Raw genomic sequence first — 104412 nt, forward strand, 5'->3', positions numbered from 1 at the left:
TTAACACACACACACACATCGCACCTGGCGTAGACACCTTCACGGCTTTACCTTACGCGCGCGCGTAAAGCATGCGCTAAACACCAATAAACAAAGGGCTCAAGAGAGTTCCCTTTGTTCTTCTTTTTATGTCCTTTTGTCAATCCGGCAAGGGGGAAAACTTCACGAATTATTCACTCAAAACATAGCGATTATGAAACAAAATCAATTAGAGAGAATGGGCTACAGCAAGCCCGAAATCGAGACCATCCGCTTGGAGGCTCACAGTGAGTTAATGGACACTTCGTTCCCCAGCCAGCACAATCCTGGCCAACACGGCATAGGCCCGAGCAGTGCCAAGCAAGGATGGTTTGACGAGGAAGACGAGGACGAAAGCCTCGCAACCCCCGCGGGCGAGGAGAGCCTTTGGGATTAGAGAGTTATTAATTTCATAAAACAACACGAAATGAAAATTTACATGAATACAATCAAAACATGGGCGCTGCTAATAGCAGGCTTGCTGTTGACAGCCGCTTGCGCCAACGATGACGTGGCGCAGAAAGACACAGACACAGATAACGGCACTGACAAAAACCTGACCACGTTCGTAACCGGCGCAGAGCCGACTTCGCGCACCTCGATGGATTACACCAACGGCGCTTTCTATTGGGAGGCAGGCGACTATATCTATGTGCAGGACGATGACGGCACATGGCAGAAGAGCAGCAACGCTCCGAAAGCGAAAACAGCTTTCTTTCAATTTAAGGTATCAGGCAAGTTTAATAACAATGCATCGTATAAGGTTTATTATCCTGGAAAGAATGGCAACAAAGACCAGGTTAATATCCCTGCTGCCCAGACCCAGACAGCACCCAACACCACTACTCATTTTGGCGTATCGGGCGACTGTGGCACGGCTGTCGCAACAGGCCCTGTTGGTGGTAATTCATTCTCTTTTACACTTGATCACCAGGCAGCCATTCTTGTCTTCCAGCCTTACACCAGCAACACCATCTTGCAGAACTGCTACCTAACGAAAGTAGAGGTGACTTCCGACAACGATATCACCGATACTTACACCCTTACTTCATCAGGCGCGTTGACAGGCGGTAGTGGAACAGGTAAACAGATCATCCTCACCACTAAGGGCAGCGGAACTTATGCCAACGGATTCCCACTCAACACCACTTCTGCCAGCGTAGCAACGAACGGTGCTTATATGGTTATTAAGCCAGGCACGCATATTTTAAGGGTACGTTACTGGGTAAAAGACGTAGCAACCAACGTTGAAGGGACGATTACGAAGAACTTAGGTTCTTTCACTTACAATGCAAATACTTATTACGACATGACGGCCAACCTCAATATTCGTGATTATGCTGGTGATAAGTATTATATGTGGGACGCACAATACCAATATTGGGCAGGTCATGAATGGAACAAGCCCGGTTATGTAAAAGATGTAGACCAGCCTACGGTCATTGGCAACTCAGGCAGCGCCTACCCTCGGAACCCCAGCGATCCACGGTGGTATCATGAAGGAGGCGGTAGCGTAAGATTTGATGCTACCCAATCATGTGCAGGTCTTCCCAACGCCAACGAGATGTCTTGGTACGTTATGTACGGTGATCCTCGTTGGGATGGTGACGAATTATGGACACGATGGGTCACTTATATAAAGGCGGTATGTGGTTGAAGAAGAAGTACGTATTGCAGGCAAAAAATCATTACAATAGAGAGAAATCCGCAGACGGTTCAGATATGCGCACAAGCATTAAGAGATACGAAAACCGCAACAGTAGCATCAAGTCAGGACTCCCATCTGCAGCCGATGCAAGTAATTACTTCTACCTGCCCGCCTTGGGGTATTACCACTCGGGGCAGCTGTACGACGTTGGTAACGTCGGCTACTACTGGTCGTCCAGTAAGGTCCCGTTTATCAGCCAGAACGCTTACTGCCTGTTCATCGAAGATTGGAGCATCGTTGTAAACAACAACAACAACGGCGTCGGGTGCAGGGTCGGGACGTTCGAGTGAGCCTTGCGATTGGTTCATCCACCGGATCCGCCTCGGTGAAACCGGGGAAGGGGTGGAAGAAAATTTATATACGGTTTGCCGTAAATTTATATACGGTTAGAAATTTACGGGGAACCGTATATAAAAATATTTTTATCAAATAAAAATTTACGGGGAACCGTATATAAATTTCAAAAGATACGGAAGCCGCAAAATTATATCGGATATAACGATGAGGGAAACCTATTAATGTAATAATTTATTTACTTAAAATAAACTTGTAATAGTATGAGAATCAAATTAGTAGCGCGGAAGAATCCGCAAAACAAGACCGAAGTGAAACTGTATGCCAACGCTGTGAACCTGGGCAAGAAGACGCTGCACGACATTGCGCGCGACATTTCGGGGCGCTCGTCACTGACGCGGGGCGACATCGAAAACGTGTTGTCAAACTTTATTGATTGTCTGCCGCAGTATTTGCGCGACGGATTCAGTGTGCAGTTGGGCGGATTTGGTACGGTTCGCCTGACGCTGTCGAGCAAGGGCGCGGAGACGGCCAAAGCTTTTAATATCGATACCATTAAGCCGCGCGTGACGTTTACGCCGGGCGTGGAACTGAAAGCGGCGCTGCGCGATAACTCGTATGAGACGGTGAAAGACAAAGAGGAGGAAGAGAAAAAGAAGAAAAAGAAAGAACAAGAAGGAGGAAGCGGAACATAGAAAAGGATATTTAAAGGTGAAAGGGTGAAAAGATGGGTGAAGGCTGTCTTTTCACTCTTTTGCTTTGTGAGGGTAGGCAGATTCTCGGGATGAGCGTTTGCTGCTTTTTATTTTATTCAGCATGAAATGGAAAGGGAATAATAGTTTTTCTGTATATTTGCACCCGACAATGAGGACGGGAAAAGACGAAACTACACTGATCGCGGAGCTGAAACAAGATTCTCAACAGGCGTTGCGAGGGATCTATGAGCGATATGCAGGGCGGCTCTATGCTTTTGGTTTGCAATATTGCAAATCACGAGAGTGTGTGGAAGAACTTGTCGAAGACACATTTGTTTGGCTTTGGACGCATCGTCAGAGCATCCGACAAAGCAATTCCTTGCGGGCTGTGCTCTTCATTCGGATGCGTCATTTTCTCATCAATGCGTATCGCACCACGGTCAACTCCGTTGAATTCGAGGATTATCTCCATTATAAAGGCCGACTCACTGATGGTGATACGGATTGGTTGGAATATGATGATTTTGTGCGAATGGTGCACGATGCCATTGCGAGATTGCCTGAAACGCAGCGTCGTGTGGTGCAACTCTCGCGGATGGAGAGGCTCAGTAACCATGATATTGCGCGTCGATTGAATCTCAAAGAACAAACAGTCAAAAACCAACTTTCGCTGGGTTTGAAAGCGTTAAAACAAATGTTGGGTCCTGCCTACGGCCTTTATAGCCTGCTTTTTTTTGTTAATTGATCGGCTGCTATCGGTATTTTGCCCCCAGATAAGTGTCTTTATATCATAGATAGCATGCAAAAGGTAAAGAGAATGAGTGATATACAACATAAATTTTACGATAACAGCATCACCGTTGACGAGTTAGACGATTTGCGGCAAGCGGTCAACCACATGACCGATAAGGATTTAGAAGCCGACATGTATGCCCGTTGGAGCCATTCGGAAACGCCTGATGGCGAAACTCTTCAGCCGCATTTAGATCGCATTTGGGGACAGATAAGACAGCGAGTGCAGCCCCGTCGGCAACGTTCCAAGCGCTTTTGGTGGAACGCATTGAAGTTGGCCGCCGTCGTATTGCCGCCTCTGCTGCTCGCCGGTTATATGACATATCAGCATCGTCTCAACACTTCTGCTGTTCCGGAAACAGTGATCAGCACCGGAAACGACGAACGGGCAACCGTGCATTTGCCTGATGGCAGCCGGGTGATGATGAACGAGCGCTCGACCATCCGATATGATTTGGCTTCGTTTAATCAGTCGAAGAGACAGCTGAAATTTGATGGTGAGGGTTTCTTTGAGATTCATCCAGACTCTAAACATCCTTTTCTGATTCAGTCGAATAAACTCAACGTGCAGGTGTTGGGCACTCGTTTTAATTTTTATTCGCGCCGCGACGAATCGCGAGCCGAACTGGTTTTAGCTTCGGGAAAGGTGCTTCTCACAGCCATTTCATCAGGAAAGAGCGTCACGATGAAGCCTAATCAATGGGCTGTTGTGGATAAACGCACAGGCCATATATCCGTAACCACACTCGCAACTGCCGTCAACGATGCCACAGCTTGGTGTCGGCGAGAACTCACATTCCGCAATGCGCCGCTTTGGATGGTGCTTTCCACGCTCGAAAAGACATATCACGTGCGTATTCATACGGCTCCGTCGATCAACACCGAAGATCTTTTCACGGGTACGATGACGAGCAATAACATCAACGAAAACCTCGAAATCCTCGAAACTTCTTATCATTTCCACACCAGAATTAATGATAATGTCGTGGAAATCAGCCGTTGAACGGATGACGGCAAGCCGTCATCCGAATCAAGACTAATTGTCAATCGGTTTCTTTTCGCGCTTCTCAAACCGATAGAAATAGATCTGATCGTGAATCTCTGTCATCTCTTTCGGAATGTGTGTAACATATTTGAGATTCAGGATTCGGCGTTTCCGGTCGAAATATTCAGTCGTATCACGCGCTCCGATCATCAATATTCCCTCGGCAGGATCATCTAATTCGATCTGCCTGATGCGGTCGCCGGTATAAAAATCGGTGGCAAAAAAGTGGATCATCGGAGCTTTGATATAACTGTAAATGGGGTCATTGGGAAATCGTTTTTCAATCAAATCAGCCACGGGTCGATCTGATTTCGTATTCAAAATGGCGGGTTGAAGCACGCCATCGATGACAACAAACAGCGTCAAAACCATCATCGACATTTTCAACACCAAGTGTTCGTTGCGTTGCCGACCATCTTTTCTGATGAGAAAAGCGGTCGTTGCCCCTGTCACCAACAACAACACCAGCCATAACAAGCCATCCATGTCGATGAGGTCGATATGCTCCAAGGCCGAAAGCATCGCCAAATTGTCTGTCGCATGCTTGCCGTGGAAGATCGAATGAGGCACAAGTCTCATTCGAACGACCGCAAACAACGTGATCAAAACAGCACTTAAAACCACCAGAAAACCTGTGTAAAAACGCACGAAACGCACCCGTCCCGATGCGATCAGCCACACGATGTATTCTGCCATGAGATAAGCCATAAAGGGATAGCAAGGCAACAGATAAGTGCTTCGTTTGCTCGAAGGAATGCAATAGAACAAAAGAATGAGCAGAAAAGCCAACCATGAGAAAAGCTGCAACGGTTCGGCTTGCTGACACCAAGTTCTAAACGCGTTCCATTCACGACCGATCGACCACGATTTTGGCCATTTCAGCCGATGCAGATAACGCTTCCACGACAGCGAAAACAGCGAAATCAACAACAGAATTGTCCACGGAAGCCACCCCGTCAGCAATGTTCCGAAATTATAAACGAATGAATGCCGATGCGACTCATAAGTCATCCGCCCCATGAAACGCCCGAAATTCTCTTCCATCACGAGGTTTAAGAAGTTGTCGCCGCCCGCTTGATAAGCCGCCACATACCACAAAGCCGGCAACGCACAAGCCAGCACTGCAAAGCCGACGAGCCGCAACCCAATGCGGAAAGTCAGTTCGCGGCGCAACCATAAATATACGAAGATCACAAAACAAGGCAACAAGAATCCCACAGGACCTTTCGTCAAGACGGCTCCACTCATGCAAAGCACTGCACCAACGGGCAATCCCCGTTTCCCTTTTTCCCACCAACGAAAAAACAGATAGAGTGCCCCCACGATGAAAACTGTCAACAACATGTCTACACGGCACGCTGTTCCGGCTCGGTGAACTTCAAAAGCCGTGAGCGTCAACAGGGCTGTCAGCAGGGCGATCTGCTGATTTTTGCGCCGCGCAAAGAATGTGTAGCCGGCGCAAGTCAGCACGATTAGTGACAGTGCCGACGGCAATCGGGCGGTGAACTCGCTGACATAGCCGGACAGAAGCGAGCAAAGCGCAATGCACCAATGGAAAAATGGCGGTTTGTAAGGTATATCGCCGCCGTTGTTTATAGGCAAAATCCAATCTCCGTTTTTGAGCATGGAGAGTGCCACAACAGCCTCGCGAGGTTCTCCTTTGGAATGAAAATCGGTCAATCCGAGAAACGGAATCGTGACAACGACACTGAGAACAAACACCCAAAAGAGCGGTTTGGACAAATGAAATTTCATAAATCGAATGTTATTTTTTATCAATAAGAATCGTCGGTAAACAATCCGTCATCGATGGATTGCATTTCCGGAATCAATCCGGAAAACTCAATGTAAGAACGGATGGCGGCAGCTGGATATTGCATGGAGAGCAACTTTTTTCTCAACGGCCTGTTTGCCCCGTTTCAACGGACGATTGATTGCAATGCGAAAAAGCATTCATCGGCGCACGATTAACCGTTGGTTGCATTGCGATTAACGGCCTATTGAAAAACACTTCATTCCGTGTTGGTAATCGATAAGCTCAAAACTCAATAGGATCTTTACGAGTTACGAATTAAATTCTGTATTTTTGCAGTCGGAATTTTTACACAAACCAAGAATTGCCCAGGTATGAAACGATTATTAAACCGCATTTTTCCCCGCGAACAATGGGATGCCCCGACACGGCAATACGCCATCGCATTGTTCCTGAAATTCATTCTTTTTGATGTCATTTGGTGTCTCCAAACCACTTTCACATCGTTTTCGATGCCCGAACTCTATGTGAATACGGCACTTGCAACACTCATTTTGCTGCTGCCTTATATCGTGACGCGGCGCGACTGGGTGCAACTGGCTGTGCTGTTTGCCGTGGATGCGCTGCTCGTTTGCAATCTGATGTACAGCCGCACCTATAACTCGGTGATTCCATTGAGCAGTTACGGACTGGCGGGAAATCTGAGTGACTTCCTCCCCAGCGTCATTGATTCGATGCGATGGATAGATCTGCTCTTCCCTTTGTCCACAGTTGGTCTGCTCATTCATCGGTTGCGCCGACGTCACCCGATGTCGAAGCGCCGGCGCGTGATCATGCCTTATGCCGTGCTCACGCTTGTCGTGGCGGGTATTTCAGCTGTGCAGCTTGCTGTGAAAGGCGGACTCACCAAGGCTTTCGACCATCTGCAATCGGCCAATTATTACACATGTATCGTCCCGATGTACACCATTTTCGGTCATCTTTACTATGATGCGATACAAACAGACAGGCCTTTCACGCCCGAAATGAAGCGCAAAATCGAACATTGGATGGCTGAAAAACCGGCCTATCGACCGTTGTCCGACAGCATATCAAGGCGCACCAATCTGGTCGTTGTGCTCTGCGAATCATTAGAAAGTTGGGTGTTGGAACGGCAGGTAGAGGGCATCGAAATCACGCCCAACCTCAACCGCATACTGCGCGAACCGTCAACGCTCTACGCTCCGCATGTCTTGACACAGGTGAAAGGCGGTCGGTCGATCGATTGCCAACTGCTGCTCAATGCCGGCATGTTGCCTGTCAACAGCGGATGTTATGCCATGCGTTATCCTGACGACACGTTTCTGACACTGACCAAAGCCTTGCACGCACGCGAGAAATCGCACAGTTATTTGCTCACTGTCGACAAAGCAGTGACTTGGAATCAAGCTATCGTAGCACGATCATTCGGTATCGATACGCTGCTTGCTAAGCCTTGCTGGCGCTTGGATGAGAAAGTGGGTTCGAGAAAGAAGCTCGGCGACGTGTCGTTTATGAAGCAAGCCGTAGAGAAAATGCGGCAAGGCGAAATTTGGAAAAGCGGCGAACATGTTTATCTCCAATTCGTTACGTATTCCGGTCATAATCCGTTTGTCTTGCCGGATGCGCTGAAACGTATCAAGCTCCACGGCAATTATCCTGTCAAAATGCGCGATTATATCACGATGGCAAACTATACCGATCATGCACTCGGCATCTTATTGAATTATCTGAAAACACGACCCGACTATAAAAATACGATGATCGTCATCACGGGCGACCATGAAGGATTGGCTGCCGATCGCGAAGATATCCGTCGGTCGGCCATTGGTCGGAAGATGGTTTCAAGTCATCTGCACACGCCTTTTATTGTCGTCAATTCACCGGTGGGAGTCCGTTATGATGCGGTGATGGGTCAAGTGGACATGTATCCCACGATTCTCAACTTGCTTCATTTGGATGATTACGCCTGGAAAGGTATCGGACAGAGCATCCTCGATCCATCAAAAGCACCAGCTGCAGTGGGTTCCGACATGCAAGTCGAGGTCAGCGGACAAGGTGTTTCGCCGCAGGAAATCAAGCGATTGAAGCAGGCACACACGGTGTCAGACTTGATGATACGATATGATTGGCTGAAAAATAAATAAGAAAATACCATTTTTCTCCAAATCAGAACACGTTAAGAAAAATCCCGCAAACCCTTTATGAATAAGGATTACGGGATTTTTCTTAATTGCTTTTATGCTCCAATGCTCAATCGTTTACCGATTGATATTCGTTGCTTAGAGCTTGTTGATCACCTTTTGCAGTTGTTCGCCGAGACCGATGGTATAGCCTTGGGAAACGAAGACGATTCGATTGAACGTGTCGGCAATGATGAAAATGGGGAGCAAACGATCGGTTTGGAGTTTCATCTGGGCTGCAATCTGGCGCTTAATACTGCCGTCGCGGTCGATGCCGAAGATAGTATTGGTTGGCAATTCACCGAAATCCTTGGCATTGAATTTGGCTGCGTCGGCTTCATTTTCAAATAATAAAACGAGCGGACGACCCCATTTATCTAACGAAGACTTGACGTTTGCAATGTCGCGCAAGGCGTGATTGGTTGGTTCTTGACCAACACCGAGGATGCCCACAACGAAGTATCCGCGGCCAGTCTGTGAGAGAATGGATACGTCTTTGCCGTCTTTGCTGAACTTCGATTCACTATCGAAAGAGCCGATCACACTCACTTCGTCAGTACTTGTACGTACATCGAGCGGTAAAGTCGTGGTTTTACCTGGCCGAATCGTGAATATTTGCGTGTTGGCCAGTACGCTTCCGTTGGCCAATCGCGTACCCGTTGTGAGCAAGTAAGTACCGACGTCAAGACGGGCACCATCTTTAAACGTGTTCGACACTGTGTTCCGTTGCTCTCATCAGCTGTTCCATCATAGAAATTGAGTAAACTCGTCGTTCCGTTTTCTATTTTTGAAATCGTGAAATGCCTATAATATTTCGGATCATCTAAGTATTTCGTGGGTTGATAGGTCAAGACCAACGTGCCGGTGGGGGCTGCCTGTTGTTGCACGGCATCAAAGTTGACATCGATCCAGTGGCCGTTTTCGCGGTATTGGACCTTGGATGTAACGACGTCTTTACGTGCGGGAATGCCCAAACTACGCGCAACGTCAACAAAGAAGATATCTCGTGAGCGTGTGTCGGTAAGGCGCGCGCGCCACACGCCGATAGGAGTCTGAGCAATACGCAGGGCTTTCGGGTCTGGATAGAGGCGCAGATTGGCCTTTACCCATTTCACAAGCAGTGCGGGATTGGCACGGAATCGGTTGGCGGTCTGCTTGTCGAAAGCCTTTTCCAATTGCTGTTTAAACGGCGCGATAATCATTTCGTCTTCTACGCGTGGGCACACTTCATCGCTTGATGCATTGAAGTTGTCTTCGAGAATCTCTGTCGGAATGTCTCTCAAATCCTTGTCGCTGAGTGATCGAAGCAGACTGAAAGCACGTGCGGAACGGTCTTTATGACGGACAAGGAACGACAAAATGACAGCGTGATTGCCGCGTGCCTTGACGAGAAAAGCCGTTATGCTATCGGCCGGCAGACCGTTTTCGAGTGCGGCTTTGCGAGCTGTCTCTTCGTTATAGAATGTCGAAGTATAAGCTGTTCGCACCGAATCTTCGTATGCGAAACGACGGAGATTAGCCTGCCGCTTGTCTTCGGGCACATCAGGCAACATCACTTTCTCGACTGGCGGCACAATATCGAAGACCTGTGCGGGATAACATTGGCGGCGATTGTCGGTTGCGGCGCATCGATCGAGCCGTATTGTGATCTGCTTATCTTTACCGAACGACGCCTTGGAAAAGCCGTACCAACCATCTTTTGATGCCCAAACGAGCATATCTCCAAGCCCGGAAGTGAGAAAAGTGTGCCCTTTCGTGTCGGTATATTTGGTTACCACAGTAAAGAATTCAGCGTAATTGTAGATCTTAAAGTCTACGCGTGCTTGACTTATAGGCTTTCCGGCGTGGTCGACAACGGTGAAATCGATACGAGCTGTGGCTGCATAGTTGTCGATCAGGTTGATTTCCGTGAAGTTGGAAGTGCGAAGCATCACTTCTTCCGGACCATTATAGTCACCAAAAGCCCGTGTGTGCATCAGCATTGCACGTGAAGCTGGGGCATTGAACCAACCCAAATTGAGCACGGCTTCAGGTTCGCAGGCCCCTAAGAAATACCATCGTCCGTCGGCCCAAGCCTCTACCCACGCGTGATTATCATCGGTATGGGCCCATCGCGGCGTGTAAACCTGTCGGGCTGGGATACCGATTGCGCGTAGCGCAGCCACCGCAAAGGTACTCTCTTCACCGCAACGCCCGGTGGCAGTACGCATAGATGCGAGTGGCGAAGAGGTACGCGCGTCTGACGGTTGATAGGTAACGTGCTCGTGACACCAGTGATTTACCTCTAAGATGGCATCGTACATGCTCAATCCTTTTACGCGATCTTTCAGTGCTTGATAGAACTCCGAGCGCGAGTTATCCAGATTTTCGTTGTTCACCCGGATTGGAAGTACAAAGTGACGGAATAGCAATTCGGGCACTTTGTGCCCCCAAGTCATCTCTTTCTGGGTGCGAAACGAGGTGCGAATATTGTCTAAATAATAGGTCGTAGGATAATCTGTGGCGTCAGCCAACGGCATATAGGCATACAAAAATTCCAAAGCCTCGCGCTCTTTCGTTGTGATTTGCTGTCCCGAAAGATTGAAAAAGCGATCTCCCACGAGGTTGATCTTCTGCCTGAAAGCCTTTTCCACTTTGGTCCGATAAGCCGGATCGGCGATGAAATGATCGTTTGCAAAAACTGCGACGCACGCAAGCCAAATGACCAATGATAAAACAAGTCTTTTCATGAGTTATCTAATTGGCGTGCAACTAACGGTTAAATGCACTTTGGTTAACCGTTAGTTGCAACGCGATTAACAGTTAATTACTGGGGGATAGAGATTTTGTCAATACGACGTTGGTGTCGGCCACCTTCGAAATCGGTGTTGAGAAACTCGTCCATCATCATCCGAGCAGTGGCGTTGTCAATGAATCGGCCGGGCATCGCGAGCACATTCGCATCATTATGTTGCCTGCTCAGATGGGCGATTTCGGGCGTCCAACACAGCGCAGCACGGATCATCGCATGTTTGTTGAGCGTCATGCTGATGCCTTCTCCGCTTCCGCAGATGGCGATTCCGGGATAAACGTCGCCCCGCTCAATGCCTTCGGCCAGCGCGTGCGCATAATCGGGATAGTCGCACGAAGCCTCGTCATAAGTTCCGTAATCCTTATACGACAGTCCTTTTTCATCCAAATATTGTTTGACAAACTGTTTGAGCGCAAAGCCGGCGTGGTCGCTGGCTAAACCGATAGTCTTTATTTCCATGGCTATTTGGCTAAAAATGCTTTCACCTCTTTATATATATGCTCGCCCGTAAAGCCGAGCTTCTCGTCTAAAACTTTGTAAGGAGCGGAGAAACCGAAACTCGACAAGCCGAAGACACGACCTTCGGCGCCCACTAATCCTTCAAGTGTCACGGGCAGTCCGGCTGTCAATCCGAATATTTTCGAGCCGTGGGGAAGAATCTTCTCTTGGTATTCGGGCGTTTGATTACGGAATAATCCCTCAGAAGGAACGCTCACAATGCGTATGCGGATGTTGTCTTTACGGAGCAGTTCGGCCGCTGCTTCGAGTGTGGAAACTTCTGATCCGGAAGCCAAAAGAATGATATCGAAATCGTCATCGCTGCCTGCTACCACATAGGCTCCACGTCGGGCTTGGCTGTAGTCGTTGCCTGTGGGCAGCTTGGTCACATTCTGTCGAGAAAGAACCAGCGCTGTCGGCGTGTCCATATTTTCCATAGCCATCTGCCAACAAACGGTGGTTTCGTCGGCATCTGCGGGTCGGAACACGCGCACACTGTCTCTTCCGTGATGGTTTTTCAGCTTCTCCATCAAGCGGATTTGAGCTTCTTGTTCTACGGGTTCGTGTGTGGGACCATCTTCTCCGACACGGAATGCGTCGTGGCTCCAAATGAATTTGATGGGTACTTCCATCAAAGCCGCCATTCGGATGGCTGGTTTCATATAATCGGAGAATACAAAGAAGGTGCCGCAAGCAGGTAGAACGCCACCGTGCAGATACATTCCGATACACATACAAGCCATTGTTAGTTCTGATACTCCGGCTTGGAAGAATGCGCCAGAGAAGTCATCGGCCGTCATTGAATGGGTCTTTTTGAGGAAGCCATCGGTCTTATCGGAGTTCGAAAGATCAGCCGACGAACACACCATATTATGTACTTGCTCTGCCAAAACACTCAAACAAACCGAGCTTGCAGCACGAGTGGCCGATCCTTCGACCTGTGCAATGCCACTCCAATCCACTTTCGGTGCCCGTCCTGAGAACCATTCCTGCATCTCGACAGCCTTCTCCGGATGTGCTTTTGCCCACGTTTCTTCTTGTCTACGACGCGCAGCAACAATGTGTTTCAGTTCTTCCTGCCGCGCAGCGTAAAGGTTTTTCACCTCGTCAAAAACCACGAACGGATCAGCAGGATCACCCCCGAGGTTTTTCACCGTATTGCTGTAAGCCTCTCCGCCGAGCGGTGCTCCGTGTGTTTTTACGCTGTGTTCATAGCTTGTTCCATCGTCTTTCAAGGCACCTTTACCCATGACCGTCTTGCCGATAATCAGCGTGGGGCGTTTCAATTCTGCCTTAGCTTCGGTCAGTGCGCGGCGTATTTCGTCTGCATTATTACCATCGATGGTCAGCACCTTCCATCCCCACGCCGCATATTTGGCGGCAGTGTCTTCTCGCATTACAGCTTCGCATTCGGTCGAAAGTTGAATATCATTGGAGTCATAGAACATAATGAGGTTGTTCAGTCCGAGTAAACCGGCCAACCGCCCGGCACCTTGTGAAATCTCTTCCTGTATGCCTCCGTCGGAAATATATGCGTAAATGGTGTGTTGCATCACCTCTTTACCGAGACGGGCAGCCAAGAATTTCTCAGCAACGGCGGCTCCGGCGGCAAACGTATGCCCCTGACCCAACGGGCCTGAAGTGTTTTCTATGCCCCGTGCAATATCTCGTTCGGGATGTCCGGGAGTGGGAGATCCCCATTGACGAAAGGCTTTCAGTTCATCGATCGTAAACTTTCCTTGCAACGCAAGAGCCGCATAGAGCATCGGAGACATGTGTCCCGGATCGAGATAAAAGCGATCACGGCCGGTCCAAGTGTGATCTTCGGGATCGTAAACCAGGAACTCCGAGAAGAGCACATTGATGAAATCGGCACCACCCATAGCACCACCGGGATGTCCGGACTTTGCTTTTTCGACCATCGAAACAGCCAGAATACGAATGTTGTCTGCTGCACGGTTCATTAGATTCACGTCATTCATTATTTTAGTTATTATGGATTAATCTTGTGCAAATATACAATTTTATATTCAGATAGGCGATTGATTCAATCGGTATTTTACCTATTCCCGGATTTTTCCGTTGTTTTCATCAGCTCAACTCAACAGCACCCTCATCGGTATATAATATAGGGTCTCATCTCGTTAACCATTCCCGGCAATGCGAATAACGGCTTTTGGGAAGCTAAAAAAGGCTTAATGAGCTTGCAAAAAACGATTGGTTGATCAACAATGGAAGCTTTCTTGCATGACGATCAAACAGAAGCGGCATGAAAAAAGCCTGTTATCCATCGGGATACCAGGCTTTTAAATGAATCGTTAAATCGTTTACTACATCACACCGGAATATCGGTATTGACGTTCTTACTGCCGAATAGGGCATAGAACAGCATATAAGCCATAGCCAAGACGGGCACGAAATAAGAAATTAAATAAGTGGAGTTATCGGCAATGAAGTTCTGAAGCAGAGGCAACAGACCGCCGCCGACAACCATTACCATAAAAATTCCCGATGCACTTGCCGTGTATTTGCCCAATCCCTCGGTAGCAAGATTGAATGTACTTGTCCACATAATCGATGTGCAAAGGCCGCAGAGCACTAAGAACATAGCTGCAATGGGCACGTTGACCATTTGGAACGATGAACCCGTAAATACTGGCATATCTACTGTGGTGGATTTGCCGAGTGTGATGGCAGCTAAGATTAAGACGATGCCGATGATGTTAGCGGCCGTCATCATTGTACGGCTCGACACCTTGTCGGCAATAAAACCGCCGCAGAATCGGCCTACAAGCATTAAGAACCAATAGGTTCCGGCAACGAAACCACCGATTGCCGCAGCATTGCCTTGTATGCCTGCGCCGTTGGCAGAGGTGTCGGAGAGATAGAAGTTGAGGGTTCCGGGGATGCCCACTTCTACACCTACGTACACGAAAATGGCGATGGTACCGAGTACAAAGTGGCGGAATGCCATCGGGCTATGCTCGAAAACGGTATCGGCTGTGGTACGACCGAGCTCAGGATCTTGAATGGGAATGAAGCTCAATATGATGAATGCGCCTGCAAATACAGCCATCGCAATGTACATTACGAGGTTTACATCTACCATTTTAGTCTGTGCTGTAACTGTACCGATCAGTGTTCCGACAAGCATTGGAGTTAAAGTGCCCGACAGAGAGTTGAGTGTTCCGCCGACCATATTGAGTTGATTACCGCGATTTCCGCCGCCGCCGAGTAGATTTAACATCGGATTCACAACCGTATTGAGCATACAGACAGAGAATCCCGAGATAAATGCACCGGCCAGATAAGTAGCAAAACCGGGAACGCCGACTTCTACTTTGCCTGACAAGAACTGTGTGAATACGCCGATAAAACCGACTGCAATGCCAATGAGAGCTGTTTTCTTATAACCGATTTTGGTCAACATCTTACCGGCGGGAATGCCCATAAAGAAGTAGGCCAGGAAGTTCATTGCATTCCCCAGCATACCGATGGTATTGGCGTTGGAACTGTCTGCAAATACGTTTTTCCATATAACTCCAATGGGTGCAGCAAGATTCGTTACGAAAGAAATCATTGCATAGAGGAAGAACATTGTGATAATCGCAATGATACTGCCATTTTGTTTTTTCTCGTTCATTTTATTTGATGGTTTAATAATATACATAGAAATGGTCTGCAACCGCTGTTTCAGTTGCAGACCAAAGGTTTTTTGTTCTCTTTCGGATTAGCAAATCTTTCTCGAACCATCGCTGATGATTACGTCGTAGATTTTCGGTTCCTTACCGAATTTAGTCTGATACTTAGCCTTTGCATCTGTAATGAAAGTATCGTAAAGTTCGTCTTTTACGAGGTTGATGGTGCAACCGCCGAAGCCTCCGCCCATAATGCGACTGCCGGTAACGCCGTTTGCCTTGGCAATGTCGTTGAGATAGTCCAGCTCTTCACACGAAACCTCGTATTCTTTGCTAAGTCCTTCGTGGGTTTCATACATTTTTCGGCCTACGGTTTCATAGTCCCCGGCATTGAGTGCATCGCAGACTGCTAAGACGCGATCTTTCTCTCCGAGAACAAAATGAGCACGTTTGTAGTCTTCTTCGCCCACTTCTGCCTGTACTTCTTCAAGTTGTTCCCACGTACAGTCACGCAAAGTCTCGAACTTGGATTCAGGGTGTTTGGCGGCGATATGCTTCACAACGTTTTCGCAACTATTACGACGGTCGTTGTAAGGAGAGCCTGCCAGTTCGTGCTTTACGCACGAATTGAGCAGCACGAGTTTGTAACCTTTCGGATCGAAAGGGAAATATTCAAACTCGCGCGAACGACAATCAAGACGCATTAACTTGCCTTTCTGCCCGAAGATACTGGCAAACTGGTCCATAATACCGCACATCACGCCACAATAATTGTGTTCTGTGGCCTGGCCGGCTAACACCATATCCCATTTGGAAACCTTGTTATCGCCGAACAAGTCGTTAAGAGCGAAAGCGAAACAGCTCTCTAATGCAGCCGATGAAGACATTCCAGCGCCCAATGGAACATCGCCTGCGAAAGCCGTATTGAAGCCTTTTACGTCGACGCCCAACTTCCGCATCTCTTGCACAATGCCGTAGATATAACGCGCCCAACTGGCTCTCGGACCTACTGGATCGTCTACTTTGAATTCCACGCGGTCTTTTAAATCGATAGAATAGCACATTATTGTCTGCAAACCATTGGGTCTTACTTCGGCCATAATGCCTTATCGATGGCTCCGGGAAAAACGAATCCGCCATTATAATCCGTATGCTCGCCAATCAGGTTAATACGGCCGGGAGACGCATAGATATTTCCTGTCTTTCCATCAAAATGTTTGATGAAACGACTTCTTACATATTCTATATCCATATTTCGTAATATTAAATGATTCTTCAGATGTGTTCTGCTTTATTTCTCAACACCAAATCGATAGATTGTTTTCTGCTTATACTGTTCGCCCGGCTTCAAAACGACGGATGGGAAGTAGGGATGGTTCGGACTATCAGGGAAGTGTTGCGCCTCAAAACAGATGGCACTGCGGCGTGGGAAAGTCGCTCCGTGCTGCCCTTTATAGCCGTCGGCCCAGTTATCTGTATAGAGTTGTACACCCGGTTCGGTGGTATAGACCTCCATTGTACGTCCGCTGATGGGCTCTTTGATGCGAGCTGCAAAGCTAAGTTCGCTTTCTTCTTTCTTATTCAGTACGTAGCAGTGGTCGTAACCGGCACCGTTCTTTATTTGTTCGTTATCTGCATCGATGTCCTGTCCAATAGTTTTAGGTGTCCGGAAATCAAAAGGCGTACCCTTGACAAAGCGGATTTCACCTGTTGGAATAGAGGTTTCATCAATCGGCAGATAATAGTCTGCATTGATTTCACAAATAAGATTATCGATTGTTGGTGTCGGATCGGCGATTCCTGCCAATGAGAAGTATCCGTGATTAGTAAGGTTTATGATGGTCTGTTTATTCGTTGTAGCCATATAATCGATAACTAATTCGTTATCATTAGTAAACGTATAAACGACAGTTACTTTGAGTTCGCCCGAGAAACCTTCCTCACCGTAAGGGCTTACATACTTTAAAACCAATGTGTGATCATTCATTTGGAGCGCTTCCCAAACCTTGGCGTTAAAGCCTTTTTTACCTCCGTGCAGTGAATTCGGACCGTTATTGATAGGTAAACTGTATTCTTTGCCGTGTAGTTGAAATCTTCCTTTGCAGATGCGATTGCCGTAACGGCCAATCAAAGTGGACAGATACGGCTCGGGACTCTCTATTACTTCCCGAATATTATCGTGTCCTTGGATGACATTGGCACGGTTACCGTTTTTATCTGGAACCATGATTGCCACTAATGCTCCACCGTAATTGGTAATCGCTATTTCATTACCCTCACTGTTTTTAAGAATGTATAAGTCGGTATCTTTTCCGTCAATGCGTGTCTGAAAGTCCTTACGTTTCAGACCGCAAATGTTTTCTGTCTCCACCGTGTTCGTCATATCAGTAAGTTTTTAGTGATTTTACTTTGTTGCAAAGTAACTGAAAAAAACTGAGTTTAGCAAGCGAACATGGGAAAAATGCGAGCAATTTTGAGTTAAAAACAATTAATTGTAATGCACGTGTTTCATTTGGTGGAGAAACGAAAGGAAATCTGCAACGATATAACTGCTGCCTCCCACGAAGATGAAATCATCTTTATCAGCATCTTCAAGAGCTTGTTGATAGGCTTCGGCAACTGTCGGAAAAGTTTCTCCTTGTAGTTTGAAACGAAGCGAAATCTCCTTAACGTGCTGTGCAGGAATGGCCCGTTGGGTCGTAGCTCGTGTGAAATAATATTGCGCGGAAGCAGGTAGCAGACTCATAACGGTATCTATATCTTTGTCGTCTACCATTCCGAAAACGATTCGGAGTTGCCTGCATCGCAGGTCATTGAGCTGTTTACTCAGATACTCCCAGCCTCCAACGTTGTGTCCGGTATCGCAGATCACGGTAGGATTAGATTGTATTTGTTGCCAACGTCCCATCAAACCGGTGCGTTCGCAGACATGAGCTAAACCGTCTCTGACGCATTCCTCACCTTTCAGAATACCCATCTCGCGCAGTTGATCCAATGCACACAAGACGGTGTTCATATTCTTTCGCTGATAGACTCCACCTAAATCGCTCTGCAACTCACCATTATTTGGCGTGCGATAAACGATTAATTGTCCTGCAAAAGATATCGAATCGCACACCCGGAAAGCGTCTTCTGCAAACGTGATAGGTGCTCCTTGCTTATCAGCTTGATTTTGAAAGACTTGGCGAGTTTGCTCTGTTGATTCTCCAATCACCACCGGAACGCTCCTTTTAATAATCCCGGCCTTCTCTCGGGCTATCTTTTCCAGTGTGTCACCAAGGAATTGCGTATGGTCAAGACTGATATTGGTGATGATTGACAAGATAGGCGTGATGATGTTGGTGCAATCCAATCGACCACCGAGTCCAACTTCAACAACTGCAAAATCAACGTTTTGTTCGGCGAAATATTTAAAAGCCAGCGCCGTGGTCAACTCAAAAAACGAGGGATGCAACGGTTCGAAAAACGCCCGTTCCTGCTCAACGAAATCAACAACAGCCTGTTCGCTGATGCAAATACCATTGACTCGGATGCGCTCACGAAAGTCGATGAGATGCGGAGATGTATAGAGTCCCACCTTGTATCCGGCCGATTGGAGTACCGAAGCGATACTGTGCGAACAAGACCCTTTGCCGTTTGTGCCTGCGATATGAATGGATTTGAATGTCCGATGCGGATGTCCGAAATGCGCATCTAAGGCTAATGAATTGGACAAACCTTCTTTATAGGCAGAGGCTCCGACATGTTCAAAGACGGGTGTACTATTAAATAAGTATTCAACTGTTTCTCGATAGTTCATCGTATATATATAAAAAAGGTGCAGACCAAGCCTCTTTGAGCTGGTCTGCACCTGTATTTTTTAATTGAAATAGTTCTTAAATCGTTCGAAAATAGACTTCTTTGTCTCGGCGTCTCCCTTAAAGTTATCGCTTCCGCGCATCTTTTCCACCATCGCTTTTTCGTCTTTGCTCAATGTGGTTGGTACATAAACGCTGACATTTACTACTAAATCGCCCTTGCCGGTACCATAACCTTGCACGGCGGGTAATCCCTTGCCGCGCAACCGGAGCGTCTTGCCCGGTTGCGTTCCAGGCTCTATTTTAATCTTCACTTTGGTACCTTCAATGGTCGGAATCTCGACTTCGTCACCGAGTGCTGCCGTCGGAAAGTCTAAGAGAAGATTGTAAATTACATCTTGTTCATCGCGAATGAAAGTATCGTTAGGCTCTTCTTCAACCAGAACTTGGATATTTCCGTTGGTACCTTGCCGTGGACCGGCGTTGCCTTTACCTTGAACGTTGACCACCATACCCTCAGCTACACCCGCAGGAATATTGATTTCAACCACCTCTTCGCCTTTTACAACACCGCTTCCGCCACATTCGTGACACTTGTTTTTGATGACCGAGCCTTCACCATGACACGTGGGACACTCCGTTTGGGTCTGCATCATACCGAGCATTGTACGTACTGTCTTGACCACTACACCCTGACCATGACACGTCGGACACGTTTCTGTGCCGCTACCACCTTCTGCTCCGCTTCCGTGACAGTGTGAACAAGTGACGTCTTTCTTGACTTTGAATTTCTTGGTAACACCTGTTGCCACCTCTTGAAGCGACAAACGAACTTTCAAACGCAAATCAGCCCCTCGATATTGCGGTCGTTGTCTGCCACCGCTAAAACCTCCGAAACCTCCGAATCCACCGCTATGTCCTCCGAAAACATCGCCGAACATCGAGAAGATATCATCCATTGAGAAGCCTCCGGCGCCACCAAATCCACCGAAACCACCAGCTCCTGCAGGACCGTCGAAACCGAATTGGTCATACTGTTGTCGCTTCTGCGCATCGTGTAATACGTCATATGCTTCTGCAGCTTCTTTGAATTTTTCCTCAGCTTCTTTATTGCCGGGATTGCGATCGGGGTGATATTTAATAGCGATTTTCCGATACGCCACTTTAATTTCGTCGTCTGTGGCAGTCTTTTCAACGCCTAGGACCTCGTAGTAATCTCTCTTTGCCATTTGTAAAAGATGGATAAAATAAAAATGAAAGGGTCTTTGGGGCCCTTTCATTAAATGTATACTTATTGCCCGACTGCAACTTTCGCGTGACGGATAACCCTATCATTCAACATATAACCAGCCTGAACGCAGTCGATTACCTTACCTTTCTTGTCGTCGCCCATACCTGGAACCATTGCAACTGCTTCGTGATAGTCTACGTCGAAGTCTTTCCCGTCGGTGTCGATCTTCTTAACACCGAGGCTTTCGAGCGTTTTCATCAGCTTCTTGAATATCAGTTCCCAACCTTCTTCAAGTGCTTTTATGTCTTCGGCTTTGCTGCATTGTCAATAGCTCGTTCCATATCGTCTATGATGGGTAGTATAGCAGCCACCGTTTTCTCGCCTCCGTTGAGGATTAAATCAGCTACTTCCTTGCGCGTTCGCTTCTTATAGTTCTCAAATTCGGCCACAGTACGCAGATATTTATTTTTCAATTCTTCGATTTCTGCATTGGCTTCTGCCAACGAATCTTGGTTTTCTGCCTTTTCGTCAGCTGGCTCATCTGAGGCGTTCGGGTCAGTTTCGCAGGTCGTTTGATTCTCATTTTCAGAACATTGATTCGTCATCTCTTCATTGCCTGCAATGTTTCCGTCTTTTATGTCTATCTTTTGTTTTTTCTGATTCATCATTGCTCGTTTTTTGATTTTATGTCAATGGTAGCAAAAAGCTTGCCATTCTTGCTCAGAATACGCATCAACACAGGTCTCGTTTAGCACGGACCTGTGTCAGAAATGGCGTATATATGCGTGGTATCAAATGGTATACATCTTTGCTTTTTGTTCTTTAATGCCCTCGTCATAGATGTAGTCGTCATAGTCCATCAGCTTATCGATGGTGCCGTTCGGCGTCAATTCGATAATGCGGTTGGCCACAGTTTGAATGAATTCGTGGTCATGACTGGCAAAGAGAACATTGCCCTTGAATCCTGTCAGATTGTTGTTGAAGGCCTGAATACTCTCCAAATCCAAGTGGTTGGTCGGTGTATCGAGAATCAAACAGTTGGCATTTTTCAACTGCATTCGGGCTATCATACACCTCATTTTCTCTCCTCCGGAAAGCACATTGACTTTTTTCAGCACCTCTTCGCCCGAAAACAACATCCTTCCCAAATAGCTTTTCATTACGACTTCGTTACCTGGGCCGTACTGACTGAGCCAGTTTACTAAGTCGAGATCGCTGTTGAAGAAAGCTGTGTTATCAAGAGGCAGATAAGCGGTAGTGATTGTCACGCCCCACTTATATGTGCCGGCATCGGCCTCGCGATTGCCGTTGATAATCTCAAAAAGTGCTGTCATTGCCTTCGGATTATGACTAAGGAACACCACTTTTTGACCTTTCTCGATGTTGAAGTTCACGTTATCGAAGAGCACTGTACCGTCTGTGTCTATCGCTTTCAGACCATCCACTTCGAGAATTTGATTTCCCGGCTCGCGATCCATTTGAAAAATGATGCCCGGATATTTGCGACTCGACGGACGAATCTCCTCTACATTCAGTTTCTCCAGCATCTTCTTTCTACTTGTGGTCTGCTTACTCTTAGCCACATTGGCAGAGAAACGACGGATAAACTCTTCCAATTCCTTACGCTTCTCTTCGGCTTTCTGACGTTGGTTCTGTGCCTGACGCAATGCCAATTGCGAACTCTCGTACCAGAACGAATAGTTACCAGCAAAGACACTCACCTTACCAAAATCGATGTCTACGGTCTGGGTGCTCACGGCATCAAGGAAGTGACGGTCGTGACTGACCACAAGCACTGTTTGTTCTACGTTACCCAAATATTCTTCCAACCATTGCACCGTGTCGAGGTCGAGGTCATTAGTCGGCTCATCGAGCAACAGATTGTCGGGATGTCCGAACAAAGCTTTGGCCAACATCACGCGAACCTTCTCGTTATTAGATAGTTCGCTCATCTGCTTTTCGTGCAAATTCTCTTTTACACCGAGGTTGCCCAGCATCTGTGCTGCATCGCTTTCGGCCTCCCAGCCGTTCATTTCGGCAAACTTGTCTTCCAATTCGGCCGCGCGATTACCGTCTTCTTCGCTCATCTCCGGCTTCGAATAGAGAGCCTCACGCTCTTTCATATTGTCCCAAAGAGGCTTATGTCCCATCAAAACTGTATCGAGAACACGATACTGATCATACTTGAAATGGTCCTGATCCAATACCGAGAGCCGTTCGCCCGGTCCCAATTCGATGGTTCCTTTATTCGGTTCCAATTCGCCGCTGATGGCTTTGAGCAGCGTCGATTTACCTGCACCGTTGGCTCCGATTACGCCATAGATGTTGCCGTTAGTAAATTTGATGTTGACGTCTTTGTAAAGAACTCTCTTTCCGAATTGAATTGCAAGATTCGTAACTGTTATCATTCCTTATATATATTATTGTTGATAAGTTAACAGTTGACAAGTCAATGAGGATTTTTTAACCTATCGTTTACTACCAAACACTCATTTACTGCATTTACCTGTTCACTTGTTAACCGTGTGCAAAGTTACGAAGAATATCCCGATAAACCAAATATCGCGTTGCGTTTAGCCGTTAAACAGCATGGAGAAAAAGGCTGATGCGTGCACACTCTGTGATAAAAATATCGTAACTTTGCGGCCGAATGAGAACAAATACATCACAAAATGGAGACGGATACGACATCTATACCGTTGATCATAATGCCGAATTGCTGCCATGGTTGCTTGAAACGCTGAAAAAAGAAAGCCGAAGCAAGATCAAAGCCACACTGCAAGGGCGAGGCATCAAAGTAAATGGCAAGCAGGTGACGCAATATAATTACCCGCTCAAACCGGGTATGAAAGTAGCCGTAAGCAAATCGAAGAAAAACGATACGTTCAAAAGTCGCTACCTCAAAATTGTCTATGAAGATCGCCATTTGGTCGTTGTGGAGAAGAATGTGGGCATTCTTTCAATGGCCGCAGGACATGCGTCGCTCAACGTGAAGACCGTGCTCGATGATTATTTTCGACGCACACGTCAGCGTTGTACGGCCCATGTGGTGCACCGGTTAGACCGAGACACAAGCGGACTGATGATTTATACCAAAGATATCGAAGTAGAACAATTGTTCGAACGCGATTGGCATCACATCGTTTACGACCGTCGTTATGTGGCAGTGGTATCAGGCGAAATGGAAGAAGACGGCGGAACCGTTGCCAATTGGCTCAAAGACAACAAGGCTTATGTCACTTATTCCAGTCCGGTCGACAACGGCGGCAAGTATGCCATCACGCATTTCCACACGTTGAAACGAACAGTCGAACACAGTCTTGTGGAATTTCGCTTGGAGACCGGCCGTAAAAATCAGATTCGTGTGCATTGCGCCGATATGGGGCATCCAGTTTGCGGCGACATGAAATACGGCAACGGAGACAATCCCTTGAATCGTTTGTGTCTCCATGCCTATGTGCTCTGCTTCTATCATCCCATTACGCACAGGCGAATGGAATTTGAAACGCCCATCCCCACACCATTCCTTCACCTGCTCAAATAATCTGATTTAATCTTTAATAGGTATATGAGTTCAAGTTTTTTGTATTATCTCTTCGTATTAGTAGGTATCGTTATGGCCGTGATCATCATAAAAAAGGTGACCGGCTGCTTGTTCCGATTAATTTCGATCGCCATCATCATCGCCGCACTCTTGTTCATCTATTTCACTTGTTTTCGTTGATAACACACCACCCTGTGATCAGCAATGCTGTGACGAAGCGTTTTTCAACTTCCGATTAACGCTTAATCGTCGTGCAAAAAACATCCATTCATCGTGCAAAAGACATGTTTTTGCACGAGGGGAAATCATACCTAAAAATGAGGATAACGTGAATTACCAATTTTTGAGTATTGCAGGAGAAGATTCCCCATCGTATCTTTGCAATATCAAAACAGATGGATAACATACAAATAAGTGCGGGGATGTGTGCACTCTTTCCACTCGAGAAGGTTTGGTTGAAGGCCAATTCAAGTCTTAACAGTTCCAGACCTGAAGGTTAGAACGCACTCAGGAAGCCGCACTTACTTTTAAAACCATCGATTTTAGGCATTGCTGCATTCTTCTTCTACGCTGCGGCTATACACACGCGTACGCTGCCCATGCTTCGCCGACCGCTGATTTATCATCTCTACATGCTCATCGCCTTTCTATCCATTTTGATGACCTATTTCGGCGTGAACTATGTGCTCGGCGGAATGCATGCTTATGCCTGAACGCAAACCGTTGAAGGAAACATGTGAAAAAGGCGTCTGAGACGCCTTTTTCTATGCAATGAAGAAGAAAAATAGCAATAAATGGAAGATTTTTGCTTTAAAATGTTGGAAGCAAAACAAAAAATCATTATATTTGCTCAATCAATTCGGGAATTATGCGTTGTAGAGATACAATGCGTCCGCGACAAAAGAAAATGCATTTTGTACGCCTACAATACGTCCGCGACAAAAGAAAATGCGTTTTGTACGCCTACAATGCGTCCGCGACAAAAGAAAATGCGTTTTGTATGCCTACAATGCGTCCGCGACAAAAGAAAATGCGTTTTGTATGCCTACAATGCGTTATTCCTAAAATAGAAAATATTGAGAAAACCTAAATTGATAAGTAATTTAAACATTAACCTACAAAAACAGAAAAATTATGACAGCAGAAATTAAAACAATTGCTTTAAGCAGAGTGAACAATGGTGCACATTACAATTTTATGAGTGATGTGTCGCAGAAAGCTAAAAAAAATGCGAAGGTCTATGCCAAGGTAAAAGATCTCGTTGATCAACTTGCGGCGGCTGTCTTGGATGAAAACGGTGCGCTTGTGATGAGTCAAAAAGACGAGTTGAGTGATGTAATCAGTCAATTCGATAAGCAGCGAGAGCATTACTTTCGCGGTTATCGCAATGGCGTAAAGAGCTTCAGACATTTCCCGGCCGGTGCACAGAAGCAAGCTGCGGATAAGCTTTGGCAGCATATTATTGATTACGGAATTGATCCCAAGATGCAATTAGACCGCGAGACGGGTCTCCTCACTAATTTCATCGAAGATCTCTCAACCAAATTTGCCGGATTAGTGACGTTGCTCGGACTCAAGCCGTTTCTTGATGGAATGAGAGCTGCTAATCTCAAAGTGCGTGATGCACTCTCTAATCGCAACACCGCACACTCCAAGCAGGCGATAGGCGCGATGAAGAATGCGCGAGCCAAGACAGATCAGGCTTATACGGCTCTGATCAGGCGTATCAATGCTTATGCCGAGATTGAGGCGATGCCGATTATGCCGACTTTATCGCAGAGGTTAATACGCAGATCAAACGATTTAAGAAAGAAGTCATTGTGAAGCAGACTTCCGAAGAAAAACTTTTGCTCAAATACTTGCCCGACTTCGAGAAAGAATTGAATTATGCGCCAAAAATACTCTCCTATACAGGCATCAAGAGACGGAGTCTTGAGAAACATTTTGTGTATCAACTCATGGTCAATAAAGACGCCAACAATGTGATATGGGTAAAAGTGGAGAAAGAAAAGTTAGTCAAGACGAGTACGCCTCCCGCACGTAAAAACAATAAGAAGACATCGGAAGATGGGCCAACTGTGACCGACAAAAACGGCACGCGCCCCGTGGTTCCGGATGAATAGAGGATGAAGAATAGAAGAGGAGGGATGAAGACAGATTTGCTTTGGCAAATAGATTCTCATCCCTCCTTTTTGTTTTTTTATTTTTGTGATCTTGTCGGATAGCGTTCAGCTACGGCTTACCTGTAATCCCTGCCTGCTCAAAGTCATATCCACAAAACGAGCATTGGGATACAGCGGATGGGCAGTCAAGATCTGCTTGATGCGAGCCGCGGCATCGGGGTCCTTGGCCACCATATATAGATAGCCGCCCCCGCCGGCGCCGGGAAGTTTATAACCGAGACACAAATCATCGATCAAATCTGTCAAACGATGGATCGACTCGGGATTGGTTCCGCTGTCGAGTGCCTGATTCTGCATCCATGTTTTACGTATTAAACGGCCCATTTTGGTGAAATTCTGCCGTTGGATGGCTTCATACATTTCGATCGTGTGTGCTTTCATTGCACGTAGCTGTTCTAACTCTGTGTGCTGATTGAGAAACATCCGGCGAACGATTTCCGCTAAAATATTCTTCGCCGTGCGCGTGATTCCTGTATAGAACAACAAATGACAAGCGCGATATTCGGCTTGTGTGTAAAGCTCGGAAGGCAACCAGCGCACCACAGGATGTTGCTCAAATCCTCGATCGGTCTGCAAGAGTTTGATGCCCGGCAGCAAACCGCCGAACTGGTCTTGCCAGCCGCCACCCGTGGTGAGCAATTGTTCCAAAATGAGCGTGCGCAAACCAATCTCGTTTTTGTCCCAAGCCAGTCCGCAGAAGTCGCTCAATGCACCGAGAACCGTTGACGCCAACAGGCTGCTCGTGCCCAATCCGCTACCTGCGGGAATCGCAGAGAGGAGCGTGATTTCGATGCCGCAGCCGAAAGCTCGCAATTGTTTTTTAAGCGATGAAAAGCGTTCGGCCGTATAATCGGGCAGGAAGCCCGCCAAAGCCAATGCTGCTTTGGGGATGGAGAATGGGCTTCCCACCCGATTATATACAGCAAGTTCTTGATATGTTTTAATTGTCTCAGAAGCGCCGAGATCGATGCTTCGCAACACGATATGCGGTTCTGTGCATGGACGAATATAGGTTTGCAAAGGCGGCTGTCCGTTGAGTTCGATAGCCACGTTAATGACATTTCCGCCCTCCATCAAGCAATAGGGCGGCGTGTCGGTCCATCCGCCGGCAATGTCGATGCGCACGGGGCTGCGTCCCCACACAATTTGATCGCCATAAACAGACATTCGAGGAGACTGCGACCGTCCGGACGCCATCTCGATCAGCCCCTGACGCAATAGCGCAAAGGCTTTTTGCTCATGTTCCCAACCATCCTCACCGCGCAAACGTTGCACTTCCGATCGAAACATTGCGTCGTGAATGCGCGTGAGCAACTGTTCGTCGTCGGACAACGGAGTGGGCAACGGAATATCATTGGCAGCAAATTCGTGTGCAGCATCATCCAGATCAATTTGATAAAACACGCTATGCCGATAATTCTTAGCCAAAGTTGTCCAATTGGAAATGCGGAAGTGCTGCCGCTGGTTCGTAAGACGGCGAAGATTGGCACGTGTAGCTATGTCGTCGGCACTAATTTTCGGAGCTTTCATCCATAATTCGCGACCTGCCGCCAACTTTGGTTCGCAGAGCATCCAGTGCAGTATAAGCTCGGCATCGGCTAGCCTCTCCACTACGGGGAAAATGCAGGCAGTCTGTAAGTCGGTTGCTCCTGCAATGCGATTGATATCAATTTGTCGCTCGGTAGCCCATTTGCAGAAAGGCATTCCGATGAATATCGTGTCGGGAGAATGCAGATCGCCTCGGAACAGATCCTCGTAACCGTAAGGACGAAGAGCCACACTCCCCTCCCCTATCGGAACTATGTCGATGCACTGGCCTGCTTGCAAGACGATGCTCCAATCGTTTTGCGGCACACCGGTGATGATGTGATCGTGCTGAAGATGCCAACCATGGCTCACATAGCTATTCTCTATCCACAAATTTCGATTGCTTTCGGTGATCGGGATTTGTATTTCCGCATTTTGTACGAACATGGCCGGATGCGGTTTTCGCGAATGGTGCATGATGGCGCGCTGATCATTCACCAGATTTTGGATGGCTAACGTAGACGAGATCAGCTCGTGGCTGGTTCCGAAATGATAAAATTCGCCGCCTGGCAATGGTAAGACAGCAACGCGAAGATCATTGATTTCGGCATCAAGAATCGTGGGATCGGTGCCCAAAGCACATCCGAATTCTCCGTACATGTCGTAATTGATGATGCCGCCATTGCGCTGTGATCGTTGCATCAATACTTGGATGGCCCGATCACTGAACAACCAAACACCAATATCTGTGAGATATAAATGCTCATTGAGGAGTTCGCTGAGCGTGTGAACACTTGGTTTCTGAAGCATGCACTTCAACGATGATGGCGTTTTTCGCGATGAAACAAATACGCCGTGGTCTTTGGCGATCTCCGGACCGAGCCACAAACCATAACAAATCACATCAACATCGGGGATGGGTCCGATCGATTCGGAAGAACGAATATAAACATCTCCGCTGACTATCATCGTGTGAATAGACGGCGGAGCGGCCTGCATGATTCGCTCGTAAAGCGGAATTTGCAGAGAGAGCAGATTTTGGGATAGGCGCTGACCGCGCTCCCAACGAAACACGGGAATGGGTGTCAGCACTTTGCCCGACGGCGCATAAGCCGGCAACCTTCGGCTCTGTCCGCCGGCGTGAAGCATGAGTCTCCTCTCATTTGATAGCCAATCGTTGAACGAAAGACCATTATTCGTTGCCTCAAAAGCCGCTTTCAGCAAATGCGCAGATCCTCCGCCCGAACCGAGCTTTCGATCGACGGGATCGCAACAACAGAACCATTCTTCTCGATTCAGTCCCGTTATATCGTGAAAACAATCAACAAGATTCGGGGGAAGTGATAATAATTTCTTCATCGGTTACAATTTCTGTTTCCTTTTTTTCCAATCAACGAATACGCCGACTAAGATTACAAGAATAAGTATAGCATATGAAATATAAGCTATGGTCTCTGTCTTCTTGATGGAAGCAGGGAAAAACTGCAATGTCACTTGGTGCCGTCCGGGCTGGATGTGCATGGCTCGAAGCACGTAATTGACGCGTCCTAATTCTGCGGGTTGTCCGTCGACAGTGGCTTCCCATCCTGGGTAATAAATCTCTGAAAAGACTAATATGCCTCCTTTATCTGATGTTACATCGTAAGACAGTCGATTGGGTGCATACGACTTGATCTTTACCATTGATACGTTATCTTGCTGGATGGTCTCACCTAATTGCGACTTAAATTTCACGTCGGCTACGGCTGCATGACGAAGATTGATCTTTCGTAGGGCATCAAGTTCTTCATTTGCATTATTTACATACGAAATACGATCTACAAACCATGCATTCCCATAGGTATAAGGATTCTGCAATGGTGCCGTTTGTCCTTCTTGCAGCGGCAGGATGATGTATTTCGTATTGAGCATGTTGAGTACGGGATAAATGGAATCACCGTTTACACGGGTCATGTCGCCCTGTGCCTTGACAATTGCAGGCATCATTTGTTGCATTTCAGGCATGATGTAGGCTTCGATCAACTCCTGGTAACGCCTCAATTTAGCGGCATGATAACCACCGATGCTCTTGTGATAATAAGAAGTTTCGTTTTCATTAAACGTGTTTGAAGCCAAATTTAATACTCGATAGTCAAGATTTTTGTCCTGCAAGATCTGCTTATCAGTAGCGGTCATCGGTTGTGGCATGTCACGGGCACTGCGCTCTACGAACATATCATCATTTAAGTAACGCTTGTCTACTTGCCACATATCGATCAAACAGAGCACGATCAAAGCGCTGATCAGCCATGGGGCACGAAGTCGACGGGCTTTGAATAGCAGTAGACAAAGGGTTCCGAGCGTAACAATCCAAAATGAGCGCCAACAATCGGCGGTAAAGATGGCTTCGCGCATTTGCTTAAGATTGATCAACATGGGGTTGAGATACGCTGCGGGAATGCTTTTCATCGCTTCCATTTCAGACGAAGACACATAATCTGAAAAGAATAACGATGGCGCCAAAGCAAATAACAAAGCCACGCCTCCGGTGAAAGCATAACTAATATAGATGTACTTGACTTGACAAGTAAGCACTTCGGGGTGATCGATCAACTTTTTAAGCGCCATCATAGCAAGTAGTGGGATGGTAAACTCGGCAATGACAAGAATCGAAGACACTGTCCGGAATTTAGAATACATCGGTACATAATCGATGAAAAAGTCGGTAAATGGCATCAGATTGCGCCCCCACGAAAGCAAAATCGACAATACAGTAGCAGCCAACAATGCCCACTTCATCGGTCCTTTAACAATGAATAGTCCTAAGACGAACAGCATCAATACGAATGCTCCGACATAAACGGGACCCGACGTTCCCGGCTGTTCGCCCCAGTATTGTCCCAGCTGCTGATAGATCTGCATATATTGTTGATCGGCTTGCGCCATTGCTTTTGGATTCTGAGATAATGGAACAGAAGCTCCCCCTTTGACATTCGGGACAAGCAAAGTCCAGGTTTCGCCAATGCCATAACTCCATTGCGTGATATAATCACGATCCAGTCCACTATTGGTTTGGTTAGTTGCATTTTGTTTTACCAACTCACTTTTGCCGCGCATTGATTCCTGACTATATTGCCATGTGTGATACAGATTACTGAAATTGATACATATTCCGATGGCTGCAGCTGCGATGCACACTGATGTGGCTTTAATAAAACGGGCTAATTGTTTCTCTCGCACGGCCTGCACCAAAAAAGCGATGATCATCAGCGCGATGACAAAGAGATAGTAATAAGTCATCTGTACGTGGTTGGCCTTGACTTCGAAGGCCGCAAAGATCGCCGTAACAATGAAGCCCCACAGATACTTCCCTCTATAAGTAAGCACGACACCTGCAATCATAGGTGGAAGATACGCTAATGCCATGACTTTCCACAAGTGTCCAGCAGCAATAATAATAAGGAAATAACTGGAAAAGGCCCACATGATGGCGCCTAAAACGGATAGAAGTTCACGAAAATCGAAAGCTCGAAGCAGAATATAGAAACCAAGCAAATAAGCAAATAAAAACCAAACATTATCCGGAAGCCATAAATGGTAGGCATTCATCACAGTTGTCAATGTGTCGGTGCTGCTATAAGATGGAGCAGTCTGATAGGTCGGCATGCCGCTGAATGTAGAATTACTCCATCGTGTTCGTTCACCTGTCTGCTCATAATATTCGGTTGCTTCACGCCCAGCGCCTCGTCCGGCAGAGCTATCATGCGATAGAGGATTCGCCCGTCAATGTCTGCTGGCATAAAATAGACAAAGGAGATGACCGCAAACATCACCACCGCAAGAATGTCATAAAGATGCTTTTTCACTATTTCCATAACGCAACTAACATTTAATTTTAGTGCTACAAAGATACTGTAAATCAATCGAATTCAACAATTAATCAGAATAAATATTGTAATTTTGTGCGCGGATTAAGTATAAAACAAATGAAAATCGGTATTATCGTTGCGATGGACAAAGAGTTTAAGCAACTGAAAACATTACTCAGTGCATGTCGCACGGAGCGTCTCCATCATAAGGATTTCATCTTAGGTGAAATTGGTAATCACGCCGTTGTGATGCAGCAATGTGGCATCGGGAAAGTTAATTCCGCTATCGGCGCCGTGGAAATGATCGACAACTTCCACCCCGATCTCATCATTTCAACCGGTGTTGCAGGCGGAGTTGACACGTCGCTGAATGTGACCGAAGTGGTAGTTGGTACGGAGTGTGTTTACCATGATGCCTATTGCGGTAGCGAATGTATCTACGGGCAAATTCTCGGAATGCCCGCCACGTTTCCTGCTCCCAGCCAGTTGATCGAGCAAGCATTGGCTATTAACGGACCGGATGTGCCTCGGATACATAGCGGACAGATTGTCAGCGGTGAATGGTTTGTAGATTCCCGCGAGAAGATGCAGACCATATTGGATCGTTTTCCACACGCAATGGCCGTCGATATGGAGAGTTGCTCCATCGCGCAGACTTGTTTTATATACCAGACTCCATTCATTTCGTTTCGTATCATCAGCGATGTACCGCTCAAAGATCATCAAGCTGCTCAATATTTTGACTTTTGGAATCGATTGGCCGAAGGCTCCTTCCAAGTCACGAAGAAGTTCCTTTTAAACTTATAAGCTCAAAAGCTCAGAATTTCGCAAACTAAAAAACGCTGAAATTTATAAACTCTAATAATTCATCAACTAAAAACTCATCAACTCATCAACCCAAATTATTATGCAAAAGATTCCCAGTTTCACCATTGATCATAACCGTTTGAAACGCGGCATATATGTGAGTCGTCAAGACGCAGCAGGTAATGAGACCATCACGACATTCGACATACGAATGAAGGAACCCAATCGCGAGCCGGTTTTACATCCCGGTGCTATCCACACCATTGAGCATCTCGCTGCAACTTATCTGCGCAATGATCCCGAATGGAAAGATCGCATCATCTATTGGGGTCCGATGGGATGTCTCACGGGCAATTACTTGGTGATGCGCGGCGATCTGCAATCGTCTGATATCGTCGATCTGATGCGGCGAACTTTTCGTTTCGTAGCTGAGTTTGACGGTGAAATCCCGGGTACTGCTCCCCGCGATTGCGGCAATTATCTGCTCCACGATCTCCCGATGGCGCGTTGGGAATCTCGCAAATTTCTGACAGAAGTGCTCGAACACATTGCTGAGGAGAACCTAAATTACCCGCAATAAAATCCTCATTAGCTTTCATTGGCAATGAGAGATCCACCCTAAAACTTTCGTTGCCAATGAAAGTTCTTCTATTCAATTCCTCAACAAACCGTTATTTGTGATGTAATTAACCATTAATCTCCATTTGATTAACCGTTGCTTGGCGTGCCGTTAACGGTTAATCGCAATGTGCATTGATCCGTTTGCTATTCATCAATATACAAGCCACTCCGAGATCGCCATAAAATCCAGGCTGGGAATCCTATTGTTGAAAATGTTTTCTATCTTTGCATCGACAAAACCATATCAAAGCATGAATGTAGATTTACCGATCGTATGAGAAAAATATTGTTTTTGGTTTTGGCCGTCATACTTTCGGCCGCAATCTCCACGGCTTGTCGTTTCGCTCCGAAAGAAGAAACGGGCGACACGGTGGCGGCCAGTGTGTTCGAGCCTCACGATCCGGTGCCGGTCAAGACGGTGCCGGAAACGGATTCCGCAGCGGTGAAAGACAGTGTCAAAGTCGATTCGTTAAGGTCGTGATTCTAATAAAATTTCGATGAGGCGAGGCACAGCATAACGATCGATGTCATGCTCATCAATCCAGATATAGTCCTCGGGAAGCGTTGGCTCTGCGTCGGTTTCAAGGAGATAAAAGTCGGCCAAGAGAATACGATGCGTCAAAACGTGTTTGACTTGACGGCGAAGCAAACGACAACGACTCTCAACATCCTCGAAAGGGAGAAGTTTTTCGTCGGACAGAAAATCGTTGTCGAGCATGTGTTCGATCTTTGAAGGCAGAAGCTTTGAATCCTTTTCGTCGGCAGTTTCCACATCTTCTGCGAGATAAGGCTCCCACAATCCTTGCCAAATATCCCCCGCGCCGCGTCGGTGAAAAGCCGTTTTCCCTTTGCATTTAATATACACATAAGTGAGGTGTCGGGTCTTGATTTTAGTCGTTTTCAGTTTAACGGGCAACTCATTCACCCGCCCCGTGCGAAAAGCCGTGCACGACTCGATGAGCGGACAATCCACACATGTTTTGAAAGAGAGCTGTTCTCCGCCTTTGGCCACACCCGGAGCAACCACGCATTGCAATGCTCCGAAATCCATCATAGCCTGATTGAAAGCCGACGGAGCATCTTTCGGAAGCAGCGATTGAGCCAATGCGGCAAACTCCTTTTTGCCTTCCGTGGAATTGATGGGCGTCTCGATGCCGAAGTATCTGGACAAAACGCGATAGACATTGCCGTCGACCACTGCTACGGGCAGACCGAAAGCAATCGACGCAATGGCTGCAGCCGTGTAATCGCCCACGCCTTTCAGTTGTTTGATCTCTTCAAAAGTATCGGGAAATCGACCCCAAGCGACAATCTGCTTGGCAGCCGTATGCAGGTTGCGTGCACGACTATAATAGCCCAATCCCTGCCAAAGTCGTAACACTTCATCCTCTGATGTCGCTGCCAAATCATTCACACTGGGGAACCGTTTCATAAAACGCACCCAATAATCACGACCTTGCGCGATGCGCGTTTGCTGCAAAATCACCTCGCTTAACCAAATGGCATAAGGATCGGAAGTGTCTCGCCACGGCAAATCGCGACCGTTTCGGGTAAACCAGTCGAGTAAAACGGCAGAGAAATTCATCACGGTTTACTGCTCGGGATATTGCTCGTAAATCTTCAATCCGAACAGAGCGGCCGTGACATAAACGCGTTCTATGATCGTGGCCAACTGATGTTCATAATTGATCCACTCGCGATCGCGCAGGAAAAAATAGAATTCCAAGGGCAAGCCGCACTGTGTTGCTTCCATCTCCCGCACCATGATTGTCAGTTTCTCGTTCACTTCTTTGCGTGCAGCGAGATGCTTTTCAAAATATTTCCGAAACAATCCGATGTTGGCATCTTCGCCTTCCATCTCCTCGGCCGACAGATAACCGCCTTGCAACAAACGGTTGCGCAGCTCATCATCAACCGCTTTCACACTTCGGAAATCAAAATAGACAACTCGCTTTACACGTCGACCGCCACTCTGTTGCATCCCTTTCCAGTTCTGAAACGATCCGTTCACCAACGTCATCGGTGACACCGTGACAATCGTGTTATCAAAATTGCGCACCTTGACCGTTGTCAGACTGATGTCTTCCACAACTCCGTCGGCAGTCGTCGAAGGCACAGTGATCCAATCACCTTTCTTGACCATCTCATTGCTTGTGAGTCGAATACCGGCCACCAACCCCTCGATCGTATCCTTGAACACCAACATCAGCACAGCCGAAGTGGCTCCCAAACCGGCCAAAAGAGACATCGGGTTCTTGCCAAAAACGATCCCCACGGTCACGATAACGGCAATAAAGATCACCACAATCTTCAAAACACCGCAAAATGTCTTGATATATTGCCGGACGGACGAGCTGTGCGAAGTCTCCAATTGGGTAAAAGCACTGATGAAAACCGTGATCAGTCGCACCATCATGATCGTGATATAAACAGCCGTGAGACGTTCCAATACCTCACGAACGAAATGGAACTGATAAAACACCATCGGCAAAAATTGCCATATCACGAGTGCCGGCACAATGCGACAAGCCGTGAGCAACACACGGTCATTCAGCAGAATGTCGTCCCACACTGCCGTGGTCCGCGCCGTCACCTTATGAATCATCGGCACAATAATGCGCTTACACAGCAAGCCGCTCAACCAAGCCAGCAACAACGTGACAATAACCAGCGCCACATGACGCACCACAGGCACAGCCGGCCCTGCCACTCCGCACAGCCGTATCAGCGCTTCCACATACTCTTTTATGATTTCCATTACACTATTTTGCATATAAAACGCTACAAAATTACTGTTTTTTTTCGAAATGCAAGAAGGGTGAAAAGAAGCTCTCCCCAGCTATCTTTTCACCCTTTCCCGGTTTAATTCACTTTTCTCCTTTTCACTCTTTCACTTCTTTCAGCTCGTCCTTTTCGCGCAGAACCCACAGCGTCCGTTTCGGATCAGTGCTATACGCCAACTCATAGGACTTCTTCTTGCCCGAACCTTGTGTTTTTCCGGTGAACTGTAAGACCAAGGGAGCGATGTCGTTGGCTTCTTCAAACTTGCGGATGAGGGGATCGAGTTCTTTGCGGAGCGCCTCGAGCTGTTTCTCAGCGTGTGCCTTGTTCGTAGCCGCCCGACCAGCCAACAGTGTCCGACGATTGTCCACCAGGTTGTTGTATTGCGTGATGAGTGCGGTGATTGGGGCCGACGGCTCCAATTCGTCGAGGGCGTCGATGCGGCGCAGCACGGCGTTGAGCGCTTTGTCGGTGGCGGCGCGCAGCGGTTTGATATCGAACGAGCCGGCGGGCGCGCCCGACTTCACCCGGGCGTGGAACAGCGTGTCAAATGCTTTGTTGTCGGCATCGAGCAGGTTGATATACACCTGCGCTTGAATCCGCGCCACGTGCCGCAAGAGATCGGCCGTGCGCAGGTCGGCCACGAGATTTTTGATCAGTCCCGTCTCTTTGTCGTAGTTGCTCGCGGCCACGTCGGGATAGGCCTTCATCACGCGGTCCACGGCTTCGGCGGCGGCCAACACGGCCTTGTCGGCGCTGTTGAGATGCAGCGCCACGAGCAACCGAAGCGACTGATAGGATTTGTCGCGTTTGCGGTCGGCCTCTTCCAGCGCTTTGGTATCGGCCCCGGCGCGCGGCTGGTTCAACACCCGATCTTCGTCGGCCACGGCAGCCGTGAGCGGACCCAGCACCGCCGTGAGTTTCTCCACTTTCGCCTCGTTGCAGAGCTGCAACACGCGCGACGCAAACTGATAATGCTCCATGTTTTGGAGCAACTGTTTGTGAAGTTGTTTAATTTCCATAGTTTTAAAATTGATTAGATTCTAAAATAAGCTATCCCCCCGGGGGGAAGCGTTGTTTTCGCAGATTTTTCGTTTTCCCTCCGGGGGGAAACGCAATTTTTATCGTTTTCTGATTCTCCCTCCGGGGGGAAACGTCATTTTCCCGTTAGGGGAGCTGTCGGCCGCAGCCGACGAACCGATCGCGGGATTATTGGGCTTTCAATAGCGGGAAACCGGCCGCGCGAGGATAGCTATACACGTTCACGTAGTGAGGGTTGAAATTCAGATCGAATGCGGTGTACTTACCTGTCAAGATAGGCGTACTCGTCCAATAGTAGCCGCGCACACCAATTTCGAATGGCAGCACGCCGGCGCCGTAATATCTACCAAGCGCGGGGAGATAGAAGTAATCATTTGGGTTACTGGGCTTGCCTTGGGTGACGCTGTAGTTCATATTGGAGATATTTCCAATGCGGTAATCGGTGCCGTTGTAATTGGAGGCTGTAAAGCCCGGTATATTGGCCTTTTTCTTCAACCATATGCCTCCCTTGTAGAGGTGGCCATATAAGGTCCAGAGCGTTTGATCATCCCAGTGAGGATCGCCTTGCTTGCAATACCAAACGCATTCATTGACGTTGGGACAATCCTTGGCGCTGCGGCTGGCGGGAGGACAAGGCGTAGAAGTGTCTACTCTGCACCAGCGGGGATCGGTACTCGTTTGAGGATAATTGTCCTTGTTGTCAGGTTTCCCCTCGGCATCCAGATGGCCAGCCCAATAGTGTTGGCCTATGGCGGCATCCCACATGTAATAGAGGCCTTGGAAGGGTTCCTTGATCTGTAAGTTTATTTTTACCTTTTTATTCTTGCCGGCAGCGAAGGCTGCGCTGGGGTAAGTTTTGGTAATGGTGCTGGTAACGTTACTTACTTGATCATGGAGGGTAAATTCGATGCTGACGTTATTGTAGGTGCCGGGATTCACGACCATTGTGGCGCCATTGGCGGTGTGAGAGAAGGCGCCGGGGATGGAGAAATCGGGGAGGGTGAGTTCTATGCTGTTTGACGTGCCGGCGGCATTGCTCAACGTGCCATCATCGGCGAGATCAAAGGTGCCGGCGAGCGCATCAGCAGTGTTGCCGGTGTAGACACGAATCTTCTGAATCACGGCATTGGGTCCCCATGACTGTGTCGTGTAGGGCATAAAGGTAACGTAAGCCGCTTTGTGGTCGAGGGTGAAGTGGTATTTATTGTCTGACTGCTTTTGAGCCAGGGCTACACCAAAATCGCCGTCTTCGCCAATATGGCTCGCGTCGTTGGGGATAGTTTGACTTTGTGCAGCCTTGATCTTTACCTTATTGCCATCGGCGTTGCCTTTACCGGTGTAACGAACAGGGTAACTCGAAGCAGTATAAGTTCCGGCGAAAGCAAAGCTGGCTTTGGCTGCCCGCTTAACACCGGTCGGTATAGCAGGATTAGGCACAAGTAGGTTGCTGATATTGTTCTTGCTGTCTTGTGTTAATGCGGGGGCTAAGGCGGTGCCGGTATTCACCCAAAGGTGGTCGCCCTCAGTCCAATAGAAATTTAATCCACTGCCGTCATATTCGGCGGTAGTGCGGGTCGAATTGTCTTCTTCTACGAAGCTGGTGAGGCCTTCGGTGCCCGGCTCTTGTTCATTGTTGTCCTTATTTGCTGTGTCGTCGCTGGCGCAGCCGGCAAAAGTTAATAATCCGGCGATTGCGAGCAATGATAAAATGTTTGTCTTCATCTTGTTTGTTCTTTTTTAATTTTTATACTCTCTTGTTTGTTAAATGCTCCATTGTTGTGGAGCGTCTTCTTCTTCCTCGTCAAACCAACCTTGCTTGGCGCTCAGATCGTCGCCGTCGTCGTCGGCCTTTTTGTGTCCACCGCTGTTGGGGAACGAGGTGTCCATTAATTCGCTGTGAGGCTCCAAGCGGATGGCCTCAACTGCGGGCTTGCTGTAAGCCCAACTCTCTAATTGTTTTCTGTTCATAATCGCTATGTTTTGAGTGAATAATTCGTGAAATTTTCCCCTTTGCTCGGTTGGCAAAAGGGCATAAAAAGAGAACAAAGGGAACTCCGAGAAGCCCTTTGTTTATTGGGGGTTAGTCGTCTCCCCTCGCGCGCGCGTAGGGTGAGACGTGAAAGGCGTTTATGCCAGGTAAGATGTGTGTGTGTGTGTGTGTGTTAAGACTTTTTCCGAGATATGCAAATATAAAACGTTAAAAGATGCAAGAGAATTGGAGTTCTTTTGCATCGCCGTGCTGCTGGTTATATTTGCTTGTTTAATCATACTTCTCGTTTAATCCTTTTGATCGGCCTCGCTTGTTCAGACCCCCATCCCCCTAACTTAGGGGGCGAAGGAGGCGAAAGAAATCGGGGGCAAAGGTAAGGAAAGATTCTTAAACGGGCAAAGAAAAATTAAAAAAGTTTCAGAACTGGAAGTAAATAAACGGTTGGATGCCGCTGCTTTTCACTTGAATGACGAGATAAATAACAACGATGATCACTGCGGCATCTATCAAGACATTACCGCGACGAAGCAAACCGATGAGCGACTCCTGCCAACTGTCGGGCAAATAATGACTGAGATAGCCGAAAACGATCAGTGCAAAGACGTATTTATAGCCGATAATCACTTGCGGAAGGAGTTCGGCATGAAAGTCGACAAAGATGTGATGAATCATCGCCCAAGATGCTTCGAACGTGCCATTGCGGAAGAATATCCACGTGAGGCACACGAAATTGAATGTCAGAAAGATGGCGATCCACTTGCGAAAGCCCGCACTTTGATACGTGCGATCATGATGAAAGACATTCGTGCGAAAATATTTGTGCACGGCCAAAGCCACTCCGTGCATTCCGCCCCACGCCACGAAATTGAGACTCGCGCCGTGCCACAGACCGCCCAAAAGCATCGTGAGCAAGAGATTGAGATATTGACGCACCTTGCCTTTGCGGTTTCCGCCAAGCGAAATATAAATGTAATCGCGTATCCAAGTGGATAAAGAGATGTGCCAGCGACGCCAAAAGTCGGTGATGCTCGTGCTTCGATACGGTGCATTGAAGTTGATCGGGAAATGAAATCCCAGCAACAACGCGATGCCGATAGCCATATCGCTGTAACCGCTGAAGTCGCAATAGATCTGCATGGCATAACCATAGACGCCGAGAAGATTCTCTAATCCCGAATAGAGCGATGGATTATCGAAGATTCGGTCGACAAAATTGAGACTGATATAGTCGCTGATGACGGCTTTCTTAAACAGTCCGATAGCAATGAAATAGACGCCGCGCGCAAACATGTCGCGACTGATGACAAGCGGACGACGGATCTGCGGAGCGAAGTCGCTGGCTCTCACAATGGGCCCGGCGACCAATTGCGGAAAGAAAGAAACATAGAATGCGTAATCGAGCAACGACGGGAGCGGTTTCAAATGGCCGCGATAGACATCGATGGTGTAGCTCAAACTCTGGAAAGTAAAGAAACTGATGCCCACGGGCAGGAATATATCCCAAGGCTGAAAGTTGTTGCCCACCATTTGAGCGAGCATTCCTGCAAAGAAATTGGCATATTTGAAATAGCCCAGCAGTCCTAAATCGATTAGCAGACTCAGGCCAACGAGCCGCCGTCCGAGCGTTCGATTCTCGCGGTTTGCATCGATGGTGCGGGCAATGAGATAATCGCTCACCGTGACGATAGCCAAAAGAAAGAAATAGAATCCGCTGCTTTTGTAATAGAAATAATAGGAGAATGCTGTCACAAAAAGCAATCGTGCCGTGAGTTTACGCTGCAACAACATATAAACGAACGTGAACCCGAGAAACAGCACGAGAAAAAGTCCGCTCGAAAAGATCATCGGTTCGTGCGGGTTATATGTCAGTTGAGTCAGGATTTTGTCTATCATTGTCTTTCGAGCGTTATCCGGCGTTTGTAGTTTTCGAGTCCGGCGGTGAACGAGGGGAAGACTTTCCGAGCTACATAAGCCCCGCCTCCGTAACTCAAATGGGCATAATCCTTGTTGGCCATGCGCTTATCCACCAAGCGTTTCATGCTCTCTGCGCCGCCCATTGCCTGATAGAGATTGAGGAATGAGACCTTGGTCACGGCAGCCATCTGCTGTTGGAATGCCGTGAGATGTTCCACTTCTTTCAACGTGCGGATGCCATCGGCCGACCGACCGTCGCGATCCGACACACTCATGATCAAGATGCTGGCCTGCGGAAATGCTTCGCGCAGGTGACCGATGGCTCTTCCCATATTCCTCGCATACTGTTTCATCACGCTGTTGGGATTGCCTTGCACAGCCACGTTGAGACCAAACCCCACGATGATCAGATCATAAGGCCTGAGCCGAGCAAAGTCTTTCAGCGTGTTGATGGGAATGTTTCGCAGCGTCAGCCCATTGGATCCGCGCAGGCTCAGATTGTCGAGAATCACACCACGATCCGATTCCAGAGACGCGCCAAACAAGTAAGTGCCGGCCCCGACACTGTCGAACCGGTAACGCACGCTACTGGTCGCATGGCGAAAGACCGTTTCTTGCACGCCGTTTAACGGTTGGACGCATTGCAACTGACACTTGTTTGCATCGCCGGTAACGGTTACTTGCAAGCCACTCGATGTGGAGAGATAGAGCCGGGCCACATCCCAACGCGTGGACTTCGATTTATAGCGCGTGCCCATGGCCGTCATCACGGCTCCTTTCGAGGGTACAAAATAGCGTTCGTTGATGCCCTGCCGCCCTCGATCAAACGGCTTTTTCATCACTGCATAAGTAGCAAGCCCGTTGCTCTTTTGCATCACCGTGCGACGAACCACACCCGACATCAGCGCACAATCAATCCATCCCACGCCGTTTCCGCCGAATTTCTGCTGAAACATTTCGCGCAAATCGCAGGTCAGAATATCTCCCTCGATGAACGAATCGCCGAAATAGGCGATGCGAACAGGCCTATTCAACTTGCCGACAGTGGTCAACGAACGATAGAAATGATCCATTCCGCCGGCCGATCCGCCCGAATAGTCGACGATGGGAGTCACACCTTTGGGCCAAATCTCTTGAAATGCCACGCGCTTTCCATGCACGTCGGCCGTCAAGACAGGCTTAGGCGGTGCCGGACGAGGAATGACGTCCACGTCTTTTTCATCGAGTTTGTAAGGTGAAATATCGCTGAGGAGGTTGACTTTGCGCAATTCTGTGCCGCCGATTGACAACGAGGGTAAGGCGTGCATCAGCAAAAGAACCGATACGATGAGACCTACCAATGCAAAAGTTCTGACTGACTGGTTCATTCGTTTATTTCAAAATCTCTTGTAACGGACGCATCACAAAATCGCGTTCGTGCATCAATGGGTGCGGGATATGCAAGTCGGGTTCGTCTATTTCAATATCATCATAAAGCAGAATATCAATGTCTATGATACGGTCGTGGTATTGCCGATTGGTCGATTTATGCGTCCGCCCCATCTCGTGCTCGATGTGTTGCGTGGTTTCCAATACACGACGCGGACTCAACGATGTGCTGACACGCACGGCGGCATTGATAAAATCATTGGCCGAAACGAATCCCCACGGTTTCGTTTCCAGCAGAGACGATTGTCGCTCAACCGTTCCCACTTCTTTGCCAATACGCTTCACAGCTTCGCGAATGGTCTCGCGACGATCGCCGAGATTGGTTCCCAAAGCTAAATATACAGTGTGCATCACGCCCGATCAATCGTCAAGAATCAAAAGCGCATCACCATAACAACCAAACTTATAGCCATTTTCAACAGCCAGTTCATAAGCTTTCATCACCAAGTCATATCCACCGAAAGCCGCCGTAGACATCAACAATGTCGACATAGGATGATAGAAGTTGGCTATCATGGTGTCGGCGATGTTGAAATCATACGGTGGAAAGATGAAACGATTGGTCCAACCGTCATACTCTTTCAACTGTCCGTCTGTACCGGCAGCCGTTTCCATGGCCTTAACCATACTCGTCCCAACGGCGCAAATATGGTGACCGGCGGCCTTGGTGCGATTAACAATGTCGCAGGCTTCGGCCGAAATGATCATCTGTTCGGAGTCCATCTTATGTTTAGTAAGGTCTTCCACTTCGATGCTACGAAAGTTTCCGAGTCCGCAATGCAACGTAATATAAGCGAAGTTAATGCCCCTGATCTCCATTCTTTTCAGCATTTCGCGACTGAAATGCAATCCGGAAACCGGCGCAGTGACTGCTCCCTCGTTCTTGGCGTATATGGTTTGGAAGTCTTCTAAATCTTCCTTGGTTGCAGGTCGATCTAAATTGCCGTCTGCATCTTTATGATCAATGATGTAATGAGGTAATGGAGCCGCTCCCAAAGCAAACAATTCGCGTTTGAATTCATCGTGAGGACAGTCGTAAAGAAACCTTAACGTGCGGCCGCGACTGGTGGTATTGTCGATCACTTCGGCCACCATCGTACCGCTGTCATCAAAAAACAGCTTGTTGCCAATGCGTATTTTACGGGCCGGTTCGACAAGAACGTCCCAGAGTCTCATCTCTGCATTGAGCTCGCGAAGCAGAAAAACCTCGATCTTCGAGTCTGTTTTCTCCTTCATTCCGTATAGTCGTGCGGGGAAAACTTTGGTATCATTGAACACGAAAGTATCGTTTTCGTCGAAATAATCGAGTACATTTCGGAAATCCAAAAACTCACCTTCGATGGGCTTTCCTTTCTTATCTTTCTTGTACATATCGATGGTTTGCGACTTCCGATGCAGTACCATCAAGCGGCATTCATCCCTACGCGTAACGCGAACCGACTCTTCCAAGCCGTCATCATTCGTTACTGAGTGGATGATACTATGCGGATAGAGTGCGATTTGCTCCTCGGGTAGTTTGAATTTAAATTGTGATAGCTTCATTATTTATTCTCCTTTACTGTTCAATGTTTTGTCGGTCGAGCCATTCCTGAAAATGATTGTAGTCGATACACTGCGCCAATCGTACGTCGCCTACGCGTGTACGGCACAGCGAAGTGAGGTAAGCACCACTGCCGAGAGCCCGTCCGATGTCGCGTGCCAACGCCCGAATATAAGTCCCTTTGCCGCAAACCACACGGATACTCATCTGCATCGACATCCGATCAAAGGCAGTCAGCTCGATCTCATCAATCTGCACGGTTTTCGGTTTAAGCTCAACCTCCTTGCCTTTACGCCTTAAATCATAGGCGCGATCACCATTTATCTTGCACGCACTGTACGAAGGTGGCACCTGTTCGATGATTCCAACAAACTGTTTGAGTGTTTCTTCGATTAGCTCTCGCGTAATATGATTTGTCGGGAAAACAGCATTTACAGGATGTTCCATATCATAACTCGCGGTAGTTGCGCCCAATTGAAGAGTCGCAATATATTCTTTTGTGTGTCGTTGCAGGCTTTCTATCTGCTTCGTTGCACGTCCGGTACATAAAATCAAGACACCTGTAGCCAAGGGATCGAGCGTTCCTGCATGTCCCGTTTTCACCCGTTTGACACCCAACTTCTGCGAAATCAAATAGCGAATATGGGCCAGTGCCCCAAAACTCGACAGTCGGTAAGGCTTATTAATATAGATAATTTCTCCTTCGTTGAAATTCATTTAGTCTACCATTACTAATGAGTGTCCCAATAAAAGCCATACAATGATGAATCCTCCGACAATAATCCGATAAACGCCGAACGCTTGGAAACCATACTTGGTGAGGAAAGCCACAAAACCTTTGATGGCCAGCAGTGCCACGAAAAAGGCTACAACACTGCCCAAGAGTAATGTTCCGAGATGATCGACAAATACGCCCGTGTCACCGGTTTCGTGCATTCGGAGCACCATTTTCAGCACATCGAGACACGTTGCGGCAAACATCGTGGGTACGGCAAGGAAAAACGAGAACTCAGCTGCATCTTTTCGGGTGAGCTTCTGGGCCATTCCGCCAACAATGGTAGCCATTGATCGAGATACGCCCGGTATCATTGCGATACACTGAAAGAGTCCGATGTACAGTGCTCGACGCGTTGTCAACACCGTGTTTTCACGGCCTTTGTCGAACAATCGGTCGCAAAAGAGCATAAAAACACCGCCTAATACCAGCATCACTGCAACCACCATCACCGATCCCAAGAGTCTGTCGATAACACCATTGAGCAGTCCGCCAATAACCATTGCAGGTAGAAAAGCTACGAGGAGTTTGTAATAGAAATTCCATTTGTGCAGAAATCGCTGCACATTCGATGCGCTTTCGGATGCCGGACTGTGGTCAAGTCGGAAGAAACGACGCCAATACAGCACCACAACCGACAGTATGGCACCGAACTGAATGATAACAGTGAACGCCTTGACAAACTCATCGCTGGGGATGCCCAACAAGCTTTGTGTGATTATCATATGCCCGGTCGACGACACGGGAAGAAACTCTGTCAATCCTTCTACAATTGCCAGAATAATCGTTTGCAATATAGTCATCAGTCGTTCGGTTCGTCTTTGGGTTTACGAATGATAGCATAAATCATCGAAACAAAACCGACAAGGCAAACAATCGGGGCCACTTTGATACGCCGTACACTGAAAATAGTCGGGTCGAAGTGCGTATCCGTAGAGCTGCCTCCACTCATCAAGACGAATCCGATGATAACTATCAGCATCCCGACAGCTAACAGCAGGAAGTTGATTCGATCAAAAGCAAAGTTTCTTTTATCCATAATTAATCGTTTATCTGTGCGAGAAGTTAAGATAATATACTTAATTCCCCGACTCCTTTAACTCCTTAATTCCTATATATTATATAACTCTCCGGCCTTCATTCGCAAGAACTTATTGACCGAAATATAGGCACACAATGCTGTGAGAACAATCCCGAACAGAATCACCGAGGCCCCTGTGATGGCCATTATTTCCCAAGTGACGATACCGAGAACGTCTGGTTCATAATTGAAAAGTGCACAGACGCAACCGGCTAACACGGCATCGGCCAGCAAAGCAGCTAAAATGCCCGATAGAACTGCCCTCCGAACAAATGGGCCTCGTATAAATCCCCACGACGCGCCGACCAATTTCATGGTGTGAATGGAGAATCTTCGAGCGTAGATTCCTAATCTGATGGTGTTATTGATGAGCGTAAATGAAACGAAAGTAAGCAGTATTGCCAAGACGAGCCACACAAAACCGATCTTCGTCAGATTCTGATTCACTTTCTCGATCAGATCTTTCTGATAAGTGATTTCACTCACTTTGGGATACTTTTTCAGTTCGGCAGAAACCCATCTCAATGAGTCGTTATTGGCATAATCGGATTTCAGCGTCAGTTCTATCGACGGAGGAAAAGGGTTTATGCCGTTGGTGAACTCCGAAGGATCTGTTCCCATCTCGCGAATCGCTTCTTTGAGCGACTGCTCTTTACTGATATACGTGATATTCTTGATGTAAGGGCGCGCACCGAGCGATGCCACAATCTTCTGTGCTTCGGGATGGGTCATGTCTTGGTCAAGCATCATCGTAACCACCAGATTCTCTTTCACATAAGCCGAAAGACGCTCACCCGTAAGCACGGAAAACACGACCAATCCTAATAATATCAACACCAAAGCTGTGCTGATGCATAAAGTTACGGCCTGCAAACCATGCCGGCTGCGGGCTTTATTGCGCTTCTTTCTCATTCCCCAAGCTGCTATTACACCAAATCGGTTGCAAAGTAACGAAAAAAAGTAGGATAAAACGAGAGATTAACTACTATTAACGCGAAAACAACGGTTCATAAATGCCATTGCAAACTGCATCGAATTGCACGACAACTAAGCATTAATCGGCACACAAGTAACGGTTGGTTGCGCTACGATTAACGCTTAACGGCAAAGTGGTTTCTATTGAGTTGAAAATCGATCGAGTAGAGAATTCGGCGGAAATGATTGCAAACCTTATCTTATCGGATCTTTAAACAAACAAGGAGTCTACATGATTCAACTTGGCTGCGAATCAATCTGAAATCAAAGAAGGGCAGACCTCACGGTCAGCCCTTCTACAAATAAAGCAAGATGCAGAGGTATGAGCTACATCTTACTGATTATTCCTTTCTTCGTTGCATTGATAAAGTTCACGATGTTACGTATTTCCGGACTGTCGGGAACTTGTTCGTTGATCTGTATCACGGCGTCGAACACGCTGGTTTGACCATGAAAAACCAATCTGTAAGCATTCGCAACGTGTTTCTGAATCTTATCAGAGATACCGTCTTCGGTCATCATCACGGTGTTGGGTCCGCCGTAAGCAACGGGATATCCGCCAACGATGATATAGGGCGGGACATCCTTTGAGAGAGTGGTTCCGGCCTGAATAGCCGCCCGCTGACCTACGCGTGTGCCGGCTTTTTCGACAACATTGCTGGAGAAAATGGCTCCGTCGCCGATCTCGCAATCACCGGCAATCTTGGTTCCGTAACCGAAGATGCAACCGTTTCCAACCTTCGTGTCGTGCGAAATATGCGCCCCCTCCATCAGGAAATTATCGTTTCCGATAACGGTTTGACCACCTGTGTGGGTCGCACGATTGATCACCACGTTCTCGCGGATGATATTATTGTTGCCGATAATCAGTTTGGTTTTCTCTCCCGTGAAGTCGAAATCCTGCGGAAGAGCGCCGATCACGGATCCTTGGTGCACCTTGTTGTGCGCGCCCAACCGTGAACCGTTGAGTATCGAGACAAAAGGAAAGATGACACAATTGTCTCCGATCTCCACGTCGGTCTCTATATACACAAAGGGAAATATCTTACAGTTGTCCCCGATCTTCGCTTTGGGGGAGATTTCTGCCTTTGGACTTATCTCGCTTGCCATATTTTCAGTTTTTAAGTTTATGAGTTTTGGGGTCTGTGAATTATGCAGTTGTTATGTTTGTGAGTGCATTCCAACAATCAACTCGATTACTTGGCGCCTCCTCCTAACGCTTGATAAAGATTCACCACAGCCTGCATCTTATTGAAATCATCTGTCACTTTGGCGAGTTCTGCATTGAGAAGACTCTGCTGGGCAGTGATCACTTCAAGATAGGTGCTACTCGATTGATTGAGCAATTGCTTGGTATCCTCCACGTTTTGTTTAAGAGTGGCGATGCGTTTAGCTTCCAATCGACTCTTCTCTTCGGCCGAATTGTAAACGACGAGCGCATTGCTCACCTCGCTTCCAGCACTCAGAATGGCGTATTGCCACTTGTTATAAGCCTGCTCATATTGCGCTTTGGCCACTTTAAGTCCTGCAATGATCTGTCCGTGTTGGAATATTGGCTGCACCAAACTACCCACAGCTGACAACAACCATTTACCCGGATTAACGATACCCATGCCCGAACTGTTGGTGAATATGCCCGAACCGGAGATCGTTAAGTTAGGATAGAATTTGCCGCGAGCCGTTTTTACATTATAGAAACACTGCGCCAAAGACATCTCGGCATAGTGAACGTCGGGACGATTATTGAGCATTCGGATACCAATACCCGTCGATAAATTGGTGGGCAACGACTGATCTTCGAGTTTGCCACGCATAATCGTCTGTGCAGGTTGACCTAACAACAACGAGAGAGAGTTCTCGATTTCGCGGATTTGCCGTTGGAGATCCACGCGCTGAGTCTGAACCGAATAGTAATTGGCCTCTGCACTCTGTACACCTGTGGATCGGACACGTCCCAGATCTTTCTGAATCTTCATCAGTTCCCATGTATCTTTGGTAAGATTTTCCATGTCTGTGACGATCGCTAATTGTCGGTCGAGCATCAAAAGGGTGTAATACATATTGGCAATACCGCTGATCACATTAGTTTTGACAACCAACTGATAATCTCGTGTACCCAAAAGCGCCATCTGAGAACTGCGTTTTTGCGAGAGTAGATTGCCGAAAAGATCGATTGACCAACTTGCTGCGATAGGCAACTGATAGGTTTTCGTGGCCTTGTTCCCATCCCATGAAGCGATCGTTCCTTGCGGAGAGAATGTGAACGAAGGCACAAATGCCAGTCTCGCTGCTTTGAGTTGGGCTTCTGCCATCTTCACATTGAGGACGGCATTGAGTAAATCTGTGTTGTTGGCCAATCCTCGTTCGATCAGCGTTTGCAGCTGAGGATCGGTGAAAACCGTGCGCCATGGCATATCGCCGAAGCTCGAAGTGTCGGCCACGGCTAATGTATCGGTAGCCGAAACAGCGTCGCGCACCAATCCGCGTGCATTGACATCGGGTCGCTCATACTTACCGTAGAGACTCTTACAACCAGTGAACGTCACTGCCGCAAGCCCCAGAATGATTATATTTTTAATCTTCATAACCTTATCTTATTCATCCATTTTATATTCGATCGGCTTGCGTTTGAACGGTTGTAACTCACGAGCCACCTCGGGATTCTCTTCATCTTCAAAGGTAATCGGCTTGATTCGCTCTTGCAAATGCTCGAAAATCACAAAGAGAGTAGGTACAATCATAATCTGGCAAAGCATTCCAATGAGCATTCCTCCAATAGCAGCGGCACCCAAAGTCATGTTTCCGTTGTAACCGACACCTGTCGGAATCAACATCGGTGATAGCCCAATGATCATTGCCAAAGATGTCATCAAGATCGGACGAAGTCGTGCTCCAGCTCCCAAAATGGCCGACCAAGACACTGCCATACCTGTACGCCGCCGTTCAAGAGCGAACTCTACGATCAAGATTGCATTCTTGGCAAGTAATCCGATGAGCATAATCAGCGCGATCTGCATATAAATGTCATTGTTTCTACCGAAGAGTTGCGTAAAGAGGAACGCTCCGGCGAGTCCGAACGGAATAGAAAGAATGACAGAAAGTGGCAACAAATAGCTCTCGTATTGTGCACTCAGAATGAGGTAAACGAATGTGAGACAAAGCGCAAAAATCATCATTGTCGAATTGCTCGACTCCTGTTCGGATCGCGTCAAACCTGAAAAATCATAGGTATAACCCTGCGGAAGCGTCGTCTTTGCAACCTCGGCCATTGCTTGAATGGCATCACCCGTTGAGTAACCGTCAGCTGCACTGGCATTCACATTAATGGAAGTGAAGAGGTTGAAACGATTGATGTCTTGCGGACCGAACACTTTTTTCAGCGTCACATACTCGTTAATAGGAGCCATTCCAGCATTAGTGCGCACGTAAATATTATTTAGACTCTTGATATCCGTGCGTGCGCTGGGCGCAGCTTGAATGTAAACGCGGTACAGTTTACCGTAAGCATTGAAGTTAGAAGCATAAAGTCCGCCGAAATAACCTTGCATTGTGGAGAGCACTACACTTGGAGCAATGCCGCTCTGTTTGCATTTTGCCACGTCGACATCCATCATATACTGTGGATAATTAGAGTTGTACGTGGTCATCGCATTGCTAATCTCAGGTCGTTTGTTCAACTCTGCCAGGAAGTTTTGCGTAATCTTGAAGAACTTATCCACATCACCGCCGGTGCGATCCTGCATTGAAAAGGTCAAACCATTGGTCAAAGAGTAACCCATTACCATAGGAGGCTGGAAGGCTAAAACCTGTGCTCCCTTGATAGCTGCGGTCTGTTTATAGATCATTCCGAGTACCATCATCGAGCCCTCGTTATGCACGCCGATATACTTCAACGGTCCTTCATCTTTGTTTCGTTCCTCAAACGGTTTGAGTTTCAGAACAAATGTACCTTGATTGGAGCCTTGTCCGGCAATGAAGTTATAACCGGTGATTCGCGTACGACCGTCGATGGCCGGGTTGGTAGCTAACATCGCGTCTACCTGATCCATTACCTGACTCGTCTTTTCGAGACTGGTCCCCGGCGGAGTAGATACCGTTACGAAGAGCGTTCCGGTGTCTTCGTCGGGCACAAGACCCGTTTTCGTGTTCATTGCAGTGATTCCCAGCACAGCAATACCTATCAACACAGCCACGCCTGCAATAATCGGACGCTCTACAATACGCCGAACACCCACCTTATATTTATTCAACACCTTATCATATGTGGCGTTGAAGCTCGCGTGAAAACGGTCGATCATCGACATTTTACGCTCGCTTCCGTCTTCGTTTTTCGGTTTCAGCAAGATGGCACACAATGCCGGAGAAAGCGTTAAAGCGTTAACAGCCGAGATCACAATGGCTATAGCATCGTGATACCAAATTCTTTGTAGAACGTTCCGGATGTTCCGCCAAGGAAAGAGACAGGAATGAACACCGCAGACATCACCAATGTAATGGAGATAATGGCTCCGGAGATCTCACTCATTGCATCAATGGATGCCGTTTTGGCCGACTTATAGCCAAGATCCAACTTCGCGTGAACAGCCTCGACGACCACAATCGCATCGTCGACAACGATGGCTATGGCCAGCACTAACGCCGCAAGAGTCAGCAAATTGAGTGAGAACCCGAATACATAGAGGAAAAAGAATGTACCGACAAGCGACACAGGCACCGCGATTAATGGTATCAACGTCGACCGGAAATCCTGCAAGAAGATGTAAACGACGATAAACACGAGGATGAAAGCCTCGACCAGCGTCTTTACAAGGTCATTGATTGAGGCATAAAGGAACTCCGTTACGTCTTGCATGGCCTTGAATTCCAAGCCTGGTGGCAGTGACTTCTCCTGTTCAGCCAATACTTTCTTGATGTCATTGACAATTTGTGTGGCATTAGAACCAGCCGTTTGAGTGACCATCATCATCACAGACGGCTTGCCATTAAGACTCTGTCGCACTGCATAATACAATGCGCCCATCTCCACTCGGGCCACATCTTTCACTCGAATGGTCTGACCATTATCGTCGGTAGATATGATCATATTGCCGAACTCTTCCGGAGTTTGAAGCCTTCCTCTATATTTGATGGCATATTCGTATTGATTCTGGCTTTGCTCTCCAAACTTTCCTGGAGCAGCTTCGATGTTTTGCTGTGCGAGAACACCTGCAATATCCGACGGAACCAAGTTGTGTTGCTTCATCTTGATGGGGTCAAGCCACAAGCGCATCGTGTATGTCTTGGCTCCCATTGCTTCACAATCACCCACGCCGTTGACGCGTTTGATAGCCGGAATCACATTAATTGTTGCATAGTTGGAGAGGAATTGCTCATCATAACGCGTACTATCGCCGATCAAAGCAAATAAAAGCACGGTGGAAGTCTGGCGTTTTTGCACGCTCACACCACCCTGCGTAACCTCTGCCGGAAGCAGAGAACTGGCTTGGGTCACACGGTTTTGCACATTGACTTGCGCCATATCGGCGTTCATTCCTTGTTTGAAATAAATCGTTATGCTGCCTGAGCCATCATTAGTAGCCGAAGATGTCATATAAGTCATACCTTCCACACCATTGATTTGCTCTTCAAGCGGCGTCACAACGGAGTTTAACACTGTTTGAGCACTGGCTCCTGGATAGTAGGCACGCACCATAACAGTAGGTGGGGCGATGTTAGGATACTGCTCAATGGGCAGCGACACCAACCCGATAAGCCCCAAGATGACGATCAATATCGATATGACCGTCGACAACACGGGGCGATTGATGAAATTATCAAGTTTCATTTGCGTTTATTTTAGATATAATCAGCTTACGCACACAGCATCAGTCGCTGTTGCGCCAAGCCTTTCCGACTTATTTCCCGAAATCTTTTTTCAGTTTATTCAAGTCTCCTTGGTCTGCTCCCATTTGTGCCGTTTTTTTTAATTTCTCGGCATATTGCGCTTCGGTGAGTGGTTTAATCGCCATTCCATCGGTCAGAGACGACGTGCCCTTAACCACAAAACGGTCACCCACTTTCAGCCCGGCAGTAATCACATAGTTCACTCCGTCATCATTAGGATCCACTTTCACCTCCGTATATTTCACCTTTCCATCAGGACCAACGACATAAACGAAATAACGATCCTGCACTTGTGTCACAGCTTCCTGCGGCACAACGATCGCAGCATTATTGGTATGCGGCACAATGATTGCGCCCGACGAACCGCTCTTCAACAGATGCTTAGGGTTATCGAAACGTGCAATCATCGAGGTGGAACCGGTCGACGGATCGATCACGCCGCTCATTTTGGTCACTCGTCCGGGGTGATCATAGATCGTTCCATCGGCCAATTGCAGTTTCACAACAGGCATCCGCGCGATCGCCGCACTTACACTACCATCGGCTTTGGTCATATCCAAGACATCCTTTTCAGTCATAGAGAAATACACTTCCACCGCACTCGCATTCGAAACGGTGGTCAGTGCGTCGGGACTTGATGCACTGACAAGGGCGCCCACTTTGTAAGGCAGACTCCCGATTACGCCACTCGTGGGACTCTTGATATAACAGAAGCCCAGCGTTTCCTTAGCCGAAGCCAACGATGCCTGTGCTTGTGCCAATGCCGCCCGTGCACTCTCATAGGTGTTTTGAGCCGATTGCAGTTCGTATTGACCAATCACTTTGTTTTTGAATAATTGCTGGCTGTTGTCATAAGTCAACTTCGCTGTGCCGAGTTGAGCTCGTGCCGTGTTCACCGCAGCAGATGCTTGACGCACCGCAGCTTGGTAAGTGGCATTATCAATGACAAACAACAATTGCCCGGCATTGACACGCTGACCTTCGCGGACACATATCTTCGTGATAAATCCGGATATTTTCGGCCGAATCTCTACGTCCTGCACACCTTTGATTGTAGCCGGATACGTGGTTTGCGAAGCGGCATCCTGCGCTTCGACTGTGCGCACCGGATACTCGTTATCGCTCAAATTCATACCGCCTCTATTGCCGCACGAAATCATCAAAGCAGCCAAGGCGCCGATCAAAAACGACTTGTTTAGTTCCATACCTTATTATATTATATATTCAAATTTTCCGTCTCACTTGCAGTGTTACCTGAATACACCTTTCAGAAAACCAAAAACAATTATCAAGTTTCCGTTCGCAAAGATACGAATAATCACCACACGCTGTTACACCTCATTTTTTCTTTTAACAATAATTATTGAGGATGGGAAACGAAATTACGAAAAAGCGGAATACAACTGAGCTTCTCGCTACAAGCGACTCTTTCTGAACTGAATATAAGCTGCATACAAACGCCTTTGCAACTAACGGTCAATTGCGCTGCAACTAACGGTTTTTCGTACGCCAACGAAGCCTTTTTCGCAACGCGAAAAGAGCTATTTTGCATGGCGCGGAGAATTAAAAAGAATGGCGCGGAGAAATAAAAAGATTTGCGCAGAGAAATAAAAAGATTTGCGCAGAGAAATAAAAAGAATGGTGATCAGTTACCACCAACGAGTCCCATTTGCTTCGCTTTTTTCATCAAAAGTTCCATCAGCGGGGCGCGTTCATTGGCCACCCGATTGTCAAGAACGGCATCTTTGAGCGTCTGTTTCAATGTTCCCACTTCGCGACAAGGGGGTAAATGAAACATCTCCATGATCTCGTTGCCATCGATGCAGGGCTGAAGCAAACGCTTGTAATCGCGCTCTTTGAGATCAGACAACTTGCTGCGGACAATACGGAAATTATCGAGAAAACGCTGCTTCCGCACCTGACTCTTGCTCGTTATATCGGCCTCGCAAAGCGTCATCAGGTCGTCAATGTCATCGCCGGCATCGTTCATCAACCTGCGCACGGCACTGTCGGTCACCACATCATCGGCAATCACAATGGGACGCATGTGCAAATCCACCAGCTTTTGCACGTATTTCATCTTCGAATCCATCGGAAACTTCAATCGTCTGAATATCTCCGGCACCATCTTCGCGCCCAAATAATTGTGGTTATGAAATGTCCAACCCGCCGCATTGTCCCACCGTTTGCTCTTCGGTTTGCCTATATCGTGAAACATGGCAGCCCAACGCAACCAGAGATTATCCGTCTTCCGACTGATGTTATCCACCACTTCGAGCGTGTGATAAAAGTTATTCTTATGCGATTTCCCATTTCGTGTCTCCACGATATCGAGCTTCACAAGTTCCGGAAGAATCAGATTGAGCAGCCCGCAACGATACAATTCGTAGAAACCGCGGCTGGGTTGATCGGTCATCATAATCTTATTGAGTTCGTCGGCAACGCGTTCGCCGCTGACGATCCGAATGCGATCAGCATTGCGTTCGAGTGATTCGAAAGTCTCTTCGTGGATGAAAAAGCGCAACTGAGCAGCAAAACGCACACAGCGAAGCATGCGCAGTGGGTCGTCGCTAAAAGTGATGTCGGGATCGAGCGGTGTGCGAATCAGTCCGTCTTCCATATCGGCCAACCCGTCAAAAGGATCGACCAACTCTCCGAATCGGTCTTTATTTAAACATACAGCCAATGCATTGATGGTGAAATCTCGGCGATTTTGATCGTCCTCCAACGTTCCGTCTTCCACGATCGGTTTGCGGGAATCATGACTGTAACTCTCTTTTCGTGCACCGACAAACTCCACTTCAATATCCTTGTATTTCACTTGCGCCGTACCAAAATTGCGAAACACGGAGATATGTGCCCGCTTCCCGAGTCGCTGTTTCAGCACATCGGCCACCTGAATACCACTTCCCACCACCACCACATCAATGTCATTGGAAGCGCGTTCGAGAAAAAGGTCGCGCACATAACCGCCAACGACATAACAATCCAGCCCTAACGAATCGGCTGCTTCGGATATTTGGTGGAAGATTTCTTGATCAAGCAACTTGGCCAAATCGGCATCTGTGAGATTTCTCATCATCGTTTAATTTGGCTGCAAAATTACGACAAATCAATTGAAAAGCAAAACCCACCTTGCAGATTACCCCCCCCATTATTTCGACAAATGGGTTCCGGGAAATATCCCATTCTACTTTCTTTCTAATTCTTTCCAATTCTTCAAACATTGGAAAGAATTGGAAAGAAATGATGTCATATCTCAGCCATTGAGTCCTGACATAAGAATTGGTAAGTAATGAGAGAAAAGAAAAGAACAAAAGAATGGCGAGTTACAGACAACCCGCCATTTTAAATCATCATTGCGCACAAAGTCACCTTGTTAACTCGTCCCCTCGTCTACTTTGCTGTGCCCAACTTTCGTTATGGCTGGCTTTAAATTCGGCAGTGATTTTGTTCATGCCGTCCACGAGTGTGGCGATCATTTGCTTGTCGTCGTCGGCTGTGGCGAACAGATATGCGGCTTGGATATATTGGCATACCACTTCGAATGCTTCGTCTGTCTGCGGGCGAACCACTCGCGACGGCGGCAACTGGTTCGCCACGGCATCGGCCCGGCGCTGCCCGCGCAACTGTTCGTAAGCGTCGTTCACCGTGCGAAGTTCGTTAATCACCATCGTCAGGCCCAGCGCCGCAACCTCTGCGCCATGTTTGCCCAAATCCATCAGCAAACCAGCCACATGTGCGCTTTCCACTTCGAACGCCTCGCCCTGGATTCCGGTGTACGGGTGCATGGCGACATCGAGCACCTCGGCTGCTTCGCGAAGCACTTTTACGGGCGACTTCTTCTGCGCTTTCACGATGCCGAACAAGTTCGACAGCAGTCCGTCCCGCTCTTTGTCTTTGTCGATCAATCGCTGGCTGAGCACCGATGCAGCAGCCTCTTTATTGATCTCCACTTCGAGCAAAATTTTGCTGTACCACTCGTTCATCACCTCGGCCGGCATGTGCAGCTTCGCTTGATCGGCTGCGTGCACCAACTCATGCTGTTTGCGATGAAACTGCGCGTGTCGTGCGTTGTTGAACTGAGAAACGTAGCTCACATTGATCTTCATAATTGTTTTCATCGTCGTAATAATTTATTTTACATGGAAAAATATTCTTTTGATGCCGTCATCATTTATTTGGGGTTCTCGGGCGTGTTTTTGGCCTTACAATAAATTATTTCGGGGCCAAAGGAATTGCTTTAGCCCCGAAATAATTTATTTTTCCGCCCAACGAGCGTTTGTGGTGCTGTCATAATTTATTCTCACGCCAAAAATGCTTTTTAGCCCTCGCAATAATTTATTCCGCTCCATCGTCAATTAATATCGTTAATATTTCACGAACGGGCGAATGGGGTAGTGGTGGTACTTTCGACCGCTGTATAAGGCGAAGTATGATTGTTCCAAAGTCGCTGTTCCGACACCACTATAATCGCCGGGGATACCTTCCTCCGTACTTGACCAATAACTCCTGTTTGTTATCTTAACTCCGCCCACCTGTGTAAATGCCTCATTGACTAAGTTACCATACCAGTAATGGTTATCATACCCTCCCGGAGTATCGCCGAAGCCTAAGGGATAGATCCATTTCCAATCGCTGAACGACGGTAAATACCATTGCAAGGGAGTAAGGCCGGTATAAGCCGTGCCCGGATTATAGTTGGCAGCACCATTGAATGGAGGGAAATCAGGATTCAAGGCCTTTACCTTATTGCCGGTTACATTGCTATGTGTATAAGCTGGATTCCATGTCTCTTCTATGCCACTCGTAGCCTGACTGGTTAATGCATCTGTTAGGTTCGCTACACTATGCGTGTTGGTTTGTAACCAATGATAGGACGAGGTGGACCATGATGGTGTATATACAGTATTGTTCAGAGCTATGGCCATGTGTGTTCCTCTGTTTAGTACTACGGCGATGGGGGTCTTGCTGCCACCGCCAAAGGTCGTTTCCCTGAAAGTTCCGATATCGCCGTTACTCATCAGATAAGTGAACTGCGGTTTCATCTTGATATTGATTGTATAGGAGCCGTTGGCAATCAATGGCTTGCTGGTGGTGCTTAGGCCGGAGATTGAAAAGTTTAGAGGATTCCAGAAGATCGTGCCGCCGGTGAAATTGAGTTGCAAGTTCTTGGCGTCGGTCGTCGGCAGCACGTAATGATAATCGGGACAAATTGAGCTGTAGTTATAGGCTTCGCCGTAAACAGATGAACTGTAGATCGTCTCAGTACTGGCCGGCGAATTATTGGCTGTGGTGGGAATGGTTGTTGTTGCCGTGGGAGTATAAGTGTCGGTAGCGGGATTGTAAGAAACGGTTTGCGGAACGGTGGCGCCGCGAGAAGCGAACGTAGCCGTCGTGGCGGGTAAGTGCTTTTTGCAACGTATCATTGTCTGTATTCGGCAGCCGACGTGCTTCGACGAGAGATTGATGGTTTGGTCGACTGTTGTAAGCGCGATTTGCTGGTGCCCAATACGGGCGTCTTTGGCGTTGGCCAGCGTTACGTCGAGATTGTTGCCGTTGGGCGTTACTTTGTCGTTGAAGCAGACGAAATCGTAGGTATGGTTTCTCCCTAACAGCATGTATGCGTTATAGCCGGCGTCGGGGGTGAAACCGGTCGGCGTGAACGTTCCCTTCATTTCGCCTCGTAAAGCTCCGTTATGGTAGGCGCGAATGGTGTAATGCACGGGCGTGGTTACGCCGCGGGTTGCGACGAGTTTCTCAGCGGGCGCACGCTCGATGGATATTTCAGCCTCGCAGTCGCCGGCCTCGATAATCTGCGGCTGGGCCGATGGTGTGGCACGCGTCAGTTCGGTGTCAGCTCCGAATCCTTCTTCAGTAATGGTGAAGCGCACGCCTTGCGTTTCTTCTTTCTGATCTTTGGTATTGTCGTCATTACTGCACGACGACAGGGCGATTGCACCGAGCGCAATGCCGAATAATAATGCTCTTGTTTTCATTGTTGTCATCCTTTTCTTTTTACTCTGTTTCAAACTCTCCTGCGTCGATGTCGCCTTTGTCCTCCCAGTCGTCCTCCTGAAAAGAGGTTCCGCCGGGCGTGACTTTCGGGCTGCCGCAGATAAAACACTCTGTCTCCAACTCTATGATGGAGCATTCGGGCTTCTCGTAGCCCACTAAACTCTCTTTTTTCTTCATTGTTTCTCTATGTTTTGATGAATAAATTCGATCTTATTTTGCTTTTTGCTCGGTTGGCAAAAGGGTATAAAAAGGGGAACAAAGGGAACTCCGGTGAGCCCTTTGTTTATAGGAGTTTAGCCGTCTTCCCTCGCGCGCGCGTAGGCTGAGACGTGAAAGGCGTCTATGCCAGGTAAGATGTGTGTGTGTGTGTGTGTTAAGACTTTTTCCGAGATATGCAAATATAAAGCGTTAAAAGATGCAAGAGAATCGAAGTTCTTTTGCATCGCGCTACGGCTGTTTATATTTGCTTGTTTAATCATATTCTCGTTTGATCCTTTTGATCGGTCTCTCGCTTGTTCAGACCCCCATCCCCCTAACTTAGGGGGCGAAGGGGGCGAAGCCGGGGGCAAAGGTAAGTAAAGTTTCTTAAATGAGCAAATAATTAATCAATAAATTGAGTGTGGGCAAAGAGTGAATCAATCGTTTTGCATGTGGCACTCCTTATCTGATGAGCGACCTATGCCTCGCCTCACAGCAGTAGCCCGACCGCAACAAGGAGTCCATAAAGGAATATGTTGCGGGCTGTGTCGCCGAGTACACGATTCAGGGCGCGACCTTGATTGATCTGCACCAGCTTTCGATAAGTTCCGACATGCAACCATAGATAGACCATGGGGAGCAAGGAGGCCCAAAGGCTGCCGCTGCTGATGAAAACCAGTCCCAGCAGACATGCTGTGATCCCCAACCCAAGATACAGAAGTCGTGTCTGCGCAGGACCCAGCACGACGGCCAATGTGCGTTTTCCGACCCGCCGATCATTCTCCAAATCACGATAATTATTGACTACCAAAAGCGCATCCACAACCGTTCCGCAAGCTATCGAGGCAACAAACACCTCGCAAGTGACATGCTGTTCTCCCGCAGGCATTTCAAGATAATAAGTCAACACGACCGGTAGGATGCCGAAAAACAATAGCACCAGGACATCGCCCATCGCCATACGCGATAGATGTGTTGTGTAAAGGAAACAAAAAACGACACACAACGCCCCGCAGATGATCATTTCCAGGCCGCCCCACACAATGAGCGGAGCACCCACCATGCAGGCCAACACCGTGACGATGGCTATGCCCCGACGCATGGCCGCAGTAGTAATCCACCCTTGCGCACAAGCTCGCTTCGGTCCCAATCGATTTTCGTCGTCATCGTGCCTGATGAAATCGAAATAATCGTTGATGAAGTTGGCATCAATCTGCATGATAAAAGCAAACAGGAAACACAACACTGCCGGCATCCGATTGATCTGCCAGGCCGCATCCCGCAATGCCAAAGCCGTGCCGATCATCACCGGGACAGCTGCTCCTGTCAGTGTTTTGGGGCGAGAAGCTAACACCCAAGCCTTGGCCGAATTTGTCTGCACAGCATGTTCGTCTATCATATCCTCATCTTATTTTCTTGCAAAGTTACGGATAAAACGCTATTTTTGCAAACAAAAAACAACACGGAATGCCGACACTTCCCATTGTATCGCTCGACTTGATGGAGTTTATCGAGCAAAACATTCTTCCCCGTTACACAGCTTTTGACAAGGCTCATCAACTGCCACATATCACCCGCGTGATCCGGCGCTCGCTGGAATTGGCGAGCAAGATTGGGGCCGACACCAACATGGCTTATGTTGTCGCCGCTTATCATGATCTGGGTTTGGCCGGCCCGCGAGCCGTGCATCATCTCACAAGCGGCAAAATTCTCGGAGCCGATAGACGACTACGCAAATGGTTTTCAACCGAACAAATCAAGATCATGAAAGAAGCCGTGGAAGATCATCGAGCGTCGGCCTCGCACGCACCGAGAAATATTTACGGCAAGATTGTGGCCGAAGCCGACCGCGATTTGGATCCCGACATCGTTTTCCGACGCACGTTGGAATATGGTTTGGAACATTATCCCGAGAAAGATAAGGAAGCGCAGTGGCAACGCTTCATCACTCACTTGGAAAACAAGTATTCGTCTCACGGCTACATTCGGTTATGGATTCCCAACTCTCCGAATGAAGAGAATCTGAAAACAATCCGTGCGATCATCGACGATAAAGCCCAACTCAGAGCACGCTTTGAGTCGTTATACACTCAGATTGCAGTATCATCTCCTCCTTCTGAACATTAAAACGCTGGTGCAGCAATCCTCACTGCACGGTTTGGCTTTATCGATTGACCAAACAACTCACTGTTAGTCGCTTTCCCACCAAGCGTTCGTCGCAGCGCAATTCATGCTTAATTGCAGGGCGATGGACGCTTAATTGTTTCTGCCCTTACACTTTACCGCAAATCAATATCATGCTGAGACAAGGCGCCCCATCCATTTGCCGCGGAACAATCGGATCAAGAAAAGCGTACCGCGGAGCGTGAGTTCCACAGCCATTGCAAACCACACGCCACGCAATCCGTAGGTGGGTGCAAGGGCAGCAGCCCATGTCAGTCGGACAAGCCACATGCTACCGAGATTGATCAAAGCCGGACGCAGCGTGTCGCCGGCACCCACGCACACGCAATACGTAACGATGGCGGCACCAAACATCGGTTCGGCAAAGGCTTCGATACGCAAAGCATCGGTGCCCAAAAGGCGGATTTCTTCCACAGGTGTGAGCAATCCGATCATCTCAGGAGCAAAAACATACATCACAATGCCCATCAGCGTCATCACAAGCATAGCCAAAAAGACGGTCATCCGAGCAAAACTGCGACACAGATCGTTTCTTCCCGCACCGTTGCTCTGCCCCACCAGCGTGGTGGCTGCATCACCAATGCCATAGCCCGGCATGTAACAGAGACTCTCGGCAGTGATGGCAAACGTGTTGGCTGCAATAGCAATGTTGCCCAACGGAGCAACAATCGCTGTGCTGACAATCTGTGCACCGCCCATCAGAATTGATTGCACGGCCATCGGGAGGGCGATTTTGAAAGCATTACGGATGTAATTTCCCACCCAGAAAAACTTCTCACCCACTCGTCGCAATGATAATATCCGATCGCGGAAAATGGCAAAATAGGCTTCGATCGAGGCTGCCAAGACAAAGGCTAAGGCTGTTCCGAGTGCTGCACCGGGCACACCGAGCCCGCAAACAAAAATGAAGAGATAATTAAACAGCACGTCAAACACGCACATAATTACGCTGACAATACTCGGAATACGCATATTGCCCGAACATTTCAGCATTGATGCGGAGAGACTCGATAGTTGAAAAAACGGTACGGCGAGTGCAATGATCAGGAAATAAAGCGATGCTTCGCGGGCAATATCAGCTCCGCCGCCAAGCCAATAAGGCAACGGCCGGGCCACGGCAACGGCTAACAACATGATCAACAAGCTGAGAACAGAGGTCGCAATGAGTCCGTGACGAAACACTTGACGCGCTTTTACAAAGTCGTTTGCACCAATAAAATTGGCCACTTGCACCGAGAATCCCATTGAGGCAGCCGTCGTGATACCCCCGAATAGCCATGTGGACGATTCCACCAAACCGATGGCAGCCGAAGAACGGGCCCCCAATCGACCCACCATTGCTGCATCAATGTAAAACATCAACACATTGGTGATTTGAGCGAGAATAGACGGAATACTCAGTCCGACAATCAAACTGAGTTTCTCCCGACGTGTCATCGGTCGCCCCTCACGTATCAATGTCAGCAGCGCATCGCTGTTTTTGAGTTGCAGGAAAGACATTTAGTTTGCCATTTCAGACAAGAATTTGATGCGCACCAATCGCACTTCATCTTCCGTATAATCGCCCCCCAACTCTTTCATGGCCGTATTGATGTTGTCGGTTACACTCTCGTGGAAATAATCGTAAATGTCACCCACACGCTCATCATCCATCACTTCATCGAGAAAATAATCGATATTGAGTTTCGTTCCACTGTAAACAATGGCTTCGATTTCCGTAAGCAAATCACTGAAATCAATGTTTTGAGCATTCGCAATCTCATCTAACGGAATCTGACGATCAATACTTTGGATGATCTTTACTTTGAGCATGCTCTTCTTGGCGACTGTTCTCACGCGCAATTCTTCGGGTCTTTCGATGTCGTTTTGCTTGCAATGCTGCCCGATCAGTTTACAAAACTCAATGCCGTAACGTTTCGCTTTGCCGGCGCCTACACCTTGAATATTCTGCAATTCCTGTATTGTGACCGGATACATCGTGGCCATTTGCTCGAGCGAAATATCCTGGAAGATCACATAGGGAGGCACATTTAACTTGGCAGCCATGCGTTTTCGCAAATCGCGCAACATCGCATAGAGTTCCTGATCGAGTGCAGCTGCAGCCGAATCATGGTTTTCCTCATCGTAATCACTCTTGAAATTCTTGTCCTCCACAATCATAAAGGACACAGGATGCTTAATAAATCGTTTGCCGGCAGCGGTAAGTTTGAGCAGTCCATAGTTCTCGACATCCTTCTTCAAATAGCCGGCGATGATGGCTTGACGTATGACCGGATTCCAGATCTTATCGTTTTCGTCTTCTCCACTACCGAATTCGTCCAACTCATTGTGCTTATGCGACACGATATCATCGGTTCCGCGCCCTTTCACAAAGTCGATAATATAATCTGTGCGGAAGTTTTCCTTAACGGCTTTGACGGCCTTGAGCACGATGAGCAGTGCTTTCTGGGTTTCTTTTTTCTCCTTGGGATGAAGACAATTATCACAGTTATGGCAGTTGTTTTCATCATACTCCTCACCAAAATAATGCAGCAACATCTTGCGCCGACACACAGATGACTCGGCATAAGCTGCCGTTTCTTGGAGCAACTGACGGCCGATGTCTTGTTCGGCAACGGGTTTTCCGTCCATGATTTTCTCCAACTTGCGAATATCTTTATTCGAATAAAACGTGATGCAAAGTCCTTCTCCGCCATCGCGACCAGCTCGACCGGTCTCCTGATAATAACCTTCGAGACTCTTGGGGATGTCGTAATGGATGACGAAACGCACATCGGGCTTATCGATTCCCATGCCAAATGCAATCGTGGCCACGATCACATCGAGACGTTCCATCAAGAAATCGTCTTGTGTTTGAGAGCGAGTGGCACTGTCAAGACCTGCGTGATAAGGTGCCGCTTTGATGTCGTTGGCTTGCAGGATAGCTGCCAACTCTTCCACTTTTTTGCGTGCCAGACAGTAGATAATACCGCTTTTGCCGGCATGTTGACGAATAAACATGATGATTTGGCGGTCGATATCATTGGTTTTCGGACGCACTTCGTAATACAGATTGGGGCGATTAAACGAGCTTTTAAATTCTTGTGCATCGGCGATTCCAAGACTTTTCTTGATGTCGGAACGCACTTTGTCGGTGGCCGTAGCCGTGAGTGCGATAACGGGAGCAGCACCGATCTTATTGATTGTGGGCCGAATGTTGCGATATTCAGGTCTGAAATCGTGCCCCCATTCTGATATGCAATGCGCTTCATCGATGGCATAGAACGAGATTTTGACCGTTCGCAAGAATTCCACATTCTCTTCTTTGCTCAGCGATTCGGGTGCCACATAAAGCAGTTTGGTTTTGCCCGCCCGCACATCGTTCATCACCTGCGTGATGGCTGCCTTGTTGAGAGATGAGTTCAGATAGTGCGCAATACAGCCGTCTTCGCTGATTCCGTTGATGACATCCACCTGGTTTTTCATCAACGCGATGAGCGGCGAAATGACAATGGCCGTCCCCTCCATGATGAGCGAGGGCAACTGATAACACAAACTCTTGCCGCCGCCTGTCGGCATCAACACAAACGTGTCGTTTCCGGCCAACAGATTGCGGATGATGGCTTCCTGATCGCCTTTGAATTTATCAAAGCCGAAATAATGTTTAAGTTCTTTTGTCAGATTAACTTTCATTGTCATAGTCGGTAAGCAGTATTTTTGCGAATCGCGTTTAACGGCTTTTCGCCTTACGATTAACGGTTAAACGGCGTGTGATTAGCAGTTAAACGGAACGCATTTAACGGTTTTTCAGAACAGATCTCCATTCACCTCCCATTGCAAAGAGGCAAATGGAGATCTGTGATTCATGCAGATTCTAATTTTTGTAAATGTGCTTTGTCGAGTTGAGCCACGGCATAATCGCGGGTCACCTCGAATGTTTTGACGCGTTTGGAAGGAATTTCAAACATCGCATCCATCATCACAGCTTCGACGATCGAGCGCAATCCGCGGGCGCCGAGCTTATATTCCATCGCCTTGTCGACGATATAGTCGAGGGCTTCTTGGGCAAAAGTGAGTGTGATCCCATCCATTTCGAAGAGCTTGATATATTGCTTCACGATCGAGTTCTTGGGTTCGCTGAGAATCCGACGCAATGCTTCGCGATCGAGAGGATTAAGATATGTGAGAACGGGTAGACGCCCGATAATCTCCGGAATCAAGCCGAACGATTTGAGATCTTGCGGCAGAATGTATTGCATCAGGTCGTTTTTATCGATATTACGCACATTCTGCACGGAGTTATAACCCACGACATGCGTGTTGAGTCGCTGTGCAATCTTGCGCTCGATACCATCGAACGCACCGCCGCAAATAAAGAGTATATTCTTCGTATCAACGTGGATATAGTCTTGATCGGGATGTTTCCGCCCGCCTTTCGGCGGTACATTGACCATCGTTCCTTCCAAAAGTTTGAGCAATCCTTGCTGAACACCCTCGCCACTTACATCTCGCGTAATGCTGGGATTATCACTTTTCCGGGCGATTTTGTCGATCTCGTCGATGAAAACGATACCTCGTTCGGCCGCAGGTACGTCATAATTGGCTACCTGCAACAAACGACTCAGGATGCTTTCGACATCTTCTCCCACGTAACCGGCTTCTGTAAAGACCGTCGCATCGACAATGGTGAACGGTACATCAAGCATCTTTGCAATCGTACGGGCAAGCAAAGTCTTACCCGTACCGGTGCTTCCCACCATAATAATATTGCTCTTCTCGATCTCCACTCCTGTGTCATCCTTGGGCTGTTGCAGCCGTTTGTAGTGATTATAAACGGCTACCGAGAGGAAGCGTTTAGCCTCATCCTGACCGATAATGTATTGATCGAGATACTTCTTAATCTCTTTCGGCTTTGGAACTTTCTTCACTTTGAATCCTGTATCGGCTGCGTGCTCCTCCTCGTCGGTATCAAGCACGCCGGCCGATTGCGCAATCTGGTAAGCCTGTTGTGCACAATTCTCGCAGATAAAACCGTTCATTCCGGTTATCAACAATCTCACTTCGTCTTCGCCTCTGCCACAGAAGCTACACACTTTCTTAGCCATTCGCTATTTCTTCTTGGTGTAAACGGTGTCGATCATACCATATTCTTTGGCCTCATCGGCAGTCATCCAGTAGTTGCGATCACTGTCTTTCCATACCTTTTCATACGGAGTGTGGGAGTGTTCAGATATGATCGTGTAGAGTTCTTTCTTGAATTTCTGAATCTCTTTGGCCTCGATCTCGATGTCGGAAGCCTGTCCCTGCACACCACCCAACGGTTGGTGAATCATCACCCGACTATGGGTGAGGGCCGAGCGTTTACCTTCTTGGCCTGCAACGAGCAGCACGGCAGCCATTGAAGCAGCCATACCTGTACAGATCGTAGCCACATCGCTGGCAATAAATTGCATCGTATCATAGATGCCGAGGCCCGCAGTGACACTTCCGCCAGGGCTATTGATGTAGATGGAAATATCTTTGCCGGCATCAACAGAGTCCAAATAGAGCAACTGTGCCTGTAAAGTGTTGGCCGTGTAATCATCAATCTCTGTACCGAGGAAGATGATTCGGTCCATCATCAAGCGCGAGAATACGTCCATCTGCGTGACGTTGAGCTGACGCTCTTCAAGAATATAGGGGTTGAGATACTGTGCCTGCGACTTGATCACATCATCGAGCACCATACTGTTTATACCCAAATGTCGGGTGGCATACTTTCTAAAATCGTTCATTCAAATTTTCCTTTCGATGTAAGACATGAGAGATAGGCACCTCTCTTTGACTTGTTGTAGGAACAAAGTTACACAAAAAAGTCGATAACCATTCTTTTCGATTCGTTTATTTTTCATAAAAAAGAGGATGACACGATATCATTTACTAAGCGATGACATCGGAAACGCTCTGCAAATAACCGTTAACGGGGCTGCAAGTAAGCCCTTTTCACACGCTGATTAACCGTCTTTCGCACGCTGACTAAGCGTTAATCATCGTTCTTGCAATGCTCATCTCTTATACGAAACAACAAAAAAGACGAGCGAACAAAGGCTTTCGCCTCGTCCGCTCGTCGACCTATATAGTTACCTATTGAGCCTATTTGTCAGTTTGTCAACGCGTCGACTTCGTTTGTTTGTCAACTTGTTAACTTCTTCTTATTCGCTCATCAATTTATTGAAATCATCGAGCGAGATTTCTTTCTCATTGAGTTTCACCACCGTTTTGAGTGCTTGCGTGAGCTTACGATCGATAGAACGGTCTACGAGTCCATCAGTATTCTCACGCTTCTTCAACATTTCGTCGGCGTAATTGCTGATATATTCATCGGGCACATTATTCATTCCGTATTGCGCAAACTGTGCACGAGCAGCCTCTTTGGCCGTTTCACGAATATCGTCGTCATTCACTTTGATACCCGTTGCAGCCACAAGCTGTTCCTTGATAAGATGCCAAGTGAGTTCTTTCAAGCTTTGCTCGTAATTCTTCTCAACAAATTCTTCACCGCGTTCTTTATTATTACGTAGCATAACTCGCTTCAAGAGCGCATCCGGATAGGTGAGTTTGCCCACCTTTTTCTCTGCATATTTACGGACGTCTTGAATGAATTTGTAGTCGCTGTCGACCTCAAGCTGCCCCTTCAAACCGCCTGCAATCATCTCGCGGAACTCTTTCTCGCTCTTCACTGCGTCCTTACCGTAAACGCTGTCAAAGAGTTCTTGGTTGATCTCCGCTTTCTTGAAGCGACGGATTTCGGTAATTTGATAACTGAAATCAGCCGTCACATGCTCGGCCTCTTCTTTCTTAATGTTTAGCAACGAAGCGATTTCCACATTGCTTTTGGGATATGCTTGTTTCGGGTTGAACGTAATAATGTCGCCCAATTTGGCACCATCGAAACGTTTCTTTTGATCCTCTACCTTGATATTATCAGGCATCATCACAGCTCCTTCGACCGTAATGCCGCCCTCTTTGGTATTGCCTTGCTCATCGAGTTCGCGTAGATCGCCTTTCAACATGTCACGATCCTCATAACTCTTGGCATTCTCATAATTGCCGGCACGCGATGCAAACATATCTACTTGCTGGTCGATGAGTTTGTCGTCGACCGTGATTTTATAATAATCTATCTTGTCTTTGTCGGTCAATTCGATCTTAAATTCAGGCGCAACAGCCACGTCAAACTTGAACGTGTAGGGCGGTTCTTTCTCCAAATCCTGCGCTTCCTGACTATCCGAAGGCAGTGGTTCGCCCAGCATCTGAATCTTATTCTCTTGCAGATACTTATAGATTTGTTCGCCAACCAACTTGTTGATAGCATCCATTTTGGCAGAAGTGCCGAATTGTTTCTTGATCAGTCCCATCGGAACCATACCCGGACGGAAGCCCGGAATATTAGCTTTCTTGCGATAATCTTTCAATGTTTTGTCGACAGTTTCTTGATAATCAGCCTCTTCAACAGTCAAAGTGAGCAGGCCGTTCAGCTTGTCGGGGTTTTCAAATGAGATCTTCATTTCTGATGTCTTAGTTTATATTCGATACGATATTATTGTTTTTAAATGAGTTGCAAAAGTAATTATATTTTACGGAAAGACCTAATTTAATATACAAAAAAGTGTTTCTTGCACATCGCTTGCAAGTGAAATGTTGGATGATTGGCCCTTCGCACAACCATGCAACAGGCTTCATTCGCCATTCTTCAATAAAAAAATCCTCCGCTGATTTTGAACATCAACGGAGGATTTCATCGACTTTTGCGGAAAGAGGGGGATTCGAACCCCCGAATCGGTTTCGCCGATTACACGCTTTCCAGGCGTGCCTCTTCAGCCACTCGAGCACCTTTCCTTTTTCAATTGCGTTGCAAAATTAAAGCTTTTATCTTGATTCTCAGCATGAATTGATGGAAAATTCGATGTAAACAGCGATTTTCTGTAAATTCCGAGAACTGCTATACACCGAAAATGCGCTGCACATTGGCTGTCGTCTGACGAGCCACTTCTTCTTCGGAGATGGCGAAACATGCTGCCAATCGCTGCAAAACATATTTCACAAAGGCGCTTTCGTTACGTTTTCCGCGCATCGGAACAGGTGCCATATACGGCGAATCGGTTTCCAAAACGAGTCGAGACAATGGCAAATGAGGCAAGACTTCGGCAGATGACTGCTTTTGAAGGTGAGCACACCGCCTATTCCGAGAGCGAAACGATCAAAAGCCAGCAACTCGGCAGCTTCTTTTTCGTTGCCCGTAAAGCAATGGAACACGCCGCCGGGCAGGTTTTCGGCATAGCGTTTGAGGATGTGTATCATCTCGTTTTGCCCTTTACGGCAATGAATGGAAAGCGGAAGTCGGGTCTCAACCGACCATTTCACTTGCTCCTCGAACGCCTCTAATTGCTCTTGTTGAAACTCCCGACTCCAATAAAAGTCTAATCCCACCTCGCCCACAGCGATATATCGGATGTCTTTTCCGGGGTCAGTGAGGTTGCGATCCAGTTGGTGACGCATTTCCGCCAACACTTCGCGGAAATCAGCTTTCACCTCTTCGGGATGCAAACCGATCATCGGATAGGCATAACCGGGATAGGAGCGACAGACTCTTTGAATGGATTCGACCGACGAGAGATCAATGGCGGGCAAAAAGACTTTGCTTACCCCGACAGCCTGCGCACGCTCGATGACTTGCGGAAGATCGTCTCTGAATTCCTCGCCATCAAGATGTGTGTGTGTATCTACGTATTTCATTCAATACAAATGTTCCTCGTGTCGCCTGTAATAATAAACCACTCCGAACTTGCGACACGCTTCGAATCTCACTTCCGGAGGTTCGTTTTCGAAATGTTTTTCTATCTGATTCCACAAATCCAACAGTATTTCATCCACCTCCGGACGTAGTTTCTGAATGTCTTCCAAGGCTTTTTGCGTGCGACTTTGCAGTATCTTCTGCTGTTCATAAATGTTTTTGAAGATGTCCCAATGCGTAGACACCATTCCGATTGTGGGATTATAGATCGGTCGTCCACCTTTTTTGAGTCGTGCTTTCTCTCCTTCCAACACGCTCTTTCCCCATTCTATGAGGCCGTCTGTGGTTTTGAAGTTGGGCAATGACGTGGCGTCATGGGGCAATCCGTAAAGAGTGAGATGCTGACGTTTGATTTCTCCACGCTCGACAGCCATCAACAACACCTGCAAAAAGTGACTTACGTAGATCGAAGCCTTGTGTTGGAGTTTGTCAAAACGACTTGATGAGCGCGTTTGAGCCTGCAAACACACGCGATATTGTTCACAGGCTGTGAGCAATCGGTCGTAAGCGGGTTGGGCGCGATTGAGTGTTTGCCAATCGATAAAGCGATTACGAACCGTATAGACTTCATTGTTGTCGAGCAAAGTCTTTAATGCTTTCAGTCTTGCAGCATCTGTTTTGGGCAGTCGTCTGTATGGCATGGGCTCAATATTGACGGTTCATCATTCGCGAAGTATAGGCGATCAATTCCTGTTTGCGCGTCTCGGGCACGTCAAGTGCAGCCAAATAGTTGCGGCTTCGATCATAGAAATAAGAGATTTTGTCCGTCGCCAGCAGGTCGACTCCGATCTCATTATATAATGAAGTGACAGCAGCGATCTTCTCTTGGGCATCAAAATGCGGCATCGCAAGCCATTGTTCCAACTCGGCGCGTTGCTTAGCTGAGGCCCGGTTCAGGGCATTGATCAGCATATAAGTCTTTTTGTTGGAAACGATGTCGCCGCCGATGGCTTTGCCGAAAACCTGCGTATCGCCGTAAACATCTAAGAAGTCGTCTTGCAACTGAAAGGCAAGTCCGATCTGTTCGCCGAATTGATACAGTGTGTCCGCATCTTTCTCGGGCGCTCCCGAGAGGATGGCGCCTGTCTTTAAAGCACATGCCAGCAACACACTTGTCTTCAAACGAATCATCTCGATATATTCATCTTCGGTGACATCGTTGCGGTTTTCGAAGTCCATATCATATTGTTGGCCCTCTCCTATTTCCAAAGCTGTTTCAGTGAAGAGGTCGAGCACGGGTTTGAGTTTATCTGGATCGCATTGCGCAATGCGTTGATACGCCAGCACTAACATCGTATCTCCGCTCAGAATGGCAGTGTTATCGTTCCATCGTTTGTGCACCGTCTGATGTCCGCGACGCAATTCTGCGCGATCCATCAGGTCGTCGTGCAACAGCGTATAGTTATGATAGGTTTCCAACCCGCAGGCTGTCGGAAGAATGGTTTCGGGATCATCGCGATACAAATTATAGGCCAGCAACATCAGTACAGGTCTGATTCGTTTGCCGCCCATCGATAAAACGTATTTGATCGGTGCATAAAGCGTGTCCGGCTGACGGTCATATGCGAGTCCGTCGATATATTCGTTCACCTTTGTCAATATTTCATCGGCTGTCAACATGTCTTCTCTTATCTATAATTTAAACACCACCGGCACGGCAAACATCGTTCGACAGGGTTTGTTGTTTTGAATGCCCGGCTTCCATTTGGGCATCATTCGGATCACGCGGAGCGCCTCACGGTCGAGCAAAGGATCGACGGATCGAGCCAGCTTCACCTCTGCAATACTGCCATCTGTATTGATAATAAACGACACCACCACCTTTCCTTCGATACGTTGTTGATGTGCATAGGGAGGATAATGCAGATTCTTGGTGAGCCATTTCATCAATTCCACCATCCCGCCGGGGAACTCCGGCAATGCTTCTACAATGCGGACATCGTTCGGACCGTGCTCTTCCACCGGTGTTTGGGGTAGTGCCTGCGTGACATTTGCATCCGAAACCTGTCCGTCTCCATCGCCCACCATCAGCGGATTGCTGTTGGGCGACACTTTCTCGGGATTGTTTTCGGCTTTGTCCACGGCCTTGATTTTATCCGTGATGGCCTGCGATGCAAGGCTCGGAGACACGGCCGCAATCATATCCCGAGGGTCTGTGGCGGGGCGCATCACGATGTCTTGGGCCATATCGTCAAGCTCGTTACCGACAGATTCGGCATCGCCATTACGACTGTTGAATTCGAATCCCACGAACAACAACGATAAAACGAGAATCAATCCCAGCAGAAATCCCGTGCTGCGACTGCTCTCCAAATCGGCCTTTTCAGACTTTTTACGCTCCAATTCTTATCCTTTCGGGGGCGGGCCACATCCATCCGGATAGGCCAAAGACCCGTTATCGAATTTGATGCAAATATAGTATAGATATTTGGAAAAAGCCGTATCTTTGCCGAGAAAATAGTAAAAACAGATGAAAAAAGTTGTTTTCACCTTTCTTTTTGCGGTCATTTTGCTACCGATACAGGCTCAGACGAGTCGAGAAATTTACCATTTTTTGCGGCTTCCGATAAGTGCTCACGCTGCGGCTTTGGGTGGAGACAACATCACACTCATTGAAGACAATGCGCCGTTGATGTTCAATAATCCTGCACTTCTCGGTTCGGTGAGTGATAAAACGCTCAATCTCAATTATATGAATTATATGAGCGGCGTGAACTATGGCAGTGCATCGTTTACCCGAATCATCCGAGATGCAGCCACGATTGCCGCCGGCGTGCAGTTTATCAACTACGGACGGATGCGCCAGACAGACGAAAACGGCGTGCAGATAGGCGAATTCTCGGCCAATGAGATTGCTTTTTCAGGGGTGTTTTCTTATGAATTGTCCGAGCGTTTGATCGGAGGCATCACCGCAAAAGTGATCACTTCGTATTTCGGCAACTACAATTCGCTGGCGATGGGTGTCGACTTAGGTGTCAATTATTATGATCCCGACCATCAATGGTCGGTTTCGGCCGTGGCCAAAAACCTTGGTGGACAGCTGAAAGCCTATAACGAGGACTATGAGCGCATGCCGATTGATGTGCAATTCGGTGTCAGCAAGCGTTTCGAAGATATGCCGTTGCGTTTTTCTGCTACACTTGTAGATCTCAATCATTGGCATTATGCTTTCGTGAATCATGTCACTGCGGGCGTGGATGTGTTGCTCTCGGAGCGCATCTACGTTGCGGCGGGCTACAACTTTCGGCGAGCACGCGAAATGAAAATAGCCGACGGCGACGGCAATAGCAGTCACGGCGCCGGTCTTTCGCTTGGAACCGGACTGCAATTAGAACGTTTCAAGCTGCATATTGCTTACGGGAAATATCATGTTTCCTCGTCTTCTCTCATCATGAATGTATCATATAGTCTTTAAACAGGATGAAAAAAATAACGATAGCCATCGACGGTTATTCGTCGTGCGGTAAGAGTACGATGGCTAAAAACTTAGCGCGCGAGATCGGATATATTTATATCGACACAGGCGCCATGTATCGCGCAGTTACGCTCTATGCGTTGAGGCGCGGCCAAATCACCGTTAATCGCACGGTGAAAAGCATTGAGTTGGAACGCGAAATGCCGTTAATCACCGTCTCATTCACCATTAATCGCGAGACGGGGCAGCCCGACACGCTTCTCAACGGAGAGAATGTGGAGCAACAGATCCGCACGATGGAGGTTTCCAACAATGTCAGCCAGATAGCTGCCTTGCCTTTTGTGCGTGAAGCGTTGGTGGCTCAACAGCAACGCATGGGAGCCAACAAAAGTGTTGTGATGGACGGACGCGACATCGGCACTGTGGTCTTTCCCGATGCCGAACTTAAAATATTCGTCACGGCCAGTGCCGAAGTGCGTGCACAACGACGCTTTGATGAATTGAAAGCCAAGGGCATTTCGGCTGACTATTCCGATATTCTGAAAAACGTGCAAGAGCGTGATTACATCGACAGTCATCGCGAAGTGAGTCCGCTCCGAAAGGCTTCCGATGCCATCGAACTCGATAACAGCCAGCTCACCATCGACCAACAGCAAGCATGGTTGCTACAACAGTATCAGCGGGCAGCCGCAGAATAGTGAGACGTCGACACCCAAACGTCGGAAGTATGCGTTAATTAAACTCATAAAAACTTACCAACCGGTGCACTTACGGATAAAAAAGCGTACTTTTGCAAGCGTTATGGAGAGAATCTTTCATCAGCAATTCACGATGGCGAATAAGTGTAGCATAACACTGTTTTCATTGCTTGCATGTTATCTTTTTTGGCATAAGGCGGCACTGCCAGGCATGTTTGTGGCCGTGATTGTGGTGTTGATGATCGAGCGAATGATCCACACCACATATACCTTTACAGCTTCAGACCGTGGCGAAGTGCTGCGAATCAATCGTGGAAGATTCTCAAAACCAATGACGATTGCCGTTGACGAAATCATTCGATGTACTCGAATGAAAACCGCTTTCGGCTTGTCGCATTATCTGTTGATCGAATACGGTGCGCGACGGATAATGAGTGTCACTCCCGACAACAGCGAGGCTTTTATCGCCGAACTAAAAAAGAGACAGGAGCAAAACGAGAAATGAAGAAATATTTGGGGTTGCTCTTTTTGATTTTCACGTTGCCTGCGGCGGCGCAAATCGAAGAAGAGACAACAGAAGACAGTCGGTCGGAAATCGTTGCAGACTCGACGGCCATCGATTCGCTGGTCCGTGACAGCGTGGCCTTACCTTGGCCGCAGTCTGTCCAGCATTATATCGACAGATTGTTACAGGCCGATATGTTCAAGACTTCGCAAGTGGGACTGATGATTTACGACCTCGATGCCGACTCGGCCATCGTTCGCGTCAATGAACGCCAGCTCATGCGGCCCGCTTCGACAATGAAAATCATTACGGCCATTGCTGCAATTGACCGCTTGGGCGGATCTTATCGGTTTAAGACCGAACTGTGCTACACGGGACGAGTGGACAACAATGTATTGGCAGGCGATGTTTATTGCGTGGGCGGTTTTGATCCGCGTTTCAATTCAGACGATCTCAAAGCCTTTGTTGAAAGCTTTCACAAAATGGGCGTAGACACGATTCGCGGTCATATTTTTGCCGATAAAACGATGAAAGATACTGCTTCTTTGGGCGAAGGTTGGTGCTGGGATGACGATAATCCCGTGCTTTCTCCACTGCTGATCGGGCGCAAAGACATTTTTGTCGAACGGTTGATCGATGAGTTACGTGCATCCGGTATCGTGGTCGAAGCAGTCACGGGAGAGGCTCGCAAGCCCCAAGACGCTTATTGCATTGTGTCTCGTTTTCACACGATCGACCAAATTTTGATGCGTATGTTGAAAGAAAGCGACAACCTTTATGCAGAATCCATGTTCTACCAAATCGCTTCTTCCACGGGCAATCGCCCCGCAACGGCCAAGAACGCACGTGCTGTCATTGATCGACTCATCGCCAAAGTGGGGATGGATCCGTCAAGATACAGACTGGCCGACGGTTCGGGACTCTCCTTATATAATTATGTCAGTCCCGAATTAGAAGTGAGGCTCATGCGATATGCCTATCACAACGGCAACATTTACTTGCATCTGCTTCCTGCTTTGCCTGTTGCCGGCAACGATGGAACGCTGAAAAGCAGGATGCGCGGCCCTTTCACCAACGGCAATGTGAAAGCTAAAACCGGCACAGTGATGGGGATTAGTAGTTTGGCGGGCTATTGCACGGCTGCCAACGGACATCGCCTCTGTTTCTCGATCATCAATCAAGGCGTGATGCACGGCCGCAACGGGCGACGTTTCCAAGACCGAGTCTGCGAGGCATTATGCAGTCCGCAGTGAGTATTCGAAATGAAAATAAGAATTAGGAAATACTGAGAAAGGAATTCAAAAGCATAAAAAATCGCCGCAAGTTATCGAAAAACTTACGGCGATTTGCTGTTTTTGCAAATGCGCATTACTTGCGAAGTCCAAGAGCTTTGATAATAGCACGGTAGCGATTGATATCGCGATCGTACAAGTAATCAAGTAAAGCGCGGCGTTTTCCTACCAATTTCGTCAACGAACGGGCGGTAGTATGATCTTTATGATTCCGCTTGAGGTGTTCCGTCAAGTGGGAAATACGGTATGAGAACAATGCTATCTGGCTCTCAGCTGACCCAGTATCAGAGTTAGACTTTCCGTAATTTCCAAAGATCTCTTGTTTTTTTGCCTTGTCTAAATACATAGAGCTTTGTTGTTATTAATTATTATTTTGCTAAAATGCGAGTGCAAAGGTAATACATTTAATTTGTAATTCGTAATTCATAATTCATAATTTGCTTGTTTTTAACATATTAGTCTATGAATTGTGGACCATCAACGAAGCATTGTGAATTAATTTTCGTACTTTTGCATCGTAATTTTTTTTAAGGTATTAAAATGCAAGACATCAGGAATATTGCAATCATCGCCCACGTCGATCACGGTAAAACGACACTTGTGGATAAGATGATGCTCGCCGGAAAGCTTTTCCGTGACGGACAGGATAACAGCGGACAGATATTAGATTCGAACGATTTGGAACGCGAACGAGGCATTACCATTCTTTCCAAAAACGTCTCAATCAATTGGAAAGGTACTAAAATCAACATCATAGATACTCCGGGACACTCTGACTTCGGTGGCGAAGTGGAGCGCGTTCTCAATATGGCCGACGGGTGTATATTGCTTGTCGATGCTTTTGAAGGGCCTATGCCACAGACTCGTTTTGTGTTGCAGAAAGCTTTGCAGATAGGTTTGAAACCGTTGGTAGTAGTTAATAAGGTAGACAAACCTAACTGTCGGCCCGAGGAAGTATATGAAATGGTGTTCGATTTGATGTTTTCACTGAACGCAACAGAAGATCAACTCGACTTTCCGGTAGTCTATGGCTCGGCGAAAAACGGTTGGATGGCCGAAGATTGGAAATCACCTACGGACAATATAAACTATCTTCTCGATAAGATTATCGAAGTAATTCCCGCCCCAAAACACATTGAGGGAACCCCGCAAATGCTTATTACGAGTCTGGATTATTCGAGTTACACGGGCCGGATAGCCGTAGGGCGCGTTCATCGAGGCACTTTGTGCGATGGCATGAACGTCACGATCTGTCATCGAGACGGGTCAATGGAAAAGACAAAAATCAAAGAACTGCACACGTTTGAAGGCATGGGACACGCCAAAACAGAGCAAGTTGCCAGCGGAGATATCTGTGCCGTCATCGGATTAGAGCGTTTTGAGATCGGCGATACCATCTGCGACTTCGACAATCCGGAGCCGTTGCCACCCATTGCAATCGATGAACCCACGATGAGTATGCTCTTCACGATCAACGACTCACCGTTTTTCGGCAAGGAAGGCAAGTTCTGCACGAGCCGACACATCAACGAACGTTTGCAGAAAGAGCTTGAAAAGAATCTCGCTTTGCGTGTGCGCCCGTTTGAAGACAGCACAGACAGCTGGATTGTCAGCGGTCGTGGCGTGCTCCATCTGTCTGTTTTAATCGAGACGATGCGCCGAGAAGGCTATGAATTGCAGGTTGGTCAGCCACAGGTTATTTATAAAGAGATTGATGGTACACGTTGCGAGCCCATCGAAGAACTTACAATCAATGTGCCCGAAGAGTTTTCGAGCAAGATGATCGATATGGTGACACGTCGCAAAGGAGAGATGATTTCGATGGAAAGTCAAGGCGAGCGTGTGAATATTGAGTTCGACATACCCTCGCGTGGTATTATAGGCTTGCGCACGAATGTGCTCACAGCCAGTCAGGGTGAGGCTATTATGGCGCACCGATTCAAAGAATATCAACCCTATAAAGGTGAAATTACGCGTCGTGTCAACGGCTCAATGATTGCTTTGGAAACCGGAACGGCTTACGCTTATTCTATCGATAAGCTCCAGGATCGCGGTAAATTCTTTATCGATCCGGGTGAAGAAGTCTATGCAGGGCAGGTTGTCGGTGAGCACGTTCACGACAACGACCTTGTGATTAATGTAACGAAGGCCAAGCAGCTAACCAATGTTCGGGCATCGGGCAGTGATGAGAAGGCCCGCGTGATACCCAAAACCGTGATGAGTTTAGAGGAGTGTCTCGAATACATTAAGGCCGATGAGTATGTCGAGGTGACGCCGAAGAGTATGCGAATGCGTAAGATTCTCCTCGATCATCTTGAACGGAAGCGTGCCAATAAAGGGAATGAGTGAACATATCAACAAGTGAAGGAGGAACAGACCGAATGATCAAGAAACTGCTTATAGCGCTGATCCTTTTAGCAGGAGGTCATATAGCCAACGCTCAGGGAGCTTTGGGCCGAATCTCAATCATACCGAAACTCGGTGTGAGTGTGGCCAACACGACCGATACAAAAGTGGCAACGGGCCACGACGGTAAGTCAATTGCCTCCCGATATAGCGGCGGACTGGCAGCGGGTTTCGATATAGAATACACCGTTTCGAGACAAATCGGCATCGCGTTGGGAGCCTATTATGCAACGGAAGGCAGCAAATTTCCCGATTTGGAGGTGTTTCAGAGCGATTCGAAATCAACAGGTTATCACAATTGGCACACCGATTTGCATTATATCAACGTGCCACTGGTCGGCAACTATTATCTGCTTCCCGGTTTGGCCATCAAGACCGGCATTCAAACGAGCTTTTTGGCAGATGCCAAAGAGAAATCGGAACGCACGGCAATCACCACGGATCGGCTCGGCGCTAAGCAATATGGCAGCACCGAACAGCATAAAACAGCATTGCGAGACAAACTTCGTCGCGTCGATTTTTCTATTCCGGTCGGCTTTTCTTACGAGTATATGAATGTGATTCTCGACATTCGTTACAACATCGGTTTGACCAATATCTACACCGGAGAACTCTCAGACACCAGACATTCTAAGAACCGTTTCCTCACCTTCACAGCCGGTTACCGTTTCGGTTTGTAATTGACGAGGCACGGTCTCACCCTCAACCCCTCTTCCAAAAGGAGAGGGGTATTTTTATGTTGATATCCAATTGATTTTCAAACACACATAAAACCATTTGCAATTCACCGTTAATTGCCCGTTGTTTAATGATTAATCACGCAGCAATTAACCATGAGTTGTCGTACCATTCATCAGTAATGGGAACGCAGCCTCATCTTGTGATGGGTGATGTGAACATGTTTTCAACAATCGTTACATGACATGCAATCATGCAATGCCCACTCTTTCTCCACTCTTGGAAGAGAGGCTGAGACAAAGCAATTCTCTTTCCAACGAGAGAGCAAAGGATGAAACTTATCTCAATCGCAGACTGTTGAGCACCACACTCACACTGGAAAAGGCCATCAATGCACTCGCCCACATCGGCGTTATTTGGAAATCGACGCCGAAAATATACAACACGCCGGCAGCCAACGGGATGCAAACGATGTTGTAAATGAATGCCCAAAAGAGATTTTCGTAGATCATCCGCACGGTCCTCCGGCTCAATCGGATGACCGACGGAATCTTTCGCAGATCGTCGCTCATCAGTGTTACCTGTGCAACATCCATGGCCACGTCGGTGCCTCGACCCATTGCGATACTCACATCGGCCAAAGCCAGCGCCTGGGTATCGTTGATTCCGTCGCCGACCATTGCCACTCGTTTGCCCGACTGCTGCAAACGGCGCACCAAATCCTCCTTATCCTGCGGCAAAACTTGGCTGCGATATTGCGCGATTCCGGCTTGTTCGGCCCAGAATCGAGCCGCTTCTTCCTTGTCACCACTCATCATATAGACCTCCACACCATGCCGCTGCAAATCTTCCATAGCCTCGCGGGCATGCGGTTTGAGCGTTTCGCGCACTTCAAGAGGCAGACTGTCGGCTTTCGTAAAATCGATATTCTGATTGGCAATGGTGAGCGTTCCGGTCTTGTCGATCACCATTGCATCGACCGATCGCAGACTCTCCAACGCCGTGGCATCCTTAATCAAAATATTGTTTTGCGCCGCTTTGCCAATGCCCACCATCAGAGCCGTGGGCGTGGCAAGCCCCATCGCACAGGGACAGGCGATGACCAGCACGGCAACGGCCGACAAAACGGCGTGTGGAAGCGCTGCATGACCGCCGAAAATCCACCACAGCAAGAATGTGAGTAGGGCTATACCGGCCACCGAAGGCACAAAAATGAGCGCCACTTTGTCTACTGTTCGCTGCACGGGAGCTTTCGAACCTTGCGCCTCTTGCACCATTCGAATGATGTGGCAAGCGCCGTGTTCTCGCCGATTTGCTTAGCACGAAATCGGAATTTGCCCTGCGAAACAATCGTGCCGGCCAACACCTGCGACCCATTTTGTTTCAAAGCCGGCGTTGGTTCGCCCGTGATCATACTTTCGTCAACATACGCCCCATCGGCGAGCATAAAACTTTCGGCCTGCGTCACAAGCCCATCCACCGGCACTTTTTCACCCGCCCGCACTTCGAGTAGATCCCCCACAGCGATGGTCGACAGCGGCACATCTTCCACCGCATCGCCAATGACAAGGCGGGCAGTCTTCGGCGACAATCCCATCAACTGTCGGATGCTGCTCGCCGTGCCGTTTTTGGCTTTCTCTTCGAGCAGTCGCCCCGTGAGAACAAACGTGATAATCATCACCGAAGCATCGAAATAGGTGTGCCACTCGATGCCTCGACTTCCCCAGACCGATGCGCCGAAAAAGGTGTTGAACGCACTGAATGCGAACGCAATACCCGTGGAAAGTGCCACGAGCGTATCCATATTGGCCGACCCGTGACGCAGTTGTCGCCATGCAATGACATAAAATTCGCGGCCGCAAAGCAGCAGATTGGCCAGCGCGAGCAGCAGAGCAACTTGGTTGGTGACCGCTTTTGAACCGATGTTGAGCCATCCCATCGAGATCGACATACACAGAGCCGCGAACGACCAAGACAAAATCGTCTTGCGACGGAGCCGCCGAAACGCCGTGCGTTCGATCTCCACGACCGACCGATCATGCTCGATCACGAGGTCATAACCGATTCCGTTGATTTCGCTCTTCATTTGTTCGAGCGAGATTTGTGCGGGATCGTATTCCACCAGAGCGCTGCGCCCGGGCAGACTCACCGTTGCCGACACGACGCCCGGTAGCGTCTGCAGTTTGCGTTCCACATTGGCCGAGCATGCGGCGCATGCCATTCCCACAACAGGTATTGTCTTCTTTTCCATCCCTTATCCCTTTTTAATTCGGTGCAAAGATATCAAATTTTCATTTTTAAGCTTTCGCTCGTGAGCTAAACGTTGTTTTCCTCATTTTTGAGCTTTCGCTCGTGAGCGACGCATTGTTTTTTCTTTTTCGAGCTTTCGCTTGCAAGCGACACGTTGTTTTTCCTTTTTTGGAGCTTTCGCTTATGAGCGACGCGTTGTTTTCCCATTTTTTAAACTTCCATCAGCGAACGGTCTTTCGGATGGGGTCGTCATACTGCACTTGCAATCTTAACAACTCCTTCTTCAACGCGCGGATAATCCTCTCCGTACCCGGCTTTCCATATAGATTGTGCATCTCTTCGGGGTCGGTTTTCAAATCGTAAAGCTCCCACGCATCGATATCGTTATAGAAATGGATGAGCACATAGCGGTCGGTCTTCACGCCATAATGTCTGCAAACGGAATGTTCGGCAGGATATTCGTAGTAGTGATAATAAAGAGATTTGCGCCAGTTCTTCACTTTCTTCCCTTCGAGCAACGGAAGCATCGAAACCCCTTGGATGTCTTTCGGCACTTCGACACCGGCTAAATCGAGAAAAGTCGGTGCGTAATCGATGTTCTGTACCATCTCCGTGATATCACCTTTCTTACCTCCCGGCAGATAGACCAACAACGGCGTGCGGAACGACTCTTCATACATAAAGCGCTTGTCGAACCATCCGTGCTCGCCCATATAAAATCCTTGGTCGGATGTATAGACAATCATTGTATTGTCTAAAAGCCCATTTGCACGGAGATAGGCAATCACCCGTCCCACATTTCGGTCTATCGAGTGAATCACCCGCAGATAATCGTGCATATAACGCTGGTATTTCCACTCGGCCAAGGCCTTTCCCGAAAGCTTCATCTCCTTGAATTTGCGAATCACCGGTTCATAATGCGCATCCCATTGAGCCCGCTGCGAGGGCGTCATCCGCAGATAAGAGGCACGTCCCCACTTCTCTAATTCAGGATCGGAATGTATCTCATTCTCCTTGTCTGCCATCTTCAAGTCGTACACCAAGTCCATATCCTTGATGATACTCATCTTTTGTTTGTCCGCAGCTTTGCGCCCGGCATAATCGTCATAGAATGTACTGGGAATGGGATAAATCTTTTCCGAATAAAGATCCAGGTCGCAGGTGTCGGGAGCCCAGACACGATGCGGCGCCTTGTTGTGCAGTAACAGACAGAAAGGTTTGGTCTTGTCGCGTTTGTTTCCGAGCCAATCAAGCGCCAGATCTGTCACGAGATTGGTCACATAACCGTTTCTACGCAGCCGTTTTCCGTTGCATTTGAAATCAGGATTATAATAATCTCCCTGCCCGATCAGGATGTCCCAATAGTTGAAACCGGTGGGATCAGATGTCAAATGCCACTTACCGATGATGGCAGTTTCATATCCCGCTTTCTGCAATAGCTTCGGAAAAGTTTGCTGGCCGCCGTCAAACGTCTTGGTATTGTCTGTAAATCCGTTGGCGTGACTGTGTTTTCCCGTCAGCATACAAGCCCGCGACGGTCCGCTGAGTGAATTTGCCACGTAGCTGTTTGTGAATCGAACACCGTGGTCGGCAATCCAATCGAGGTTGGGTGTATCGATAAATCGCTTGTCATAAGCACTGATTGTCTGATACGAATGATCGTCGCTCATAATGTAGACAATGTTCATCGGTTTTGTCGTTTGGTCCTGATGATTTCGAGCCAAAGCGCTACAAACGGGGGCAACCAGCGTGACCCCTGTCAGCGAGAGCGTTAAGTTTCTGTTCATTTCATGATTTGTTTAAGATAGAGGTGGGTGCGCTTGACACCAACCTGCATATTGTTTTCTATTCGTTTTATGGTCTGTCTGGTTTGTTCCGAGTGTTCTCTGTTTTCAGGTGAATAGCAATACGTTTTCCAATTGATGGTTCATCAGCCTGCCGACAACCGTTAATCGGCGTGCAACTGACGATTATTGGCCGTGCATTTAATGATGAATGGCAAAGTGCTCTGCATGCAATCGAAAATCAAGGGATCAAATGTTGTCTTTTGTTTGAGGTTTTTCGTTTTCCCGAGGCGTTGCAGTCGACGTCGATGCAAGTGCAAGATGGTTGATGATATAATCCCTGCACTCCTCCATCAACACTTCGGTGTGCTGGTGGCTCCGCATATTCCGACTGTCCGAACACCCTGAAACCAATGCATATCGATTTCTTCTGCCCGTTCGATATGATAGCTGTTTGGGTTCACACGTTTGCATTCGCCATATAGAACTTTACCGTTCGAGCTCTTATGTCCGCTGACAAAAAGTATCACTTCGTGTTTGGATGCAAAACCGGAAATATTCGGCATCCGGTTGGCTACTTGTCGGCAGATGGTGTCGAAACTCTTGAACGTGGCACCGGAAGCGATGTGGCTCTGGATGTATTCGATGATTCGGTGAAACTCTTCGAGGCTTTTCGTGGTTTGAGAATAAAGATATATGTCGCGATTGAAGTCGAGATGACGTACGTCTTCAAACTTTTCGATAACGATGGCACGGCTCTCTGTCTGCCCCACAAGCCCCAAAACCTCGGCATGACCGTTCTTACCGAAGATCACAATCTGCGCTTGCGGCTTGCTGTCGAACTGCCGTTTGATACGCCGCTGCAACTGCAATACCACCGGACAAGTGGCATCGATGATCTCGATACGGTTGCGACGGGCCGTCTCATAAGTCTCGGGCGGTTCGCCGTGAGCTCGCAGCAGCACCTTTACATCGTGCAAGTCTTTCAGCTGTTCGTGATTGATAGTTACCAAGCCGCGGGCGTGCAGCCGCTCTACTTCCATCCCGTTGTGCACGATATCGCCCAAACAATAGAGCGTTTTGCCCGCAGAAAGTTCCTCTTCTGCCTTTTTGATGGCCGTGGTTACGCCGAAACAGAATCCGCTTCCGTTGTCTATCTCTATCTGAATCATTTCACGTCGATGGTTATGATGATCTTCGGCGCATCGGGATCATTGGTAATCATCAGCACGCGCGGCTTGGTTCGGACCGATTTCAAAGACTCGGCCACAGCCGTGATCTTCAATTTCGCACTCTCGCCGGGGGCCAACCGCGTCTTGTTCAGCGACACTTGCAGACCCGAAGTAAACATTTGCAGGCTGCGAATTTCCAACTTCGATTTTCCCACATTCTGCAAAAGAATCTCTCCGCGTGCCTTTTTCCGATCACCGAGAGTGTTTAAATGGAGCTCGGTGGATGAGAGTTGAATCTTGGGTGCAAGTCGTTTGGCAGCTTCAGTCATCTGATTGAAACTCGGCAAAAGCACTGCCGACACATCGATTGCCTTGTTCGGGGCCACCTTATCGCCGGGGAACATACCGAGGAAAACAGTAGTTTGCGTCAGGCCGAAACCCCGAAGCCTGTGCGAATCAAGCGTAACGGTCATCACACCGGCGTGTCCGGGAGTAATGGTTGACGGTGAGACGGCAGCCGAAAGATAGTCGGGCAGGTGCATTACGACAGGTTGCACGGGTTTGATTCCATTGTTGAAGATGTGTATTTTATAGGTAGGACGCTCGCCGCGGCTCACATCATCAAACTCAATTTCATTCATATCTGTGAGCAGATTGCCGACCACATAAGGGTAAGTACCCGAATAGTCGACGACCTCTGACACGACAACGCCTCGCAAGGTCAGCATTAACGGGCGTTTGACACCTACTGCATAAACGTCGATCAGCCTCTCGAAATGCCCCATCTGCTTAGCATCATAGGTCACTTTCACCTTAAACGACTCGCCACCGGGTATCGCCGCGCGGGGAAATTCTACATCGGTACAGCCGCAACCAGTGAGCACCTTGCTGATGACCAGCGGTTTACTGTCTTTATTTTTCAAATCAAACGTTACGGTGACAGGCTTTCTGAACAGCACCTGTCCGCAATCGATAAGGTCTTGTTGGGTGGTAATTCGCTGAGCCGAAACCGTCAGAGCCGATAAGGCTGACAGGAGAACGGCCGTCAAATGTCTTTTTATCATTATTCAATTTCCTTACTTTACGATTAGAATCTGTGCTGCTGCGCGTGCCGAATAGCCCGGACTGTAAGCGCATTGCACAGTGCAGATGCCTGTGGAATATTGTCCCTCGCGGTCTACGTAGTACTCGGTTTCGATGACATGTTTGCCTTTCGACATCCGGTCTGCATAATAATGGGTGGCATTGTCACGCGGTGTACAGTAATAACCGTTGGCATATCCGCTCAATTGAGAGGCCGGCTCGAGACACGCTGCACGCTTGTCTACGATCTGAACGAAATCGTAATCGCGGTCGGCCGTTATCGTGATGCGCACCGTTACCTTGTCGCCCACGCGCAGGTGAGTGCCGCCGAGAATCTCGCGGGTTACTTTAAACCCGGAGAAAGCGGCCTTGATACCGGTCGATTTCTGCATAAACTGCGCATAGACAGTCCCCCACGACGTTCCCGAAGATGTTTTCCGAGCTGTGAAAGTATGGGCTTTCTCACCACTGACAGTGGTTTTCACATAGCCCAGACCGGCCGTTGCCTTCGGTGTTTCGAGGCGTTTCCCGTCTACGGAGAGCACAGCTTGTTCTGTTTTCGATACATCCAGCTTGTCCATATTACCGTTCATAAAGGCATAAATGGCGTTGATGGTATTGATGGTGGTACCCCAACTCTGTGTCCGCTTAGACTGCAACAGCCAGCGTTGCATCTCTTCCACGGTCTTGACATCGGTAGGTTCGATGAGCCTGATGGCCTCAATGGCTGCCACCTCTGTTGGTATTCGATAGTCGAACCAGCTGTAATAAGCCTTCGGTGTATCAAAATAACGTCCCATTTCAGGTGTATAAACCGTGTATTCCCGTATGCTTTGGAGAAACTCCTTAGCCTTTTGGCGATAGCCGTTCTTGCCTAAGATGACTGCCGAAATGGCTTTCCCGTAAATCGTGAAAGCATTGATCTGCTTGACCAAACGGCTCATCAGATAAGCCTTGTCGGCCGAAGCTGAGGCCGAAAGCGATGAGTCGGCCAAGGCACAAAGATAAAGATAATGTACGGCAGACTCGCTTGGACGTACGCCTTGGATGCCTCGGGCCTCCTCTTTTTTCATAGACCGTACTTCACGATGAATCTCTTTACCCATAAACTTGAATGCGGATGTCAGCATTCGGGATGTTTCTGCCTGTTTGCCGATCATCGCGTTAAGGCGTGAAAGCATCTCGGTGACGATGAGTGTCACATAAAGACTGCCTTTCATCTTCGGATACCAGCTCCACGATCCGTTGCTTAATTGCAGGTCGGAGAGTTTGTTGAGGTGTGTGGATAATTTGTTGTTGAGCATCGTTTCATCGAAGAAATTACCCAACAAACGCTTTTGTTCGGCTTCCTTTTCGGCCTCTCCGATCCACGGAGTTTCGTTCAGCGCGAGCGATTTCAACGCTTCATTCTTTTGAAGAGCACTCATCAGAGAGGTCTCCTTGCCGCTCTCGCGCCGCCAAAGTTCAAAAGTCTGTTTGGCCTGCGGCGCTGATTTCAACAGAGACGACGCCAATTTGTCTACATAATAGACCGAAGCGAGACTGATGGCATCACCATTCGAGATGTTGCCTACATAGGGAAGCGCCTGGATCATCAGCCAAACGGGATTCTCGGTGTATTCGATCGTGAGCCGGTTTCGCTCGTTGCGCACGGGGAACAGCTTGTCGAGATCAATCATTTGCGTACCGGGTGTATGTTGGGTGAATGCCACCGTGTTGGTAACCAACTCCTGATCGGAGAGTATCGGCAGATAATGTTGTTCGCCGTCTGCATATCCTTGACCCGCAGCCGTTACCTTACAGATCAATAAAGAACCAGCAAGCGAGGCGAGCTTAGAGCCTTCCGATAAGTTTAATTCAAATGCAACGGCCTGCGTTTCATTTCCTTTCACCGTGTATTTGCAGCTTTTCGTGTAAACCACTCGATTATTTTCGGGATCGATCAACTCCATTTGAGCTGTTCCAACGACGTTTTTATCCGTGGTATTCATCACCCGTGCCGTAATGGTTGCATGGTCTCCGCTGCGCACAAAACGCGGAATATTGGGATGAATCATCACAGTTTTCTTGGCCACGACATCGCTTTCGAGTTGTCCATGACGCATTTCGGCATCATGGGCAATGCCGATAAAATGCCATGTCGTGATGCTTTCGGGCAATGTAAACTTCATAGTTATCAGGCCGTTGGTATCAGTCTGCAATGCGGGGAAGAAGAATGCCGTTTCATTGAAGTTCTCACGCAGCTGACCGGAAACATCTTTTTGCGTTGTGATTTGCGGTTGAACGTCGTCTGAAATACCCTTAAACGCAAGCTCACTAAGCGTTGATGATTCAACACTTGCGCCCATCGGCTTGACAAGGCCCATCGAACGAGTTTGTACCGAACCAACATAGGCGACGGAATAAGCTTCCGTAATGAGTCCGTTTTGATCTCTCATATAGTCAAAAGCATGAAACATTTCATTGGAGAAATGACTGTATTCGAGTCGCGCAACATGGGGATAAGAAACGGGTAAACTACCGGACACGCTGAAACTCGTGCCTACATAGTTCGTCCAATACATGTTGGGAAGACTCAAACGCAACGAAATCGGCAGACTCCAAGATAATCGTTGGATTTCGTCAAGCGACCGATCATAGAGTGTTGCCAGCAATTGCGCCGTGGCAGGACGACCGTTCGGACGGGTGATTTGCAGTGTCCACTCTTCTTTCTGACCTGGTGTGAGCCGGTTGCGGAATGTCTTCCACGTTACATTGAGCCGGAGATTGGGCAACGGACGACGGATATTGGCGGTGTGCGTGTACATGATTCCGTCTTTCACCCACGCATAAGTGATTGCGATTCCATCGCCGAACGACGGTTGATAGGTGAATTTCCGGGTGTTCAACATGCTGTTTTGATCGATTACGCCATTCTCAATCACAGAGTCGGCAGTCGCAATCGAATAGAGGATATGTTGTTCGGGGTCGGACGATCCCACTTGAATGAAGACCGGTTTACCGTCGGCAGGGAACACATTTGCCGTCTGATAAAACCAATCATGCGTCTTGATAGCGGGCTGTTTGTCGTGAAGACTGAACACGATCAGTTCGTTGTGCACCGTGTCTGTGCCGCAAACGGCCTGCATCTGATATCGACCCGATTTCCAGTCTTTGACATTCAGCGTCACAAGTGTGTTGGAACGGGCAATCCGCTTGATCTTATTCCCATCGAAAGAATAGCTCACCGAAGCATCGATAGGTTCTCCGGCATTGTTGAGATAATTGAATTTGAGGGTCAACGTACTATCTCTGTCAATCTGGGAAGGCATCTCACAACGAAAAGCTGTGGGTTTGCTCCCCAGCGGAAGACAGGTTTCGCCATGGCGAGTTTCACCACTTCGGTCGGTAATATCGGCTGAAACGACATAGCAGTAGAAGCCGTATTCCGAACGATTATCCTCATTCGGCAAAATAAAAGGAACTTTCACGGGGAAATTTCCGTTGTTATCTGTTACACCATCGGCGCTGAACACCTCTTCGTTTTGAGTTCTGCGACTTCTCCACCAGAACCAAGGTGCAAGGCGGCGAGTGACAGTATAGCGCACCTTAGCACCTTGAACAGGCACATCTGCAAAGCTTTTCGCACTACCATTGATCACGAGCGTGTCGCCGGCAGCATATTTCTGGCTGATCTTAGGGAACTCTATTCGGAACGTGGGACGCTTATATTCCTCAACAGAAAACGATACATAACCCGGCGCCTGACCATCGGTGCGGATAGAAAAAGCACCTGTCAACCCACTCGAAGGCAGTTGGAAGTCGGCCGAAGCCGTGCCCATTGCATCGGTGGTAACGAATTTCTCACTCACCGTTTTGTAATTGGTGTCGATCAAACTCAATCGAATCTTTGCGCCACTCACAGCTTTCGGCGTCTTGCCATCAATGTTTTGATGAGCGATGGCAGCCACATGGACGACCTGTCCAGGGCGATAAAGTGCGCGATCGGTGAAGAGTTGGATATTGCATTGATCCGATTCGCTATTATAATAGTAGTAACTGTCACGGAGCATAACTTGTTGAAAGCCCTTGTCCGACGACGTATAAGCAAACACTTCTATATCGTTGTCTAAATCTTTGGGAATCGAATAGAAAACTTCTCCCTTGTCATTGCATTTCAGCAATGCGCTGTCTTCACCTTTGTCTGTTTCATAATGCAACTTAATCTGTGCTCCTTTAACAGGCAATCCTGTGGTTCTGTCGACTACGGCAAAACGAAAACAGTTGTCAGGCAAGTCTTCGCTAAGTAAAAATAATCCGCTAACGTAAACCAACGAGCGTTGTATGGGGATTTTGGTTTGCCCTGAGCTGAACTCCAATAGATAAACGCCCGCAGCCAAACCAGGCACCGTAATCGAGTCGGTTGACAATTGGTAGTTGGGCATGCCGACATAAGTGCGAGTTTGTGTAGCCTCTGGCAATGGTTTCATTCGCTTCGAAAGATATTTGAAATCGTGCTCATCCATCGGATTGCCAACATATTCGCCCGTTACGTTTACGCGCCAAATACGCATCGTGAGAGATGAAATATTGCGCACATGAGATAAATTCACCTTGAAAGGATGCCCTGAACGCACCTGCTGATCAGCGATTTGGGCAACATAAGTGGGCTGTGTCAGCTCGGCTATTTTCCCTTTCAGTTGATTCACCCGAGGCCAATTGGACCATTGTTTCAATACATATTGAATGTAATCCAACTTGGTTTTGGCATCGGCTTGACCACTTCCGGCCAACAGATCATAGCGTGTCAGGGCCAACTCGCCAGCTTCGGGAACATGTTGATAAACGTTGAGCAGCGAATCAGCCACATGTAAGCGTCGTGAATATTGACGCCAACCACCCCACAACCAATTATCGGCCGCGAGCATTCGAGCTGCACACAGACTGGCGGCAGCTTCATTTCCGTGCTTGGAATAGTAATCGAAGAGTTGTTGATAGCGTGCTCCTTCAAAACCAATGACGTGCAACAGGTCGTTGTTAAACGCCTTGCTGTCTTTCACTTCGGTAATAGCCGGAACATAACTACCTGCCGACTGGCTGGCTAAAAGCGCGGGATCACTCAGTGCTGCATCAAAATAAGCCTGACTTTTCCGCTTAGTTGCACCATCTAAACGACTGTCTCCCTGATAAATCAAACCTAAAATGGCTTGGTAAACGGCCTGCAACACAGGATCCTTTCCTTGTAACTGGGCCTCCGTTTGTTGCAATCTCTCGATCCCGGGCATCAATGAGTCGCGAGCAATTCGAGACTGAAGCCCCAACGCCATCACCTGAGCTTTGATCAGATGTCCGTAATCTCGCTGAGCCGAAGCCTTGGAAACGATTCTGTTTAAAATATTGATCTGTGTCTTAGGTAAGTCTTTTTCACTGGCTGTTTTCACTTGCTGCCACAGCATTGTGTAATCATCTGCCGATGCATGCAGTGGAATCAGCAACAAAACGGGCATGAGGAACATGATCAGTTTCTTCATATATCAACTTGTCTCTATACATATTTATATCATTGCAAAAGTAAAGAAAATCTCGCATTCGCCCAAATCTATTCATTGTTTTTGGTGAGTGGCGAACCAAAACAAATAACGTAAAGCACGAAAAAATAAATGAGAATCATTCGTTTCATATACAAAATCCGAATGAAAATAGGAAAAGAAAGCAAGAATTAGAGGACCGAACAGGGCTGAAAAGCATATTTCTGAAAGCCATTTAGATGTTTTTCGGTTTTTATCTCTATCTTTGCGAACGCATTTTAACATCAAAACGGAAATTAAATCATGGAAATCGGAGATAAGGCTCCCGACATTTTGGGATGCGACGAGAACGGAAAAGAAATACGATTGGTCGACTTTACCGGACAGAAATTGGTGCTTTACTTCTATCCGAAAGATAATACTTCGGGCTGCACGACCGAGGCTTGCAACCTGCGCGACAACTATTCGGAGCTGCGCAAACAGGGATACGCCGTGGTGGGAGTGAGCGTCGACGACGAGAAATCGCATCACAAGTTTATCGACAAGAATCAACTGCCTTCCCGCTCATTGCCGATACGGACAAAAAACTGGTAGAACAGTTCGGCGTTTGGGGTGAGAAGAGTATGTACGGCCGCAAATATTTCGGTACGTTCCGCACCACTTTTATCATTAACGAGCAGGGGGTCATCGAGCGAATCATCACACCCAAGCAGATCAAAGTGAAAGAACACGCTGCCCAAATACTCAAAGGCTGATGGTGTTTCAAACGGAAATAACACTCGATCCGCATCCGCGCGGCTTCCATTTGATCACGGGCGACATCATGCGTCGACTCCCTACATTGCCGCAGACGGGTGTGTTGAATCTTTTTGTGAAGCACACCAGTTGTGCGCTTTCACTCAATGAGAATGCCGATCCTGCTGTACGCAGCGATTTAGAGACTGCTTTTGACAGGCTGATTCCTGATAACACAAAGGGTTTTCAACACACATTGGAGGGCAGAGATGGCATGCCAGCACATGTCAAATCGGTCATCACGGGGGTGAGTTTGTCGATCCCGATCACACGAGGTCGACTGAACCTCGGTATTTGGCAAGGTATTTATCTTTGCGAATTCCGCCAAAACGGAGAAGAAAGAATCCTAATCGCAACCATCATTGGTGAATGATCGAAGTCCCAATTGATCATTGACAGACAAGAATTGATCATCGGGAACATTCTCTTTTATATTTTACTGAATTTCGATCTACTAAAAGGTCAATTACGACTAACTGTTAGTTGTATCGCAATTAATGCTAAATCGCAATGCTGTTAACGGTTAGTTGAAATACGTTTAATCGTTAGTTGAAAATGGCTTTGGGTGCTTAGGAAAATCGAATGAACAAAAATCACTATCTAAAAAGTCCGCATCGCAATTGCGATACGGACTTTTCCTTTACGCGAAATAGCATTATTTAATCACAAAAATATGCTATTCGCAACCTGAATAATCCTGCTTCGAAGTTTACTCAATAGGCATTTGCCGATAATACTTCAAGTCTTCGGCGATGAAACGCGTCACAAAAGCGCTCTTACCTAAAACGTCTTCTTCGGCCATGCGGATATAAACATGGGCACTCTTGGTGAAAAGTTCGGGCGCGCGTGTGGCATCATCGAGAATCAAAAGAGACATAATGATCTCGGCGGTCATATCGTAAAGGCGGCGCGCAAGCAAATCGTTGACTTCCTGACTGCCACTTTCTTTCACGTAATTGATGCTCTGCTCATATCGCTTAACCATCTCTTCGACACGCACTTTGAGCGGACGCAGCTCCTCGGCTACCTCTGTTTCGAGCATCTCTTTCATCATTGTGAGATACGTTCCGTTAGTAATATAACGAATGGCAGCTACTACCTGCAACTGCGTTGTACCCTCGTAGATAGAGAAAATACGTGCATCGCGGTAGAGTCTTTGACTCTTATATTCCATAATAAAGCCCGAACCGCCGTGAATTTGAATGGCATCGTAGGCGTTTTGATTGGCATATTCGGAGTTCATTCCTTTCGCAAGAGGCGTGAATGCATCAGCTAATCGCGTGTATTTCTTTTGCTCTGCACGCTCTTCGGGGGTAAGTTTGCGCTCGCGGGAAATGTCATCCAGAGCCTTGTAGATGTCTACATAACGGGCTGTTTGGTATAAAATGGAGCGGCCGGCATCTACTTTTGCCTTCATTCTCGACAACATATCGTAAACAGCCGGCATCTCGATAATAGGCGTATCAAACTGTTTGCGTTCCTTCGCGTAAGTCAATCCCTCTGCATAGGCTGCTTGCGAGACGCCTACACTCTGTGCTGCAATACCCAGACGGGCACCGTTCATCAGCGCCATTACATATTTGATGAGCTAACCGGGTACTTCCACATAGCTCGGCTTTGGCGTTTTTATAGACAAGTTCGCACGTCGGAGATCCGTGAATGCCCAATTTGTTCTCTATGTGACGTACAGTTACGCCGCCTTGACGCTTGTCATAGATAAACATCGACAATCCGCGACCATCTCGTGTGCCCTCTTCTGAACGAGCGAGAACGAGGTGTATGTCAGAGTCTCCATTGGTAATGAAGCGCTTCACGCCGTTCAGCAACCAACATTTGTCTTTTTCCGAGTAAGTGGCTTTGAGCATAACACGCTGCAAGTCGGAACCGGCGTCGGGTTCGGTAAGGTCCATCGACATTGTTTCTCCACTGCAAACGCGTGGTATATACTTCTTTCTCTGCTCTTCATTACCAAATTCGTAGAGTGTTTCGATGCAATCTTGTAAACTCCAAATGTTCTGAAAGCCTGCATCGGCAGATGAAACCATCTCCGAAGCCATGGAATACGGCGTGATCGGAAGGTTGAGTCCGCCATACCGGCGAGGCATAGAGATACCCCAAAGTCCGGCTTTTCGGGTTGCATCTAAATTCTCGTATGTCTTCGATGCGTAGAGCATCCGACCATCAACGAGGTGCGGTCCCTCTTGATCTACGGCTTCGGCATTGGGTTCTATAACATTAGCGGCAATGTCGCCGGTTATTTCGAGCAGCCGGTTATAGTTCTCAATGGCGTCGTCGAAATCAACAGGCGCATCTTCATACTTGTTCTTATCCTCGAAGTTGCGCTCTTTAAGCTCAACAATCCGTTGCATCAATGGATGCTGAAGATGAAACCTCAGCTCGGGGTTATCTGTATAATAGTTTGGCATAACTTACTTACTATTCTTTTTATAATACTTTATCAATTTCGGAACCACTTCTTCCACTGTCCCCACTATGACGTAATCGGCGATCTGATTAATGGGGGCATCGGGATCATTATTGATGGATATGATGATACCACTATCTTGCATACCAGCGATATGTTGAATCTGGCCCGATATTCCGCAAGCGATGTAAACCTTGGGATGAACCGTTACGCCGGTCTGCCCAATCTGTCGATCATGCTCTACAAAGCCTGCATCGACAGCAGCACGACTCGCTCCCACCTCGCCGTGAAGTTCTTTGGCCAGGAGGAAGAGCTGATCGAATCCCTCTTTGCTGCCCACTCCGTAACCACCAGCTACGACTATGGGTGCACCTTTGAGATTATGCTTAGCCTCCTCTACGTGCCGATCAATCACTTTCACAACATAATCCACTTGCGGCACATATTGAGCCACGTCGGGATAAACCACTTCTCCTTGATAATTTTCATCCAAGATTTCGCGCTGCATCACGCCGCTACGCACGGTGGCCATTTGCGGGCGATGATCGGGATTAACGATCGTGGCCACGATGTTACCGCCAAATGCAGGCCGAATCTGATAGAGCAGATTCTCGTAATGACGTCCGGCCTTTTTATCATCATAGTCACCAATTTCCAACTGCGTGCAGTCGGCAGTCAATCCACTGGTCAGCGAAGATGAAACACGCGGTCCGAGATCACGCCCGATGACAGTTGCCCCCATCAAGCAAATCTGCGGTTGCTCTTCTTTAAACAGGTTGACGAGCACGTCCGTATGGGGAGCCGACGTGTAAGGAAACAGTCCTTCGGCATCGAACACAAAGAGTTTGTCCACGCCATAGGGCAGGATCTGCTGCTCGACAGCACCTTTGAGGCCTGTCCCCACTACCACGGCATGCAGCCGGACACTCAATTGATCGGCCAACTTACGGCCTTTGGTGAGGAGCTCCTGCGACACTTCGGCCACACGGGTGCCTTCGACCTCACAGTATACAAATACGTTATTCATTTGCTTTTACTAATTATGAGCAGGTAAGTAATAAGTAGGAAGTAGAAAATAATACGTAGGAAATAGTGCGTTTTCAATGAAAGGCTGTGAGATGCAATGAGAGACAATCCACTCCTTGCTTCCTTCTCCATCTTATTCCTTATCCCGTCTTTCTTACCCTATGATCTTTTCGTTCAACAATTCTCGGATCAGTTCCTCTACATCCGCATCGCTTGCCGTGAGCGTCTTACTCTCTTTGGCCTGGAAAACAATATTTTGCACGGATTTCACCTTGGTGGGAGAGCCACTCAAGCCACATTGGGCAGCATCGCCGTCTACATCGGCCACACTCCATTGGTTGAGTGTCAGATAGGGGCGCTCTTTATACAAATAGGTATAAGCATCGTCGGCCTTGCGTTCCATCGGGCAAGTGGCGCGCTTGTATTTCATGACCAGTTTGGCATTGCAAGGTCGACAGGGAGCTGCACTGCCATTAACCGTGATAACGACAGGCAATGGTGCTTCGACGGTTTCCACGCCGCCGTCGATATGCCGCCGGATCGTGGCCACGCCGTTTTCTATTTTCAGAATCTCTTCGGCATAGGTCACCTGGTTCAATCCCAACTTCTGGGCTACCTGCGGACCCACTTGTGCCGTATCTCCGTCAATAGCCTGCCGACCGCCGATGACGATATCCACTTGGCCAATCTTACGGATTGCCGTGGCCAAGGCATACGATGTGGCCAGCGTATCAGCGCCAGCGAAGAGGCGGTCGGTCAATAGCCACCCCGTATCGGCTCCTCGGTAGAGTCCCTGCCGAATGATTTCGCCGGCCCGCGGAGGCCCCATCGTGAGGATGCCCACCGTAGACCCCGGATGTTGTTCCTTTAAGCGGAGCGCTTGTTCCAGCGCATTCAAGTCTTCGGGATTAAAGATCGCAGGCAAAGCGGCACGATTCACGGTCCCTTCCGCAGTCATAGCATCTTTGCCGACGTTTCTTGTGTCGGGTACTTGCTTGGCAAGCACTACAATTTTCAAACTCATAGTAATACGTTCTTAGTGTGAAATTTCAGTGGCAAATGTACTACTTTTTCATGGTGCCGCAAAATAAATCATTGTAAAAAAGCACAATACAGCACGATGTGTGCATAGTGAGATCGTAAGATGAAAAGTAGTGGTAGAAAGAAAGGTCTATGCAGTGACCTGATAGATGACCTTCATGCGCTTGATGAGCTGTGAGGCATATTTGCGCATTCTTGTCTTGTGCATGGGTGCATAGCGTAGGTTGCAAGAAACCCCATCTCCCGTATCCACCTCCTCGATATCAATCTTCGTGATAGTTGCCAAACAGCAAAAAGTGTTGCCTTTCATCTGCAATGTCTTACCATGATTTATACAGAACTCCTGGGTCATATATCTTAACCTTAACAACGACACCTCCCGTTTGTTCTTGGCAGGCAAGAGAGCTTCTCTTTTCAGGCTCCGTTTGTGTTCGCTATACATCATCGGATGGAAGATGCAACGCACGCACGGTTCATCACTTTCTATCGTTTTAGGCATTAACATGCGTGTAGACTTTCTCTTCTGCAAGTATGGTAAGGACTGCAACGAGTTCCTCTGGTAATGTTCTGAAATCAGTTTCTATACCGTCAGACAATATATCTTGAAGATCATCTCTATTATATTCCGTAAAATATCCCAATTCTGTTCTTCCAATTTCGACAGATATTACACTTTCTTCCTCCTCGAAATCAAGAACGATTGTGCCGTATGGTGTCGGGGTGATGCTTTCGGGAGAAAGCATGGTGTCGAAGCGAAACTTCAAGATCTGATCCAAAAACTTATAGGTGTTCTTACAGACAGTTTCCGAAATGGCCGCTGCCCCTTGTCCGTCCCAATTCTCGTGAAAGACACTGATCTCGCTGACGCGATTCTTCAGTGCATTGAATTGCATCGAGCTTCTCTGAATGGCTGAGAAAGGAGAGAATATAGAGCTAACCCCCATTGAGTCTTGTACGGTGAGGGAAATACACTCTATGTGGGCTGGTGCTTCTTGAATATTATAGGATGGCAATGGTGGTATCATTTGTCTAATTTGATCAAGTCTGAGGTTGTCGGCGTAAGAATATCTTTCAACATCGACTTATTCTTACTATGAATAAAGTTAAGATCAGATCTAAACTGGGATTGAGCTAATAGTTTTGTAAATTCAACCGAGCCTGCTCCGAATGTTATATTCTCAATGATGCGTATCGTTTTTTTGTCTACTTCATCAAACACCTTGATAGCCAAGTCTTCCTGGTAGCTCCTCCCCTCATCCTATCGGTTCATGGTCAAATTATAGTCGATGAGCTGTGAATCGAATATTCCTTGTGGGAGGTTGTGTGATCCCTTATTGAAGAGTTCCGCCGGGGTGTATTTGTCTTTTAGGAAATAAAATTCGTCTATGAATGATACACTGAATAAAGCGACCTTATATATCGACTTAAACTGTGCTATCGTTTCGGCATTTCTCAATGCAAGAGTAGAAAAGGCTGTCCAACCCTCGTAATCAACTGTATTAAAGGTAAACAGACCTATATTAGGTTGTTGGTTGATACCTTATATAACATTTGTTGCCTTGGCATTGCAGAAGCCTATCAGTTTAAAACCACTGATGTATTCTTCCTTTCGCTGAGACTCTGCTAACCCTGCCTTTACATGAACCTCCATGGTTTTGATGGGTTCAAACTTCTGAAAGTCTGCGGCCAAGTTACCGCCCGTCTCTACCAATTCTCTATATTGAGAGAGATCCATGATTTGTGGGGTAACGACAAACGAGATAATTGCTTCTTTGAGAGAATGCTTCTCGTTGCATGTATGTAAATACCCGTTATTAGTCATGATGAAAACTTATATCATTGTAAGTCTCTTTCTGTTGCGAAGATATGAAAAATATTTTTGGGAAAGGTTCGGCAAGCTATAAAATAAAACATTTCTTAACTGCCGATCAGAATATTTCGAGTAAGGAGTATCTGTTTATGTCCGGTTATCATGCTGTCCCTTCTTCAAGAGCACATCATTTCTGTCGATTAGCGCTCACAGGTGGGTTGCCAGGTCCTTATGAGAGGTATACGACTTGTCGATGACAGGTATACGAGTAGTGGGGCACAAGTATACGAGTAGTGAGAGGCGAGGATAGGAGGAGCTGGGCGGCGGAAAGGATGTGTAAAGTTTCTTAAATGTGTAAAACCGAGGCGAAAAATGATTATCTTTGTTGCACTGTGTGATGTGACAGTTGTGCCGAATCCTTACCGATGGAGGTGCTATGGCAGCTGACTTCTCTGGGCGGTTAAGTGCAGAGAGGTTAACGTGCGGGAGAGGTTTCGAGGTGGTTTTATCTCCTTTTGCGTATGATATTAACATTGTTGATGAGTCTGTTCACGTTCGTAGAGCTGAACTGTGAGAATCTGTTCGACTGCCAACACGACAGTCTGAAGCAAGATTATGAGTTTCTGCCTACATCGGATCATCATTGGACACGCACGCGATATTGGCGCAAACTGAATCGGATTGGACAAGAGATCATGGCTTGCGGAGAGACAGACGGTGCGTGGGCATTACCCGATATGGTGGCGCTCTGCGAGGTGGAAAACGACAGTGTGATGCGCGATCTTACCCAACGATCGCTCCTGCGCAAAGCTCGCTATGAATATCTGATGACCCATTCGCCCGATGTGCGAGGCATTGATGTGGCGTTGTTGTATTCTCCCTTTTCGTTTCGCCCCGTGCATCATCATTCCATCCGTATCAAGACGCAGGGGGATATGCGGCCCACGCGTGATCTGCTGTATGTCTGCGGGCAGATGATCAGCGGCGACACGCTGCATGTTTTCGTGATCCATGCTCCGAGTCGGGCAGGCGGTGAAGGGGCCACGAGGCACATCGCCTTTTGGTAGCCGATTATTTGGGAGCAGCGGTGGATTCTGTTTATCGGCTTTCGCCCGAGGCACATATTATCATTGCGGGCGACTTCAACGATTATGCGGAGGATCTTGCATTGCGGCGGCTGTATGCTCATGGCGTGAAAAATATCTCTGCGGGAGCACGAGGCAATAACGGTGCCAAGGGCTCTTATCGATTCAGGGGAGAATGGGGTAGCTCGATCAGATTGTGTGTAGTCCGAGCGTGGCGCAGAATATGACAGAATGCCGCATCGGCGACTTCCGTTTTCTGCTGGAAGATGATGAGAAATACGGTGGCGTCCGTCCAAAACGCACCTATCATGGCCCATGCTATCATGATGGTTACAGCGATCATTTACCGTTGATTGCCAGATTCAGGTTCTGAGACAACGATCAACTGGGATGCAATCGCTTTTTTGCACAGAGTGAGTAGGTGTGCGCACTTTTGGTTGAAATACATTTAAAATACTTTAAAACATAACTCCCAATGATTTCTTTTCTTGGGGGATTGTTTAATTTTGTATCGATCGATCAGATCGAAAATGAGGTTAATACCGAGGATATATGTTTGAAAATTTAAGTGAAAGACTCGAACGGAGTTTCAAGATATTAAAAGGTGAGGGGCGAATCACCGAGATCAATGTGGCCGAGACGCTGAAAGATGTACGTCGGGCATTGTTGGATGCCGACGTGAACTTCAAGGTTGCCAAGGCCTTTACCGATACGGTCAAACAGAAAGCGATGGGCATGAACGTGCTCACTGCCGTGAAGCCCGGGCAATTGATGGTGAAGATCGTACACGACGAACTGGCTGAACTGATGGGAGGCGAGGCCTCGGAGCTGCATCTCAACGGTCGCCCGTCGATTATCCTGATGTCGGGGCTGCAAGGTTCGGGTAAGACAACGTTTAGCGGTAAGCTGGCCCATCTGCTGAAATCCAAGCAGCACAAGAATCCGTTGCTCGTGGCCTGCGACGTTTATCGTCCGGCAGCCATCGATCAGTTGAAAGTGGTGGGCGAACAGGTGGGCGTCCCCGTCTATTCGGAACCCGACAACAAAAGGGTTGTTGAGATTGCCGAGCATGGGATTAAAGAGGCTAAAGCCAAAGGTCATGACGTGGTGATCATAGACACGGCAGGACGCTTGGCTATCGATGAAGAGATGATGAACGAGATAGCCACGCTGAAAGAAGCCGTGAAGCCGGATGAGACCTTGTTTGTGGTAGACTCGATGACAGGACAAGATGCCGTGAACACAGCAAAGGAGTTTAACGATCGGTTAGATTTCGATGGTGTGGTACTAACCAAACTCGATGGTGACACCCGCGGCGGTGCAGCCCTGTCGATTCGTACGGTGGTGACAAAACCCATTAAGTTCGTGGGTACCGGCGAGAAGATGGAAGCACTCGATGTCTTTCATCCTGCACGTATGGCCGACAGAATCCTCGGTATGGGCGATATTGTTTCGCTTGTGGAGCGTGCGCAAGAACAGTTTGACGAAGAAGAGGCTAAGAAGTTGCAGAAGAAGATTCAGAAGAATCAGTTTGACTTCAACGACTTTCTCAAACAGATCGAGCAGATCAAGAAAATGGGTAATCTGAAAGACCTGGCATCGATGATACCCGGAGTGGGTAAAGCCATCAAGGATGTCGATATCGATGACAATGCCTTTAAAGGTATCGAGGCCATCATCAAGAGTATGACACCGCAGGAGCGGCAGCATCCAGAGGTGCTCAACACAAGTCGACGGCAGCGTATTGCCAAAGGATCGGGCACCAACATTCAGGAAGTGAATCGACTGCTCAAACAATTCGACCAGACGCGAAAGATGATGAAGATGGTCACCGGCAGCGGGATGGGAAGAATGGCAGGCATGATGGGCCGGATGAAAGGAATGTCTAAATTTTAAATGATAATATCTATGAAACTTATTGATGGTAAAGCGACAGCCATGGCAATCAAGGCAGAGATCGCTGAGGAAGTAAAATGCATTGTTGCGAATGGCGGTAAGCAACCGCATTTGGTGGCCGTACTCGTGGGACACGACGGCGGGTCGGAGACCTATGTCAAGAATAAGGTGCTGGCTTGCGAGCAATGCGGATTTAAATCTACGCTCATTCGCTACGAGGAAAATATCACCGAGACAGAGCTGTTGGCTTGTGTCGATAAATTGAATAAAGACGACGATGTCGACGGCTTCATCGTGCAGCTACCGCTGCCGAAGCACATTGACGAACAGAAGATCGTCGAAGCGATCGACTATCATAAAGATGTCGATGGATTCCATCCAGTCAACGTAGGCCGCATGTCTATCGGTTTGCCATGCTTCATCTCGCTACTCCGTTAGGAATCCTGACGCTGTTACAGCGCTACCATATCGAGACCAGTGGTAAGAAGTGTGTCATTCTGGGTAGAAGTAACATCGTGGGTAAGCCGATGGCCCAATTGATGATGCAGAAACAATACGGCGATGCCACAGTAACGGTATGCCACAGTCATTCTGCAACATTGAAAGAGGAATGTCGCGAAGCCGATATTATTATTGCCGCCATTGGTCGTCCGGATTTCGTAACAGCTGATATGGTGAAAGAAGGAGCCGTGGTTATTGATGTGGGTACAACTCGTGTACCCGACGCAAGTCGCAAGAGCGGCTTCCGCTTGAACGGAGACGTTAAATTTGATGAAGTGGCACCTAAGTGCTCGTTTATCACCCTGTGCCGGGCGGTGTCGGCCCAATGACGATTTGTTCTCTGATGAAGAACACATTGGCAGCCGGTAAGAAAGAGTTTTACAAGTAATGACGAGTGAGGAATATTACCGCCGCGGCAATGAATACCGCCAGGAAGGTAATTGGCAGATGGCCTCAACAACTATATGGAAGCCATTGCCCTTGATCCTGACAGCCCGGCCGTGCAAGCCAAGGAAATGTTGGAATCTATTCTGAACTTTTATAATAAGGATGCCTATAATCCCTGACGGATTGTTAGAATACAAAAACAATATGAGTAAGATGAAAGGTGCCATCGTGGTAGATACGGATCGGTGCAAGGGATGTTCCCTCTGCATAGAAGCCTGTCCACAGGATGTCATCATCATGGTACAGAAACGCGTGAACGTCCACGGCTATCCTTACGTGGAAACGGGGAGCCCCGATGCGTGCACGGGATGTGCATCGTGTGGAATCGTTTGTCCGGACGGATGTATCACCGTATATCGAATGAAGAAAGAGGATTGAGGAAACATGATGGCTGAACAGGAAATAACATTGATGAAGGGTAACGAAGCGATAGCCCATGCTGCCATTCGTTGTGGTGTTGACGGATATTTCGGCTATCCGATCACGCCGCAGAGCGAGATCATTGAAACATTAGCACTACTCAAACCATGGGAAACCACGGGTATGGCGGTCGTGCAGGCCGAGAGTGAAGTGGCTTCTATCAATATGCTATATGGTGGTGGCGGTGCAGGCAAGCGAGTGATGACTTCATCTTCCAGTCCTGGTGTTGCACTGATGCAGGAAGGTATTGCGTATATGGCAGGCGCAGAGGTGCCGGGCGTCATTGTCAATGTGCAGCGCGGGGGACCCGGGTTGGGAACGATTCAACCCTCGCAGAGCGATTATTTCCAAGCTACAAGAGGCGGCGGCAACGGCGATTATAATGTTATCGTGCTGGCTCCGGCTTCTGTACAAGAAATGGCCGACTTTGTGGATCTGGCTTTCGAGCTGTCTTTCAGGTATCGCAATCCGGCTATGATTCTGAGTGACGGCATTATCGGACAGATGATGGAGAAAGTGGTGTTGCCTCCTTTCAAGCCTCGTCGCACAGAGGAAGAAATCAAACGTGAGTGTCCTTGGGCGACATTCGGACGCACGGCAGATCGTAATCCCAACGTGATTACGTCGCTCGAATTGAAACCCGAAACGATGGAGGCGCGCAATCTTCATCTTCAAGAGAAATACAACGAGATTAAAGAGCGTGAGGTGAGATATGAAACCTTGCAGACAGACGATGCCGATTATCTGATCGTCTCGTTCGGAAGTGCGGCCCGTATTGCTGAGAAAGCACTCGAAATGGCTCGTAGTACGGGTGTAAGAGTTGGTCTGTTTCGCCCCATTACGCTATGGCCATTCCCTTCTAAACAGATAGCTGACATGGCAAAAGGCAAGAAAGGCGTTTTGGTTGTGGAGATCAATGCCGGTCAGATGGTGCAAGATGTGCGACTGGCTGTAAACGGAGCTGTGCCCGTAGAATATTTCGGTCGTTTGGGAGGTATTGTGCCAGAACCCGACGAGATAGTACAAGTATTGAAAGAGAAATTCTAAATGGAGAATCAGATCATTGCCCCCGAACATCTCGTTTATCAGAAACCGGTGTTGATGAACGATACGGCGATGCACTACTGCCCCGGATGCTCGCACGGAGTGGTGCATAAGTTGGTGGCGGAGGTCATCGCAGAGATGCAGATGGAAGATAAGTCAGTGGGCGTTTGCCCCGTTGGATGTGCCGTGTTTGCTTATCGCTATCTTGATATCGATTGGCAGGAGGCAGCCCACGGACGTGCGCCGGCTGTGGCTTCGGCCATCAAACATCTGTGGCCCGATCGCTTGGTGTTCACGTATCAAGGCGATGGCGATTTGGCCTGTATTGGTACTTGCGAAACCATCCACGCGCTCAATCGCGGCGATAATATCGTGATTATTTTTATCAACAATGCCATTTACGGTATGACGGGTGGACAGATGGCTCCCACCACACTTGTAGGACAGAAGACGGCGACGTGTCCTTACGGTCGCGATCCCAAGCTCCACGGCTATCCATTGAACATCACCGATTTGGCATCGCGTCTTTCCGGCACGTGTTATGTCACTCGGCAGAGCGTCGAAACAGTGTCGTCCATCCTCAAAGCCAAACGTGCCATTCGTAAGGCTTTCGATGCATCAATGGCCGGAAAAGGTTCATCCTTGGTCGAAATTGTATCGACCTGTAACAGCGGGTGGAAGATGACGCCTGTCGAGGCCAACAAATGGATGGAAGAAAACATGTTTGAAGCCTATCCGAAAGGTGACTTCAAGGACACGACGAAATGAGTGAAGAAAGATGAAGAAAGAAATTATCATATCGGGTTTCGGTGGTCAGGGAGTGCTCTCGATGGGCAAGATTCTGGCTTATTCGGGACTGATGGAGGGTAAGGAAGTAACGTGGATGCCGGCTTATGGCCCGGAGCAACGCGGCGGAACGGCCAATGTGACGGTTATCATTAGCGACGATCGAATTTCTTCGCCCATTCTCAGCCACTATGATGTGGCCATCGTTCTCAACCAACCGTCATTGGATAAGTTTGCACCTAAGGTCAAGCCTGGTGGCATCCTGATTTACGACGGATATGGAATAATGACTCCGCCCACCCGCAAAGACATCACGATTTATCGTATTGATGCGATGGATAAGGCTGCCGAGATGCACAATGCCAAGGTCTTTAATATGATTGTTTTAGGCGGACTACTCAAAGTCTGCCCCATCGTGAGCACCGACGGATTGCACAAGGCGCTTTATAAAACGCTCCCCGAGCGTCACCACAGTCTCATTCCGCTGAATATGCAGGCTGTGGAAGAAGGAATGAAGATTATCAAAGAATATTCATAACTTGATTTTTTTATAACTCTCTAATTTGGAAAGCTGGCTGCAGAGATTGCACCTGGCTTTTTTATTTATAATGCAAAAAAACACCCGGCGCTGAGGTAAAAATTAGTTTTTTACAAAAAAACACCCGGCGCTGAGGCAAAAAATTAGTTTTTTACGAAAAAACACCCGGCGACGAGGCAAAAAATTAGTTTTTTACG

The 104412-nt window shown here is 47.8% G+C and carries 74 protein-coding genes, 1 tRNA gene and 13 pseudogenes; 30 read left to right on the forward strand and 58 right to left on the reverse strand.

All coding sequences use genetic code 11. From position 1 onward, the window contains the following. Positions 1–193 precede the first annotated feature (193 nt). The 6 genes from JCM12259_RS03275 (at position 194) to JCM12259_RS03295 (ending at position 4510) form a co-directional block, all read left to right on the forward strand. The gene (locus JCM12259_RS03275; RefSeq protein WP_051559141.1) at positions 194–415 is read left to right on the forward strand and encodes a hypothetical protein; all 222 of its coding nucleotides are present in this window, start codon (positions 194–196) and stop codon (positions 413–415) included. Positions 416–457: 42 nt separating this feature from the next. After that, positions 458–1675, forward strand: coding sequence for a hypothetical protein (locus tag JCM12259_RS13600; RefSeq protein ID WP_374188300.1), 1218 nt, complete (start codon positions 458–460; stop codon positions 1673–1675). Continuing rightward, on the forward strand, positions 1642–2016 hold the full coding sequence (locus tag JCM12259_RS17725) for a hypothetical protein (protein ID WP_374188301.1): 375 nt from the start codon (positions 1642–1644) through the stop codon (positions 2014–2016). The genes JCM12259_RS13600 and JCM12259_RS17725 overlap by 34 nt, the downstream gene beginning before the upstream one ends. Before the next feature lie 267 nt (positions 2017–2283). After that, on the forward strand, positions 2284–2715 hold the full coding sequence (locus JCM12259_RS03285) for an HU family DNA-binding protein (RefSeq protein WP_025065400.1): 432 nt from the start codon (positions 2284–2286) through the stop codon (positions 2713–2715). A 169-nt stretch (positions 2716–2884) separates the two neighbouring features. Continuing rightward, complete coding sequence (locus JCM12259_RS03290) at positions 2885–3460, forward strand: sigma-70 family RNA polymerase sigma factor (RefSeq protein ID WP_025065401.1); 576 nt, start codon at positions 2885–2887, stop codon at positions 3458–3460. A gap of 72 nt (positions 3461–3532) precedes the next feature. Then, a complete protein-coding gene (locus JCM12259_RS03295) occupies positions 3533–4510 on the forward strand; it encodes a FecR family protein (protein ID WP_159105369.1) in 978 nt (325 codons plus the stop codon). 33 nt (positions 4511–4543) lie between these two features. On the opposite strand, the gene JCM12259_RS03300 is transcribed toward JCM12259_RS03295, so the two are convergent. Next, the gene (locus JCM12259_RS03300; protein WP_025065403.1) at positions 4544–6307 is read right to left on the reverse strand and encodes an ArnT family glycosyltransferase; all 1764 of its coding nucleotides are present in this window, start codon (positions 6305–6307) and stop codon (positions 4544–4546) included. Positions 6308–6327: 20 nt separating this feature from the next. Then, positions 6328–6453, reverse strand: coding sequence for a hypothetical protein (locus JCM12259_RS17505; RefSeq protein WP_257720263.1), 126 nt, complete (start codon positions 6451–6453; stop codon positions 6328–6330). 226 nt (positions 6454–6679) lie between these two features. Between JCM12259_RS17505 and JCM12259_RS03310 the strand changes: the two genes are divergently transcribed. Then, the gene (locus JCM12259_RS03310) at positions 6680–8470 is read left to right on the forward strand and encodes an LTA synthase family protein (RefSeq protein WP_025065404.1); all 1791 of its coding nucleotides are present in this window, start codon (positions 6680–6682) and stop codon (positions 8468–8470) included. Positions 8471–8605: 135 nt separating this feature from the next. Here the strand turns inward: JCM12259_RS03310 and JCM12259_RS13605 are convergent. From JCM12259_RS13605 to JCM12259_RS03360, 10 genes and pseudogenes are all read right to left on the reverse strand, one after another. Further along, positions 8606–11235, reverse strand: a pseudogene (locus tag JCM12259_RS13605) (transglutaminase-like domain-containing protein). A 77-nt stretch (positions 11236–11312) separates the two neighbouring features. Beyond that, positions 11313–11756: a ribose 5-phosphate isomerase B gene (gene rpiB / locus JCM12259_RS03320; protein ID WP_025065405.1), complete on the reverse strand. Its 444-nt coding sequence runs from the start codon at positions 11754–11756 to the stop codon at positions 11313–11315. Between the two features lie 2 nt (positions 11757–11758). Beyond that, on the reverse strand, positions 11759–13777 hold the full coding sequence (locus JCM12259_RS03325) for a transketolase family protein (RefSeq protein ID WP_025065406.1): 2019 nt from the start codon (positions 13775–13777) through the stop codon (positions 11759–11761). Positions 13778–14130: 353 nt separating this feature from the next. Further along, entirely contained in the window at positions 14131–15438 is a 1308-nt protein-coding gene (locus JCM12259_RS03330; protein WP_025065407.1) for an MFS transporter, read from the reverse strand. A gap of 87 nt (positions 15439–15525) precedes the next feature. After that, a pseudogene (gene galK, locus JCM12259_RS13610) lies at positions 15526–16685 on the reverse strand (galactokinase). 39 nt (positions 16686–16724) lie between these two features. Next, the gene (locus JCM12259_RS03340) at positions 16725–17816 is read right to left on the reverse strand and encodes an aldose epimerase family protein (RefSeq protein WP_025065408.1); all 1092 of its coding nucleotides are present in this window, start codon (positions 17814–17816) and stop codon (positions 16725–16727) included. Positions 17817–17921: 105 nt separating this feature from the next. Then, entirely contained in the window at positions 17922–19232 is a 1311-nt protein-coding gene (locus JCM12259_RS03345; RefSeq protein ID WP_025065409.1) for a bifunctional folylpolyglutamate synthase/dihydrofolate synthase, read from the reverse strand. 60 nt (positions 19233–19292) lie between these two features. Next, positions 19293–20459 (reverse strand): molecular chaperone DnaJ, encoded by a 1167-nt coding sequence (gene dnaJ / locus JCM12259_RS03350; RefSeq protein ID WP_025065410.1) that lies wholly within the window; start codon positions 20457–20459, stop codon positions 19293–19295. A 62-nt stretch (positions 20460–20521) separates the two neighbouring features. Beyond that, positions 20522–21126 (reverse strand): annotated as a pseudogene (locus tag JCM12259_RS13615) (nucleotide exchange factor GrpE). Between the two features lie 126 nt (positions 21127–21252). Further along, positions 21253–22869 carry an ABC-F family ATP-binding cassette domain-containing protein gene (locus tag JCM12259_RS03360; RefSeq protein ID WP_025065411.1) on the reverse strand — a complete coding sequence of 539 codons (1617 nt, stop codon included), beginning with the start codon at positions 22867–22869 and terminating at the stop codon, positions 21253–21255. 242 nt (positions 22870–23111) lie between these two features. Here JCM12259_RS03360 and JCM12259_RS03365 point away from each other — a divergent pair, with 242 nt between their 5' ends. From JCM12259_RS03365 to JCM12259_RS16895, 3 genes are all read left to right on the forward strand, one after another. After that, positions 23112–24005, forward strand: coding sequence for an RluA family pseudouridine synthase (locus JCM12259_RS03365; RefSeq protein ID WP_025065412.1), 894 nt, complete (start codon positions 23112–23114; stop codon positions 24003–24005). 1134 nt (positions 24006–25139) lie between these two features. Next, the gene (locus tag JCM12259_RS13620) at positions 25140–25829 is read left to right on the forward strand and encodes a DUF6261 family protein (protein ID WP_199898769.1); all 690 of its coding nucleotides are present in this window, start codon (positions 25140–25142) and stop codon (positions 25827–25829) included. Continuing rightward, positions 25826–26128: a hypothetical protein gene (locus JCM12259_RS16895; RefSeq protein ID WP_199898770.1), complete on the forward strand. Its 303-nt coding sequence runs from the start codon at positions 25826–25828 to the stop codon at positions 26126–26128. Before JCM12259_RS13620 ends, JCM12259_RS16895 begins: the two co-directional genes overlap by 4 nt. A 105-nt stretch (positions 26129–26233) precedes the next feature. Here the strand turns inward: JCM12259_RS16895 and JCM12259_RS03390 are convergent, their stop codons facing one another. Then, complete coding sequence (locus JCM12259_RS03390) at positions 26234–29074, reverse strand: bifunctional fucokinase/fucose-1-phosphate guanylyltransferase (RefSeq protein WP_025065413.1); 2841 nt, start codon at positions 29072–29074, stop codon at positions 26234–26236. Positions 29075–29077: 3 nt separating this feature from the next. Then, a pseudogene (locus tag JCM12259_RS13625) lies at positions 29078–31569 on the reverse strand (YfhO family protein). 111 nt (positions 31570–31680) lie between these two features. Between JCM12259_RS13625 and JCM12259_RS03400 the strand changes: the two are divergent. The 3 genes from JCM12259_RS03400 (at position 31681) to JCM12259_RS03410 (ending at position 33472) form a co-directional block, all read left to right on the forward strand. Next, a complete protein-coding gene (locus JCM12259_RS03400; RefSeq protein WP_025065414.1) occupies positions 31681–32370 on the forward strand; it encodes a 5'-methylthioadenosine/adenosylhomocysteine nucleosidase in 690 nt (229 codons plus the stop codon). Positions 32371–32470: 100 nt separating this feature from the next. After that, complete coding sequence (locus JCM12259_RS03405) at positions 32471–32950, forward strand: S-ribosylhomocysteine lyase (protein ID WP_025065415.1); 480 nt, start codon at positions 32471–32473, stop codon at positions 32948–32950. Positions 32951–33265: 315 nt separating this feature from the next. Further along, on the forward strand, positions 33266–33472 hold the full coding sequence (locus tag JCM12259_RS03410) for a hypothetical protein (RefSeq protein WP_025065416.1): 207 nt from the start codon (positions 33266–33268) through the stop codon (positions 33470–33472). Here the strand turns inward: JCM12259_RS03410 and JCM12259_RS03415 are convergent. The 22 genes and pseudogenes from JCM12259_RS03415 to menA all read right to left on the reverse strand — a co-directional run bounded on the left by JCM12259_RS03415 (position 33461) and on the right by menA (position 60011). Further along, positions 33461–34576, reverse strand: a complete 1116-nt coding sequence (locus JCM12259_RS03415; protein WP_025065417.1) for an A/G-specific adenine glycosylase — start codon at positions 34574–34576, stop codon at positions 33461–33463. The genes JCM12259_RS03410 and JCM12259_RS03415 overlap by 12 nt on opposite strands. Positions 34577–34582: 6 nt before the next feature. Then, positions 34583–35749 (reverse strand): mechanosensitive ion channel family protein, encoded by a 1167-nt coding sequence (locus JCM12259_RS03420; protein WP_025065418.1) that lies wholly within the window; start codon positions 35747–35749, stop codon positions 34583–34585. Positions 35750–35873: 124 nt separating this feature from the next. Further along, positions 35874–36794, reverse strand: coding sequence for a DUF6261 family protein (locus tag JCM12259_RS13630; protein WP_036888483.1), 921 nt, complete (start codon positions 36792–36794; stop codon positions 35874–35876). Positions 36795–36981: 187 nt separating this feature from the next. After that, positions 36982–38535 (reverse strand): hypothetical protein, encoded by a 1554-nt coding sequence (locus JCM12259_RS03430; RefSeq protein ID WP_025065419.1) that lies wholly within the window; start codon positions 38533–38535, stop codon positions 36982–36984. Positions 38536–38574: 39 nt separating this feature from the next. Then, on the reverse strand, positions 38575–38781 hold the full coding sequence (locus JCM12259_RS03435) for a hypothetical protein (RefSeq protein ID WP_025065420.1): 207 nt from the start codon (positions 38779–38781) through the stop codon (positions 38575–38577). 439 nt (positions 38782–39220) lie between these two features. Further along, positions 39221–40696 (reverse strand): MBOAT family O-acyltransferase, encoded by a 1476-nt coding sequence (locus tag JCM12259_RS03440; protein ID WP_025065421.1) that lies wholly within the window; start codon positions 40694–40696, stop codon positions 39221–39223. Then, positions 40693–42084 carry an SGNH/GDSL hydrolase family protein gene (locus JCM12259_RS03445; RefSeq protein WP_025065422.1) on the reverse strand — a complete coding sequence of 464 codons (1392 nt, stop codon included), beginning with the start codon at positions 42082–42084 and terminating at the stop codon, positions 40693–40695. The genes JCM12259_RS03440 and JCM12259_RS03445 overlap by 4 nt, the downstream gene beginning before the upstream one ends. Positions 42085–42088: 4 nt before the next feature. Beyond that, complete coding sequence (gene folK, locus JCM12259_RS03450; RefSeq protein WP_025065423.1) at positions 42089–42496, reverse strand: 2-amino-4-hydroxy-6-hydroxymethyldihydropteridine diphosphokinase; 408 nt, start codon at positions 42494–42496, stop codon at positions 42089–42091. Between the two features lie 9 nt (positions 42497–42505). Then, positions 42506–43687 carry a tRNA preQ1(34) S-adenosylmethionine ribosyltransferase-isomerase QueA gene (queA, locus tag JCM12259_RS03455; RefSeq protein WP_025065424.1) on the reverse strand — a complete coding sequence of 394 codons (1182 nt, stop codon included), beginning with the start codon at positions 43685–43687 and terminating at the stop codon, positions 42506–42508. 13 nt (positions 43688–43700) lie between these two features. Next, positions 43701–44402, reverse strand: a complete 702-nt coding sequence (truB, locus tag JCM12259_RS03460; protein WP_025065425.1) for a tRNA pseudouridine(55) synthase TruB — start codon at positions 44400–44402, stop codon at positions 43701–43703. After that, positions 44403–45263, reverse strand: a complete 861-nt coding sequence (locus tag JCM12259_RS03465) for an undecaprenyl-diphosphate phosphatase (protein WP_025065426.1) — start codon at positions 45261–45263, stop codon at positions 44403–44405. Next, a complete protein-coding gene (locus JCM12259_RS03470; RefSeq protein WP_025065427.1) occupies positions 45263–45499 on the reverse strand; it encodes a DUF3098 domain-containing protein in 237 nt (78 codons plus the stop codon). Before JCM12259_RS03470 ends, JCM12259_RS03465 begins: the two co-directional genes overlap by 1 nt. Before the next feature lie 72 nt (positions 45500–45571). Then, positions 45572–46453: a cell division protein FtsX gene (locus tag JCM12259_RS03475; protein ID WP_025065428.1), complete on the reverse strand. Its 882-nt coding sequence runs from the start codon at positions 46451–46453 to the stop codon at positions 45572–45574. 390 nt (positions 46454–46843) lie between these two features. Beyond that, the gene (lpxA, locus tag JCM12259_RS03480; RefSeq protein WP_025065429.1) at positions 46844–47626 is read right to left on the reverse strand and encodes an acyl-ACP--UDP-N-acetylglucosamine O-acyltransferase; all 783 of its coding nucleotides are present in this window, start codon (positions 47624–47626) and stop codon (positions 46844–46846) included. An 86-nt stretch (positions 47627–47712) separates the two neighbouring features. After that, positions 47713–49101 (reverse strand): efflux transporter outer membrane subunit, encoded by a 1389-nt coding sequence (locus tag JCM12259_RS03485; RefSeq protein WP_025065430.1) that lies wholly within the window; start codon positions 49099–49101, stop codon positions 47713–47715. Positions 49102–49110: 9 nt separating this feature from the next. Next, positions 49111–52340: pseudogene (locus tag JCM12259_RS13635) on the reverse strand (efflux RND transporter permease subunit). Positions 52341–52410: 70 nt separating this feature from the next. Further along, positions 52411–53604: an efflux RND transporter periplasmic adaptor subunit gene (locus JCM12259_RS03495; RefSeq protein WP_025065431.1), complete on the reverse strand. Its 1194-nt coding sequence runs from the start codon at positions 53602–53604 to the stop codon at positions 52411–52413. 440 nt (positions 53605–54044) lie between these two features. Further along, positions 54045–55478 (reverse strand): CCA tRNA nucleotidyltransferase, encoded by a 1434-nt coding sequence (locus JCM12259_RS03500; RefSeq protein WP_025065432.1) that lies wholly within the window; start codon positions 55476–55478, stop codon positions 54045–54047. 292 nt (positions 55479–55770) lie between these two features. After that, positions 55771–56523: a DUF6261 family protein gene (locus JCM12259_RS03505; protein ID WP_051559138.1), complete on the reverse strand. Its 753-nt coding sequence runs from the start codon at positions 56521–56523 to the stop codon at positions 55771–55773. A 246-nt stretch (positions 56524–56769) separates the two neighbouring features. Beyond that, a complete protein-coding gene (locus JCM12259_RS03510) occupies positions 56770–58398 on the reverse strand; it encodes a hypothetical protein (RefSeq protein ID WP_036888493.1) in 1629 nt (542 codons plus the stop codon). Positions 58399–58417: 19 nt separating this feature from the next. Continuing rightward, positions 58418–58594 carry a hypothetical protein gene (locus JCM12259_RS16900; protein WP_172793004.1) on the reverse strand — a complete coding sequence of 59 codons (177 nt, stop codon included), beginning with the start codon at positions 58592–58594 and terminating at the stop codon, positions 58418–58420. A 511-nt stretch (positions 58595–59105) separates the two neighbouring features. Next, positions 59106–60011 (reverse strand): 1,4-dihydroxy-2-naphthoate octaprenyltransferase, encoded by a 906-nt coding sequence (menA, locus tag JCM12259_RS03525; protein ID WP_025065435.1) that lies wholly within the window; start codon positions 60009–60011, stop codon positions 59106–59108. A gap of 71 nt (positions 60012–60082) precedes the next feature. On the opposite strand from menA, the gene JCM12259_RS03530 reads away from it, so the two are divergent. Continuing rightward, on the forward strand, positions 60083–60742 hold the full coding sequence (locus JCM12259_RS03530) for an HD domain-containing protein (protein ID WP_025065436.1): 660 nt from the start codon (positions 60083–60085) through the stop codon (positions 60740–60742). A gap of 168 nt (positions 60743–60910) precedes the next feature. Here JCM12259_RS03530 and JCM12259_RS03535 read toward each other — a convergent pair whose 3' ends face one another. The 10 genes and pseudogenes from JCM12259_RS03535 to JCM12259_RS03580 form a co-directional block, all read right to left on the reverse strand. Next, entirely contained in the window at positions 60911–62299 is a 1389-nt protein-coding gene (locus tag JCM12259_RS03535; RefSeq protein WP_025065437.1) for an MATE family efflux transporter, read from the reverse strand. Next, positions 62300–64477, reverse strand: coding sequence for a DNA helicase RecQ (gene recQ / locus JCM12259_RS03540; protein WP_025065438.1), 2178 nt, complete (start codon positions 64475–64477; stop codon positions 62300–62302). It lies immediately after the preceding gene. Positions 64478–64641: 164 nt separating this feature from the next. Next, the gene (gene clpX / locus JCM12259_RS03545) at positions 64642–65883 is read right to left on the reverse strand and encodes an ATP-dependent Clp protease ATP-binding subunit ClpX (protein ID WP_025065439.1); all 1242 of its coding nucleotides are present in this window, start codon (positions 65881–65883) and stop codon (positions 64642–64644) included. A gap of 3 nt (positions 65884–65886) precedes the next feature. Next, entirely contained in the window at positions 65887–66552 is a 666-nt protein-coding gene (gene clpP, locus JCM12259_RS03550; RefSeq protein WP_025065440.1) for an ATP-dependent Clp endopeptidase proteolytic subunit ClpP, read from the reverse strand. A gap of 417 nt (positions 66553–66969) precedes the next feature. Then, on the reverse strand, positions 66970–68325 hold the full coding sequence (tig, locus tag JCM12259_RS03555; protein WP_025065441.1) for a trigger factor: 1356 nt from the start codon (positions 68323–68325) through the stop codon (positions 66970–66972). 243 nt (positions 68326–68568) lie between these two features. Continuing rightward, a tRNA-Ser gene (locus tag JCM12259_RS03560) sits at positions 68569–68656 on the reverse strand. Between the two features lie 103 nt (positions 68657–68759). After that, positions 68760–69553: pseudogene (locus JCM12259_RS13640) on the reverse strand (TatD family hydrolase). After that, entirely contained in the window at positions 69554–70252 is a 699-nt protein-coding gene (locus JCM12259_RS03570; protein ID WP_025065442.1) for a BAR domain-containing protein, read from the reverse strand. Between the two features lie 4 nt (positions 70253–70256). Next, positions 70257–71231, reverse strand: coding sequence for a polyprenyl synthetase family protein (locus JCM12259_RS03575; RefSeq protein WP_025065443.1), 975 nt, complete (start codon positions 71229–71231; stop codon positions 70257–70259). A 12-nt stretch (positions 71232–71243) separates the two neighbouring features. Beyond that, complete coding sequence (locus JCM12259_RS03580) at positions 71244–71954, reverse strand: energy transducer TonB (RefSeq protein WP_025065444.1); 711 nt, start codon at positions 71952–71954, stop codon at positions 71244–71246. Positions 71955–72081: 127 nt separating this feature from the next. On the opposite strand from JCM12259_RS03580, the gene porQ reads away from it, so the two are divergent. The 4 genes from porQ to dacB all read left to right on the forward strand — a co-directional run bounded on the left by porQ (position 72082) and on the right by dacB (position 75482). Then, positions 72082–73026, forward strand: a complete 945-nt coding sequence (porQ, locus tag JCM12259_RS03585) for a type IX secretion system protein PorQ (protein ID WP_025065445.1) — start codon at positions 72082–72084, stop codon at positions 73024–73026. Between the two features lie 5 nt (positions 73027–73031). Beyond that, complete coding sequence (cmk, locus tag JCM12259_RS03590; protein WP_025065446.1) at positions 73032–73724, forward strand: (d)CMP kinase; 693 nt, start codon at positions 73032–73034, stop codon at positions 73722–73724. A 103-nt stretch (positions 73725–73827) separates the two neighbouring features. Then, the gene (locus JCM12259_RS03595) at positions 73828–74229 is read left to right on the forward strand and encodes a PH domain-containing protein (RefSeq protein ID WP_025065447.1); all 402 of its coding nucleotides are present in this window, start codon (positions 73828–73830) and stop codon (positions 74227–74229) included. Continuing rightward, positions 74226–75482, forward strand: a complete 1257-nt coding sequence (dacB, locus tag JCM12259_RS03600; RefSeq protein ID WP_025065448.1) for a D-alanyl-D-alanine carboxypeptidase/D-alanyl-D-alanine endopeptidase — start codon at positions 74226–74228, stop codon at positions 75480–75482. The genes JCM12259_RS03595 and dacB overlap by 4 nt, the downstream gene beginning before the upstream one ends. Before the next feature lie 115 nt (positions 75483–75597). On the opposite strand, the gene rpsO is transcribed toward dacB, so the two are convergent. Beyond that, positions 75598–75867: a 30S ribosomal protein S15 gene (rpsO, locus tag JCM12259_RS03605; protein WP_021582939.1), complete on the reverse strand. Its 270-nt coding sequence runs from the start codon at positions 75865–75867 to the stop codon at positions 75598–75600. A gap of 194 nt (positions 75868–76061) precedes the next feature. On the opposite strand from rpsO, the gene typA reads away from it, so the two are divergent. Both typA and JCM12259_RS03615 read left to right on the forward strand, forming a co-directional pair. Beyond that, positions 76062–77870, forward strand: coding sequence for a translational GTPase TypA (gene typA / locus JCM12259_RS03610; protein ID WP_025065449.1), 1809 nt, complete (start codon positions 76062–76064; stop codon positions 77868–77870). Then, complete coding sequence (locus JCM12259_RS03615; RefSeq protein WP_148299564.1) at positions 77867–78607, forward strand: porin family protein; 741 nt, start codon at positions 77867–77869, stop codon at positions 78605–78607. Before typA ends, JCM12259_RS03615 begins: the two co-directional genes overlap by 4 nt. Positions 78608–78943: 336 nt before the next feature. Here the strand turns inward: JCM12259_RS03615 and JCM12259_RS13645 are convergent. From JCM12259_RS13645 to JCM12259_RS03645, 5 genes and pseudogenes are all read right to left on the reverse strand, one after another. Next, a pseudogene (locus JCM12259_RS13645) lies at positions 78944–80856 on the reverse strand (heavy metal translocating P-type ATPase). A gap of 220 nt (positions 80857–81076) precedes the next feature. Beyond that, positions 81077–82642 carry a sulfatase family protein gene (locus JCM12259_RS03630; protein WP_036888484.1) on the reverse strand — a complete coding sequence of 522 codons (1566 nt, stop codon included), beginning with the start codon at positions 82640–82642 and terminating at the stop codon, positions 81077–81079. Between the two features lie 246 nt (positions 82643–82888). Next, positions 82889–83811: pseudogene (locus tag JCM12259_RS13650) on the reverse strand (4-hydroxy-3-methylbut-2-enyl diphosphate reductase). After that, on the reverse strand, positions 83808–84875 hold the full coding sequence (locus tag JCM12259_RS03640; RefSeq protein ID WP_036888486.1) for a DUF1573 domain-containing protein: 1068 nt from the start codon (positions 84873–84875) through the stop codon (positions 83808–83810). Before JCM12259_RS03640 ends, JCM12259_RS13650 begins: the two are co-directional and overlap by 4 nt. A gap of 12 nt (positions 84876–84887) precedes the next feature. Further along, positions 84888–90404: an alpha-2-macroglobulin family protein gene (locus JCM12259_RS03645; RefSeq protein ID WP_025065453.1), complete on the reverse strand. Its 5517-nt coding sequence runs from the start codon at positions 90402–90404 to the stop codon at positions 84888–84890. 300 nt (positions 90405–90704) lie between these two features. Here JCM12259_RS03645 and bcp point away from each other — a divergent pair. Further along, positions 90705–91156, forward strand: a pseudogene (bcp, locus tag JCM12259_RS13655) (thioredoxin-dependent thiol peroxidase). Continuing rightward, on the forward strand, positions 91156–91569 hold the full coding sequence (locus JCM12259_RS03660; RefSeq protein WP_025065454.1) for a secondary thiamine-phosphate synthase enzyme YjbQ: 414 nt from the start codon (positions 91156–91158) through the stop codon (positions 91567–91569). Before bcp ends, JCM12259_RS03660 begins: the two are co-directional and overlap by 1 nt. 336 nt (positions 91570–91905) lie before the next feature. Here JCM12259_RS03660 and JCM12259_RS13660 read toward each other — a convergent pair. The 6 genes and pseudogenes from JCM12259_RS13660 to JCM12259_RS03695 all read right to left on the reverse strand — a co-directional run bounded on the left by JCM12259_RS13660 (position 91906) and on the right by JCM12259_RS03695 (position 97510). Then, positions 91906–93622, reverse strand: a pseudogene (locus JCM12259_RS13660) (acyl-CoA dehydrogenase family protein). 3 nt (positions 93623–93625) lie between these two features. Then, complete coding sequence (locus tag JCM12259_RS03670; RefSeq protein ID WP_025065455.1) at positions 93626–94648, reverse strand: electron transfer flavoprotein subunit alpha/FixB family protein; 1023 nt, start codon at positions 94646–94648, stop codon at positions 93626–93628. A 153-nt stretch (positions 94649–94801) separates the two neighbouring features. Further along, positions 94802–95671, reverse strand: coding sequence for an electron transfer flavoprotein subunit beta/FixA family protein (locus JCM12259_RS03675; protein ID WP_025065456.1), 870 nt, complete (start codon positions 95669–95671; stop codon positions 94802–94804). Positions 95672–95818: 147 nt separating this feature from the next. Continuing rightward, positions 95819–96187, reverse strand: a complete 369-nt coding sequence (locus tag JCM12259_RS03680; protein ID WP_025065457.1) for a hypothetical protein — start codon at positions 96185–96187, stop codon at positions 95819–95821. Continuing rightward, positions 96180–96713 (reverse strand): hypothetical protein, encoded by a 534-nt coding sequence (locus JCM12259_RS03685; protein WP_148299565.1) that lies wholly within the window; start codon positions 96711–96713, stop codon positions 96180–96182. Before JCM12259_RS03685 ends, JCM12259_RS03680 begins: the two co-directional genes overlap by 8 nt. A 515-nt stretch (positions 96714–97228) precedes the next feature. Continuing rightward, on the reverse strand, positions 97229–97510 hold the full coding sequence (locus JCM12259_RS03695) for a hypothetical protein (RefSeq protein ID WP_025065460.1): 282 nt from the start codon (positions 97508–97510) through the stop codon (positions 97229–97231). Between the two features lie 509 nt (positions 97511–98019). On the opposite strand from JCM12259_RS03695, the pseudogene JCM12259_RS13665 reads away from it, so the two are divergent. The 8 genes and pseudogenes from JCM12259_RS13665 to JCM12259_RS03735 all read left to right on the forward strand — a co-directional run bounded on the left by JCM12259_RS13665 (position 98020) and on the right by JCM12259_RS03735 (position 104215). After that, positions 98020–98956: pseudogene (locus tag JCM12259_RS13665) on the forward strand (endonuclease/exonuclease/phosphatase family protein). A 179-nt stretch (positions 98957–99135) separates the two neighbouring features. Continuing rightward, a complete protein-coding gene (gene ffh / locus JCM12259_RS03705; RefSeq protein WP_025065461.1) occupies positions 99136–100479 on the forward strand; it encodes a signal recognition particle protein in 1344 nt (447 codons plus the stop codon). Positions 100480–100491: 12 nt separating this feature from the next. Next, positions 100492–101368, forward strand: a pseudogene (gene folD / locus JCM12259_RS13670) (bifunctional methylenetetrahydrofolate dehydrogenase/methenyltetrahydrofolate cyclohydrolase FolD). Further along, positions 101368–101546, forward strand: a pseudogene (locus tag JCM12259_RS16055) (tetratricopeptide repeat protein). The pseudogenes folD and JCM12259_RS16055 overlap by 1 nt, the downstream one beginning before the upstream one ends. A 25-nt stretch (positions 101547–101571) precedes the next feature. Beyond that, a complete protein-coding gene (locus JCM12259_RS03720; protein WP_025065462.1) occupies positions 101572–101805 on the forward strand; it encodes a 4Fe-4S binding protein in 234 nt (77 codons plus the stop codon). A 9-nt stretch (positions 101806–101814) separates the two neighbouring features. Continuing rightward, entirely contained in the window at positions 101815–102894 is a 1080-nt protein-coding gene (locus JCM12259_RS03725; protein WP_025065463.1) for a 3-methyl-2-oxobutanoate dehydrogenase subunit VorB, read from the forward strand. Next, positions 102895–103659: a thiamine pyrophosphate-dependent enzyme gene (locus JCM12259_RS03730; protein WP_025065464.1), complete on the forward strand. Its 765-nt coding sequence runs from the start codon at positions 102895–102897 to the stop codon at positions 103657–103659. 10 nt (positions 103660–103669) lie between these two features. Further along, the gene (locus JCM12259_RS03735; RefSeq protein WP_025065465.1) at positions 103670–104215 is read left to right on the forward strand and encodes a 2-oxoacid:ferredoxin oxidoreductase subunit gamma family protein; all 546 of its coding nucleotides are present in this window, start codon (positions 103670–103672) and stop codon (positions 104213–104215) included. Positions 104216–104412 lie beyond the last annotated feature (197 nt).

Source organism: Hoylesella enoeca JCM 12259, from assembly GCF_000613405.1.
Classification (GTDB): Bacteria; Bacteroidota; Bacteroidia; order Bacteroidales; family Bacteroidaceae; genus Prevotella; species Prevotella enoeca.

Excerpts from the sequence above, each read along its gene's own strand:
- JCM12259_RS03275 (WP_051559141.1), top strand. The coding sequence starts at position 194 with ATGAAACAAAATCAATTAGAGAGAATGGGCTACAGCAAGCCCGAAATC.
- JCM12259_RS13600 (WP_374188300.1), top strand. The coding sequence starts at position 458 with ATGAATACAATCAAAACATGGGCGCTGCTAATAGCAGGCTTGCTGTTG.
- JCM12259_RS17725 (WP_374188301.1), top strand. The coding sequence starts at position 1,642 with ATGGGTCACTTATATAAAGGCGGTATGTGGTTGAAGAAGAAGTACGTA.
- JCM12259_RS03285 (WP_025065400.1), top strand. The coding sequence starts at position 2,284 with ATGAGAATCAAATTAGTAGCGCGGAAGAATCCGCAAAACAAGACCGAA.
- JCM12259_RS03290 (WP_025065401.1), top strand. The coding sequence starts at position 2,885 with ATGAGGACGGGAAAAGACGAAACTACACTGATCGCGGAGCTGAAACAA.
- JCM12259_RS03295 (WP_159105369.1), top strand. The coding sequence starts at position 3,533 with ATGAGTGATATACAACATAAATTTTACGATAACAGCATCACCGTTGAC.
- JCM12259_RS03300 (WP_025065403.1), bottom strand. The coding sequence starts at position 6,307 with ATGAAATTTCATTTGTCCAAACCGCTCTTTTGGGTGTTTGTTCTCAGT.
- JCM12259_RS03310 (WP_025065404.1), top strand. The coding sequence starts at position 6,680 with ATGAAACGATTATTAAACCGCATTTTTCCCCGCGAACAATGGGATGCC.
- rpiB (WP_025065405.1), bottom strand. The coding sequence starts at position 11,756 with ATGGAAATAAAGACTATCGGTTTAGCCAGCGACCACGCCGGCTTTGCG.
- JCM12259_RS03325 (WP_025065406.1), bottom strand. The coding sequence starts at position 13,777 with ATGAATGACGTGAATCTAATGAACCGTGCAGCAGACAACATTCGTATT.
- JCM12259_RS03330 (WP_025065407.1), bottom strand. The coding sequence starts at position 15,438 with ATGAACGAGAAAAAACAAAATGGCAGTATCATTGCGATTATCACAATG.
- JCM12259_RS03340 (WP_025065408.1), bottom strand. The coding sequence starts at position 17,816 with ATGACGAACACGGTGGAGACAGAAAACATTTGCGGTCTGAAACGTAAG.
- JCM12259_RS03345 (WP_025065409.1), bottom strand. The coding sequence starts at position 19,232 with ATGAACTATCGAGAAACAGTTGAATACTTATTTAATAGTACACCCGTC.
- dnaJ (WP_025065410.1), bottom strand. The coding sequence starts at position 20,459 with ATGGCAAAGAGAGATTACTACGAGGTCCTAGGCGTTGAAAAGACTGCC.
- JCM12259_RS03360 (WP_025065411.1), bottom strand. The coding sequence starts at position 22,869 with ATGATAACAGTTACGAATCTTGCAATTCAATTCGGAAAGAGAGTTCTT.
- JCM12259_RS03365 (WP_025065412.1), top strand. The coding sequence starts at position 23,112 with ATGAGAACAAATACATCACAAAATGGAGACGGATACGACATCTATACC.
- JCM12259_RS13620 (WP_199898769.1), top strand. The coding sequence starts at position 25,140 with ATGACAGCAGAAATTAAAACAATTGCTTTAAGCAGAGTGAACAATGGT.
- JCM12259_RS03390 (WP_025065413.1), bottom strand. The coding sequence starts at position 29,074 with ATGAAGAAATTATTATCACTTCCCCCGAATCTTGTTGATTGTTTTCAC.
- JCM12259_RS03400 (WP_025065414.1), top strand. The coding sequence starts at position 31,681 with ATGAAAATCGGTATTATCGTTGCGATGGACAAAGAGTTTAAGCAACTG.
- JCM12259_RS03405 (WP_025065415.1), top strand. The coding sequence starts at position 32,471 with ATGCAAAAGATTCCCAGTTTCACCATTGATCATAACCGTTTGAAACGC.
- JCM12259_RS03410 (WP_025065416.1), top strand. The coding sequence starts at position 33,266 with ATGAGAAAAATATTGTTTTTGGTTTTGGCCGTCATACTTTCGGCCGCA.
- JCM12259_RS03415 (WP_025065417.1), bottom strand. The coding sequence starts at position 34,576 with ATGAATTTCTCTGCCGTTTTACTCGACTGGTTTACCCGAAACGGTCGC.
- JCM12259_RS03420 (WP_025065418.1), bottom strand. The coding sequence starts at position 35,749 with ATGGAAATCATAAAAGAGTATGTGGAAGCGCTGATACGGCTGTGCGGA.
- JCM12259_RS13630 (WP_036888483.1), bottom strand. The coding sequence starts at position 36,794 with ATGGAAATTAAACAACTTCACAAACAGTTGCTCCAAAACATGGAGCAT.
- JCM12259_RS03430 (WP_025065419.1), bottom strand. The coding sequence starts at position 38,535 with ATGAAGACAAACATTTTATCATTGCTCGCAATCGCCGGATTATTAACT.
- JCM12259_RS03435 (WP_025065420.1), bottom strand. The coding sequence starts at position 38,781 with ATGAACAGAAAACAATTAGAGAGTTGGGCTTACAGCAAGCCCGCAGTT.
- JCM12259_RS03440 (WP_025065421.1), bottom strand. The coding sequence starts at position 40,696 with ATGATAGACAAAATCCTGACTCAACTGACATATAACCCGCACGAACCG.
- JCM12259_RS03445 (WP_025065422.1), bottom strand. The coding sequence starts at position 42,084 with ATGAACCAGTCAGTCAGAACTTTTGCATTGGTAGGTCTCATCGTATCG.
- folK (WP_025065423.1), bottom strand. The coding sequence starts at position 42,496 with ATGCACACTGTATATTTAGCTTTGGGAACCAATCTCGGCGATCGTCGC.
- queA (WP_025065424.1), bottom strand. The coding sequence starts at position 43,687 with ATGAAGCTATCACAATTTAAATTCAAACTACCCGAGGAGCAAATCGCA.
- truB (WP_025065425.1), bottom strand. The coding sequence starts at position 44,402 with ATGAATTTCAACGAAGGAGAAATTATCTATATTAATAAGCCTTACCGA.
- JCM12259_RS03465 (WP_025065426.1), bottom strand. The coding sequence starts at position 45,263 with ATGACTATATTGCAAACGATTATTCTGGCAATTGTAGAAGGATTGACA.
- JCM12259_RS03470 (WP_025065427.1), bottom strand. The coding sequence starts at position 45,499 with ATGGATAAAAGAAACTTTGCTTTTGATCGAATCAACTTCCTGCTGTTA.
- JCM12259_RS03475 (WP_025065428.1), bottom strand. The coding sequence starts at position 46,453 with ATGAGAAAGAAGCGCAATAAAGCCCGCAGCCGGCATGGTTTGCAGGCC.
- lpxA (WP_025065429.1), bottom strand. The coding sequence starts at position 47,626 with ATGGCAAGCGAGATAAGTCCAAAGGCAGAAATCTCCCCCAAAGCGAAG.
- JCM12259_RS03485 (WP_025065430.1), bottom strand. The coding sequence starts at position 49,101 with ATGAAGATTAAAAATATAATCATTCTGGGGCTTGCGGCAGTGACGTTC.
- JCM12259_RS03495 (WP_025065431.1), bottom strand. The coding sequence starts at position 53,604 with ATGGAACTAAACAAGTCGTTTTTGATCGGCGCCTTGGCTGCTTTGATG.
- JCM12259_RS03500 (WP_025065432.1), bottom strand. The coding sequence starts at position 55,478 with ATGAGAAATCTCACAGATGCCGATTTGGCCAAGTTGCTTGATCAAGAA.
- JCM12259_RS03505 (WP_051559138.1), bottom strand. The coding sequence starts at position 56,523 with ATGAAAACAATTATGAAGATCAATGTGAGCTACGTTTCTCAGTTCAAC.
- JCM12259_RS03510 (WP_036888493.1), bottom strand. The coding sequence starts at position 58,398 with ATGAAAACAAGAGCATTATTATTCGGCATTGCGCTCGGTGCAATCGCC.
- JCM12259_RS16900 (WP_172793004.1), bottom strand. The coding sequence starts at position 58,594 with ATGAAGAAAAAAGAGAGTTTAGTGGGCTACGAGAAGCCCGAATGCTCC.
- JCM12259_RS03530 (WP_025065436.1), top strand. The coding sequence starts at position 60,083 with ATGCCGACACTTCCCATTGTATCGCTCGACTTGATGGAGTTTATCGAG.
- JCM12259_RS03535 (WP_025065437.1), bottom strand. The coding sequence starts at position 62,299 with ATGTCTTTCCTGCAACTCAAAAACAGCGATGCGCTGCTGACATTGATA.
- recQ (WP_025065438.1), bottom strand. The coding sequence starts at position 64,477 with ATGACAATGAAAGTTAATCTGACAAAAGAACTTAAACATTATTTCGGC.
- clpX (WP_025065439.1), bottom strand. The coding sequence starts at position 65,883 with ATGGCTAAGAAAGTGTGTAGCTTCTGTGGCAGAGGCGAAGACGAAGTG.
- clpP (WP_025065440.1), bottom strand. The coding sequence starts at position 66,552 with ATGAACGATTTTAGAAAGTATGCCACCCGACATTTGGGTATAAACAGT.
- tig (WP_025065441.1), bottom strand. The coding sequence starts at position 68,325 with ATGAAGATCTCATTTGAAAACCCCGACAAGCTGAACGGCCTGCTCACT.
- JCM12259_RS03570 (WP_025065442.1), bottom strand. The coding sequence starts at position 70,252 with ATGCCATACAGACGACTGCCCAAAACAGATGCTGCAAGACTGAAAGCA.
- JCM12259_RS03575 (WP_025065443.1), bottom strand. The coding sequence starts at position 71,231 with ATGTTGACAGCCGATGAAATATTGACAAAGGTGAACGAATATATCGAC.
- porQ (WP_025065445.1), top strand. The coding sequence starts at position 72,082 with ATGAAAAAAGTTGTTTTCACCTTTCTTTTTGCGGTCATTTTGCTACCG.
- cmk (WP_025065446.1), top strand. The coding sequence starts at position 73,032 with ATGAAAAAAATAACGATAGCCATCGACGGTTATTCGTCGTGCGGTAAG.
- JCM12259_RS03595 (WP_025065447.1), top strand. The coding sequence starts at position 73,828 with ATGGAGAGAATCTTTCATCAGCAATTCACGATGGCGAATAAGTGTAGC.
- dacB (WP_025065448.1), top strand. The coding sequence starts at position 74,226 with ATGAAGAAATATTTGGGGTTGCTCTTTTTGATTTTCACGTTGCCTGCG.
- rpsO (WP_021582939.1), bottom strand. The coding sequence starts at position 75,867 with ATGTATTTAGACAAGGCAAAAAAACAAGAGATCTTTGGAAATTACGGA.
- typA (WP_025065449.1), top strand. The coding sequence starts at position 76,062 with ATGCAAGACATCAGGAATATTGCAATCATCGCCCACGTCGATCACGGT.
- JCM12259_RS03630 (WP_036888484.1), bottom strand. The coding sequence starts at position 82,642 with ATGAACAGAAACTTAACGCTCTCGCTGACAGGGGTCACGCTGGTTGCC.
- JCM12259_RS03640 (WP_036888486.1), bottom strand. The coding sequence starts at position 84,875 with ATGATAAAAAGACATTTGACGGCCGTTCTCCTGTCAGCCTTATCGGCT.
- JCM12259_RS03645 (WP_025065453.1), bottom strand. The coding sequence starts at position 90,404 with ATGAAGAAACTGATCATGTTCCTCATGCCCGTTTTGTTGCTGATTCCA.
- JCM12259_RS03660 (WP_025065454.1), top strand. The coding sequence starts at position 91,156 with ATGGTGTTTCAAACGGAAATAACACTCGATCCGCATCCGCGCGGCTTC.
- JCM12259_RS03670 (WP_025065455.1), bottom strand. The coding sequence starts at position 94,648 with ATGAATAACGTATTTGTATACTGTGAGGTCGAAGGCACCCGTGTGGCC.
- JCM12259_RS03675 (WP_025065456.1), bottom strand. The coding sequence starts at position 95,671 with ATGAGTTTGAAAATTGTAGTGCTTGCCAAGCAAGTACCCGACACAAGA.
- JCM12259_RS03680 (WP_025065457.1), bottom strand. The coding sequence starts at position 96,187 with ATGCCTAAAACGATAGAAAGTGATGAACCGTGCGTGCGTTGCATCTTC.
- JCM12259_RS03685 (WP_148299565.1), bottom strand. The coding sequence starts at position 96,713 with ATGATACCACCATTGCCATCCTATAATATTCAAGAAGCACCAGCCCAC.
- JCM12259_RS03695 (WP_025065460.1), bottom strand. The coding sequence starts at position 97,510 with ATGACTAATAACGGGTATTTACATACATGCAACGAGAAGCATTCTCTC.
- ffh (WP_025065461.1), top strand. The coding sequence starts at position 99,136 with ATGTTTGAAAATTTAAGTGAAAGACTCGAACGGAGTTTCAAGATATTA.
- JCM12259_RS03720 (WP_025065462.1), top strand. The coding sequence starts at position 101,572 with ATGAGTAAGATGAAAGGTGCCATCGTGGTAGATACGGATCGGTGCAAG.
- JCM12259_RS03725 (WP_025065463.1), top strand. The coding sequence starts at position 101,815 with ATGGCTGAACAGGAAATAACATTGATGAAGGGTAACGAAGCGATAGCC.
- JCM12259_RS03730 (WP_025065464.1), top strand. The coding sequence starts at position 102,895 with ATGGAGAATCAGATCATTGCCCCCGAACATCTCGTTTATCAGAAACCG.
- JCM12259_RS03735 (WP_025065465.1), top strand. The coding sequence starts at position 103,670 with ATGAAGAAAGAAATTATCATATCGGGTTTCGGTGGTCAGGGAGTGCTC.